At 61.4% G+C, this 113,201-nt stretch carries 90 protein-coding genes; 30 read left to right on the top strand and 60 right to left on the bottom strand.

The window, feature by feature from the left end; all coding sequences use genetic code 11:
* Positions 1–959 (bottom strand): DUF1549 domain-containing protein (locus tag ACILSE_RS15755; RefSeq protein WP_395718371.1); only part of this gene is annotated, 959 nt, incomplete at its 3' end.
* A gap of 125 nt (positions 960–1,084) precedes the next feature.
* On the opposite strand from ACILSE_RS15755, the gene ACILSE_RS15750 reads away from it, so the two are divergent.
* Positions 1,085–2,077, top strand: coding sequence for a LysR family transcriptional regulator (locus ACILSE_RS15750; protein ID WP_395718370.1), 993 nt, complete (start codon positions 1,085–1,087; stop codon positions 2,075–2,077).
* Between the two features lie 36 nt (positions 2,078–2,113).
* On the opposite strand, the gene ACILSE_RS15745 is transcribed toward ACILSE_RS15750, so the two are convergent.
* The 21 genes from ACILSE_RS15745 to ACILSE_RS15645 all read right to left on the bottom strand — a co-directional run bounded on the left by ACILSE_RS15745 (position 2,114) and on the right by ACILSE_RS15645 (position 35,873).
* Positions 2,114–3,544, bottom strand: a complete 1,431-nt coding sequence (locus tag ACILSE_RS15745; protein ID WP_395718369.1) for a DUF1501 domain-containing protein — start codon at positions 3,542–3,544, stop codon at positions 2,114–2,116.
* Between the two features lie 19 nt (positions 3,545–3,563).
* Positions 3,564–4,460 carry a hypothetical protein gene (locus ACILSE_RS15740; RefSeq protein ID WP_395718368.1) on the bottom strand — a complete coding sequence of 299 codons (897 nt, stop codon included), beginning with the start codon at positions 4,458–4,460 and terminating at the stop codon, positions 3,564–3,566.
* Positions 4,461–4,469: 9 nt separating this feature from the next.
* On the bottom strand, positions 4,470–7,421 hold the full coding sequence (locus tag ACILSE_RS15735; RefSeq protein ID WP_395718367.1) for a PSD1 and planctomycete cytochrome C domain-containing protein: 2,952 nt from the start codon (positions 7,419–7,421) through the stop codon (positions 4,470–4,472).
* Positions 7,418–8,233, bottom strand: a complete 816-nt coding sequence (locus ACILSE_RS15730; RefSeq protein WP_395718366.1) for an IclR family transcriptional regulator — start codon at positions 8,231–8,233, stop codon at positions 7,418–7,420. Before ACILSE_RS15730 ends, ACILSE_RS15735 begins: the two co-directional genes overlap by 4 nt.
* A complete protein-coding gene (locus ACILSE_RS15725; protein ID WP_395718365.1) occupies positions 8,163–8,486 on the bottom strand; it encodes a helix-turn-helix domain-containing protein in 324 nt (107 codons plus the stop codon). The genes ACILSE_RS15730 and ACILSE_RS15725 overlap by 71 nt, the downstream gene beginning before the upstream one ends.
* Positions 8,487–8,492: 6 nt before the next feature.
* The gene (locus ACILSE_RS15720; RefSeq protein WP_395718364.1) at positions 8,493–9,995 is read right to left on the bottom strand and encodes a DUF1501 domain-containing protein; all 1,503 of its coding nucleotides are present in this window, start codon (positions 9,993–9,995) and stop codon (positions 8,493–8,495) included.
* A 5-nt stretch (positions 9,996–10,000) separates the two neighbouring features.
* The gene (locus tag ACILSE_RS15715; protein ID WP_395718363.1) at positions 10,001–13,006 is read right to left on the bottom strand and encodes a DUF1553 domain-containing protein; all 3,006 of its coding nucleotides are present in this window, start codon (positions 13,004–13,006) and stop codon (positions 10,001–10,003) included.
* Between the two features lie 58 nt (positions 13,007–13,064).
* Positions 13,065–14,822 carry a DUF1553 domain-containing protein gene (locus ACILSE_RS15710; protein ID WP_395718362.1) on the bottom strand — a complete coding sequence of 586 codons (1,758 nt, stop codon included), beginning with the start codon at positions 14,820–14,822 and terminating at the stop codon, positions 13,065–13,067.
* 162 nt (positions 14,823–14,984) lie between these two features.
* Entirely contained in the window at positions 14,985–16,304 is a 1,320-nt protein-coding gene (locus ACILSE_RS15705) for a DUF1549 domain-containing protein (RefSeq protein ID WP_395718361.1), read from the bottom strand.
* A gap of 16 nt (positions 16,305–16,320) precedes the next feature.
* Positions 16,321–17,634, bottom strand: coding sequence for a DUF1552 domain-containing protein (locus ACILSE_RS15700; protein ID WP_395718360.1), 1,314 nt, complete (start codon positions 17,632–17,634; stop codon positions 16,321–16,323).
* 17 nt (positions 17,635–17,651) lie between these two features.
* Positions 17,652–20,099, bottom strand: coding sequence for a DUF1592 domain-containing protein (locus tag ACILSE_RS15695; RefSeq protein ID WP_395718359.1), 2,448 nt, complete (start codon positions 20,097–20,099; stop codon positions 17,652–17,654).
* Between the two features lie 88 nt (positions 20,100–20,187).
* Positions 20,188–23,502: a PSD1 and planctomycete cytochrome C domain-containing protein gene (locus ACILSE_RS15690; RefSeq protein WP_395718358.1), complete on the bottom strand. Its 3,315-nt coding sequence runs from the start codon at positions 23,500–23,502 to the stop codon at positions 20,188–20,190.
* 11 nt (positions 23,503–23,513) lie between these two features.
* Positions 23,514–24,974, bottom strand: a complete 1,461-nt coding sequence (locus tag ACILSE_RS15685) for a DUF1501 domain-containing protein (protein WP_395718357.1) — start codon at positions 24,972–24,974, stop codon at positions 23,514–23,516.
* A 90-nt stretch (positions 24,975–25,064) separates the two neighbouring features.
* The gene (locus ACILSE_RS15680) at positions 25,065–26,051 is read right to left on the bottom strand and encodes an SGNH/GDSL hydrolase family protein (RefSeq protein WP_395718356.1); all 987 of its coding nucleotides are present in this window, start codon (positions 26,049–26,051) and stop codon (positions 25,065–25,067) included.
* Positions 26,048–26,680, bottom strand: a complete 633-nt coding sequence (gene eda, locus ACILSE_RS15675) for a bifunctional 4-hydroxy-2-oxoglutarate aldolase/2-dehydro-3-deoxy-phosphogluconate aldolase (protein WP_395718355.1) — start codon at positions 26,678–26,680, stop codon at positions 26,048–26,050. Before eda ends, ACILSE_RS15680 begins: the two co-directional genes overlap by 4 nt.
* 9 nt (positions 26,681–26,689) lie before the next feature.
* Positions 26,690–27,841, bottom strand: coding sequence for a dipeptidase (locus tag ACILSE_RS15670; protein WP_395718354.1), 1,152 nt, complete (start codon positions 27,839–27,841; stop codon positions 26,690–26,692).
* 20 nt (positions 27,842–27,861) lie between these two features.
* Entirely contained in the window at positions 27,862–29,235 is a 1,374-nt protein-coding gene (locus tag ACILSE_RS15665; protein WP_395718353.1) for a gluconate:H+ symporter, read from the bottom strand.
* 111 nt (positions 29,236–29,346) lie between these two features.
* A complete protein-coding gene (locus ACILSE_RS15660; protein ID WP_395718352.1) occupies positions 29,347–30,225 on the bottom strand; it encodes a hypothetical protein in 879 nt (292 codons plus the stop codon).
* Positions 30,226–30,238: 13 nt separating this feature from the next.
* Complete coding sequence (locus ACILSE_RS15655; RefSeq protein ID WP_395718351.1) at positions 30,239–30,475, bottom strand: hypothetical protein; 237 nt, start codon at positions 30,473–30,475, stop codon at positions 30,239–30,241.
* Between the two features lie 30 nt (positions 30,476–30,505).
* The gene (locus ACILSE_RS15650) at positions 30,506–35,050 is read right to left on the bottom strand and encodes a beta strand repeat-containing protein (RefSeq protein ID WP_395718373.1); all 4,545 of its coding nucleotides are present in this window, start codon (positions 35,048–35,050) and stop codon (positions 30,506–30,508) included.
* A gap of 67 nt (positions 35,051–35,117) precedes the next feature.
* Complete coding sequence (locus tag ACILSE_RS15645) at positions 35,118–35,873, bottom strand: autotransporter-associated beta strand repeat-containing protein (RefSeq protein ID WP_395718350.1); 756 nt, start codon at positions 35,871–35,873, stop codon at positions 35,118–35,120.
* 174 nt (positions 35,874–36,047) lie between these two features.
* Here ACILSE_RS15645 and ACILSE_RS15640 point away from each other — a divergent pair, with 174 nt between their 5' ends.
* Both ACILSE_RS15640 and ACILSE_RS15635 read left to right on the top strand, forming a co-directional pair.
* Positions 36,048–36,998, top strand: coding sequence for a LysR family transcriptional regulator (locus ACILSE_RS15640; RefSeq protein ID WP_395718349.1), 951 nt, complete (start codon positions 36,048–36,050; stop codon positions 36,996–36,998).
* 120 nt (positions 36,999–37,118) lie between these two features.
* Positions 37,119–37,265 carry a hypothetical protein gene (locus ACILSE_RS15635; RefSeq protein WP_395718348.1) on the top strand — a complete coding sequence of 49 codons (147 nt, stop codon included), beginning with the start codon at positions 37,119–37,121 and terminating at the stop codon, positions 37,263–37,265.
* A 427-nt stretch (positions 37,266–37,692) separates the two neighbouring features.
* Here the strand turns inward: ACILSE_RS15635 and ACILSE_RS15630 are convergent, their stop codons facing one another.
* Entirely contained in the window at positions 37,693–38,298 is a 606-nt protein-coding gene (locus tag ACILSE_RS15630; protein ID WP_395718347.1) for a hypothetical protein, read from the bottom strand.
* 62 nt (positions 38,299–38,360) lie between these two features.
* Complete coding sequence (locus ACILSE_RS15625; RefSeq protein ID WP_395718346.1) at positions 38,361–38,582, bottom strand: hypothetical protein; 222 nt, start codon at positions 38,580–38,582, stop codon at positions 38,361–38,363.
* A gap of 705 nt (positions 38,583–39,287) precedes the next feature.
* Here ACILSE_RS15625 and ACILSE_RS15620 point away from each other — a divergent pair.
* The 4 genes from ACILSE_RS15620 (at position 39,288) to ACILSE_RS15605 (ending at position 43,518) form a co-directional block, all read left to right on the top strand.
* Entirely contained in the window at positions 39,288–41,573 is a 2,286-nt protein-coding gene (locus tag ACILSE_RS15620) for a DUF3854 domain-containing protein (RefSeq protein WP_395718345.1), read from the top strand.
* Positions 41,554–41,973 carry a hypothetical protein gene (locus ACILSE_RS15615; protein ID WP_395718344.1) on the top strand — a complete coding sequence of 140 codons (420 nt, stop codon included), beginning with the start codon at positions 41,554–41,556 and terminating at the stop codon, positions 41,971–41,973. The genes ACILSE_RS15620 and ACILSE_RS15615 overlap by 20 nt, the downstream gene beginning before the upstream one ends.
* Before the next feature lie 319 nt (positions 41,974–42,292).
* Positions 42,293–42,877 (top strand): hypothetical protein, encoded by a 585-nt coding sequence (locus tag ACILSE_RS15610; RefSeq protein ID WP_395718343.1) that lies wholly within the window; start codon positions 42,293–42,295, stop codon positions 42,875–42,877.
* Positions 42,874–43,518: a hypothetical protein gene (locus tag ACILSE_RS15605; RefSeq protein ID WP_395718342.1), complete on the top strand. Its 645-nt coding sequence runs from the start codon at positions 42,874–42,876 to the stop codon at positions 43,516–43,518. Before ACILSE_RS15610 ends, ACILSE_RS15605 begins: the two co-directional genes overlap by 4 nt.
* A gap of 7 nt (positions 43,519–43,525) precedes the next feature.
* Here ACILSE_RS15605 and ACILSE_RS15600 read toward each other — a convergent pair whose 3' ends face one another.
* From ACILSE_RS15600 to ACILSE_RS15550, 11 genes are all read right to left on the bottom strand, one after another.
* Complete coding sequence (locus ACILSE_RS15600; RefSeq protein ID WP_395718341.1) at positions 43,526–43,873, bottom strand: hypothetical protein; 348 nt, start codon at positions 43,871–43,873, stop codon at positions 43,526–43,528.
* A complete protein-coding gene (locus ACILSE_RS15595; protein ID WP_395718340.1) occupies positions 43,873–44,553 on the bottom strand; it encodes a hypothetical protein in 681 nt (226 codons plus the stop codon). The genes ACILSE_RS15600 and ACILSE_RS15595 overlap by 1 nt, the downstream gene beginning before the upstream one ends.
* Positions 44,554–44,928: 375 nt before the next feature.
* Positions 44,929–47,304 (bottom strand): hypothetical protein, encoded by a 2,376-nt coding sequence (locus ACILSE_RS15590; protein ID WP_395718339.1) that lies wholly within the window; start codon positions 47,302–47,304, stop codon positions 44,929–44,931.
* 24 nt (positions 47,305–47,328) lie between these two features.
* Positions 47,329–47,745 (bottom strand): type II toxin-antitoxin system VapC family toxin, encoded by a 417-nt coding sequence (locus ACILSE_RS15585; RefSeq protein ID WP_395718338.1) that lies wholly within the window; start codon positions 47,743–47,745, stop codon positions 47,329–47,331.
* Positions 47,723–47,962, bottom strand: a complete 240-nt coding sequence (locus tag ACILSE_RS15580; protein WP_395718337.1) for a hypothetical protein — start codon at positions 47,960–47,962, stop codon at positions 47,723–47,725. The genes ACILSE_RS15585 and ACILSE_RS15580 overlap by 23 nt, the downstream gene beginning before the upstream one ends.
* A 61-nt stretch (positions 47,963–48,023) precedes the next feature.
* Positions 48,024–49,328 (bottom strand): c-type cytochrome domain-containing protein, encoded by a 1,305-nt coding sequence (locus tag ACILSE_RS15575; RefSeq protein ID WP_395718336.1) that lies wholly within the window; start codon positions 49,326–49,328, stop codon positions 48,024–48,026.
* Between the two features lie 4 nt (positions 49,329–49,332).
* The gene (locus tag ACILSE_RS15570) at positions 49,333–50,013 is read right to left on the bottom strand and encodes a hypothetical protein (RefSeq protein ID WP_395718335.1); all 681 of its coding nucleotides are present in this window, start codon (positions 50,011–50,013) and stop codon (positions 49,333–49,335) included.
* 133 nt (positions 50,014–50,146) lie between these two features.
* The gene (locus ACILSE_RS15565; protein WP_395718334.1) at positions 50,147–52,348 is read right to left on the bottom strand and encodes a DUF1549 domain-containing protein; all 2,202 of its coding nucleotides are present in this window, start codon (positions 52,346–52,348) and stop codon (positions 50,147–50,149) included.
* A gap of 84 nt (positions 52,349–52,432) precedes the next feature.
* Positions 52,433–54,652 (bottom strand): ATP-binding protein, encoded by a 2,220-nt coding sequence (locus tag ACILSE_RS15560; RefSeq protein WP_395718333.1) that lies wholly within the window; start codon positions 54,650–54,652, stop codon positions 52,433–52,435.
* 18 nt (positions 54,653–54,670) lie between these two features.
* Positions 54,671–55,861, bottom strand: coding sequence for an FIST signal transduction protein (locus tag ACILSE_RS15555; protein WP_395718332.1), 1,191 nt, complete (start codon positions 55,859–55,861; stop codon positions 54,671–54,673).
* Positions 55,862–56,017: 156 nt separating this feature from the next.
* Positions 56,018–57,397 carry a DUF1501 domain-containing protein gene (locus tag ACILSE_RS15550; protein ID WP_395718331.1) on the bottom strand — a complete coding sequence of 460 codons (1,380 nt, stop codon included), beginning with the start codon at positions 57,395–57,397 and terminating at the stop codon, positions 56,018–56,020.
* A gap of 181 nt (positions 57,398–57,578) precedes the next feature.
* Here ACILSE_RS15550 and ACILSE_RS15545 point away from each other — a divergent pair, with 181 nt between their 5' ends.
* On the top strand, positions 57,579–58,127 hold the full coding sequence (locus tag ACILSE_RS15545; protein WP_395718330.1) for a hypothetical protein: 549 nt from the start codon (positions 57,579–57,581) through the stop codon (positions 58,125–58,127).
* A 120-nt stretch (positions 58,128–58,247) separates the two neighbouring features.
* Positions 58,248–59,465, top strand: coding sequence for a redoxin domain-containing protein (locus ACILSE_RS15540; protein ID WP_395718329.1), 1,218 nt, complete (start codon positions 58,248–58,250; stop codon positions 59,463–59,465).
* A 15-nt stretch (positions 59,466–59,480) separates the two neighbouring features.
* Here the strand turns inward: ACILSE_RS15540 and ACILSE_RS15535 are convergent, their stop codons facing one another.
* From ACILSE_RS15535 to ACILSE_RS15525, 3 genes are read right to left on the bottom strand one after another with little or no spacing between them, the layout of a single operon-like run.
* Positions 59,481–60,005, bottom strand: a complete 525-nt coding sequence (locus ACILSE_RS15535) for an RDD family protein (RefSeq protein ID WP_395718328.1) — start codon at positions 60,003–60,005, stop codon at positions 59,481–59,483.
* 38 nt (positions 60,006–60,043) lie between these two features.
* On the bottom strand, positions 60,044–61,057 hold the full coding sequence (locus tag ACILSE_RS15530; RefSeq protein ID WP_395718327.1) for a murein hydrolase activator EnvC family protein: 1,014 nt from the start codon (positions 61,055–61,057) through the stop codon (positions 60,044–60,046).
* Positions 61,054–61,710, bottom strand: a complete 657-nt coding sequence (locus ACILSE_RS15525) for a hypothetical protein (RefSeq protein ID WP_395718326.1) — start codon at positions 61,708–61,710, stop codon at positions 61,054–61,056. Before ACILSE_RS15525 ends, ACILSE_RS15530 begins: the two co-directional genes overlap by 4 nt.
* Before the next feature lie 124 nt (positions 61,711–61,834).
* On the opposite strand from ACILSE_RS15525, the gene pyrR reads away from it, so the two are divergent.
* Together pyrR and ACILSE_RS15515 are read left to right on the top strand one after the other, a co-directional pair.
* A complete protein-coding gene (pyrR, locus tag ACILSE_RS15520; RefSeq protein ID WP_395718325.1) occupies positions 61,835–62,386 on the top strand; it encodes a bifunctional pyr operon transcriptional regulator/uracil phosphoribosyltransferase PyrR in 552 nt (183 codons plus the stop codon).
* Positions 62,383–63,309 (top strand): aspartate carbamoyltransferase catalytic subunit, encoded by a 927-nt coding sequence (locus tag ACILSE_RS15515; protein ID WP_395718324.1) that lies wholly within the window; start codon positions 62,383–62,385, stop codon positions 63,307–63,309. The genes pyrR and ACILSE_RS15515 overlap by 4 nt, the downstream gene beginning before the upstream one ends.
* Positions 63,310–63,344: 35 nt before the next feature.
* On the opposite strand, the gene ACILSE_RS15510 is transcribed toward ACILSE_RS15515, so the two are convergent.
* The 5 genes from ACILSE_RS15510 to ACILSE_RS15490 are packed head-to-tail and all read right to left on the bottom strand — an operon-like array spanning position 63,345 to position 69,437.
* Positions 63,345–64,202, bottom strand: a complete 858-nt coding sequence (locus ACILSE_RS15510; protein ID WP_395718323.1) for a hypothetical protein — start codon at positions 64,200–64,202, stop codon at positions 63,345–63,347.
* Positions 64,199–64,729, bottom strand: a complete 531-nt coding sequence (locus ACILSE_RS15505; protein ID WP_395718322.1) for a hypothetical protein — start codon at positions 64,727–64,729, stop codon at positions 64,199–64,201. Before ACILSE_RS15505 ends, ACILSE_RS15510 begins: the two co-directional genes overlap by 4 nt.
* 25 nt (positions 64,730–64,754) lie before the next feature.
* Entirely contained in the window at positions 64,755–65,702 is a 948-nt protein-coding gene (locus ACILSE_RS15500; RefSeq protein ID WP_395718321.1) for a substrate-binding domain-containing protein, read from the bottom strand.
* A gap of 42 nt (positions 65,703–65,744) precedes the next feature.
* The gene (locus ACILSE_RS15495) at positions 65,745–68,012 is read right to left on the bottom strand and encodes an exo-beta-N-acetylmuramidase NamZ domain-containing protein (RefSeq protein WP_395718320.1); all 2,268 of its coding nucleotides are present in this window, start codon (positions 68,010–68,012) and stop codon (positions 65,745–65,747) included.
* A gap of 57 nt (positions 68,013–68,069) precedes the next feature.
* A complete protein-coding gene (locus tag ACILSE_RS15490) occupies positions 68,070–69,437 on the bottom strand; it encodes a sulfatase (protein WP_395718319.1) in 1,368 nt (455 codons plus the stop codon).
* A 182-nt stretch (positions 69,438–69,619) separates the two neighbouring features.
* Between ACILSE_RS15490 and ACILSE_RS15485 the strand changes: the two genes are divergently transcribed.
* The gene (locus ACILSE_RS15485) at positions 69,620–70,438 is read left to right on the top strand and encodes a leucine-rich repeat domain-containing protein (RefSeq protein ID WP_395718318.1); all 819 of its coding nucleotides are present in this window, start codon (positions 69,620–69,622) and stop codon (positions 70,436–70,438) included.
* Between the two features lie 54 nt (positions 70,439–70,492).
* Entirely contained in the window at positions 70,493–71,083 is a 591-nt protein-coding gene (locus ACILSE_RS15480; protein ID WP_395718317.1) for a cyclic nucleotide-binding domain-containing protein, read from the top strand.
* Here ACILSE_RS15480 and mtnA read toward each other — a convergent pair.
* A complete protein-coding gene (gene mtnA, locus ACILSE_RS15475; RefSeq protein ID WP_395718316.1) occupies positions 71,052–72,155 on the bottom strand; it encodes an S-methyl-5-thioribose-1-phosphate isomerase in 1,104 nt (367 codons plus the stop codon). The two genes, ACILSE_RS15480 and mtnA, sit on opposite strands and share 32 nt — an antisense overlap.
* Entirely contained in the window at positions 72,152–73,276 is a 1,125-nt protein-coding gene (gene rlmN, locus ACILSE_RS15470) for a 23S rRNA (adenine(2503)-C(2))-methyltransferase RlmN (RefSeq protein ID WP_395718372.1), read from the bottom strand. The genes mtnA and rlmN overlap by 4 nt, the downstream gene beginning before the upstream one ends.
* 63 nt (positions 73,277–73,339) lie before the next feature.
* Between rlmN and ACILSE_RS15465 the strand changes: the two genes are divergently transcribed.
* Entirely contained in the window at positions 73,340–73,741 is a 402-nt protein-coding gene (locus tag ACILSE_RS15465; protein WP_395718315.1) for a hypothetical protein, read from the top strand.
* 3 nt (positions 73,742–73,744) lie between these two features.
* Here the strand turns inward: ACILSE_RS15465 and ACILSE_RS15460 are convergent, their stop codons facing one another.
* Positions 73,745–74,608, bottom strand: a complete 864-nt coding sequence (locus ACILSE_RS15460; protein ID WP_395718314.1) for a helix-turn-helix domain-containing protein — start codon at positions 74,606–74,608, stop codon at positions 73,745–73,747.
* Between the two features lie 160 nt (positions 74,609–74,768).
* On the opposite strand from ACILSE_RS15460, the gene ACILSE_RS15455 reads away from it, so the two are divergent.
* Genes ACILSE_RS15455 through ACILSE_RS15445 form a run of 3 tightly spaced genes read left to right on the top strand, consistent with a single transcriptional unit; the run spans position 74,769 to position 78,181 of the window.
* Positions 74,769–75,098: an FmdB family zinc ribbon protein gene (locus ACILSE_RS15455; protein ID WP_395718313.1), complete on the top strand. Its 330-nt coding sequence runs from the start codon at positions 74,769–74,771 to the stop codon at positions 75,096–75,098.
* A 30-nt stretch (positions 75,099–75,128) separates the two neighbouring features.
* Entirely contained in the window at positions 75,129–75,701 is a 573-nt protein-coding gene (locus tag ACILSE_RS15450) for a hypothetical protein (protein ID WP_395718312.1), read from the top strand.
* On the top strand, positions 75,698–78,181 hold the full coding sequence (locus ACILSE_RS15445) for a hypothetical protein (RefSeq protein WP_395718311.1): 2,484 nt from the start codon (positions 75,698–75,700) through the stop codon (positions 78,179–78,181). The genes ACILSE_RS15450 and ACILSE_RS15445 overlap by 4 nt, the downstream gene beginning before the upstream one ends.
* A gap of 15 nt (positions 78,182–78,196) precedes the next feature.
* Here ACILSE_RS15445 and ACILSE_RS15440 read toward each other — a convergent pair whose 3' ends face one another.
* The 4 genes from ACILSE_RS15440 to ACILSE_RS15425 are packed head-to-tail and all read right to left on the bottom strand — an operon-like array spanning position 78,197 to position 83,017.
* Positions 78,197–78,760 carry a YqgE/AlgH family protein gene (locus ACILSE_RS15440; protein WP_395718310.1) on the bottom strand — a complete coding sequence of 188 codons (564 nt, stop codon included), beginning with the start codon at positions 78,758–78,760 and terminating at the stop codon, positions 78,197–78,199.
* A gap of 54 nt (positions 78,761–78,814) precedes the next feature.
* A complete protein-coding gene (locus ACILSE_RS15435) occupies positions 78,815–80,179 on the bottom strand; it encodes a Gfo/Idh/MocA family oxidoreductase (RefSeq protein WP_395718309.1) in 1,365 nt (454 codons plus the stop codon).
* Between the two features lie 53 nt (positions 80,180–80,232).
* Positions 80,233–80,805 carry a Uma2 family endonuclease gene (locus tag ACILSE_RS15430; RefSeq protein ID WP_395718308.1) on the bottom strand — a complete coding sequence of 191 codons (573 nt, stop codon included), beginning with the start codon at positions 80,803–80,805 and terminating at the stop codon, positions 80,233–80,235.
* 46 nt (positions 80,806–80,851) lie between these two features.
* Positions 80,852–83,017 carry an ATP-dependent RecD-like DNA helicase gene (locus tag ACILSE_RS15425; RefSeq protein ID WP_395718307.1) on the bottom strand — a complete coding sequence of 722 codons (2,166 nt, stop codon included), beginning with the start codon at positions 83,015–83,017 and terminating at the stop codon, positions 80,852–80,854.
* A 101-nt stretch (positions 83,018–83,118) separates the two neighbouring features.
* Here ACILSE_RS15425 and ACILSE_RS15420 point away from each other — a divergent pair, with 101 nt between their 5' ends.
* Both ACILSE_RS15420 and ACILSE_RS15415 read left to right on the top strand, forming a co-directional pair.
* Positions 83,119–84,471 (top strand): hypothetical protein, encoded by a 1,353-nt coding sequence (locus tag ACILSE_RS15420; RefSeq protein ID WP_395718306.1) that lies wholly within the window; start codon positions 83,119–83,121, stop codon positions 84,469–84,471.
* Between the two features lie 46 nt (positions 84,472–84,517).
* Positions 84,518–84,916, top strand: coding sequence for a thioredoxin domain-containing protein (locus ACILSE_RS15415; RefSeq protein ID WP_395718305.1), 399 nt, complete (start codon positions 84,518–84,520; stop codon positions 84,914–84,916).
* A 6-nt stretch (positions 84,917–84,922) separates the two neighbouring features.
* Here ACILSE_RS15415 and ACILSE_RS15410 read toward each other — a convergent pair whose 3' ends face one another.
* A complete protein-coding gene (locus ACILSE_RS15410) occupies positions 84,923–85,948 on the bottom strand; it encodes an aspartate-semialdehyde dehydrogenase (protein ID WP_395718304.1) in 1,026 nt (341 codons plus the stop codon).
* 113 nt (positions 85,949–86,061) lie between these two features.
* Between ACILSE_RS15410 and ACILSE_RS15405 the strand changes: the two genes are divergently transcribed.
* Both ACILSE_RS15405 and ACILSE_RS15400 read left to right on the top strand, forming a co-directional pair.
* Positions 86,062–86,577 carry an O-acetyl-ADP-ribose deacetylase gene (locus ACILSE_RS15405; RefSeq protein ID WP_395718303.1) on the top strand — a complete coding sequence of 172 codons (516 nt, stop codon included), beginning with the start codon at positions 86,062–86,064 and terminating at the stop codon, positions 86,575–86,577.
* A complete protein-coding gene (locus ACILSE_RS15400; protein ID WP_395718302.1) occupies positions 86,574–87,038 on the top strand; it encodes a L,D-transpeptidase family protein in 465 nt (154 codons plus the stop codon). Before ACILSE_RS15405 ends, ACILSE_RS15400 begins: the two co-directional genes overlap by 4 nt.
* Here the strand turns inward: ACILSE_RS15400 and ACILSE_RS15395 are convergent, their stop codons facing one another.
* The 8 genes from ACILSE_RS15395 to ACILSE_RS15360 all read right to left on the bottom strand — a co-directional run bounded on the left by ACILSE_RS15395 (position 87,039) and on the right by ACILSE_RS15360 (position 100,017).
* Complete coding sequence (locus tag ACILSE_RS15395) at positions 87,039–89,312, bottom strand: sensor histidine kinase (RefSeq protein ID WP_395718301.1); 2,274 nt, start codon at positions 89,310–89,312, stop codon at positions 87,039–87,041.
* A gap of 11 nt (positions 89,313–89,323) precedes the next feature.
* Positions 89,324–90,007, bottom strand: coding sequence for a response regulator transcription factor (locus tag ACILSE_RS15390; protein WP_395718300.1), 684 nt, complete (start codon positions 90,005–90,007; stop codon positions 89,324–89,326).
* Between the two features lie 98 nt (positions 90,008–90,105).
* Positions 90,106–91,269, bottom strand: coding sequence for a VWA domain-containing protein (locus tag ACILSE_RS15385; RefSeq protein ID WP_395718299.1), 1,164 nt, complete (start codon positions 91,267–91,269; stop codon positions 90,106–90,108).
* Positions 91,270–91,302: 33 nt separating this feature from the next.
* Positions 91,303–93,438 (bottom strand): VIT domain-containing protein, encoded by a 2,136-nt coding sequence (locus ACILSE_RS15380; protein ID WP_395718298.1) that lies wholly within the window; start codon positions 93,436–93,438, stop codon positions 91,303–91,305.
* Positions 93,439–93,518: 80 nt separating this feature from the next.
* Positions 93,519–94,799 (bottom strand): dihydroorotase, encoded by a 1,281-nt coding sequence (locus ACILSE_RS15375; protein ID WP_395718297.1) that lies wholly within the window; start codon positions 94,797–94,799, stop codon positions 93,519–93,521.
* 99 nt (positions 94,800–94,898) lie between these two features.
* Complete coding sequence (locus ACILSE_RS15370; protein WP_395718296.1) at positions 94,899–97,151, bottom strand: FG-GAP repeat domain-containing protein; 2,253 nt, start codon at positions 97,149–97,151, stop codon at positions 94,899–94,901.
* A gap of 69 nt (positions 97,152–97,220) precedes the next feature.
* A complete protein-coding gene (locus ACILSE_RS15365) occupies positions 97,221–99,047 on the bottom strand; it encodes a hypothetical protein (protein ID WP_395718295.1) in 1,827 nt (608 codons plus the stop codon).
* A gap of 43 nt (positions 99,048–99,090) precedes the next feature.
* Complete coding sequence (locus ACILSE_RS15360; RefSeq protein ID WP_395718294.1) at positions 99,091–100,017, bottom strand: trypsin-like peptidase domain-containing protein; 927 nt, start codon at positions 100,015–100,017, stop codon at positions 99,091–99,093.
* Between the two features lie 138 nt (positions 100,018–100,155).
* On the opposite strand from ACILSE_RS15360, the gene ACILSE_RS15355 reads away from it, so the two are divergent.
* On the top strand, positions 100,156–100,878 hold the full coding sequence (locus ACILSE_RS15355; protein ID WP_395718293.1) for a uracil-DNA glycosylase family protein: 723 nt from the start codon (positions 100,156–100,158) through the stop codon (positions 100,876–100,878).
* Positions 100,879–100,898: 20 nt separating this feature from the next.
* On the opposite strand, the gene ACILSE_RS15350 is transcribed toward ACILSE_RS15355, so the two are convergent.
* A complete protein-coding gene (locus tag ACILSE_RS15350; RefSeq protein ID WP_395718292.1) occupies positions 100,899–101,471 on the bottom strand; it encodes a hypothetical protein in 573 nt (190 codons plus the stop codon).
* Between the two features lie 295 nt (positions 101,472–101,766).
* On the opposite strand from ACILSE_RS15350, the gene ACILSE_RS15345 reads away from it, so the two are divergent.
* From ACILSE_RS15345 to ACILSE_RS15310, 8 genes are all read left to right on the top strand, one after another.
* On the top strand, positions 101,767–102,168 hold the full coding sequence (locus ACILSE_RS15345; protein WP_395718291.1) for a BlaI/MecI/CopY family transcriptional regulator: 402 nt from the start codon (positions 101,767–101,769) through the stop codon (positions 102,166–102,168).
* The gene (locus ACILSE_RS15340; protein ID WP_395718290.1) at positions 102,158–104,362 is read left to right on the top strand and encodes a M56 family metallopeptidase; all 2,205 of its coding nucleotides are present in this window, start codon (positions 102,158–102,160) and stop codon (positions 104,360–104,362) included. Before ACILSE_RS15345 ends, ACILSE_RS15340 begins: the two co-directional genes overlap by 11 nt.
* Positions 104,363–104,446: 84 nt before the next feature.
* The gene (locus ACILSE_RS15335) at positions 104,447–106,834 is read left to right on the top strand and encodes a DUF1549 domain-containing protein (protein ID WP_395718289.1); all 2,388 of its coding nucleotides are present in this window, start codon (positions 104,447–104,449) and stop codon (positions 106,832–106,834) included.
* Between the two features lie 5 nt (positions 106,835–106,839).
* Positions 106,840–108,135 carry a DUF1501 domain-containing protein gene (locus ACILSE_RS15330; protein WP_395718288.1) on the top strand — a complete coding sequence of 432 codons (1,296 nt, stop codon included), beginning with the start codon at positions 106,840–106,842 and terminating at the stop codon, positions 108,133–108,135.
* Positions 108,136–108,212: 77 nt separating this feature from the next.
* Positions 108,213–109,502, top strand: a complete 1,290-nt coding sequence (locus ACILSE_RS15325) for an NPCBM/NEW2 domain-containing protein (protein WP_395718287.1) — start codon at positions 108,213–108,215, stop codon at positions 109,500–109,502.
* Positions 109,503–109,519: 17 nt separating this feature from the next.
* On the top strand, positions 109,520–110,386 hold the full coding sequence (locus ACILSE_RS15320) for a right-handed parallel beta-helix repeat-containing protein (RefSeq protein WP_395718286.1): 867 nt from the start codon (positions 109,520–109,522) through the stop codon (positions 110,384–110,386).
* A 68-nt stretch (positions 110,387–110,454) separates the two neighbouring features.
* Positions 110,455–110,784, top strand: a complete 330-nt coding sequence (locus tag ACILSE_RS15315; RefSeq protein ID WP_395718285.1) for a pyrimidine/purine nucleoside phosphorylase — start codon at positions 110,455–110,457, stop codon at positions 110,782–110,784.
* 84 nt (positions 110,785–110,868) lie between these two features.
* Positions 110,869–112,812 carry a potassium transporter Kup gene (locus ACILSE_RS15310; RefSeq protein WP_395718284.1) on the top strand — a complete coding sequence of 648 codons (1,944 nt, stop codon included), beginning with the start codon at positions 110,869–110,871 and terminating at the stop codon, positions 112,810–112,812.
* Positions 112,813–113,201 lie beyond the last annotated feature (389 nt).

Here is a 113,201-nt window from a genome sequence, read left to right as displayed (position 1 = left end):
TGCGGCGAGGTGGCAGGCAGTAGATCGCCCGCGAGCTGCTCGCGGATGAAGCGGTCGAAGGGTTTGTCCTGGTGAAAGGAGGCGACGAGGTAGTCGCGATACCGCCATGCATGTTCGGCAAAGATCTTGCCCTCCGTGCCGATCTGCTCGGCATAGCCCACGAGGTCCAGCCAATGCCGCGCCCAGCGCTCGCCGTAGGCCTTGGATGAGAGCAGACGGTCCACGACGCGCTCGTGAGGGGAAGTTCCAGACAATGAGACAATCGGATGGGGAGACAATGAGATGCCCCTCTCCTTGTCTGATTGTCCCCTTGTCTGATTGTCTCGTTCGAGGTCGGCCAGAAAGTGCTGAATCTCCTCCTCCGTCGGCGGCAGGCCGGTGAGGTCAAAGGTAACGCGCCGCAGCCAGGCATGCGCCTCGGCCTCCGGTCCTGGTTGAAGACCCGCTGCCTCCTGCTTCGCGAGAACGAAGGTGTCCACATCATTCAGCGGCCAGGCTTGATCATGCACGGCGGGTGGCGCGGCATCCCGCACCGGTTGATAGGACCAATGCTTCCGACCTTCCTCCACATCCACGCCGGTCTTTTTCACCGCTTTCGCCACCGCCGCCGTCTCGCGCGGATCGGGCGCACCGCGCTTCACCCACTCCTCCAGCACGGCGATCTCGCTTTCCGGCAGTTTCGCCTTCGGAGGCATCTCCATGTCCGGGTTCGTGTAGCGCACCGCCTCGATGAGACGGCTTTTTTCCGGCGTCCCCGGCACCAGCGCAGGCCCGCTGTCACCACCCGCCTGCCAGCCTGAGCGCGAGTCCAGCACCAGCCCGCCCTTGATCTTGCCCGCGTGCGAATGGCATTCATAGCAACGCTGCATGAGCAATGGCTCCACGCGCTCGCGGAAAAAAGCATCTCCCTCCGCCGCAGAGGCGGCGAGTGGGATCAAAAACAGGGCGGTGAGTTTCATTCGGGATTCGGAAAGACTTGGCGCGCTCGACGACGGCGAAAGCACCCTTGAAAATACAGTGCCACCACCCTTCTTCTTCATGAGCTTGCGAGACTATTTTCCTAATGGCCGTTACTCTCAGAGCAATGAAACCCAAACGCAGTGCCAAGCCCTCCGATGACCGCCGTTACTTCAAGGAAGTGCGGTTTCGCCAGATCCGCGCCCTGTTTGAAATCGCCAGGCACGGCACCTTTGCCGCAGCGTCACGGAGTCTCGGCATGGCCACGCCATCCGTGTGGCGGCAGGTGCGGGCGCTGGAGGACGACTACGGTGTGCAACTCGTCACCGCCAAAGGCCATGACGTGCGCCTCACCGAGGACGGCGAGCGGCTGCTGGACCTCGCCGCGCCGCTGGTGGAGGGCTTTGACTCGCTGAAGAAGGTCTTCCACGACCAACACGGCAAGGCCGAGCGACATCTCCGCATGGCTGCGCCCGCCACCGTGCTCAACAGCTCCCTGCGCCATGTCATCGCCCGCTACCGGCGCACGCACCCACAAGTGCGGCTCTCACTCATCGACGCCCCCTCGCGCATTGCGTGGCAGCTCCTGGAGGCCGAAAAAGCCGACCTCGCCATCGTTGGCACGCCGCAAGGAGTGACGCTGCCCACACGCTTCGAGGCCACACCGCTCGTGCGCTATCCCTTCGAGGTCGTGTGCGTTGCCAGCCATCCATTTGCCCAGATCAAAGCCCCCAAACTGCGCGACATCGTCAAGCAGCCGCTCATCCTCGCCGGGGAAAACTCAAGTTCACGCATGCAGTTTGATCACCTCGTCGCCAAAGCCGGGCTGGGCGACCAAGTGAACGTCATCATGACGGCGGGCAACGTCACCTCCATCCTCAATTACGTGGCTCTCGGCATGGGCGTGGCCGTGCTCTCCCGCCCCGCGACCGAGGCGCTGCCCGTGCCCGCCGATGTGAAAGCCCACTTCATCCACCGCGATGTCTCCGCCTCACTCGGCCATGACCAAGTCGTCCTCCTCCACCCCAAAGGCCGCCACGAACTCGCCCACGTCCGCGCCTTCCGCGAGATGGTGGTGAAGGGGCTGCGGGCGGATACGCCAAGGAAAGTCGCTTTGTAAATGCCTCGGAGCGGTAAGAAGCAGCCACTGCCATGATCACGCCAGAATCTGCTTCACCACATGCCCATGCACATCGGTGAGGCGGCGGTCCACGCCGTTGGTGCGGACGGTGAGTTTTTCGTGGTCGATGCCGAGGAGGTGCAGAATGGTGGCGTGCATGTCGTAGCCGCTGGTGATGTCTTGCGCGGCTTGGTAGCCGATGTCGTCGCTGACGCCATGCGTGATGCCGGGCTTGATGCCTGCGCCCCAGAGCCAGCTCACGAAGCTGCCGCAGTTGTGGTCGCGACCGAGCGAGCCTTGGGAAAACGGGGTGCGGCCGAACTCGGTGGTCCAGACAACGAGCGTGTCTTCGGCTAGTCCACGCTGGCGCAAATCTCGCAGCAACGCGGCGATGGGCTTGTCGATGCTGGCGGCCATCGGTGGGAGTTGTGTGGGGATGTTGCCGTGGTTGTCCCAGTTGTTCACGGCGCCCTCGGGACCGCTCCAGACCTGCACAAAGCGCACGCCGCGTTCGATGAGACGCGTGGCAAGCAGGCAGCGTTTGCCGAAGTCGGCGGTGGGTTTGTCGGTGCTGTCGAGGCAGTAGGCTTTGCGGGCGGATTCGGGCTCGCGCATCACATCAAAGGCCTCGGGGGCGCTGAGCTGCATCTTCGCGGCGAGCTCGTATCCGGCCACGCGGGCGGCGAGGCGTGAATCGCCGGGATGCTGCGCAGTGTGGGCGCGGTTCATCTGGTTAAGAAGAGCGAGTCCATCGGCACCGCGTGTGGCGTAGGCGAACTTGTCGGAAGCAAACAGGTCGGCGATGGGCTGCGGACTGTCAGCCTTGATGACGGTGCCCTGATGCACGGCGGGCAAAAAGCCAGCGGAGAAGCAGCCGCGACCGTTGTAAGGCAGTCCGCGAGCATCCGGCAGCACGATGAAGCCAGGCAGGTTGTCACTGAGGCTGCCGAGCGCATACGAGATCCACGCGCCCATGCAGGGGAAGCCGGGCAGAAGGAAGCCGTTATTGAGCAAGTAGGCGTTCTGGCCGTGGACGTTCGAGCGGCCGGTCATCGCCTGAAGAAAAGCCATCTCATCGACGAGCTTCGCCTGCTCGGGAAACAAGCTGCTGACCCATTTGCCGCACTGCCCGTGCTGCTTGAACTCGAAGGGGCTTTTCATCAGGGCACCTTGCATCCCGGTTGCGCCTTCGATCTTGGTTTTGGAGCCGAGTTTCTGCCCATCGAGCTTCGTGAGGGCGGGTTTGTAGTCCCAGGTGTCCATGGGGCTGACGCCGCCATTCATGAAGAGCTGGATGACGCGTTTCACCTTGGCACGATGATGCACGCCGCCATTCAACTCAGGTCGCGGCCTGGGAATGTCCGCTGCGGCTTCACGAGCCAGCAGATGCGTGAGCGCGAGGCCGGTGAAGCCGCCGCCGATGGTGTGGAGGAAATCGCGCCGGAGGATGGGATTTGGCGTGGTCATGAAATGAAGGCAGTAGAGTTCAGCGCAGCACCTCGCCTTTGAGTGGGTCGGCGGGGGTGTCGAGAATCTGCACCTGGCAGACGGTCTTGAAACGGGCGTGGTCGGCGAACTCCCACACGACCTTTTTGTCCGGTGTGACCTCGAAGAGCATGGGTTGCTTGCCGGTGAAACCGTGGCCGATGTAGTTGCCGAAGATGGTGTTGCCATTCGGCAGGCGATGGAGCCCCATCGGGATGCGCAAGGGATTACCGGGCAGTTCGTTCTCGCCGATGCGCCACACGGGCTTCAGGTCGGCATCGAGTTCGATGATTTCAGTCTTGTTCCAAAGGCTGATGATGAGGTGGCCGTTTGGCAGCTTAACGACCGCGCCGGGCTGGCCATCGAGTGGTATTTCCCGCAAAGGGCAGCCGTCTGCGTCCAGCTCGACGACTTTCTGTTCATCCATGAGGCAGACCCAGAAGTGGCCGTCCTCGCAGCGGCGGACGCCGCGAAACTGATGGCTCATCACCTTCGGCGTGGACTTCACCGGCAACTCCTTCACCACCTTGCCATCGCGCCCGACAATCACGAGTCGGCTCATGAAGCACTCCGCGACGAGCACCGTGCCATCCGGCAGAGGCTGGCAGGAGTGGACCTTCGCCTTCGGAGGCGCGTTGTATTGCCAGACGACCTTCTTGTCGCGTGTGACCTCAACGGCACCGGTGATCTGGCTGAAGAGCACATTCCCATTCGCCAGCAGCCAGCAATCCTGCGGCGTGGAAGCGGGATACTCCCACTCGATCTCGCCCGTGGCTGAGAGGATGCACACGCGGTTACCGCCATAGTCGGTGATGAGCAGACGGTGGGAGACTTCAGCTTGCAACTGAGCGAACGAGGCGATGAGAAAGGCTGAGAGGAAGGTGCAAATTTTCATCATATGTGGGCTTCAATTCACAAACAGGAACTCGTTGCTGTTGATGAGCACGCGGCAGAGCGCGGCCGGGCCGTTTTTCTGCGCGTAGGCGGTGAAGCCGGGGAGTTCATCACTCGTCGGCTCGCGGAGCAAAATGCGGCGCACGGCTTCGGCGGGCGTGGTGATTTGTTTCCCATGCTCACCGCTGAAATGGAGGACGAAACGGTTGTTGTAGAGCGCCAGCGATTGCAGCGCGGAGGCGGAGAAACCGCGTGACGGGGCGAGCATGCCGAGATCTGGAAAGTCGAGCGTATCCATGAAGGGATCAGGCACGCCGCGCCAGACGAAGCGGTAGATGCTGCGGCGGTGCTTCGGCAGCGCGGACCAGTCATACGCGTCGTAGTTCAGCGTGGGCGTGAGCTGCACGGGCGGACCGGTGACGAACTGCCGCACGCTCGGGCCGCCCATCGTGAGATCGAGTTGACCGGCAGTGGCGACGACAAAATCGCGGTAGCTGTCCGCATCGAGCCGCAGGCGGTTCATGCGCCAGAGCAGGCGGTTGTCGCCATCGACTTTCGCCGCGTCCTCGCGGTGCTCGCTGCTTTGACGGTAAGTGGCGCTGGTGACGATGAGGCGATGCAGATGCTTCAACGAGCCACCATGATCGCGAAGCTCACACGCGAGCCAGTCGAGTAGCTCAGGATGCGACGGCGTGCCGCCCATGCGACCGAAGTCATTCGGTGTGTCGCAGAGGCCACGCCCAAAATGATAATGCCACACGCGATTGGCGATGCTGCGCCAAGTGAGCGGATTCTTTTCATCCGCGAGCCAGTTCGCGAGCGCGGCACGTCTCGCGGCTTCATCGCTGCTTGCGTGAGCTTCGGTGAAGCGAGCAGGCAAGGCATGAATCGCGCTCAAGGCACCGCTCACGGTCTCCTTCATTGGTTTGTCGAACTCGCCGCGCTTCAGGACCTGCACGGTCTTGGCCTTCGCGTAGGTGGTGGGCGTGCCCTTGCCCACGGCGAGCAGAACGTCCGCCTTTTTGCCCGCCGCATAGACTTCAGCAGGCGCGGGCAGTTTCGACAGCTCCTCGCTCGCGATCAGGCGCAACGCGTGCGCGGCCAAAGTGAGGCGCTGGGCCTCGCTGTGCTTCTCCGACGGAAGCTTCAGCGCTTCCTGCGCGAGCGCTGGCATGGCGGCGGCGCGGACGGCAGGCTCGTCAGTGGCGGAGAGCTTGAAGAGACCGATGAGATGTGACTTTCCCGAGAGTTGCTTCAACGAGATCGTCAGCTTCGCGCCTGCTTTCAGCGTGAGCGGCTGTGCCAGCTCAAACACCGCGAAATGCGAGGCACCCACCGCCGGATGAATGCCCCAACCAGTCGCCGCATTGCCGTCAATGGCCATCGCCGAGGTCCAACCCTGCTGATCGAAATCCGCCGTGGCGCGGAAAAACTTCAGCTTCACCGGTTGCGCGGCTCCGATGTCGAAAAGCTGTGCCTCGATCTCGCTGAGCGTGAGATTGCCATTGTCCTGACGGCCTGGACCTTTTTGCGGCAGCGAATCATGTGAGAGCGCATCGAGCCGCAGTGCGGTGATCTTTGCGAGCGATGTGCTGGCCGTGATGACGTAGGTGTCCTTGTCCGGTTTTGCTCCGGATGACGAGATCGCCTCGCCATCGCGTTTCAAAGTGGAGCCATCGGTGCTGATGAAGCTCTCATAGGTCAGCGGCGTCCACTTCACCGCCGGGCCTTGTTTCTTCTCCCACTCGCTCACGAGCGCCGCGTTTTCAGCACCGAGCAGCGCAGCCTTATCCTTCGATTCGGCAGCCGAGAGCAGCGATTGCCATCGCTTCCGCGTCTGGGCGGTCTGCTTGTCCTCATCAAAGGCCACATTGCCCTCGATCACACCCGCGAAGACGGCTTGCAGCGCGTAGTAGTCCTCTTGCGTGATGGGATCAAACTTGTGCGCATGACAGCGGGCGCAGTTCGCCGTGGTGCTCGTGAAGGCACCCATTGTCTGCGTCACGAGATCATCGCGGTCGAGGTAATCAAAGTTCGTCGGAGCCGTCTGGTAAGCGCTGTGATCAAAGACGCCCGCGCCGAGAAAGCCGAGCGCCGGAATGAGCTGTGGTTCATCGGGAAACAACGCATCTGCCGCGATCTGCTCGCGAATGAATCGCCCCCACGGTTTATCCGCATTCAGCGAAGCAATGACGTAATCCCGATACCGCCACGCATGATCGCGCGGCAGATCATGCCCACAGCCATGCGTCTCTGCGAAGTGGATCGTATCCAGCCAGTGCCGCGCCCAGCGCTCGCCATAACGCGGTGACTCAAGCAAGCGGTCCACCAGCTTTTCATAAGCCTTCGGGTCCGCGTCCTTAGCAAACGCCTCCACTTCCTCGAAGGAAGGAGGCAGCCCGTGCAGATCGAACATCACGCGCCGGATCAAAGTGCGACGATCTGCTTCCGGTGATGGCGTGAGATGACGCTCGGCGAGCTTTGCGCGGATGAAGGCATCAATCGGGTTCAAGGAGAGGCGGTTTGCAACCGCCTTGGGCGCTTGCAAAGCGCCCTTCCTTGGCAGCGGCTTCAGCGACCACCAGTCCAGCTCGCTCGGACGTTTCTTATCCTGCACCCGCGGATCAGACGCACCGCTCCTCACCCACTCCTCAAGCAACGCGATTTCCGCCGACGGAAGTTTTTCCTTCGGTGGCATTTGATGCTCCTTATCACTCCAGCGCACCATCTTGATGAGCAAACTCTCCTCCGGCTTGCCCACGACGACAGGTGGCCCCGAGTCGCCGCCTTGTTCCCACCCTGATCGGGAATCGAGCGTAAGCCCGCCCTTCATCTTCTTCTCATGCGAGTGGCATTCAAAGCAGCGTTGCTGCAGGATCGGTTCGATTTTCGAGGTGAAGAACTCATCCGCGAAAACCGCTGAGAAGCCCCCAAAAGCCCAAAAGGCCAAAAACGCCCGTCTCATGCTTGCAGCCTCCTTTCGATCTCCCGCGCCGCCTTCATCACCTCGACGCCCACTTTGGCAAAAGTGCTCTTCGGCATCCGTCCGGCCACAGCGGAAGCCCAAACGACCGCCAGCAGATGATTCGGCCGGTCAAACACCGGCGCGGCCACGCAATGAATGCCCTCGTCCGCCTCGCCCCAATCGGTTCCGTAGCCCAGCTTCACCACCCGCTCGCATTCAAGTCGGAGCGCCTCCTTCGTCGTGATGGTGCGGTCCGTGAAGCGTGCCAGTTTGAGCCGTTGAACCGCCTTCTCGCGTGCTTTCGGATGCTGAAAGGCCAGCAGCACCTTGCCCGGCGCATTGTTGTGCAGGCCAAAACGAAGCCCGATCTCGACACAGATGCGCACCGCCTGCGTGCTCTCCACCTGCTCGATGACTACACCCTCGTCACCAATCGGAATGCCAAGCTGCACCGTCTCGCCCACCACATCCCGCAGCGCCCGCATCGGCTCCAGCGCACATTCGACCAGGCTCACGCGACCCACACGCGGATGTCCCAGCCGCAGCAACTTTCCGGTCAGCCGGATGATCATCGTCGCCTCATCACGCTCCACATAGCCGCGCACCATCAACGTCTGCACCAGCCGTGAGACCGAGTTTTTCGGGCTGCCGATGGTCCGGCTGATCTCCGAAAGGCTCAAACCCTCCGGCCTCGCATCCAACGCCTCCAAGATCGCCAGTCCTCGATCCAGCGCCGGTGCCTCAATGTTCGCACCTGTCGCGTCTTTGGAACGCGATTGTGCCGTATTTGGAACGTGTTCTATGGGTGTCACGGACGGAATACCCGTCACGCCAGAATTTCTTGCGGAAAAGATCACTAATTTTCCCCGCCAGCACATACACGCCGGGAATCGTGTCGCCACCCTCAATGCGGCTAATCATGTCACGCGAGACACCGCACTTCATCCACAGCGCATACATGCTCAGTCCACAGGCTTCTCGGAGTTCCTGCAAGCGCCTCGGCAGCCGCTCGCGGATGCGCTCGGCGTAATCGTGGGCGTCGTGGTTGTCCGGCGCGGTGGGCATGGAAAATCACACGAGCACCTCCTTGATAACATGCCCATGCACATCGGTGAGGCGGCGGTCGATGCCGTTGTTGCGGTAGGTGAGCTTGGTGTGGTCGATGCCTAGCTGGTGGAGGATGGTGGCGTGGATGTCGTAGCAGGTGGTGGGATTGGAGCGGTCGAGGGGTTTGTAGCCCCATTCGTCGCTTTCGCCGGCGGTGATGCCGCCTTTGATGCCGCCGCCGCAGAGCCAGTTGGTGAAGACGTAGGGGTTGTGGTCGCGGCCTTTGCCCCCGCCTTGGGAGCTGGGCATGCGGCCAAACTCGGTGGTCCAGAGGATGATGGTGTCGTCGAGCAGGCCGCGCTGTTTGAGGTCGCGGATGAGGGCGCTGGCTCCGCGGGCGAAACCTCGCGCAAGCGGGCCGTGGTCGCGCTCGACATCCTCGTGGCTGTCCCAGTTGCGACGAGGATAGCCGTTGTCGTTGCCGCTCCAGATTTGCACGAAGCGCACGCCACGTTCGAGGAGCCGCCGGGCGGCGAGACATTTGCGACCAAAGATGTCAATCTCCTCCTCGGCGTTGATTTCCTTGGGCCAGTTTTTCACGTCGTCGCGGATGCCATACATCGCTTTGGTGGCGGCGGATTCTTTGGAGATGTCGAGAGCCTCGGGCGCGGCGAGTTGCATCTTGGCGGCGAGTTCGTAGCTGCGGATGCGTGCGTCCAATCGTTCGTCGCCAGGGCGTGTGGCGGCGTGAGTAGCATTGAGCCGGGCGAGCAAGGCACCGCCATCGCGCTCGCTGGCGGAGTTGATGAAGTCGCCGCGTTTGGCGTCGGGGAAAAGGTCCACGATGGGTGTCTCGCTGCCGGGATAGATGACGGTGCCCTGATGCTGCGCTGGGAGAAAGGCGGCGTCCCAATTCTTGGTGCCGTTGGAGGCGAGTCCGCGATGGTCGGGTAGCACGACGTAGGCGGGCAGGTTGTCATTCATCGAACCAAGCCCGTAGCTGACCCATGAGCCAGCGCTGGGGAAACCGGGGCGGTTGAAGCCGGTGCTCTGAAGAAGCGTGCCCTGCGAGTGAACGCCGGTCTTGCCGACGAGATTGTGAATCCACGCGATTTCATCCACAACGCTGCCGAGGTCGGAGACGACTTCGCCGAGCATCTTCCCGCTCTGGCCATGGGGCTGGAAATCCCACACGGGTTTCTTCCACGGGCCGAGTCCGTTTTGAAAGGCCTCCACGGCTTCACCGAAGTCGCTGGGCTGGCCGTGGTGCTTCACGAGTTCGGGTTTGAAATCAAAGAGGTCGAGATGGCTGGCTGCGCCTGCCATGAAGAGCTGCACGACGCGTTTCGCCTTCGGCGGATGATGGAGCTTGCCGCTGAGAATGCCGGGCAGTTCGCCTGCGCGGGATTGTTCTGTGCCAAGCATGGCTGCGAGTGCGATGCCGCCGAGCCCGCCGCCGCTTTGCCAAAGGAAGTCGCGGCGGGTCATCGGAGAGGAAGGGGTGGAGCGATGGAAGGGTGAGTTCATGACAGTTAGTCGATGAAGACGAATTCGTTGAGGTTCAGCACGAGGCGGCAGGCGTTCGCGAGGCCGTGCTGCTTCGCATAGCGGAAGAGTTCTTCGCGCTCGGCATCGGTGGGCGTGCGTTGCAGCGCGATGCGGAAGGCGGCGCTGATTTGGGCTGCGGGTTCGGCACTTGGTTGGGCAACGCGTTCCGCAAAGTGCTTCGCCATCGCGAGTGCGAGTTGATTGTTGAGCTGCGCGAGCGCTTGCAGGGGTGTGATGGTCTGATTGCGCCGCTCCACGAGCATGGACGGGTCCGCGCAGTCCATCGTGGCCATCCACGGCTGCTGCTGGCTGCGCACGATGAAGCGGTAAATCGAGCGGCGCTGAATCTTCGCGTCCTCGGGGTCGGAGAGCTGGTATTCGTAGTGCGGCGAGTGCTCCGGGTGCGTGATGACGAAGTCCTGAAAACTCGGCCCGCCCATGGTGAGGTCGAGCTTGCCAGCGGCGGCGAGGATGCTGTCGCGAATGGCCTCCGCCTCCAGCCTGCGGCGGTTCTGCCGCCAGAGCAGCGTGTTTGAGCCATCGGTCTCGGTGGCGCGTTTCATCAGGGCTTCATCGGGCACGGATGTCTGGCGATACGTCTCGCTGGTGACGATGAGCTTGTTCAGTGACTTGAGCGAACCTTTCGCGTCATCGCGGAACCACACCGCCAGCCAGTCGAGCAACTCGGGATGCGTGGGCGCTGATCCCATTTTGCCGAAGTCATTCGGCGTCTCCACGATGCCGCGCCCGAAATGATACTGCCACATGCGGTTCACGATGCTGCGCCAGGTGAGCGGGTTGCGCTCGTCGGAAAGCCAGCGTGCCAGCGCAGCGCGGCGCTCGCCTTCGTCGGCATCGGGTTTCAGGTCGAAGCGTGAAGGCAGCGGCGAGAGAAAACTCAGCGAACCCGGCGACACTTCTTTGCCTGGCCGTTTCACATCGCCGCGAGCCAGGACGGTGATGGTGCGCGGCTTGCCACCATTCGGGCCGGTGCCGGAAAAAGCGCCAGTGCCGTAATGCACGGTGCCCGCATAAACCATTTGCGGTTTGGGGAACTTGCTAAGTTCAGCCGTCACGCGTTTGAGCGCTTCCGTCGTGTCGGCGCGTTGCTTGCGCTTTGGCTCCGCGAGTGATTCGAGCAACAACTTCGCCCGCTGCGCGCGCAGGCTGGCGATGTCGCCCGTGCTCGCATCCGGCTGAACGGGCGCGTGGCCGTCCACGAGGTTCGCCTTTGCCCATCGCGGCGCGGCTTCGATGCTGTCCTGCGCGGAGACACTTGCGCCGAGCGCGAGATTCTTCCCCGATTCATCGAGCACTTGCAGCTCCGCGAGTGCAAGGATGTAGTCATCTTTGCGAGGCGCGAGCTTCGTCGCTGTCAGGCGCACATAGCGCGCATGGAAGTCGCCTTTTGCTCCACCCGTCGTGAAGGGGGCGGTGCCGGGGTTGGCGAAGTCATGCATGAAGGTCTCGTCGTGCCGTTTCCACACTAGCGCCGCATCCTGGTGAAACTCCGGGTCATCGCTCACCTCCACCTTGAACCGCAGCGGAAAACCAAAACCCGCGCCGATGCCGCCAAAGTCATCGTAGGCCGGGAGCAGCACGATCTTGTCGATGTCCCTGCTCTTGCCGAGATCGACCTGCACCCACTTTACCGCATCCTGTTTTGGCGAGACCGCGCTGTGATACCCGAACTGCGGAACGCTGTTGCCTTTCAGGATCTTCGTGGCCGTGGCGATGCGTTGATCGAGGTTCACGAGCTTGTCGCCCGCCGCCTTGGTGGCCTCGTCATCGAGAGTCTTCATCCGCGCGTCGAGCTGGCGCTTTTCAAACTGGATCATCGCATACCGCTTCGTGAGCGCGGCATCGGCGAAGTAGGCTTTGTCCGCGCGATCCAGCGCCGCGAAGTCCGCCTGGAGCGAGTAGTAGTCCTCCTGCTTGATGGGATCGAACTTGTGATCGTGGCACTGCGCGCAATGCACCGTGACCGACTGGAAGGTATTGATCGTGTTGCTGATCATGTCATCGCGGTCGAGATGACGCGCGATCTTGCCGTCGGTCTTCGTCTCCGGCACTTCGCTGTGGCCGATGAGATCCCACGGCCCGGCGGAGATAAAACCCAGCGCCGTGACGCCATCCACCGTATCGGGGAACAGTACATCGCCAGCAATCTGCTCCTGCACAAAGCGAGCGTAAGGCTTGTCGTCGTTGAAGGCGCGGATGACGTAGTCGCGGTAGGGCCAGGCGTTGTTGCGCGGCTTGTCTTTGTCATAGCCATGCGTCTCGCCGTAGTGGACGACATCGAGCCAGTGCCGCGCCCAGCGTTCGCCATAGCGCGGACTCGCGAGCAAGCGGTCCACGAGCTTGTCATAGGCTTTCGGATCTTTGTCCGCGCAGAAGGCATCCACCTCCTCCGCCGTCGGTGGCAGTCCGATGAGATCGAACGAGACACGGCGGATCAACGTGCGGCGCTCCGCCTCGGGTGAAGAGGCCAGCCCACGCTCACGCAGCTTTGCGTGGATGAAGGCATCGATCGCGTTCACTTCGTTGCCGGGGACGCTCGGACGTTTCAGCGGCTGAAAGCTCCAGTGCTTCGTTGACTCTGCGGCTTGCGTTGTCTTTTCCACCACAGCCCCAGACCACTTCGCGCCTGCCTCGATCCACTGCCGCAGCGTGGCAATCTGCGCCGCGCTCAACGGTTTCGCGTCGCTCTTGCGCGGCGGCATGAAGAGTTCCTTGTCCGTGCCATCCACGAGATGAATCAGCGTTCCCGCCTCCGGCTTGCCCGGCACGATAGCCGCGTTCCCGCTCTCACCACCCGCCAGCGCCGCCTCACGCGAGTCCAGTCGGTAGTCACTCTTGTGTTTCTCCGCGCCGTGGCACCCGGCGCAATGCGCGTCGAAGATAGGCTTCACATCGCGAGTGAAATCCACGGATGCCGCAAACAGCGGCGGGCAGACGGCGAGGAAAATCAGGGAAGTAAATCGAGACATGGTTGTATCCTGGGTTCAAACGGGAAAACTGTCATGCCACGCGTGCGCGTGACAGGCATCACTCCATCACCGCAAACTCCGGTGACAGCAGAATGGCCTGGCAGAGTTCTTCCCAGGCCGAGAGCGGCTTCTGCGGGGCTTTGGGATTGGCGAAATCGACGCGCGCGTCCCAGCGACGGGCCATGCCTGGCATCGCGGGCATGTCGGTGCCGGGCATGACGATGCTGGGACTCCATTGATACGCGGCGGCGTCTTTGCCGCTGACGCTGCTGACGATGAAGTCGAGCGTGTCGCCTTTCTTGACGGCGATTTTGGTCAAATCAGTGCACACGGCCTGCTTTTTCGCGGTCCACTCGCCGAGTTGGCCAGCGCGGCTGCTGAGGACGCGAGCGACGACGCCGTCGCTCTTTTCGTCCATGTGGATGAGTTCGGCGGCGATGTTCACCTCACCATCGAGCGGCGCGACCCAGCGGCGCACGGTGCTTTGCTTGCTCGCGGCACCGGGATCACCGCCCATCGCATCGAGCATGACTCCGGTGCCTTTGAAGGCTTTGCCGTCAAAGTTGGCGAGCGAGGCAAAGTCCTTCACCTGCTTCGCGGCGGCATCGAAATCGCCGAAGCCATACTGCCAGTCCTGCGACTCGGGATGCACGAGGTCGTTCTTCGGATACGCGGCGAGATAGTCGTGCGCGCGCTGCATTTCCTTGTCCGTGGGCTGGCGCTGAAACACGCGGCGATACAGTTCCTCAATGCGGCTGTTGTCATCCGGCAGGTCTTTGGCGAGCGTAGCAGCCAGATTCTTCGCGCTGTCGGTCAGCAGCGGGCTGTTCATCAAAATGAGCGCACGCGGTGTCAGTGCGGTGCGGCTGCGTTTCGGCGCGCTGAAGTTCGGATCGGGGAAATCAAAGCTGCGGTAGATCGAGGGCAGTGTTTTGCGATCGACGAAGGCATAGACGGTGCGGCGTGTGCTGTCGGCGATCTTCTCGGGCTTGCCGCCGAGATCGGGTTTCAGGCGACCGGTGACGGCGAGCAGGGTGTCGCGGAACGGTTCCAGATCGAGCGGGCGCATGGGGAAATCGGCGCGCTGATAGGCGGCGGTGAGCATGAGGTGCTTGTGCAGCTTCTTGAAGCTCCAGCCATTCTCCATGAACCATGCGGCGAGGTGATCGAGCAGCGGCTGGTTTGTCGGTTTGTCGCCACGGAAGCCGAAATCGCTCGGCGTGCCGACGATGGCATCGCCAAAGTGCCAGCCCCAGACGCGATTGACGATGACGCGGGCAGTGAGCGGGTTGTTTTTGCTGGCAATGGCCTGCGCGAGCTGGAGTCGGCCGCTTTTGTCTTTGGGGAAAGGCTCGGGCGAGATGTGATGCAGCACGGTGATGAACTGACGGGGCGCGGCGGGGCCTGGCGTCGCGGGATTGCCGCGCACGAAGACCTTGCCGTCATACATCTTGTCCGCATCAACGAAGATCATCGGACGAACGGGTGCGCCGGGGTGAGTCAGCGCAAGCTTCCTGAGCTCGTTGAACGGCTTCTCCGATGGATCGCCCTCGGGCAGGATGCGCGAGGACCGAATGTTCTTGGTGGGGAACTTCATGCCGGAGCCTTGAGCGATGAGGAGCTGATGCAGCGCCTCTTGATCGGCATCGGGCAGCGGAAGCTTCGCGTCCAACGCTTCAAGGCGGTCGAAGAACATCGGCTGGAGTTTGTCAATGAACGAAAAGTAATCCATTATGAACAGATCGATCTCCTCCTGCGTGAGCTGCACCGGCTTGTCGATCTCCGGCTGTGCGAGCGTGCGCCAGGCGGTGTCCACGGCGGCAAAGAGTTCGTTGTAGCGGATGCCTATCTCCGCAAGACTCGTGGCAGGCTTGGCGAAGGCTTTGGCGACCAGCGGATGGAGCGTCGGCGCGGGGCTGAGCTTGGTCTTGGTGATGAACTCGAGGAACGGCCCGAAGACCTCCGGATGCGCCTCGATCTAGGCTTTGCGGCTGGTGAGGAAGAAGCCATACACTTCGGTGTTGAGCTTCTGCTTGAAGCACATGCCGAACACTTTCTTGTTGACGTATTGCGACTTCCAGCCGGCTTCTTCGGCCAGCACGAGGTAGTCACCGACGCGGCTACGCGCCTCATGGATGGCGGCGCTCGCGCCCTTGATCGAGGTCGTGGCGTAGTCGGTGCGGAGCTGGAGATTCTTGGCGCGGAACTCCCGCACGACATCGGAGTCGGCCTGCGGCATGGCGGGCGTGTTGGCGGGCTCCTTGCTGCTCTTGAGCACCGAATAGAGACCGTAGTAGTCCTTGGTCGTGATCGGCTCCAGCTTGTGATCGTGACAGCGCGCGCAGCCGATGGTGAGGCCGAGCAGACCGCGACCGATGACGTCGATGGTGTCGTCGAGCGTGTCGTCATCGAGACGGCCATCTTTACGCCGTCCGAGGCCGAGGAGGCCCATGCCTGCGAGCGTGCGCGTGTCCTTCGCGGTGTCGAGCTGATCAGCGGCGATCTGTTCCAGAATGAAGCGGTCGTAGGGTTTGTCGCTGTTGAAGGCGTCGATGACGTAATCGCGGTAAGTGAAGGCGTTCGGATAGGTGTCATTTCCGTTGTAGATGCTGCCCATGCTATCAGCGTAGCGCGCGACATCGAGCCAGTGGCGGCCCCAGCGCTCGCCGTAGCGTTTGTCGGCCAGCAGCTTGTCGATGAGCTTCTCAAAAGCCTGCGGTGAGTTGTCGGCGGCGAAGGCATTGACCTCCGCATACGTCGGCGCGATGCCGACGAGGTCGAGGTAGGCGCGGCGGATGAGCGTGCGCTTGTCTGCGGATGGTTTGCCCTTCGTGCCAATCAAATCATCAAGTGACGCAGGTTTGGGATCGACCACGGGCTGGAGCGACCAGTGCTTCTTCGCGGCTTCGAGATGCTGCTCGATCTTGGTTAGTGTGCGAGGGCCGCTGCGGGGATCTGGAGCGCCCGCTTTGATCCAGGACTCGAGATCGGCGATCTGAGTGCCGCTGAGTTTATTCTTCGGCGGCATTTGCAGATCTTTGTTCGCCCACTTCACCGCCTGGATAAGCAGCGATTTCGCCGGATCGCCCGCCACCAGCGCTGGACCGGTGTCACCGCCTTTGAGCGTGCCTTCCTTCGTTTCGAGCAGCAGATTGCCCTTCTGCTTTTTGTCGGCGGAATGGCACTCGTAGCAGTGCTCGACGAGGATGGGGCGGATCTTGGATTCGAAGAGGTCCGCATCCTCGGCAGGCGCTGAGACGGCTGCGATGAGTGCGATAAAAGTGGCGAGGCGGATCATGCGGTAGATAGGTGATTCAGGCGAGCTCGAGCCCCGTCAGCGTGCCGCTGCTGGAGCTGAAACGATCCGACGCGATGCCGGCGCGCTGGAGCATCGAGAGGTAGAGATTGCACAGCGGTGTGGAGCCGGCCCCGACGACGGGGGCGGGGGTCTTGGTGTCGGGTTCCTTCACGGCGGCGGCGATGCTTTCGATGTAGGGCTGGTTGAAGGTGAGGTGCTGGCCGTGTTTGAAGCCGCCACCGGCGAGGAGCACTGGGAGGTTGGCGGTCGAGTGCGAATTGCCGTCTTTCAGATTGCTCGTGATGAGGACCATCGTGCGGTCGAGCATGTTGCTGCCGGAGCCTTCCTGCGCGGCTTTCAGCTTGGTGAGCAGTCCGCCGTAGGCTTGCAAAAGCTCGACCTCCACCTGGCGGCAGGCTTCGAGCTTCTTCGGCTCTTTGCCGTGATGCGAGAGGTCGTGGTGGTCGCCGAAGGTCTTAATGGTGATGGCGCGAGTGGAGTCGGTGACGAGCGCGAGGTAAATCATGTCGAACATGAGCTGGAGCTTCTTCTGTTGCTGGCCGGGACCGGCGATGTCCGCCGGCGCGGCCCCGGGCGCTTTAGGCTTCGGGCGGTTCACCCATTCGCCGGACATCTGGAGCTGCCGCTCCACGTCGCGCACGGACTCGAAGTATTCATCCAGCCGCGCACGGTCTGCGGCGGTGACGCGTTTGCCCAGCCGCTTCGCCTGGTCGCCCACGAAGTCGAGCATGCTGCGGCCGGTGCCGATTTTGCGGAGTTCCTCGGTCTGCTGCGCGGGTGTGCTGGCGAGGAAAAGTTTGGCGAACACTTGCGATGGCCGGTCCACGGCGGGGATGTTCACGCCATTGCCGGTGTAGGAAAGGCTACCGTTGTAAGTGGTGAGAACGAGGCTGTCGTAGCGTGTCTGGCCGCGGAAGTGCGTGGCGAACTCCTGGTCGAGCGAGATGGTGTTCTTGAGGTTGTAGGAGTAGTCGGGATACGGCGCGCCGGTGAGCATCACGGCCTCGGCCTTGTGCCCGCCTCCGCCGGTGTTCGGATGACTGAGGCCGGAGATGATGGTGAAGTCGTCGCGCACCGCCTTGAGGTGCTGCAGATGCGGCGTGAGCGCGTAGTCGCGGCCCGCGGTGGTCGGCACGAAGACTTGCGGATCGAATCCAAACGGCGTGCCGATGGCGACGAGTCGGCGCGGGTTCGCGACGGCGGGTGCGGCGGCGGTCGCGATGGCCTTCGTCATGGATTCGAGGAAAGGCAGCGCGAGCGAGATGCCGGTGGTGCGCAGGAAGGTGCGGCGGTTGATTGGTGCGTTCATGAGGATGGGTCGGCGGATTACTTGCTGGTGAAAAGTTCGCTCTGGATCACGCCGTGCAGCAGCGTCCGGAGACCGTAGTGGTTTTTCTTTGCGGAGGCCACGATGGCATCGAGCGCGAGGATGTCGCCGGGCTCGGTGTGATGACCGGTGGAGAAAGTAACGAGCTTCGCGGCGATGCAGCGTGCCACCGCATCCGATTGCCGGAGCGCGAGTTTCTTGAACTCCTTCGGCCCCCCAAAGCGGCTGTCATCGAGCAGACTGCCGCTGGCATCCACGGCGGCACCGATGCGGTATTTCACCTTGCCGCCCTCCACGTTCAGCACCTTCACCTCCGTGCCCGTCTCGGTGGTGCGGTAGGCCTCGCGCCATTGGCCCACGGGGTCGAAGGCTTCGAGCGCAAACCCCGGCGGATCGATCTGGCGGTGGCACGAGGCGCAGGTCTCGCTGTTCTGATGCTTCGCGAGTTGCTCGCGGATGGTCGTCGAGCCGCGCGTGTCGGGTTCGATGGCACCGACGTTCGGCGGCGGCGGCGGTGGCGGGCGTCCGATGATGTTGTCCAGCACCCACGCGCCGCGCAGCACCGGCGAGGTGCGCGAGCCGTTCGCGGTCACTTTCAGCACGCTCGCCTGCGTGAGCACACCGCCGCGCACGCTGTCCGCCGGCAGGGCCGTGCGCCGCATCTGAACGCCGTCCACCGCTGGCAGTCCGTAGAATTCCGCGAGGCGGCTGTTGAGATAGGTGAAATCGGAATCGATGAGCTGCAGCAGGCTGCCATCCGTCTTGAGCAGGTCGGTGAAAAAAAGGCGCGTCTCGGAGGCGATGGATTCGCGCAGCAGTCCGTCCACTTTGGAGCTGTAAACGATCTCGTAATACTCGGGGAAAAGTTCCTTGTCGGGCATCGTGGCATCGAGGTCGCGCAGGTGCAGCCAGTGGTCGAGGAAGTCGTTCACAAACGCCTGCGAGCGCGGCGAGGTCAGCAGGCGTTCCGTCTCGCGGCGCAGCACCTCGGGCTTGCGCAATTCGCCACGGTCAGCCACCGCGCGCAACGCATCGTCGGGCGCGGAACGGGTGAGGAAATACGCCAGCCGCGAGGCCAGCGCGTGATTCGAGAGCGGGCCGGGCTCCTCGACGAGGAACAGAAAATCCGGCGAGCACAGCGCGGTCTGATACGCCTCCAGCATCGCCGACTCGAAGCATTCCTTTTGCTCCCAATGACGCGCCGCGATGGCGAGGTAGGGTGCCACTTCCTCCGCCGTCACGGGACGACGAAATGCACGCGCCAGAAATCCGGTGAGCAGTCGCCGAGCATCGGCCTCGGGATTGCCCGACACAGGCGTGAGCTTTTCGGAGTAGCGCAACGGCTGCAACGGCAGGACGGTGTCCTTCGGCAGTGACTTGAAGGGCTTCAGTTCCACGTCGCCAAACAGTCGCTGATGCCCCACCGGCGGCCACGTGTCCTGGAGCGGGCCCTCCACTTCGATCCACTCGATGCCGAGCGCGAGTCCCTGCGGTGGCGTGCCATCCTTGGCCGCATATTGGCCCAGCTTCCGCTCGCGCCGCGCCTTGTTCAGCAGATACGGCGCGATGATTACCGTGTCGCCCGGACCGAACCAATGCTCGGCCTCGACGACACCCGGCTGGTCCGCCGGTGCATCGAAGTAGCCGAGAAGCTTTTTGCTCCGCGTCGTCTTCATGGCAAACGCCAGACTGCGGCCCTGCGCGTCATGCGTGAAAGCCGACACGCGCAAGCGATAGCGGCCCGGCGAGGCCTTAGTCATCTCGGCAAATTGAAATGACTGGATCGGCACCTCGATGTGCGGCTCGGAGAAAAAATGCAGGCTGCCATCGCGCACATGGATCATCAGCTTGTTGTTCGGGTGGCTGAGCGCTCCGCCCTTCTGCTCCTTCTCATCCGAGAACGTAAACTTCCGCGTCACCACCTCGGGCCGCGCACCGCGCACGAGGGCGGCTTGCAGCGCCGTCTCCGCCGCCTCCATGTAGCGCTGAATGTGGACCGGCGAAATGCTCAACGCCGCGGACGCCGTGTCGAAGCCATCGGCGGTGTCATCCTCCGGCAGCAAGTCCTGCAGCGGCGTGGTGATGCCTAGCAAATCGCGGACGGTGTTCTCATACTCCAGCCGGTTCAGGCGGCGGATGCGCGTGCGCCCATCGCCGCGCCGCGCCTTCGCCTCCGCGGCGAGCGTCACTTTGATCCCCGAGAGAACCTCGGCGACCTGCGATTGCGGTGGACGCGGCTTTTTCGGCGGCGGCATCTCCCCGGCCTCCAGCCTGGAGAGAATGCGGCCCCATTTCTTCGCGGCCTCAGCCGGGTCGAGAGCCGCGAGGTTGTCCATACGGAACTTGCCCTTCTGCGTGTCGGCGTCGTGGCAGTCGTAGCAGTGTGCCTCAAGAAACTCCCGGGGCTTCGTCTCCGGCGATCCCAATGCTGGAAGCCATGCAGGCAAAACCGCAGAGGCGACAACGGTGAAAAGTCTGTTCCGAATATGCGTCATAAAAGGCATGGAAAGTCGGGTCAAACGGTGAACATCCGCCTCACTCCATCACCGCAAACTCAGGCGACAACAAAATGGCCTGGCAAAGCTCTTCCCAGGCGGTGAGGGGCTTTTGAGGGGCTTTCGGATTGGCGAAATCGACGCGTGCGTCCCAGCGTTTGGCCATGCCGGGCATCGCGGGCATGTCGGCGGTGGGCATGGTGATGCTGGGACTCCATTGATAAGGACCGGCGTCTTTGTCGGTCTGGCTGCTGACGATGAAGTCGAGGGTGTCGCCCTTCTTGACTGCTATCTTCGCGAGGTCGGTGCAGAGAGATTGCGCTTTGGCTTTCCATTCGCCGAGTTCGCCGGTGCGACTGCTGATGATGCGGGCGATGACGCCTTCGGTCTTCGCATCGGTGTGGGTGAGTTCGGCGGTGATGTTGATCTCGCCATCGAGTGGGGCGATCCAGCGGCGGATGCTGCTCATGGAGGAGGTGAGGCCAGAATCGCCGCCCATGGCATCGACTTTGACTTCGCTGGGTTTGCCGTCGGTGGTTTTGAGTGTGCCTTTGAAGGCTTTGCCATCGAAGGCCGTGAGGCTGGCGAATTTCGCGGTCTGCTTTGCGGCGGCATCAAAGGTGCCATAGCCGTATTGCCAGTCCTGCGACTCGGGATGCACGAGGTCGTCCTTCGGATACGCGGCGAGGTATTCGTGAGCGCGTTGCATTTCCTTGTCCGTGGGTTCGCGCTGGAAGACGCGGCGGTAGAGTTCTTCGAGGCGGCTGTTATCATCTGGCATCTCTTTGGTGAGCGTGGTGGCGAGATGCTTGGCGCTGTCGGTGAGAAGCGGGCTGTTCATCAAAATGAGCGCACGCGGTGTCAGCGCGGTGCGGCTGCGTTTCGGTGCGCTGAAGTTCGGATCGGGGAAATCAAAGCTGCGGTAGATCGAGGGCAGTGTTTTGCGATCGACGAAGGCATAAACAGTGCGGCGCGTGCTGTCGGCGATCTTCTCGGGCTTGCCGCCGAGATCGGGTTTCAGGCGGCCTGTGACGGCGAGCAGCGCGTCGCGGAAGGGTTCGAGATCAAGCGGACGCATGGGGAAATCGGCACGCTGATAGGCGGCGGTGAGCATGAGGTGCTTGTGCAGCTTTTTGAAGCTCCAGCCGTTCTGCATGAACCATGCGGCGAGGTGATCGAGCAGCGGCTGGTTTGTCGGTTTGTCGCCACGGAAGCCGAAATCGCTCGGCGTGCCGACGATGGCGTCGCCGAAGTGCCAGGCCCACACGCGATTCACGATCACACGAGCGGTGAGTGGGTTGTTTTTACTCGCAATGGCCTGCGCGAGCTGGAGTCGGCCGCTTTTGTCCTTCGGGAAAGGCTCCGGCGCGATGTGATGCAACGCGGTGATGAACTGACGCGGCGCGGCAGGACCTGGGGTGTTGGGATTGCCGCGGATGAAGACTTTGCCGTCATGCATCTTTTCGGCATCGACGAAGGTCATGGCGCGGGCGGGTGCGCCGGGATGATTTTGCAGTTCGGTGAGCGGCTTGGCGGTGTTGCGGCGCAGGCCATTGGCGACATCGCGGTTGGCGAAGAGCCGGTTGCTGAGGAAGTCTTTGCCCGCGAGCACGAAGGGTGAGTTGTCATCAAGGAAGATGGCGCGGAGCTGCTGGCCTTCGGCATCGGGTAGCGGATTGTTTTTCTGCGCGGCGAGGGCGCGGTCGATGCTGGATTTTTCGAGTTCGGCGATGGGAAGGCTGAGTTCGTCGGTGGTGGGAATGCAGAGCACGCGCAGGTGCTCGCGCCAGTTCTCGGCCCACAGCGCATCGACCTCGCTGTCGTAGAGGTGATTGTAGATGTCAGCGATGTCGCGCAGGGATTTGGGCTTGGTTTTGCCGAAGCTGCGGGCGACGGAGGGGATGAGCTTTTTGTCGGCGTTCTTGCCGTAGGCTTCGCAGAGCGCGGGAGCTTTCGCGGCGAACTCGGCCTCGGGCAGCGCGGAAAGTTCGAGCCAGGGGGTGAAGAACTCGGGATGGCCTTTGACCCACTTGTCCCAGTTGGCGATGAAGCGGTTGTGGATGCCGTTGTTGAGCTTGCGCGGATCGAGGATGTCAGGCGTGACCTTTTTGTCTTTGTAACTGTTGGTCAGATTGGAGTCGTGCGCGGCTAGGAGGTGGTCGCCGATACGGGAGCGCAGGGCGCTGAAGCTGCGATCTGCCTCGAAGGCGACGACGCGGATGTATTCGGTGCGGGCGGCTTTGTTTTTCTCGGCGTATTCGCGGACTTGCGGCGTGTCTTCCTGCGGCAGCGCGGGCTGGATTTCGGGCTCTTTGCTGCTCTTGAGGATGGAGTAGAGGCCGTAGTAATCCTTGGTCGTGATCGGTTCCAGTTTGTGATCGTGGCAGCGCGCGCAGCCGATGCTCAGGCCGAGGAGTCCGCGACCCATGACGTCGATGGTGTCGTCGAGCGTGTCATCATCGAGACGGCGGTCTTTACGCCGTCCGAGGCCGAGGAAGCCCATGCCTGCGAGCGTGCGCGTGTCCTTCGCAGTGTCGAGTTGATCAGCGGCGATTTGTTCGAGGATGAAGCGGTCGTAGGGTTTGTCGTCGTTGAACGCCTTGATGACATAGTCGCGATAGGTGAAGCCATTCGGGTAGGTGTCATCGCCGTTGTAAATGGCCCCCATGTTGTCGGCATAGCGTGCCACATCGAGCCAGTGGCGGCCCCAGCGCTCGCCATAGCGCGGGTCGGTGAGGAGTTTGTCGATGAGCTTCTCAAAAGCCTGCGGTGAGTTGTCGGCGGCGAAGGCATTGACCTCCGCATACGTTGGCGCGATGCCAATGAGGTCGAGGTAGGCGCGGCGGATGAGCGTGCGCTTGTCGGCGGATGGTTTGCCCTTCGTGCCAATCAAATCATCAAGCGACGCAGGCTTGGGATCGACCACGGGCTGGAAGGACCAGTGTTTCTTCGAGTCTTCGAGGTGCTGCTCGATCTTGGTTAGTGTGCGAGGGCCGCTGCGGGGATCGTGAGCGCCCGCTTTGATCCATGCCTCAAGGTCAGCGATCTGAGCGTCGCTGAGTTTATTCTTTGGCGGCATTTGGAGGTCTTTGTCCTCCCACTTCACGGCAGCGAGGAGGAGGGACTTGGATGGATCACCCGCGACGAGTGCGGGGCCCGTGTCGCCGCCTTTGAGGGTGGCGTCTTTGGTATCGAGGAGGAGATTGCCTTTCTGTTTCTTGTCCGCGCTGTGGCACTCGTAGCAGTGTTCAACGAGGATGGGGCGGATCTTGGATTCGAAGAGGTCAGCCTCCTGAGCATGGAGACGTGCTCCATTTGCCAGAAATATGGCGAGAATGATGTGTCGGCAGCTCATACAATTTCGATTCATGCCAAAACACCCTTCACCACATGCCCATACACATCGGTCAGCCTGAAATCCCTGCCCGCATACCGATACGTCAGCTTTTCGTGATCAAAGCCCAGCAGATGCAGAATGGTCGCGTGCAGGTCATGCACATCGACTTTGTCATGCACGGCCAGGGCACCGAAATCATCCGTCGTTCCATACACGGTGCCCGGCTTTGAGCCGCCGCCGGCCATCCACATGGTGAAGCCACCGGCGTTGTGATCGCGACCGATGCCTTTCTTCTTCGCCACGTCGTTGTTATCGCTCGTCGGCGTGCGGCCGAACTCGCCGCCCCAGAGGATGAGCGTATCCTTGAGCATGTCACGCTGCTTGAGATCGGTGAGCAGCGCGTGCAGGGGCTGATCAGCGGCAGAGCAGAGTTCGCGATGACGTTCGTCATTCAAATCATGCGTGTCCCAGTTGTTGTGATAAACCTGCACGAAGCGCACGCCACGCTCGACGAGACGCCGTGCGAGCATGAGCTGGCGGCCCATCTCGGTGTCGCCGTAGAGATCGCGAACCGATTTCGGCTCGCGGGTGAGGTCGAAGGCATCCGTGGCCTCGACCTGCATGCGGAAGGCCGTTTCAAAAGCACTCACACGACCTTCGAGCAAGGCATCGCCCGGATGCTTCTGGGCAAAGTCCTCGTGCATCTGGCGCATGAGATCGAGCTGGCGGCGCTGCTCACGCAGGGAGGTGGTGCCGCTGCGGATGTGCTCCAGCATCTTCGTCACCGTCGGGTCCTTCGTTGGGATACCCGTGCCACCGCACCACGCAGGCAGGAAGGCATTGCTCCACTGCTTGTCCCCGCTGCTCGTCGTGCCGTTCGGCGATAGCGAAACGAACCCCGGCAGGTTTTGATTTTCCGTGCCAAGGCCATACACAGTCCACGATCCCACGCTGGGGCGCACGCTGGCGAACTCGCCCGTGTTCATCACGAGCTGCGCTGGCTCATGCACGCTCGTCTTTGTGTGCATGGAGCGGATCACACAGAGGTCGTCGGCATGGGTGGCGAGCTTCGGAAACAGCTCGCTGATCTCCATGCCGCTCTGGCCGTGCTTCGTGAACTTGAAGGGAGAGCGTTGGAGCTTCCCGCTGAGTCGTCCCATGCCGCTCGCAACTTCACCCGCCGCCTTTTGGTAATCCTTCATCACCTCATCGGCCATTTTGCCGTGATACTTCTCCAGCGCGGGCTTCGGATCAAAGGTGTCCACCTGCGAAGGCCCTCCCTCGCAGAAGATGTGGATCACCCGCTTCGCCTTCGGCGCGAAATGCGGCTTCTTGGGTGCCAGCGGGGACAAGGGGGCGGACTCCGCCGCCATGCCGAGTTCCTGCAGCATCGAGGCCAAACCAAGACCGCCGAGGCCGAAGGCACTGCGCGTGAGAAAATCACGACGCGTGGAGATGGGGCGGGTGCTGGAGCAGAGACGGGGATTCATGGGATTAAAATACGTGTTGGATTGGGGTATCTCACTTCTGGGTTGGAACAATCTCCCTAATGTCTTTTAGTCTAAGACTAAAGGATGCGGTCATGGTTTGAAAAAGGCTATCAGGATGCGGGAGAGCACTTGCTCGCCGAACTCATTGGCGTGCACACGGTCGCGGTAGAAGGCGTGGGGGTGCTGCTGCGATGAGACGAGGTAGTCGGCCCAGGAGCGGGTCATGTCGAGATAGGCACAGCGTTCGTCCGAGGCGAGCTGCCGCAGGGCCTGGCCGTAGGCACCCGTGCCGGAATGGGGAGCGAGAGCGAGCTTGGCAGGATCACGCAGATCCACGCGGCCAAAGACACCGCTGGTGAGGAGGAACTCCACGTCGGGTAGTCCAGCCCGAATTTGCTGAATGACTTCTCGGATGCTGGCGATGTCCTTTTGACTGATGCCACCGATGTGAATGAGGTCGGGCTGGCGCGGGAGGATGTATTTCTGCACACGGCCTTCTTCTTTGAAATGATGGCAGCCACCGCCGCCTCGGATATAGACGGTGAGTTTGATCCGCACCTTCGGGTAGGCCTGCTGGAGCTTGGCTACCCAGCCGCTGCGCACGGTGTCATTGATGATGCTGTCGCCGAGGGCCAGAATGTGCAGGTCTCCGCCTTCGGTGAGGATGCGGCGCGTGCGAGAGAGGTGGTTCCAGGCATTCTCTGGAGGAGTGAAAGTGCCATGGGGTATCTCGGACTCGATGCGGGCGATTTGTTCCAAGGTCCGGCCCGGATAACGCGATGGCGCAGGCACTTCAGCGGGCACCTGGCCGATGGGGGTGCCCGGTTCCAGCGGGGCACTGAAGATGAAGTAATCCACCTCAGACTCCTCATCTCGCATGGGCAGATTAGGTGGGTAGAGAAGTGGCAGCGGGCCTTTACGCGGAAAGGTCTTGGGCGAATCGGCTACCAATGAGCTGTCATCGAGTCCTGGCGTGGGCGCAGCGGTCTGCTCCAAGGCATTGCGTGTGCCGGGGGCAGCGTTTTGAGCAGTGGCAAGCAGCGCCGGGATGAAAAGCAGGGTGAGTAGAGTTTTCATGCGTTGAGGGAAATGCTTTGAGCAGCGGCGTGGCACAACGCGGTGATTTCTGACCATCGTTGCTCGCGCACAAGAGCACGGTCGCAGATCCATGAACCACCGATGGCGGCGACGCTGGGTAGGGCAAGGTAGTCACTCATGTTGTTGGCATTCACCCCGCCGAGCGGGACGAACTGCACGCCGGTATGCGCGTAGGGTCCGGCGAGGGATTGGAGCATGGCGAGGCCGCCCGCAGGCACGGCGGGGAAAAACTTCAGCAGACGGCAATCTAAGGCGAGCGCGGCCTCGACATCGCTGGGTGTCATGACGCCGGGCATGAAAAACAGACCTGCGTCTCTGGCGGCACGAACGACATCCGCATTCAGACCAGGACTCACGCCGAACATGGCTCCGGCAGCGACGGATTCATGCACCTGCTGGGGTGTGAGCACGGTGCCAGCGCCGACGAGCATTTCAGGGCACTCAGCACGGATGGCGCGGATGGCTTCCAGTGCGGCAGGTGTTCGCAGCGTGACCTCGATGATCGGTAGTCCACCCGCGCTCAAGGCTTTGGCCAGAGGAACAGCGTGGGCGGCATCATCAATGATGGCGACGGGGACGATGCGATGTTGTCGGATTTGGTCGTTCATGCAGATGGCTCAGTGGGTGGTGATGACCGGCGCGATTTGAGTGCCAGGGCGAACAGAGGGGGCGGCGGCCTTTTGTTGGAAGGCTTTGAACAGAGCGCAGATGAAGTTTCCACTCATGATGCCCTGCACGTCGGCGGCGTTGTAGCCGCGTTGTTGGAGCAAGGCGGGCAGCTTGGTGAGGTCGGCGATGGTTTCGAGATCGGCCGGGGTTTGCTCGGTGCCAAAGCAGCCGTCGAGATCGGAGCCGATGCCGCAGTGGCGTGCGGTGCCGGTGAGCTGGCAGATGTGGTCCATGTGATCGACCACCGTGTTGAGGGTGACACCGGCGGACTGCGGTGTGGTCTGGCCACGCACCCAGCCTGGAGCGAGCATCCAGGCATCGAATGCGGCACCGATGACGGCATCGCGTTGGGCCAGCGCGAGGATCATATGATCGCTGAGCTGACGATTGTGCGGGACGAGGGCGCGGCAGTTGTGATGGCTGGCCCAGATGGGGCCGTCGTAAAGTTCCAGCGCCTGCCAGAAGGCATCGTCACAAAGATGCGTGGCATCAAGGATCATGCCGAGCTGGGAGGCCTCGCGCAGCAGCGCCTTGCCCTCATCACTGAGTTTGCCGGTGGCATCCGTGCCGTTCACATAGACGCCGGGGCCGTAATGCGCGGGGCCGATGGCACGCAGGCCGCGTGCATGGGCACGATGCAGATGATCGAGCGTGACGAGCGAGTCCGCACCCTCTAGCGAAAGCACATAGCCGATGGGCAGGGCGAGGTGCGAGTCGTCATTCCGGGCGAGGGCTTGCTGCCAGCGGTTGATGTGGTTTTGCAGAGCCACCGCATCGCGGAGTTGCACGAGTTCGCCCGCTTCTTCCATGCACTCATACCAGGCGAGCTGGGCCTGTGTCATGGACCATGCTTGCGGCTGGGAGCGCCAGCCGAGGATGGGGCTGTAGGCATTCCGCTCCACGCGGGCGAGCTGTGTAGCGACACAGAGGCCGATGCCTGCACGACGCATTTCTCCAAAACTCACCACACCGCGCCCACGGTCTGGTTTGTCCTTCAAGTGGGCTTCCTGAGCACGGATTCTGGCGAGTGGCTGCGTCAGATCACGGTTCCATTCAATGGCGTTGAGGGCGAGATCGAGGTGAGCGTCGAGGATGAGCATGGATTGGGGTTCGGTTGAGATTAGGAAGGCAACAAGGCAGCGGCCAGAAGTGTGAGCAGAAGACCAGCGATGCCGATGATGGTTTCGGTGATGGTCCAGGTTTGCAGCGTCTCGCGCACGGTGAGGCCGAGGCTTTCTTTGACGATCCAGAAACCGCCATCATTGAGGTGCGAGAGAAAGAGCGAGCCGAAGCCGATGGCGAGCACCAGCAGCTCACGATTCACAAGGCTGCCAGGAGTGATGAGTGGTGCGATCAGCTCCGCTGCGACGGTGATGGCGACCGTGGCGGAACCCGTCGCCACACGGATGAAAGCCGCCGTAAGCCACGCATACAACAACACGGGCAGATGCGCTTCAGCGGCGAGTCCGCCCAGCACGCGTGCCACGCCGCTCTCCGTCAGCACACGGCCAAAGCCTCCGCCCGCGCCCACAATCAAAAGCATCATGCCCACGCTGGCACCGCTTTGCTCCACACTGCGCATCAGGGCCGCAAGATCACGCCCACAGCGCAATCCCAGCGACCAGAGGCTGAATAGCACGCCGATGAACATGGCGGCGACAGGATGTCCGACACCCGTCAGGCAGCGCCCGACCACGGATGCCTGGGCATGAAGCAGCTCCACCAGCGTGCTGCCGAGCATGTGTAGCACCGGCAGCAGAATGGTGAGCAGCGTGATGCCGAAGCCCGGTAGCACCTGAGACAGCGATTCGTCACTCGACCGCTCGGGTAGCGCGGGCTGCACGGCGATCCTGGCAAAAAACGGTCCTGCCACTGCCGCCGTGGGAATACCGATGAGCAGCGCCCACAACAAGACCTTGCCCGTGTCTGCCTGTAGCGCGGCCACGGCAATCACCGGCCCCGGATGCGGCGGCATGAGGCCGTGCATCACGGAAAGAAAGGCGAGCATGGGAACCGCCAGCGTGAGAAAAGGCCGCCCCGTCTCCCGCGTGAGGCTGACGAGGACGGGCAGCAGCAGATACAGCCCGACGGCGAACCACGTGCTCAAACCGACCGTGATGGCGAGGGCGATGATGCACCAGCCAGCATTGGCTTTGCCAAAGAAACGCGTGAAACGCTGCGCCAGCACCGTGGCACCGCCGGACTCCGCCAGCACACGCCCGAGAATGGCCCCGAGAATCACGAGGGGGGCCACACTGCCGAGTGTCCTACCCAGTCCAGATTGAAACGTCTCCAGCACACCTGGAAACGTCCACGCCACCGTGTTCGAGGTCGGCACCACACACAGCAGCACCGCGCCACCGCCCATGAGCAAAGAAGTCAGCGTCAGCGCGAGAAAGGGATTCCAGCGCCAGCGGGTGACGAGCAGCACCAACATGACCACTGCCATGCCGGCCAGCGCTAGAAGCGATCCGTTCAATACCGCGCCCGTCATGTCAGTCGTGGGTGTTGCAAGAATCGCATCAAGTGCGTGGCTGCGCCAAGCTTGGCGGCGACGCCGTGGAACCCTTTAACCTGCAATGGTGCGATGGGATCATTCATGGACCTAAGACCGTGCAAGCGCGCGCCCAGAAGCAGTGAAATCCTCCAGTTCACGCAGCCCGGAGATGTTCCGACCATCGAGATGAGCTTGCATGGCGAAGACGGCCCGGCGGAAGATGAAACTCTGGTTCGCCCCGCCGCGTGGCATCGCTGTCGTGACGGTTTCACCGAGCAGGAAGCGGCGCAGGCGCATGGCGGGGTGGTCTTGGGTCAGCATCTCGCCAGTGCGCACGCCTTCGAGGAACTCAGCGCATTTGGCAGGGTCGATCTCATGGTAAAGCACGGCGGCGGAGAGGAAGGCGGCTTGGCTGAGGCCGCGCTTAGATTTGTTGTCACCTTTCATCAGAGCGAAGACCGCACGGATGTGCTCTAGGTGGCATTCGAGCGTTTGCTTCACGAGGAAGTCGCTGGGCACCACGCCGCTATCACTGCGCACGAGGCGGCGGGTGAGACAGGTGGCAATCTCCACCTCCTGGCGCTGGAAGGCGTGCCCGGCGAGGAACAGGGCGTCAAAAAGGGTGCGCCTGCGCTGGCGGTCCACTTTCTCCTGACACGCTTTGGGCAGGCCGAGGGTGATGAGCATGGGCACGGCTTGATTGGCGCGCACGATGGCGCTGAGGCGGTGCTGGCCGTCCACGAGCACACCATGGTCGTCGAAGCCAATGCCGCCGGGGGTGAGCCGCCACTCGCCCGCTTTGATTTCAGCAACGTATTTCTGGATCACTTTTTCGGAGATCTTGCGGTTGTGGATGTTTCGCTCCAGCAGGCGCTGGGCCGCAGCGGGAGTGAGCTGGACGGCGATGGTCCGAACACCGGAGATTTCTTCCAGCGAGGACAAGTTAACTGCATGCGACTGGCCATTGAGTTTGAAGGGAGGGTTCAATCGTTTGTGGGGTTTAGGTTAGCGCTCGCTTTATTGACTGTCCGGATCTTCGGTTGCGCGGCAGCAGCAGTGGCTTGGGTGGGTAGAGTTTGGCCAGGGTGTCATCGCGCAGCCAGGTGCTCAGAGAGGCCAAATTGACACCGAGGTGCGCGGCGATGAGACGCTTAGGAACGCCGGTTCGCTGCATGGCGCGGGCCTCGGCGAGAAATGCGGCTTTTTCTGCCGAGGTGTATTTGGGAGGCGGTGGCATGAAGGGAAGGCGCAGGAGGATCTCCACTGTTTAGCATTTTCGGCGGCGGCGCGTTACGAGACCCACGAGGCCGAGCATGAGGAGCACTGCGCGGCCTGGCTCAGGGACGACGACGATGATGCCGCTGGTGGTGAAGCGGCTGAAGTCCCAGGCGAAACCGGAACCGCTAATGTCCGGCAGGTCGAGGTCAGCACCTTCGTCGCCATTGCCGGTGAGGTAGCCGCTGTTGAAGGTGAAGCCCGTGAAGTTTGGGATCACCAAGCTGGCCCAGTCCAGCAGGTTGAAGGCCTGCCCCCTCGCTGGGGTGAAGCTGCTTCCGACGACCTGGAGGCTGCCGGTGGTGGTGAGGAAGTTCAGGTTGTAGCCGCTGCCACTGCCGGGATTGTTAAAGACCAGTCGATCATGACTGCCAGTACCGGAGATGGCATCCACCCAAGCGTTGTAACCCGCTGTGCCGAGGACATTGCCACCATAGGTGGCGTCGGTGATGGTGGGCGTGCTGATGCCGAGGATGATGCTGCCTTGGAGGCTGCTGGTGCTGGCTGATGCCGTGGCAGGGGTGAAAGTGAGGGTGCCGTGGCTGCTGTCTGCCACGCTATCTCCAGGGCGAATGGTGGAGCCGCTATCAGCCGTGAAAGTGGTGCCTTGAATGACGCCGCTGCCTAGGATGGTGCTGCCGCTCTGGACGGTGACGGCTCCAGTGCCGGCGCGTCCGTTGCCGTTGCTGCCGACTTGCAAACTGCCACCGCTGACGGTGGTGGTACCGGTGTAGGTGTTCGTGCCGGTGAGGGTCAGGGTGCCTGAGCCAGCTTTCGTGATGCTGCCGCCGGTGCCGGAGATGACGCCAGCGAAAGTGGTGCTGGTAGTGTCGCCGCCGACATTGAGGTTCTTGGCTCCCAGGATGACGGATGAACCACTTACTCCGGCGAGAGAACCCACAGTCTCGCTACCAGCGGTGATTCCTGAGATTTGGAAGACTGCGCTGCTGCCGGTGACATTTACCGCGCTGATGTCGGCCAGCGCTCCCGAGCTGCTGAGTTCCAGGGTGCCAGCGCTGACGGTGGTGGTGCCGCTGTAGTTGTTAGCCGCCGTGAGAGCGAGCGTGCCCGCACCGATTTTTGTCAGGCCGCCCGTTCCACTCATCACGCCCGTGAACCGACCGTCCACGTTCGTGCTGCTGGTGCCGTTGGCCACTTCGATGAAGCGCTGGCGGTTGCCGAGGTTGATGGCATTGGCAAATTCCAGGGTGTGCGTGGAGGTGGCGGAGCCGAGCCTGAAGATGGCATCGTAATCGGCTGTGCCAGAGCTGTCGGTGAGAAAGTTGCTGGCTCCCCAAGTGAGAGCGGTGGGGCTGGCCACACCACCGAGGGCGACCACACGGTCCGCTCCATGAGCACTGAAGCCACCATCGCCGAGGATGGAGACGTTATTGACGGATGTGCCGACTGCGCGTGTAAGATCGCCTGCGTTGCCGGTTTCCAGATCCGCACCGATCTCAAAGATGCCTCCTCCATAGATGCGCAGCACGTTGGTGTTGTAGGTCATGGCTTGATTGAAGCGCAGCGTGCCTTCCGTGACATACACATCCCCAGGATTGTTGGATTTAGAATAGACCACCAAGCCGGGCCCGTTTTTGACGATGGCAATCCCTGAATTATTCATATTCATGGTGGTCGTGCCGGTACCGTAGTTGGCGATGTTGTAACTGGTGCCGAAGGTCACAACGCCGGTGGTGGAGGTGATCGTGGCGTCGTTGTTTCCAGTGACGAGAATGCTACGTCCGGAGGCGTTCGGGGTGAGGTTCAGGGCTCCCATGCTGAGGGTTACGGCTCCACCCGAGGTGCTTATGTCAAGGGTTTGGAAATTGAGCGCCGCCGTGCGGGTGAGATCGGCGCTGAGTTTGTAGTTCGTCGTGTTCGTCGTCGCAGTGCCAGCGTCCAGCGTTGTCGCGCTGGTATAGCGGACGATGTTGTTTGAGCCATCCTGCGTGGCAAAGCCGATGCCGGTGGCGTCCTGCACATACAGATTCGCCCGCTTGCTGCCTGCGGTGGTGGTGCCGAGTAGGACGAGGTTGTTGATAACGGCGACGGTGCTGCCAGAGTCCGTGGTGGAGAAAGCACTGGTGGTCTTGAGTGTGTTGGTGCCCGATGCGGAAAGGTCCACAAGCACTGGATTGGTGTTGCCACCTGAAGTCCAAGCCCCGGTCGTAAGGGTCGCGCCGCCCTCCACCCGGATCCCGCTGCGGGAGTAGAGCACCGTGGTGACAGTGCCGATGGTGTCGGTGGTGCTGCCGCTGCCTTTGAACGTGATGCGCCCGCCATTGAGGCTGAGGTTGCCGGAGGTGATGTAGGGGTCCGCCGAGGCGTAGTCGAAGAGCAGAGTGCCACCGGAGGCGATGGTTGCCCCTGTGTAGCTGTTGGCTCCAGTGAGCGTGAGCGTGCCGGTGCCAACCTTGCGGAGCGTGCCGGGGCCGGCCCCCGCGCCGCTGATGATGCCCGCGTAGGTCGTGCTGGTGTGGTTCCCACCCACGATCAAACCTCCGCTCGTGCCTCCCGTGGTGATGTTTCCACCGGTGGTCCCACCACCGGCGATGGAGCCAATGACGCGGATCTGATTTCCCAGGGCCAAGGTCGCTGTGGTCTCATTGGCGATCGTGATGGGGGCATTGATTCCGAGCGACGATACCGAACTCGTCCCGCTGGCCGCCAGCGTGCCGGCCAGGATCTGGATGGGGGCCGAGAAGGTGTTCGCTCCACTGAGCGTCAGGATGGAGGTGGCACTGTTTTGCGTGATGCCGGTGATGGTGCTGCCGATCACGGCACTGATCCCCGCCGCGCCGGAACCCGCACCGGTGTGGGTGATGGCACCCCGGTTGTTCACGCCCAGCGTGGAGATGGTGATGCCTCCCGTGTTGCCGTTCACGACGCTCAAGTCCGTGACATTCGAGCCGATGCCGCCGCTGATGGTGATGCCAAGGAAGTTGGTGGCATTGCTCACCAGCAGTGTGCCGGAGTTGTTGATGGCGTTGGTGGAAAAGATCAGACCGCCGCCATTGGTGGGGTTGATACTAAAGTTGTTATTCCCCGTCACGCCGCCCGTGAGTTCATAGGTGCCGTTGGCGCTATTGGTGGTGACGTTGAGGATGCCGGTGGTGTTTGAAGCGAGGACGATGGGGTTGTTGTAAACATAGAGGCCGCCGACACCCAGCGTGGTGCCCACTCGCAATGTGGCATTGGCATTGCCACCAGCGCTATCACCCAGCGTGATCGTGCCGCTGCCAAAGGCATTGTTTCCGGTGACGCCTGCGGCGGAAAGCGTGCCTGCCCTAATGACCACACCACCGGTGAAGGTGTTCGCGCCATGCAGCAGCAGCTCACCGCTGCCTACCTTGACCAGGCTGCCTCCGGTTCCTGTGATCGTGCCGCCAAACACGGTGTTTGTGGAATTCCCGACGGTCAGCGTCCTGCTGCCCAGCGCCACGGTGCCGCCACTGGTGCCAAAGGTGACCTGTCCAGCCGTGCCCTGCCCGCCTCCGCCTGCAAGGGAGCCGATGGTGAGATCGAAGCCGTTGAGATCGAGGATGGCGTTGGAGTTATCAGCGAGGCTCACCGCAGCGCTCGTGCCCAAGGCCTGGGCGTGCCCCACCTTCACCGTGCCACCGGTGATGTAAGTCCCGCCTGTGTAAGTGTTCTCGCCATTGAGGATCGTCGTGCCAGGTCCGGCGAGCGTCAGGTTCGTGGGATCGACACCGTTATCCGCAATGGCCGAGTTGATGGTGAGCTGTGTGCCGAAATTGATGAACTGAAGCGCATCCGCCGTGGTGCTCGATCGAAGCGTGCCGCCCGTGATCGTGGAGGTGGAACCTGGGGTGACGAGCACGCCACCAGTCGAGACGATGTTGTTGGTGCCTTGCAGCGTCAGTGTGTGATTGCCATTGAAACGCAGCGTATTGACGGTGAAGTCCGCCGCGGGCGCGTCTCCATCGGTGACATCCATGTTGCGGGTCGATGTATAGTTCGCGTTGCCCGTGCTGTAGCTGCCGCCTGCATCCGTGAAGGCCACGAGGTTCTGTGTGCCAGAACCGGTGCGGCCCGCCCACGTCGTGCCGCCGATGGTGGCGTAGGCAACATTGGAGCTATTGGTGAAGACATTGTTGCTCACGTTGGTGGTCGAGGTGCGCACGCCGTTGGTCGCGGACTGCGTGCCCGTGGGTAGCGTGATATTCAGTGTGCTCCCCACATTGCGGGTGATCGCTCCCATATTAAGCAGCAGCGGATTGGCGGTGACATTCGCGGTCAGGCTGAGCGCGGAGGCATTGCCCGCCGTGAGCGTGGTGGAGGCAAAGGTTTGGCTGTTCGTCGTCGAAGCCTTGCCGATGAGACTGAGCGTACCGCCGGCCAAATTCAGCCCAGAGCTGGACGAGATGATGTTCGTCGCCGGAGCGGTGGCACCGGAGAAGTCGAGGGCGAGAGTGCCGAGGTTGATGCGTGTGCTGCCGGTGTAAGTGTTCGTGCCGGTAAGCGTCTGTGTTCCCGTGCCCGTCTTAATGATGGCACCCGTCCCGCCGCTGATCACCCCTGCAAAGGAGGTGTTCGTGTTATCCAATCCCAGTGTGAGGATGAGGCTGTTTGCCAAGGTGACGTTACCCCCCGTCGTGCCGCCGCCAGCGAGGGAACCGATGGTCTGGCTCGTGTTCGCGACACTGAGGTCGAGAATCGTCCCGGCCGTGTTGGCGAGGGTGATCGCATTGGCTGAGCCGAGCGCCTGCCCCCCCCGCACCAGTGCCCGCCCGGAGCGTGCCGGCATTGATCGTGATGCCGCCGGTGAAGGTGTTGAGGGTGTTCGGCAATCCCAGCGACCACGTGCCCGCGCCACTTTTCACGATGGCCAGTTTCCCGCCGGAAGTGCCGTTGGTCAGGACTCGCACCTCGTTGCCGGTCGCCGTATTGCTGCCGTTGAGGTTGACCGTGGTCGTGTTGCCTGCCGTGGATACGCCCGAAACATTCGCAATACTCAGCAGACTCGTCCCGGAAGTCGCATTCGCCGTGAAAGTCGCCGAGCCGCCATTGCCCTGAATGGTGATAGCGCTGGAGATGGTGTCGGTGTGATTGCCCGTGCCCAAGAGGTTTTGAATCACGCCACCATTCGTGAGCAGGAGATTGCCGCTAGAAAGGGTGAATCCAAAGGTGGACGTGTTGCCAAAGGTGATGCCGCCGATGTTGCGATTGGCGTCCACCGTCACCGTGCGTGCCGCCGTGAGCGTGTTGGAAAAAGTGGCTATGTCCGCGCTGGTCAGGATCGAAGTCGAGCCTGGGACGCCCGCCGTCCAGCTCCCCGCTGTGCTCCAGTTGCCAGCGGCATCGACATTCCAAGAGGAGTCGGCAGCGTGCGATGACAAGGCACCGGCAATGCACGCAACAGCGCACAGAAGTCTGAACACGCCTTTCGGGAGGGAACGCTGAAACGGAATCTTTTTCATGGGCTTGACCAAAAGAGTCCACTCCGCGAAAAAGAGAAAGTTCGTTGCGTAACAATCTCCCTAAACACCTTTAGTCTTTACCTAATCTGAGCCATGGCAACCGAACCCCGCCGCTACTTCAAAGAACTCCGCTTCCGCCAGCTTAGAGCGCTCGTCGAACTTGCACGCAAAGGCAGCTTCACCGCTGTGGCTGAGACATTGCAGATATCCGTGCCCTCCGTGTGGCAGCAGATCAAGGCGCTGGAGGATGAGTTTGGTGCTGCGATGGTGCAGCAGTCTGGCAAAACCGCCGTGCTCACTCCGCAGGGCGAGCTGCTGGTGCAATTGTCGCAGCCGCTCGTCGAAAGCTTCGACCTCATCCGCGAGCTCTTCGCCGTTCAAAACCAAAAACTCGCCCGTCGCATCACCGTGGCCACCACGGCGAGCCTGCTGCTGCACGAGCTGCAAAAGCCGCTCGAGATCTATCGCAAACGCTTTCCAGAGGTGGAGTTGTCGTTCATCGACCGCCCGTCCACGATGGCGCGCAAACATCTCGAAGACGGTGAGGCCGATGTTGCCATCATCGGCCAGATCGATGCGCCGAAGCAGCCGCGCATCGAAGTCACACCCGTGACCGCTTATTCCTTCGTGCTCGTTTGCCCGATCGGACATCCATTGCTCGAAGCGAAGAGACTGAAGCTCACTGACCTCATCAAGCAGCCACTTGTTTTGCCCGGCTCAGGTGCCAACTCACGCCGCCACATTCAAGACGTCTTCGAAGCCGCTGCACTCTGGCAAAAGGCCAACGTCGCGCTCACCGCGAGCACCTTCGACATCGTCGTCGGCTACGTGCGAATGGGTTTCGGCATCAGCGTCACTTCCGTGAGCCCGATGATCCTCAAAGAAGCCGCCCAAGGCCACAGCAGCTATCGCGGCGTCGCCTTCCGTGATCTTTCGAAGCTCTTTGGCCGTGAGGAGGTCGTGGTGCTCCATCGCAAAGCGAAGGTCGAGCTACCACATCACCTGGCGTTTCGCGATATCGTGGTGAAGGCTTTGATACGCTAACTCCGAGCCTGGAGAACCAAGCTTAAACCGAGGGTAGGCGGAGATATTGGGCTTTCAGGTTCAATGGGCTTCGGCACAGTTAGCGGATGTCATGCCGCTCACCCTTGTTATCATCCTGCCATGTCTCCCAAATCCATTCAGAGTGCCTTCTTTGCCAGCATGACCGATCCGCAGGCATTCCGGCTCATGTTTGATCAGCAGCCCAACGTGTTCTTCTTTGTGAAGTCCGCTAGAAAATTGCTTTGGCAGGCTGCTGCGTGCCGATGAGCACCGCTCCGTGCAAGGGAATCTCTTTTCGTGCGCGTCTGTGACCTTGGGTCGGCTCCCCACCACGCAAATTCCATGCAAACGCGAATTTGTGCTTTCCACTTTTTTTCGTGTTTGAGGCCGCCATGAAGTCTCTCAACGTTCAAGCAGGTAGGCGCATACTTACCCCTCCAACGGCAAGCACCAGCACGTAAATGCTTGCCAAACGAGCATCCCGCGCTGGCTTGATGTGGGACATTGCCTCTGATTTTCTTGCTCTTGCCTACTTCCTCTCACTGTTAGGGTGCAGGCCGCTGCGAACAGCCACGAGGCCTGCTAAACCCTGATGAGCAAGGCTGTTGCGCACGCATGATGATCAGCAGTGATAACCAACGTTGCAGGAGAACTGAGGCGGCAGCGGAAACCTCCCAAGTGTCATGGTTGTGCATCATTGTTGCGCAACAAGGTTGGAAGGGCGCGATGCGGGTGATTTCTTGGCCGAGGCGTCCTCGCCGCCGAGGCATTGCAGCGCATCTGATAACATTTCGAGCCAGCCGTCTTCGTCACCCTCCAGCCCCTGATCGAACAGTTTGATCCATTGATCCAGCTCCTCAGCCGACATACGCAGTTGGAGGCAGCCTTCGTCGGTGCGCTTGCTGCGTGCTTCGGCTTCAGCGACAGCCTCCCGCGACTGCAACTCCGTCCTCAAACTCTGCTGGATCGATTCAAGGTGAGGGCGCATCAGCGCGGTCGCCTTTGAGATGATCTGGTGCCTGACCTCCGCGTGGGCCTGGTGCAGCAGCGTGTAGCGTTTGCTGGTGAGGCGTTCGTCAGCGAGCACGGCGAGGCGCTGCTCGTTTTCTGGGGAGGGATCAGCCGTGAAGGCCCCGTATGCGGCCTTTTGATCGAGCAGGACACGCTCCGGGCGCAACTGCTCCATCCGTTCCGAGTGCCGCTCCCAGTTGTCTTGCAGGGATTTGAGGGCGATGACCTGGGCTTTGCTGAGAGCGGGCAGTTTCAGAGATTGGATCAGGAGGTTGAGCGAGGGCGGCATGGTGTGTGTGACTTGTCGATGGTGTGAAGTGATGAGTGCTGCCGTTGTGGCGCAAAGATGGATTACAGCAGTGGATGCTCAGCCGTGGTTGCGGCAGCCTGGGAAGGAGTGGCTTTATCGGCGAAGAATAGGGGCAGCAGTTTGCCGCCACCGATGTCCATGGCGGCATCGGCCTGGAGCTTTCCGTCCTTGAGGCGCAGTAGGAGCGTCACGCGGCTGTGGCCAGTGAGTTGAGCGAGGCGGTTCAGCGAGATGTAGCAGCGTGTGGTGGCAAGGGTGCTCATGAGCAGTTAACAAGAGCGGTCATGTCAAAGCGTGGTGCTGAAGTGTCGGCAATGATGGCAGGTCGAATTCGTTCCCGGATTGGCGGCCGCACGTGCATCCCCATCCGCTTTGGCTGAATCCGGCGTTCATGATCTCAGCAGATCGCGCTTTTTTTGTGGCTTGGGACACTTGGGACACCTTTTCCAAACTCTTAATGCACGGCAAAAAAACTTTTCTTCATGCTGGTTGAGGGGGACAACATGTTTTTTTCACATGTGCTAGAGGACTTCCAAAAAGGTGTCCCAAGCGTCCCCAGATCGAACTCGACTGGGTTCGATGCATCTTGAAACCGAAGCTGGGGCTGGATCTTGAGCGATCTGTTTTTCTCGTGCCAAGCGTGTTGACGCGGCTGGTCAAGTTGACACGGCTACCACGGGTATGAATGGCAATTTACCCCAACGCACCGGCCTCTGGTTGACCGAACATGAACTGGCACGGCATCTGAACATTAGCGTGCGCCACTTGATGAACCTGCGCAAAGCCGGTCTGCCGCATATCCACCTGGGCGTGTCCATTCGGTACGACTTCCTCGAAGTGATGGCGTATTTGCGCGACCGACGAATCGTCCCCTCGAAAAACCAATCCTCGACAGCTGACTCGGGGTCCACGGTCACCAATTCTCCAATTGGGAAGAAACAGTCGTGAGCCAGGATGCCACCACCCCCATGCGCCCAGGCATTGCGACGGCCACCTTGCAGCGACTGGGCATTCGACCGGTTTCGCCAGAGGAAGCCAAGACACTCATCGGCCAGTCCTATGCAGGCCTGTTCATCCCCTATGGTGTCCACGTTCAGGGCAGGCCCTTTGGCCGATTGCGGCTCAACCAGCCATTGACCGACCGCAAATACACCCAGGCGGCTGGAAGCGGTGTGCATCCTTACATCCCGGACTTTCCTGACCTTTTTCATCAGGCAGATCTGATCATCGTCGAGGGCGAGTTCAAGGCCATCTCGCTATGTGAGGCCGGTTTCCGTGCCGTTGGCATCAGCGGGTTTTATGGCTTCATGCATGAGGGGAGTCTTTGCCCGAGACTGGTCACTCATCTCAAGGACCACCCGTGTCGGCGCATTCTGTTCCTTGGCGACACTGACACGGCGCTGAACTTCCAGTTCGCCGACGCTGCCGTCAAGATGGCCAAGCTGATCGCTCCGCTTCCAGTTCTCCTACCCCGCATTCCGTGGTCAATGCCCAAGGGAGTGGATGACTGCCGGGAAAGGCTGGGGGCCGCCACGTTCTCGGGGTGGTGGCTGGATGTGGCTGGGCGATCCATTGAAGTGCAGCCCAAGCTGGAAGGCGATCTCCTGGCCGTGGAGCTTTTCAAAGAAGCGCTGCCCATTCTGCAGGAAACCGAAGGGCTGGAACATGCCATGGTGCTCCAGCGCCTTGGTAGAATGGCATCCTGTCTAAATCCAATCGCCCAAGGCGAACTGGCGCGGCTTTGCAAGCGAGCCTTTGGCATCAACCAGGGAACGCTCAAACAAGCTGCCAAGAGTGCACGGGAAAAACCTGCTGCAGCCTTTGTGCCCAAGGAAGACTGGCATTCGGTGATGGATGATTTTGGCGCCCCAGCGTTCCTCAACGGCGAGACGGGGGCGGTGGTCGGACTCAATGAACGATTCTGGGCAGGCTTGGTGGCCCATCAGAGCGAGCTGCTGCACGAACCCACGGAAAAACGGTTCTTCCGCTACCATTCGGAAAGCGGGTTGTGGCGGCCTGAGAGCGAACCCAGTATGGAGCAACTGACCTGCCGGACCGTGACCAAGGAGACCGTTTTCAGGGAAGACTGCGTTGAGTTGACCAGCATGCGCTTTGCCAAGCCGGTGGTGGGCCATCTGAAGGGCATTTGCGAAAGGACCGATGTTTTTGCCCAAACACCGCTGGGAATTCATGTGGCCAACGGCTTCCTCGTCATCGGTGATGAATCCATGGAACTGCAGGAGTTCAGTCCCTCCCACTTCAGCCGCAACTCCTCGCCGATTGCCTTTGATCCGAAGGCGCGCTGTCCGGTGTTTTTAGACAAAGTGTTGCGGCCAGCATTGGATGAAGACGACATCAGCCTGCTGCAATACTATGCCGGACAGTGCCTGCTGGGCCGCAACTTGACGCAGACTGTGCTGATCCTCCATGGAGAGGGCGGCACGGGCAAGGGCACTACATCCAATGTGATTCAGAAGCTCGTCGGTGTTCACAACTGCCAGGAACTGCGAACCGAACACCTTGAAGAGCGCTTTGAGCTCTATCGCTACATTGGGCGCTCGCTGCTTTACGGCGCAGACGTTGATCCAGGCTTTCTGCGCACCAAAGGCGCACACACATTGAAGCGCATCGTCGGCAATGACCTGCTCACCCCCGAAGGAAAAAATAGTAATGAGGTCTTCAATATCCGCGGCAACTTCAACGTGCTCATCACCTGCAATAACCGTCTTTCGGTGCGTCTATCAGGAGATGTGAAAGCATGGCGGCGGCGGTTGCAGATCATCGAATTTCATAAAGCTGACGGGAACACTCCCATCATCCGTGAGCTGGACAACTGGCTCATTGAACATGAGGGGCCAGGCATCCTCAACTGGGCCATCGTCGGAGCCTCCGAAGTGCTCGCGGACTCGAAGGCGGGCAGAGCACGTGAATTGTCGGCGGCCCAAACGCAGCGGCTCGAGGCCCTGCTCGGCATGTCCGACTCGATTCGAGGATTCCTGCTGGCCAAGGTGGAGCGCCGCGACGGTGAATGCCTTGAGAAGAATGAACTGCTTGAGGCCTATGCAGATTACTGCGGCGACCAGAAATGGGATCCGCTGCCGGAAATGGCTGCACGCAAGGAACTGAACAACCGCATGCTGGAAATGTTCGGGTCCGTGGAACGCAAAAGCGCCGGGCCGGAGCGCAACCAGCGGGGCTATTCGAGCGTGGCCTTCATTGAACAAAACAGCGATTATGAACAGAACCTCCTATGAAAAGCCGGCAGTGCGCCGGGTGATTCCCTTGTCGGAGCTGGGCAAGACAGCCCCCCCTCAGCCTACACCGCCGCGTGCGGATGGCATGGCAGAACGTGCCAAGCGTGACTTTGATTCAGGACTCCCCCAGTTCGGCCACCGCTTCCGCTCGCTGGATCCGCTGCATCCGGAGTTCCGGGAACCCGTCAACGGGGAGTGGGTGGTAGGCCTCTACACCGGCGAGGACGGCAAGAAGTACCCGGTGCTGCTGTGGGCCGATCCGAAGGTCGATTTGTTCTGGGATCCGAGCCGCCTTGAGCATGTGAAACCGCCGAGCAGCTACCTGATGCTGGAAGACCAGCCCAAGATTGACGGCGAAAGCGGCTATCCGATCAAAGGCGGGGTGGTCAGTCCGTTTTGAGGGCCCTGGTGATCTTCGTTGCGCAACGAAGATGCCCGGTTGGTTGACATCGCACCCCGTGCATGAGCAACCACATGCAATCATGGGCAGACAGGCCGGGGCAGACGCAATCGCAGCCTGCATCACCCCATCTTTGGACGGCACGCGATGTAACCCGCTTCGCGCGCTGTAGTCTTCGACAGGTGGGCTATCTGAGGAAGGCGGGACTGCCCTTCGTGCGAATCGGCCGGCTGGTCCGCTTTGATCCTCCCCAGGTCATTGCGTGGCTGTTGAACCAACTTCCGACACATGGCGTCATCCGTCAGAGGGAGGTGGCATTGTGAAAGCCTCGTCCACACGACATGGCGAGGATCATGACGACACCAATTACACCCGTCGGCAACGCAGCAGTGACTCGGCCTACCAGCGTGAATACCGCGCCTGGGTGGCATCACTTCCTCCTGAGGAGCGGCAACAACTCGCGGTATTGGGACTTGATCAACCTCAGATGTCCGACACCAGCGGGAGTGGATTTCGTGATGCTGTGCAGAATCACCAATGCTCCATCCAGCCTGAGGAATTCGATGAACCTGTCGATGATGTCGAGTCGAATCAGGGTACTCCCGATCACGAAGATGTGCTGCACTTCATTCGCAGACTGGTGGGTGAATTGCTTGGCCAAGACAACGTGAGGCTCTCCGTCGAGTGCCTCGCCCTTGCCACCGGCATTTCCTATATGGGGGATTCCATGACCGACATCGCTCGTCGTTACGGCGTCACCCGCGCTGCGGTCAGCAAGCGCTGTGTGGAGTTCACCGACGCTCTCGGCCTGGCTCCCAGCCGCGCCATGCGCTCCGCGAAGGCGCGTCAGAGCTACCGTCGCCGCCGCATGGATGAACTCAACCAACAGAACCTCGTGCCATGAGCCTCACCCTGCCTGACTCTCCCAAGTTCACCGTCTCCCGCACCGGCCTCGCCGTGCATGCCTCTTTATCCTTTACCGAATGGGCCTCATTGGCACCACGACTCAACGAGGCATCACGCTGCATCGGCTTCCTCATCGGCGACTGGCTGGTTTATGGTCAAACACAGTTCGCCAGCACGACGGCCAAAAAGACATCTCGTGTGTCTGCCGACGACTATGCTGCCGCCGTTGAAGCCACTGGACTGGACCACACCACATTGGCCACCTATGCCTATGTGGCGAGGCGCGTGCCACATTCCCTGCGCCATGAAAACCTTTCGTGGGAACACCACAAGGTGGTGGCGAAATTGGAACACGACGGCCAGTCGCGCTGGCTGCGTATTGCCGGGAATGGTAAGGAGGTGGTTTCCACCCGTCGCCTGCGCAAAAGCATTTCGGCGGGCAGGCTGCTGAAACCGGCGGACATGAAGCTTGATCCTGCCGATCGTGGCATCCCTAATCACATCCCGCAGCTCAATCGTCTCTGTGCATGGTGGTCAAATATTCAGAAAGAGCAGTGGTTGCATCGAGCCACGCCACAGCAGCGTGCGGCACTCAAGCGCGACCTGCTGCCCATCGTGAAAATCTATGAGCAGCTTTGACGCAGCATTATGGCAAAGGCGGCTCGATGGGGGCGGGCAGACGTGGATTGATCTGACTCCAAAACAGCGGCGCAAGTTTTTGATCAAGCTCGGCTTCGTCTTTGGTGGTCCATGTACCATCGGTGAGCATGGTCGCTGCTTTCTTAAACCACCTAAGCAGCTCGGAACTGAGATTCAATGACACCGTAAATTCGTCATCGCCAACCATGGGTGCTGCTGGATCGCAGCAGGCCCGGCGCGCCTGGTAGTCGTCCCAAACCATCACGCCAGAGGGCATGATACGGACCAGAAACTCTCGCTCGCCAAATGATAGGCTGTAGCTGAACAAGACCTCGGGATATTCGGACTTGGACATCAGGGCTTTCTGCGGCGCTTGGTTTCCAACAGTTGGATCAACTCGCCACTGAGTTTCATAACCCGTCCAAAATCACGCAGCAGGGTCTCCACCTGCTCAGCTGTGGCACGCTGGGGCCACCTATTCTCCTTCATGTCGCTCCACCAAGCACAAAGCCTGTTGATGTAGGGAATATGATTGTTTCTGCCACGATCCGCAGGATCGGCCACCATCTCCTCAGGGGTGAGCACGCGCCCGGCAATGATGCTTTTGCGCAAGCGCATGGTGCCAATTGCCCGCTGGTTCTTCTTGGGGGCGGCCAGTGACAGCCAGCGGCTCTGCTCAGCAGCGGGCAGCTTGGCGACCACCTTGTGATGCTCCCAGGCGAGGACCTCATTGCGGCGGTTCCTGGACACGCGCCGCGCAACGTAAGCATAGTTGTGGAGGGTGGTCCTGTCCAAGCCCGTGGCCTGAATGGCCGCATCATAGGCATCCGTGGCGACACGGCTCGCAGCCGGACCTTTGCGGAAGGTGGCATCGCCATAGACGAGCCAGTCACCGATCACAAAAGAAATGCCGCGCGCGGCTTGCCCCAAGGAGTTGGCAACTTGGCTCCATTCCTCAAAGGTCAGAGGCGCGAGGACATCCAGACCCGTGGGAGAGATTTGGATCTTGGAATGGCTGGGCAGGGCAAGGCTCATGCAGGAACTGGATCACGAAACCATGACAGTGACCGCCGGACAAGTGCTGGGTGTAAAATAGAACAACCCGCCTTCACCAAAACAACCTGCTGTCCAATCCTCAACCGGCTTACACACAGTAGCCATGGACAACTCGCGTGAGGATCCATGCGAAACAGTGCGCAGGAGGCCATTCGCTGCATGACAAAATATGACAACTGAAGGTCACGAAGCTGCGAAATTATGCTCATGCACCCGCGATAGAGCTTGAGGGAAAGCCCGGAAATACGAAGGTTCACGCACCAATCCCATGATCACATCACCCGCACAGTCCTCTGTGCGGCGTTTGGAAATCGGGATGCTTTCCATTCCGCACAGAGGACTGTGCGGACCACTCTACCTCGCCGCCACGCCCGCCTTCCGGATCTTCATGAGGATCGGAAAGCTCGTTTGCAGCCCCGCGCTGTCGTGTTCGTTTCGCGTGGAGCTGATCGCGCCGTGGCAGAGTTTGTCCTGGTCCTGCACCCAGTTCGCGGCGCGGAAGAAGATGGGGCGCTCGTTTTCGCCTTCGCGGATCTGCACGCCGTTGAGGCCGATGTCGTCGATGATGACGCCGTGGGGCAATCCATGCACGTCGAGGTTGATGATGCCTTTGTCATTCAGGCGCACGGCTCGCAGCCAGGCTTTCACGCTTTGTCCGGGCGCGAGGGTGAGTTCGAGCGGCTTGGTTTCTTCCGCGAGATCACGCATGACGGGCTTGCCACCGACATCAGGCTCCAAAACGATGATGAACTTCGGTTTCGCACCGAGCGTGACTTTGCCGAAGCTGCCCGCGTCGTGCGTGAGGCCCTTCGCGGTGGCGGTGATCTTCAGTTTGGACCAGTCGGCATCTTTTGCGGCATCGGGCATGGCGTGAAGTGAGCCGCTGATGAGGTCGTGACCGGCCTCGATGATGAGCGGCGAGGTGGCCCAGTAACCGGCGGGCAGGCCGGTGATGTCGATCTGGATGGGATCGTCGAAGTTGTCCGTGCGCTCGGCGCGGAAGGAGAAGCCGACGGAGGCTCCGGGCATCACGGTGGGATTCATGCCGGCGAGTTTGACGCTGAAGTCGGGCTTCGGCTCGCGGATGGCGAGTGAATACACAAAGCGCTCGCCGCCCCAGCCGCGGGTGTCGGTGACTTTGACGACGAAACGGCCATCCGCAGGCGCGGTGAAGTTCAGGCGCGAGTCGCGGCCGATTTTGCGGTCGCCGCTGTCGTCGTTTTGATAGTTCACGGTGAAAATGGGCAGGCCGTTCGCGGCGATGCTGCTGCCGAGCGGGTAGGGCTGCACGACGTAGCAGGGCTCGTCGAGCGAGTGCGAGGTGGCGCTGGTGTCGAAGTAAGCGCGGCGTTTGCCATCGTTGATGTAGAAGAAGCAGCCGCCGTCCGGCCCGCGTGGCATGCGGATGATCTTCATCACATCGCCGTTGAACCATACATACTCGTTCAGCTCCATCTCCTCCCAATTTTGCAGGCGGATGTCCGGGTTGTTGGCATCGACACTGCGGAAGTTGTTGTAGCTGTCCCGCACGGCCTGCATGAGCAAACGGGCCACGGGTTTGCCATCGGTGTGAAGGACTTCGATTTTCGTGTCCGCCGGCGAGCCTGCTTGAGCGGCGTTGGTTTCGATGATCCACGTCTGGCCTTTTTTGGCATCGAAGGCGAAGTGATCGGTGTCAGCCGCTTTGGCAACCAAACCGTTGATGTTCGCAGGAATGGAAACGACCTGCGCCTTCGCAATGTCATCATTCCCCTCGACTTCGCTCACCTGCGCCAATCCACTCACCATCAGCGCCGGACGATCTCGGAAGCGAAACGCTTGGTTTCCAAGCGCCACCGGCATGCGGCCTTCTTTTTCGGGCGTGACCTTCACCACGGCGTTTTTGCCCAAATGATGCCCGATGAGCTTCACCTCTGTTTCCTTCCCAACTCGCGCAGTCAGCGGTGACCAGCCCGTCACATACGGTAAAGCGCCGACGGTGAGTTGATACGCATGATTTGCGCTGCCATCCATCGTCGTGTTACTCACGAGCACGACGTATTCGCCATCCGCCGGAGCTTTCCATGCGAGGAAGGGATCGCTGCCGCTGTCGAGCCCGCGATTCACCGCGAGCACAGTGCGATTCAGGTCGAGGATCTCCAGCGTGGGCGATTTCGCCGCGCTGCCGATCTGCGCCACGGCTAGATCGAGCACGAGTTCCTCGCCCGCCTTCGCGGTGATGAGATAGGCGTCGTGCTGGCCGGTTTCTGACAAGGTGCCCCAGAGGCTCGCCGGCAGCTTCGCCACCTTCACCGGTGCTTCTTTGAAATCGGCGGCCTTTGTCACGGTCGGCTGAAGTTCGTCAGCATACACTTTGAGCCGTGCGGACTCGCCGGCGGCATTCTTTAACCACACGTCGTAAGCCCCGCGCGGCACATCCACGCCCGCCATGATGCGCAAACGAGCGCTGGTGGCTTTGACGCTCTCTTTGGCCACCTGCAGCTTCAGTCCCGGATGCGAGGCCATCGGTTGCATGTCCTCGGTGAAGTTTTTGCCCGCCACCGTCACGAGCAGTTCACCGCCGATGTGTGCCGCACGCGGCGTGAGGCTCGTCAGCTCGACTTTCACGGCCTTGGCAGGCTTTGGAGTCATGGCTGGCTTCGCGGCATCTGTCGTGGCTTTAGGAGTCTGAGCGATGGAAAGCCCGTTAAGACTCAAAATCGAAAGGAGGATCAAACTGGCGTTTTTCATGATGGGGAAGATTTAAATCGGCAGTTACCAAGGGACGATGAGCGGAATGACCTGACGGCCAAACCGACGGTAAACGACAAAATCAGAGTCGGTGGTGAAGACCTGGCTCTCGGCGAACATCTCTGACATGCGGACGAGGCAGGCATCCGCAAAGCTCATCGGTGTGTCGTGGTAACGGCGCATGAGGGAAAGCGTCTCCTGTTTGGAATCCGCAAAATCAAAGGCCACGCGAATCACGCCGCGTTCGAGAAGCAGGGAGAGCTTCTCCTTCCCTTCCTTGGCACCCTCCAGAAGGAAGAAACACTCGGACACGACCGCCTCGCAGGTCAGGCAGGGCTCGATCAAGCCCGACCACTGCTGGCGAGCCCAGGAGTGATGCTTGTCGCGGGATCGCAGCGCGGCCACGATCGCGCCGGTGTCAGCGAGTACGGTTCTGGCCATATTTTTTCAGGTGGGCTTTGTTGGCGGAGAGATCCTTCGGCAGCGTGTCATCATGAATGACCAGATCCTCCATCTGGTCCCAGAGCGATGCCTTGGTGGGCGTTTTGGCCGACAGACGGTCGCGAATCACCTCCGAGCGCGTCACCTTGCGCCGCGAAGCCTCGCGGCTGATGTCGAGGAAGAGATTCTCGGGGAGTTTGACGGAAAGAACTTTCATAGGTGGCAGGGTAATACGCTTCTGTCAGGTCTTCAATACCGGCTTCGATGGCCAATCGAAGCTACTTCGTCGCCTCATAGAGCTGCCACGAGCCATCCACGCGACCCGCGATGAGCTGCGCTTTGTCGGTGAATGTGAGCGAGGAGGTCCAGTCGGGTTGTTTTTCGAGCAAGAGCTTTTCGGTGAGGTCGGCGGTGTTCCAGAGTTTGAGCGTTTTGTCTGTCGCGGTCGAGGCGAGCAGTTTGCCATCGGCGGAGAGCGCGAGATTGAGCAGGCCGCCTTCATGCGCGAAGCGGCTGGTGAGGATCTTGTTCGTGCCTTCTTTCGCGGCGGCGCTGATCGCCCACACGCGGATGCGGTTGTCGCCACCGGCGGCGAAGAGCGTTTTGCCATCCGCGCTGAAAACGACGCTCGTCTGCTCCTTCGTCGGTTGCGAGAGGGTGTCGAGTCGCTGGCCTGTCGGGATGCTCCACAGCTTCACCGTGCGGTCCGCGCTGGCACTGGCGAGCACCTTGCCATCGGGGCGGAACGAGAGGCCGTTCACCGCGCCGTTGTGGCCCTTGAGCAGAGCGATCTCTTTTCCCGTCGCGGTGTCCCAAAGCCTGATTTTTTGATCGTAAGCTCCCGTGGCGATCCATTTGCCATCCGGCGAAACCGCGAGGGCATACGCGGCATCCGTGTGACCTTCAAAGGAGCGCAAAGAGCTGCCATCGCTCGTTTTCCAACTCCGCACGATGCCCACGATGCCCGCCTCGCCACCGGCGGCATAGACCGTTTCGCCATCGGGCGAGAACGCGACCGCGTTCACCTTGCCCGTGAAGCCGGTGAGTTTGCGAACGGTGACTTGATTGACCGGATTGACGAGTTCGACCTCACCGTAGCGTGCAGTGGCGATGAGCTGCACTTTTGGCGAAAACGCCACCGCCTGGATCGAGCGCTTTGGCGGCACCGTGGGCGCGATTTTCGGTGTGATGACCTCCTTCGGCATCGGTTTCGCCTCCGCGACGAGTGGACCCTTCGCACCCGCGTTGATCCACGCCTTGATGAGCGCGATCTCTTCCGCTTTCAGCTTCTCGCGCTTGCCGGGTGGCATGAATTCATTCTTCCCACCGCGACCCGAGCGCCCTTCGAGGAACTTCACCAGCAGCGACTCCTCTGCCTTCCCCGCCACGATGGCCGCGCCTTCCTCGCCGCCCTTCATGAGCGCCGCAAACGTGTCCAACGCGAACTCCCCATCCGCGTCGTCCGCGCTGTGGCAGTCGACACAGTAGGTGTCCCAAAGCGGCGCGATCTGCTTCGTATAGTCCACGGTTTGGGCGTGGGTGGTGGCGATGAAGGCGAGTGAGAGGAGAAGAAGTCGTTTCATGACATCAAGAGGCGGGAAGGGTGAAAGCACGCGGAAGCGTCCTGGAGTGCGCTGGTCCTCCGGCGCTATTAGGTGATGTTTGGACGTGCTTGAAAGCCTGCCAGCTACGATCCAGCGAAGCACGGTAGCCATCTCGCTCCGTCGAGATGAGCAAACGGCTTTCGCCACCATGCACGACGCTCGAAACTCGTGAGCCAGTGAGTTTGCCATGCGTCCAGCTCATCTCGCGGAGCGAGATGGCTACTCTGCTGGCGCGGCTTTCGTGGTCTGTGGAGACCGACGGAACCCCGTTGGGGTTCGGCGAGATGGAGGTGAGGGACGACTCGATACCCAGGGTTCTGCGAACCCTGGGCTGCATGACGCAAGCCCGTTGGGCTTGGCTCACCGCAGCGTTCGCTTTCTGCCCCTGAAGACGACATCCCGAGATTTGCATGAACAACACAACGATTACACCCAAGGTGCAGAGCGTTGTTGCCCTGCGCGTGCCGGACAGAACGCTAAACCAAGGCAACGAGAACACGATGATTGCCAAGATAGCTGCCAGAATCAGTTGAACCGAGTTCGGCAGGCCAAGAGCGGTGAACCAATAGGAATGGCCCAAAAGCAATCCAAACGGAACAAAGAACAAGGCCCTGAGATCCTGAATGACTGGCCAGACAAAGAAGCAACCAAGGTAAGCGGTCACGATCCAAGCTGGAATCCATCTGTGCCAAGGGCTACTGCCTCGACCGGAGCTTGCTCCCCGATTCGATGATCTTGTCAGGCTGTTGGGCAGTTTCATCGTGGTTTGAAGCGAATGTGGACATTCGCTCTACAGCTCAGTGATTAAACAAAAACTCCTTCGAGCTCATGAGGCTCCAAAACAGATCTTCGAGCGTACTGCGGCGATCTTCGGGTTTGGCGGTGGTGAGCAGCGCGGTGGCTTTTTCGAGTTCGCGAGCGGTGGGGGCGCGGGTGAGGGTGAGGAGGTAGGCTTCTTCGATGATCTTGGCGTCGGGTTGCTTGCTGGTGAGCAGGGCGTCGAGGCGGTTGTCTTTTTGGGCGAGCTTTTGGTTCAGGGTCTCGCCATTCGCGATGTGGAGGGCCTGGGCCATGCTGGGTTCGTTGGTGCGCTCGCATTCGCAGGTGGCGACGCGGTCGGCACGGCCGAAGCTCTTGAGGAAGTAGCTGGCGATGTTGCTGTCGGGCAGTTGCAGGGCGCGGAAGCCCATGGGGTAGGCGTCGGCGGTGCCGCGGTTGGCGTTGCGGCGGTCAATTTTGAAGGTGGTGGGCGCGGCGGTGACTTGGCTGACGGTATCGAGCAGCACCTCGGCCTTCAGACGGCGCGGGACGTAGTGGGAGCCGTAGCGGAGGTCGGTGATGTTTTCGGGAAGGGTGATGCTGCTGCGCTGGTAGGTCTCGCTTTGCAAAATGGCGCGCATGAGGGCCTTCAGATCGAATTTTTGCTTCACGAGGTGCTCGCAGGCGGCGGCGAAGAGCGGCTCGTTGCTGGCGGGGTTGGTGACGCGGAGGTCATCGACGGCCTCGACGAGTCCACTGCCGAAGAAGTTCGCCCACACGCGGTTCACGATGGCGCGTTGGAAGAGCTTATTGTCGGCGCTGGTGAGCCAGTTCGCGAGTGTGATGCGTCGATCCTCGCTGGAGGTCATCGAGACGGGCTGCAAGGCATCGAGAGGGCGCGGCGGTTGCGGTTTGCCGGTGAGCGGCGCGACGAGATCGCCCTGCGTGTCGCTGAAAAGCACGCGCTCGTCGGCCTGCGTGCCGTTTTTCGTGCGCACGCGGGCGAAGAGATTCGCGAAGGCGTAGTATTGATCGTAGGTCCACTTTTCCATCGGGTGGTTGTGGCATTTCGCGCAGCCGATGGAGGTGCCGAGGAAGGCGACGCTGACGGTTTCGGCGCACTTCGTTGGCTCGTCGTTGAGGATGAAAAAGTTGCCGCCGCCATGCTCTAGCGTGCTGCCGGTGGCGGTGAGCAGATCACGCACCATGGCGTCCCACGGCGTGTTCGCGGCGACGTGACGGCGGATCCAGTTGTAATACGACCACATGGCCTGCGGCATGAGTTTGTCGCCATTCACGAGGAAAAGATCGCTCCAGCGATGCGACCAGTAATCGACGAACTCAGGCCGCTTCAGCAGCTCGTCGATGAGGCGGTCGCGTTTGTCCGCGGCCTTGTCGGCGAGGAAGGCCCGCGCTTCTTCCATCGTGGGCAAAACGCCGATCGTATCGAGAAACGCCCGGCGCAGGAACTCCGCGTCCGTGGCGCGACCGGAGGGCGGGATGTTCAGCTCGCGTAGTTTCGTCAAAACATGCTCGTCGATGAAGTTGCGCGGTTTCAGGGCGGCAAAGGCCTCTGTGTTCGGTTTGCCTGGATTTGGCACGGTCACGGTGGTGACGCTGAGCAGGCTCAGATACCAGGCGCTGACGGTTCCTTCGCCGCTGCCGGTGATCTTGATGAGGCCGCTGTCATCCACGGTGGCCACGCTGGCATTGGTGGCGTTGTATTTGCACCAGCGCGTCACGTCCTCGCTGTGTCCGTCGCTGAATTTCGCGGTCACTTTGAGCTGCAGGCTCTTGCCGGCCTGCGAGACGAGATGCGGCTCCGACACGCTGAGCGACGTGATGCGCGGATCATCCGCCTTCGGCCCCGGAGCGCCCGCCGCGATCCAATCGACAATGGCTTTGTATTCCGGCGAGTTCACCTCAAAGCGCTTGTCGCCCTTGTGCGGTACCGCTTTGACCGCTTTGAGCAAAAACAAGCTGCGAGCCGGATCTTCGAGCGTGAGACGGCGGCCATTCGCACTCCGCGTGATCGAAAGCCAGTCGCCTTCATCATCGAAACCGCGCAGCGAAAGCCGGAAGCCGCCTTGTCCTGCTGCAGCGCCATGGCATGCACCCATCGCGCAGCCGTAGCGGGTGAGGATCGGCTGGATGGTATTGCGGAAGGACGGGGCTTCGGCGGAGAAGGCCAAAGTGGCCGTCAGAAAGGAGGCGATGAGAATTAACAGGACGCGTGGCATGATTGGCAAACAATACGCCTGCCAGCTTCGATTCTAAATGGACGATGCCGCCGTGTTTTGAGGCTATCCCGCCCCGTTTGCGATCTAGGTTTGGCGGAGGTAGTGCGCGATCTTGGCGAGAAGCGATGGCTTCTGGACCGGTTTGCTGAGGTGATCGCTCATGCCAGCAGCATAGCACTCGCCGATGAACCCGGTTTCGACGTTGGCTGTGAGCGCAATAACGGGAACTCGGCCACGCCTGCCCTGCAGCTTTCGAATTTGCCGTGTGGCCTCGTAACCGTCCATGCCAGGCATCTGGCAATCCATGAGGATGGCGTCGTAGCGCCCCTTTTTGACCTTGCTGACGGCCTCCTCGCCATCGCAAGCGAGATCCACTTTTAATCCAGTCGGCTCCATCATCAGCTTCGCCACCATGCGGCTCGTCTGACTGTCATCCACGACCAGAATTCGTCCCGTGAGCCGTTCGGGAATGGCAGCGGGCAGGTTGTTCTCCAATAAAGGCGCTGATGTGCTGGGGCTCGCAAGGGGCAATGCCAATGTGAAGCGGAATTCAGAACCGACACCTTTCTCACTGGTCACCGAGATGTCACCGCCCATGAGCCGGACAAGTGACTGCGAGATGGCCAGACCCAGGCCGGTGCCAGCGTGCATGCGAACGTTTTGATGGGAGTCGCCTTGATTGAACGGTTCAAACAAATGCTCCAAGGCCTGTGGCGAAATCCCGACACCCGTATCCTTGATGCGGAAGGTAAATGAATGCCGGTTGATGGTGCCGCGGCCCTTTTCGACAGCAAGCCGCACGCTGCCGCGGTCGGTGAACTTGATGGCATTGCCGATGAGGTTGATCAGCACCTGGCGGAGCCGTCCTTCATCGCCGAGAACCACGCATTCTCGTTGCTCCTTCATCTGGCATTCGAGCAGGATGTCCTTGGCCTCGGCGCGATGGCGCATGAGCTGGATGACGTTTTGCAAGAACGCTTGGAGGTCAAAGGTCTCACGTTTGATCTCCACCCTGCCCGCCTCGACCTTGGAAAGGTCAAGTATGTCGCCGATGATGTCGAGGAGGGCCGTGGCGGATTGCTCAGCGATCGTAACGAGGGAGGACTGGGCCGGAGTGAGCGAGGTGTCTCGCATCAACTGCAGCATGCCGATCACACCATTCATCGGCGTGCGGATCTCTTGGCTCATGCTGGCCACGAAGATGCTTTTGGCACGGCTTGCGGATTCTGCCTGCTGACGTGCCTGGCGCTGGAGCTCTTCTGCCTCACGCAGGCGTTCTTCGAGGGCCTTTTGTCGCGAGATGTCGAGATGCGTGCCGACAAAACGCCGGCCCCGACCCTTTTCGTCCCGGAGAGCACGACCACGGGCCATGATCCAAACGTAATGACCATCCTTGTGGCGAAGGCGGTGCAGATTCTCGTAAATCTCCGTCATGCCTGCGATGTGATCTCCCACGAGTTGCAAACTGCGATCGAGATCCTCTGGATGCACACGGGACTGCCAGGCCTCCGGGCTGTTGATGATCTCGTCATCACGATACCCCAACATGGCTTTCCACTCGGGAGAAAGCACGACAGTGTTGGTATCCACATACCAGTCCCAGAAACCGATTTCACTGCCTTTGACAGCGAGGGTGAGCCGTTCCTCCGACTCATGCAGATCAATCATCTGGCGCTGGATGATCGCGGCGCTGGCACGGTTCGCATACAAAGCGGCCACCTGCGCAGTGAAGACTCGGAATGATTGCGCTTCACTCTCATGCAGAATCTCATGAAAATCAGCCGCAGCCTCCGTGATGCCGGTGAGCAGCAGGGCGAGCGGTTTCCCGTCTGGATGCCTGCAGCACCCGGCGAGCATGTGCGAGAAATCCAGACCTGCCTGCTGAAACTCGGCGCTGTCAGCAGCAAAGAAGCAGGCCTTGCCCTGCTGGACCGTGATGCGCGATGAGAGCCATGAACGAATGCTCGCAAAGGACTCATGGCCGGCGCGGAAACCCGAGGAGGCCGCAGGCTGCGGCAACAGGCGGCCCTGCGCGTCAAAGAGCCAGAACAAGCCCACTTCGAGCTCGAACACATCGAGGAGCGCGTCCGCCACCATGATGGCAAAGGCTTCATCCGATGCTGCCTGAAGCGCCCGGGTGCTGAAGGCGTGAATGCGGCCGAAACGCCCGAGCTCGCAGTCGAGGCGGTTCCGCGTGTCGATGAGCTCCTGCTCGACCACCGAGAAACGCGTCACGCGGCGCTGGAGCTCGTCGTAGCGTTGCTTCAGTACCTCAAAGGCGGGCGTTTCTTCCTTGTCAGTCATCGTCTGGATGAGGTCCGCTCAGCGGCGGTAGATGGCATAGATGGCCGTGGTGTAGTTATGGTAGGTGTTGGCGCCGCCAAGCCGTGCGAACTCGCCAAAGCCATACATGCCCAGCCATGGGGGCACGACACTGTCACTGCTCAGCGGGAACTGCATCCGCCCCACCAGCTCCTCTTTCATCACGCGGTTGAACAGGTAACGGCCTCGCGCGAGGCAGTCCGCGTGGAAAACGGCCACCGGCCTGCGCCCGCCCGCCCGCGCCACCATCGCCGCCATCATGCGGTCCATGTCGGCGAAGATGCGCTCCTCATCACGCACGGTGAGCCAGAGCCGCGTTCCTTCGCGAATCGTCGTGGCGTAGTGCATGGCGCCATCGGCATCCCGCTTCGTCACCACACGCAGGAGGTGCGGGTTGCCATACTCCTCGGCCAGCGCGGTGGGAAGTTCTTCGGCCAGGGCTCCCACCGGGATCGAGTCGCCACAAGTCGCTTTTTCGGGGTCGAGTCCTAGGCGGCTGGTGTACTCGTGCCACGCCGGGCGGCCATTCAATTCGACGATGCGCGTTCCCTCGGCCCGCGTGACCACCATCGGCTCGCCGACAGCGAGAAAGCCGTGCGTGGCTTGGGTGTCCACCTCCAACGATGGATCGGCAAATCCCACCGCCCACGCGCCATGCTCCATAACCTGATCATCGACGATCTGGTAGCTGATCACACCGCGCATGTTGTCCGAGGAGGTCGCGCCGAAGATCGTCACTTCGGGTCCAAAGACGGACTCGATACCCGCGATGGCACTGTCATTGGCGATATCGATCCCCGATGCTAGGAAATGAATCATCGTGATGCCGGGCTGCTGAGCCTTGAGCTGCCGCGCCAGCTCCGCCGCCTTTTCGAACGCATTGTGGCCGTAGATGCCGTCTACATGGGCGACGGCCAGCTCGGGGCCGCGCACCGCCATCAGCGCCACATCCTTCATGGATTCGCTCACGCCTTCACTGCCGACGATCCCGCAGCACGAAGCTCCCACCACCCGCACACCGGGAATCTGCTGCATCACTTCATCCGCAAGAGCTTCGTAATCATGCCCGATCGAGGCATGGAACATGACGAGGTCGCATTTTTTGTCGGTTCCGAGCGCGGCTTCGAGGCATTCCTGGATGGCATGCCTTGAATTGACCATGCGCGTGCTGGCGGAAAAGAATTCGAGCATCGACAGAAAGATTTGAGGGTTGGATAGGCAGGATGGCGAGGCGTGACGACACGCTCACCATTGGGTTAACCTAAATCTCCACAGCCCCGCAAACTCCCACTGAGTTGGGTTAACCCAAAGTTATCTGCACCTCTCGTCCCTCAAAGCTGGGTCAAATCACGCAAACAGCTCCTTAATCGCTTGGGTGCCGAAATCGACGACGGGATACGGCCTTCCTTGCGGCCCCGGCAGCTCGGTGTGGAGATCGACGCCGAGGGCTTGGTAGATGGTGGCGACGATTTCTTTCGGGGCGACGGGGCGCTCGGTGGGGTAGCCGCCGATGTCGTCGGATTTGCCGATGACTTCGCCGCCTTTGACGCCGCCGCCGGCGAAATTCACGGTCCAGCAGTTCGGCCAATGGTCGCGGCCGCCAGCGGGATTGATTTTTGGCGTGCGGCCGAATTCGGCGAGGCAGGTGACCATGGTATCGTCGAGCATACCGCGCTGGAAAAGGTCCTCAATGAGGGCGCTGTAGCCCTGGTCATACATCGGGGCGACGATGTCGCGCATCCCCTCGATGCTGGTGAAGGGCTTGGAGCCGTGGATGTCCCAGGTGATCTCGCCAAACACGGTGATGAAGGTGTTCACGGTGACGAAGCGCACGCCACGCTCGACGAGGCGACGGGCGAGCAGGCAGCTCTGGCCAAAGCGGTTCAAACCGTAGCGCTCACGCACTTTGAGCGGCTCTTTGGTGAGGTCGAAGGCCTCGCGGGCCTGCGTGCTGGTCATGATGCGGTAGGCGGACTCGAAATTCGAGTCCATGAGCTTCGCCTGCTCGCTGTATTCGAAATTCCGCACGCTGCTGTCCACCAGCTCGCGGAGCTGCTTGCGGCGTTCGAGGCGCACTTCGCTGATTTCCTTCGGCGGGAGCAGATCGGGCACTTTGAAGTCCTTCTCGGACGGATTCGCGTTCAGGACGAAGGGGTCATACGCCTTGCCGAGGAAGCCCGCGTCCTGACCGTGCGGCATGTTGCCACCCGTGGGGCCCATCGACTCCGGGAGAATGATGTGGGCCGGCAGATCGCTGCGGCGGCCTTGGAGGAACTCCAAAGCACTGCCGACGTGCGGGGTATTCACGCCACCGGTGAAAAGACGGCCCGTTTGCATCATCTGGTGCCCGGTGTCATGCACCGCAGCGGCGGTGTGATAGCAGGAGCGCACGAGACTGAATTTGTCCGCGATCTTCGCGTGCATCGGTAGGATCTCGGAGATCTCGAAAGCATTGCTCTTTGTGCGGATCGGCTTGAACGGGCCGCGAATCTCGCTCGGCGCATCCGGCTTCATGTCCCAGAGATCCTGCTGGCTCGGCGCACCGAGGTTGAAGATCATGATGCAGGCCTTGTTGCTCTTTTTCGGGTCCACACGGCCCTCAGCCTTCAATTTGGCAAAACTCGGCAGCGTGAGCCCGATGGCACTCAAAGTACCCGCGGAGAGGAAATCGCGGCGTGAAACGCCATCGCAGGTGGTGACGGCAGCTTTGTCGGTGAAGGTGAACATGGGGCGCGTTGGGGTGTTGAAGTTGTCTGAACATACGCTCCTCCGGCTGGAAACTGAATGGATGATGCCACTTTGCCGTTGGCCGTTTCCGGCGATACAAAATAGTCTGATCGCAACGTTCCCCAAAGAAAGGGTTGTTCAGCGATGCAGAGTCCATGCTAGTTTCACCACATATCCTCCCATGAAAATCATCTTCGCCGTCCTCCTGCTTGTTTCATCCGCAGCTCTGCATGCACAGACAGCCCCTGGCCAGAACACCACCGGGCAAGGTGGTCAGCAGCAGGACCAGGGTGACACCCCCACCCGTGACGGACTGTGGGACGGGCGGATGACCGGCGGGAACTACATCGTGCGCTGCAACTCGATCATCGCGTTGTCGAAACATGAATACATCTCGGATGGCGTGGCACGCGTGGTGGAGGTGAATTTGACGCTGAACTCCGCTCAGGTGGTGCGCTTCTACTTCCTGGAGCCTTACAAACCGGAAACGGGCAGCAGCACGCTGGCCGCAGGCACGGCGGCGCTGGAGCGAGCGAAGGGCATGTTCGAGCAGGCGGCAGGCCGTGTCTCGCCCGAACTGACGACGCCGAAAGTGGTGAAAAATTACCCGGCCTCCACGCATGCGCACACCGTGGAGTTTGTGATCAAGGAGGAGGCGCGGCTGAACTCGCTGTTCCAGAGCCTGGAGCGCGGTTTTCGCAGCGGTCAGGGGCGGGTTTGGAAAGAATAGGATAAGCCAGGAAGGCGGACTTCTTCCCACACAGAGCATTCTTGGACGTGAAGCCGGATCATGCGCGATCCGGCGGTGCAAGTGCTCGCTTTCGTCGGCGTTCATGATTTGATCCGCGCCATGAAACCATTGTTCCTGCTGCTCTTCGCCCTCCTGCCCGTGCTGCTGGCTGCTGAAACGTCCGCGAAGCCGAAAAAATCGCCGCCTTCTCAGCCCGAGGGCTTTCATGAGCTGAAAATCGGCGACGCCGCGCCTGACTTCGATTTGATCGGCATCGACGAAGAGAAGCACGCGCTCAAAGACTATGCAGATGCCGAGCTTCTGATGATCGCTTTTCTTAGCAACCACTGCCCGACCTCGCAGGCGGTGGAAGGTCGCATCAAGAAGCTGGTGAAGGAATTCAAAGGCAAGGGCCTCAAGCTGGTGGCGATCAATCCGAACGATCCTGCCGCCCTACGGCCCGACGAACTCGGCTATTCGAAGTACAACGACAGCTTTCCGGAGATGAAGCGGCACGCCGAGGAGCAGAAGTTCAATTTTGACTACCTCTACGACGGCGACACGCAGAAAACCGCGCTCGCCTACGGCTGTCTGGCCACGCCGCATGTTTTCCTCTTCGACAAGGAGCGCAAGCTTCGTTACCAGGGCCGTCTCGACGACTCACGCTACGCCGACGAAACCACGGTGACGGCTCCGGACGCCCGCAACGCCATCGTGGCCTTGCTGGAGGGCAAGCCTGTGACTGTCGCCGAGACAAAACCGCACGGCTGCTCCACGAAGTGGATCGACAAGCGCGGCGCGATCGCTGCCGACAACGAAAAGTGGGAAAAAGGCGAAGTGGAGGTCGAGTTGATCGACGCGAAGGGCGTCGCCGCGCTGCGGAAGAACGACACGAAGAAAGTCCGCCTCTTCAATGTGTGGGCGACGTGGTGCGGGCCGTGCGTGAAGGAGTTCCCCGAACTCGTCGCCACCTCGCGAAAATTCGGCCTGCGCGATTTTGAGCTGATCACGATCAGCATGGACGATCCGAAGGAGCTGACGGCGGTGAAGGACTTCCTCGAAAAGCACAACGCCATCGTGCCGGACAAGCTGAAGCCTTCGCTCAAGGCCGAGGGCCGCCAGGGCAACGCCTACCTCTTCAACGAGGCCAGCAGCGACGCTTTGATCCAGGCGCTCGACACCGAATGGCCCGGCCCGATCCCGCACACGCTCGTTGTTGCCCCCGGCGGCGAGGTCATCTTCCGCCACAACGGCGAGATCGACGGTGACGAGGTGCGCGCAAAGATTCTGGAGCACCTGGGCAGGTTCTATGTGCCGGAACCGGAAGCAAAGCCGTGAAAGGTCGCGCAGGCTTCACGCGCCGATCAACTGCGAGCGCAGATCAACCACTTTCGTGCCGGCGACATCATCGTGCAGGGTGAGCCGGCTGGAGCGGAAGATGCTGAAGCAGTCGGCCAGCGCGACGAGCATGCCGACGACGGGGACCAGCACCACGACCTGAATCGGCAGCATGCGCCAGAGGATGTTGTGCTTCCGGTCACAGGGACTGCCATCTTTGCGCACGACCTTGATCTTGAGCACGCGTTTGCCGATGGTCTGTCCGTCGGCCAGTGGCGCCCAGTTGATCAGCGCCCAGATGCCAAGACTGACCGCGCTCCATAGAATGCTCTCCAAGTTGAAGAGGGAGGCGTTTTGCATGCGGCCGAAGGAGCCGGCCAGCCACTCCAAGGGCAGCACCGCCAGCATGAGCAGGATGGTGTCCAAGAACGATGCGAGCAGGCGGTGCCAGCGGCTGGCTGGCGGCAGTTCACTTCCGGCGACAGAAGCAGGGATGACATTGGCCTGCGGCGGCGCGTAGGGATTGAAGGGTTCGCTCATAAGATCCGAGTCTGAGTGCGGACACAGGTTTTGCACACTCAAAACCAGCCGCATACGAGCCTCACGAAGCGCAGGCCTTCGGTTGTGAGTTTCCCCGTGCTGCCGCTGCCGGTCACACAACCACGGGTCTGCGTGTAGTGCGGGATGCCCGCGTCCCTCACCCATGTCACCACAGGCTGTGAGACAGGCGTGTTCGATGTCTTCACGGCGAGCGGCAGGCCCCAGCGGCTGAAGGTGACCTCCCAGGCGGCCGGTTTGCCCGCAGGACGGCTGCCATCGAGCAGCCAGGGATAGTTTTTTACGATCTCCATCTCCGCGTCACCCGGCACGGCCACGCGGTAGCCGCTCTCCGTGCCGCGCACGACGCCGGCGCCGTTGACGGCGGGATTCTTCTGCTGCGCGAGGTAAAACGCCTGCAAGTCGAGGCCGATGAGGTTCAGTCCGTTGAATGCGCCGTGATGATTGGGTGTGGCGAAGTTCGCCGCATGCCACGCGTCGAAGCGGCTGGAGAGAAACAGGTTCAACTCCACATGCACATGCGCACGGCGCTGGTCGATGCCGCTGCCGGTGTAGCCGAGAATGCCGAGCGTCGTGCCCGCTTTGACCTGCTGGCCGGGTGAGACGCGCGATTCCCGCAGATGCGCGTAGAGGGAGTAAAACGAGCCCTGGCCCCAGTCATGCCTCACGACCACGTAGCGGCCGTAGTTGCTCAGATTCGACGCCGCGGCGGAATAGGCCACGACGCCGTCGGCGATGGCGCGCACCTCATCCAGCGGGTTGCCCTGCGCGTCACGCCGCAGCGGCTTGATGTCGAGCCCCTCATGAAATCGAGCGTAGGCGATGCTTTTCCCGAAGCGGCGCGGATCACGCACAAAACCAAACTGCCCGCCTTCCCATGGCGTGGTCTTCTCGCCCTCGAAGTTCCGGTCCACGAATTGAAAAAATTCCGACGGTTGCTCGAAGAGGGCGCGGTTGTCCGTCGGCAGCACGAGCGTTTGCGCTTGGGCGGCGCAGGACGACAAAAATGCCAGTTGAAGTAGCAGGCGCTTCATCGGGTGCCGGGCATTTTGAAGCCTTCGAGCGGGATGTCCCGCGTCTTGGGCGCCGGGCGGGTGATTCCACGCTCCAGATCACGCTGCGCGGCTTTTTCGGCGGCTTCGGCCTCTTTCGCGACACGGCGGGCATTGAGCTTTTCCTTGTCCGTGGAGGGCAGCATGTCCATCCAGCGGGAGGAGGACTTCAGACGGTCGATGCGCGGGTAAAACTTGTCCAGCTCCTTGATGGTCTCGTCGGAGACACCGCGCCAGATGGTGAAACGTCCGTCGGTGATGGGCTGGTCCAGCTCCACCATGTCCACGGGCACCGCGTTGATCATCGTCAGGATGACCATGCCTTGGTTCAAGCGGGAGGCGGCCTCCAGGTAGTTCTTTCCTTTCGCGTCGAGCTGCAGGAGCAGGCCGTTGCCCTGGCCGTCGTCGGCGGGAAAGGGCTGGAAGGCCGCGATGCTGCGCTGGCTGAACTCCGGCACCTTCTTGAAGGTGATCTCCTGTCCGCCGATGGGCAGCCGCATGATCTCGGCGGGATGCTCGATGGCATTCGTCTGCACATGGCAGGTGATCAGGACCTTGTTTTCACGGAGCAGCTCGCAACCGCTCAGCAGGCCACAGGCGGCCATCATGGGCACGACGCGCAGAAGTTTTCTCATGCGCGCATCAAACCAAAGCCGCGCATGCTTTGCAACCTCCGAGGCGGAAACAGCCGGAAAACATGCGCGGCGTGAGATTTGACAAGACCGCGAATCCCCGGACTTTCCGCGCACCTTTCCCGCCATGCCGCCAAACGAACGCACTCTCCTCACGAAGGCCCAGATGGCCGAAGGGGTGAAGGCTTTGGCCCAAAGCATCTGCGCGGCGAATCCCGGCGCGGAAAACATCGGCCTCGTGGGCATTTACACCCGCGGCGTGCCTATGGCGAAGCGCATCGCCGCCGAGATCGAGAAACTCGGTGGTGTGAAGGTCTTTGTCGGCACCATCGACATCACGCAGTATCGCGACGACCTGAACACCTTCCAGATGGTGCCGAAGCTCGAAGGCTCCGACATCTCCTTCGACATCGACGGCATCACCGTTGTGCTTTGTGACGAAGTGGTCTTCACCGGCCGCAGCGTGCGTGCCGCGCTGGACGAGTTGCTGAACTTTGGCCGTCCGAAACGCGTGCAACTCGCCGCGCTCGTGGACCGCTGCGGCCGCGAACTTCCCGTGCAGCCGGATTTTTCCGCGCTGAAGGTCACGCTGGCTCCCGGCGAGCGTGTGGCCGTGCGTTTTGAGGAAGTGGACGGCCACGACTCCTGCACCGTGCAAACCCAGGCCCCAACCCGATGACTCCGCGCAAAGACCTTCTCGACATCGCATCGCTCACGGATGAGGAAATCGCGTTCGTGCTCGACAACGCCGTGCCGTTCAAGGACCTCTTCAAGCGCAGCGTGAAGAAGGTGCCCACGCTCAAAGGGCAGACGATGCTCACGTTGTTCTACGAGCCGTCAACACGCACACGCTCCAGCTTTGAAGTCGCCGCCAGCCGCCTTTCGGCCGACGTCACGCACTTTGACATCGAATCATCCAGCGTGGTGAAAGGTGAGTCCGTCCTCGACACCGTCGAGACCCTGGAGGCCATGCGTGTCGATTACATCGTCGTGCGGCACAAGCAGGCCGGCATTCCGAACCTCATCGCCAAAAACACCCGCGCCAGCGTCATCAACGCCGGCGATGGCTGGCACGCGCATCCCACCCAGGCATTGCTTGATGCCTTCACGCTGCGTGAGATTCACAAGGATCTGCGCGGCTGCCGCGCTCTCATCGTTGGCGACATTCAGCACTCCCGTGTCGCCCGCAGCACGAGCCTCATCTTCCGCCGCCTCGGCATGAACGTGGCCTACCTCGCACCGGGCTCGATGATGCCGCGTGAAGTGCCGAAGGAAATCCCGCAGTTCGGCAACTGGCGCGACGCCTTCGACTGGCGGCCGGATGTCATTTACCTCCTCCGTGTGCAGGGCGAGCGCATCGACGAGCCCTTCGTCCCCAGCTCCGCCGAATACCATCGCAACTACGGCCTCACCAACGAGCGCGTCGAGATCGTCCGCGAACGCGGCCTCCACATCATGCATCCCGGCCCCGTGAACCGTGGCGTCGAAATCACCGACGCCGGCATGAACTACGAGAAGTGTCTCATCAACCAGCAGGTCGAAAACGGAATCGCCGTGCGCATGAGCGTGCTCTACTGGCTGCGGCCGGGCGCGACAGAGTGAACCGGCCCGCTCAGACCGGCATGAGGCGCCGCCCATTATTTACCCGCCGCCTTGAAAACCGCGGGATGATCCAGCAGCACTTTTTTCAGGCGCTCCACATCTGCAAAGGTGCATTCCCCGATCCAGGCTGATTTCTCGATGACCTCACGTCCGCCGATGGTGCCTGCGATGACGAGCGCCGAGAGCATGGAGCCGAGAATGTCAGGATGCGTGCCATCGTCCGCGTAAAGTGGCATGGCGGGATGAATGTCCTCCACCAGCCGCCAGAAATCGCCCACCGGGCTGACGAGAATGTTCGCGCCCGGGCTTTTCTCCAGCACGGCCTTCACAGCGTTGGCGTTTGCGCGGCGGATGCGCCCATGCGCCTCCGCGGCAGACGCGCCGGTGGCCAGCGCCTGGGGGGATTTTTTCTTCCACAGGCTCTCCTGCATCGCCCACACCTGGAGATCGACGACCAGCACTTTCGGATTCACCTCGCGCGCCAGCGTCACCAGCTTCAACAAGCCGCCATTCATGAATTCCTGCGCCTCGGGCTCCACCGCGGCGAGGGCGGAGATCAGGCTTTGCTCCTGCACGACGACGACATCCCACGGCTTGCCATCATCAGCTCCCCGCCTCAACAGCGTCTCCCCGTTCGAATCAGCGGCATGCTGGGCCAGGTTATAATTGACCAGCAGATAACTGGCGATGTGCGGCGCGAGCATTTTTGAGGACAGCAAAATCTCGCCCACGATCGCCGGCAGGCCATTGGTCGCCATGTAGCTGTTGCCGAGAAAAAGAATACGCACATGCGGCGTCCCCGCGTCGGCGGCAGGCAGGCGCATTCCAAGCGCGGCCAGGCCTGAGATCATCAGTCTGCGCCGCAACCAGGGCGAAAACGAGGCCGGGCTCATGGCTTGCATAATTGGTCAGCGAGAGCCTCCGCCTTCTCGTTTCCCTCCTTCGCGGAGACGTGCCCGACCACGCGCGACCTGCTCTTGTCGAGCTTGATGATGACCAGCGTCTCCAGCGGTGTCTGTTTCTCGTCATCCTTGCTGGACACCATGCGGTAAATGATCGCGTAGGGCGCGAACGAGTCGCCCCGGCGGAATCCGCGCCACTGCACCACATTGTTCGCCTTTGCCGGGAACTGGCCGGGACAAGCGGCGAGCGTGTCGCCCATGAGATCGGTTTTCCTGCCGTCGTAAACGAGGTTGATCCAGCTCCGCAGGTCGCCGCCTTCATGGATCACCTGGTAGCCTCCGAGCCCGGGGCAGAGGTGCTTGAAGTGGTCGATCTCCGGCTCCTTCTCCAAGGCGGAATCTTCGAGGATTCTGACCTTTTTCGGATCGGTGGTGGTGAATTCTGATTCAGGCTTCGGCTCAGCGGCGGATGCGCTGATCACACCAAGAGCGAGCACGGCGGCGATGAAAGTCTTCATGGCAGATCAAACGTGATGAACCGGCTCATTTCAGTGAGGCATCCGCCGCGCCATCGGCTTTGCGATACAAACTCGTCGGAATGAGCATCTGCGGCGGCAGTTCCTCACCTTTCGAGTGGCGGAGGAAGGCACGCACGACTTCCACGCCCATCTTGTCAGGGAATTGAATCGGATCGGCGAAAATCTTGCCGTCTTTGATCGCCTGCTTGCCTTCCGGCTGGCCGTCGAAGCCGATGATCACGACCTTCTCAGCTTTGCCTGCCTTTTCCAAGGCACCACGTGCACCCAATGCGGAAGGATCATTGATCGCAAAAATGCCGACGAGATCCGGTTGCGCCTGCAGCATGTCCTCGGCCGCCTTGTAACCCTTGTCCTTCGCGCCGCCACCGTCGAGCTCGCTGACGATCTCGATCTTTTGTGCAACTGCCGCGTTGTGCGCGTCGATCACCTCCTTGAAGCCCTTCACGCGCAGGATGCAAGACTCGACCGCCTTCAGATCGAGCACGCCGATCTTGCCTCCCTGACCTTTGAGCGCCTCGATCATCGCTTTTCCGGCCTCCTTGCCGCCGCCGAAGTTGTCCGTGGCCACCTGCGTCACGATTTTCACGCCCGGTTCGTTGCACGGCACATCCACCGTGAACACCGGGATGCCCGCGGCGTTGGCCTCCTGGATCACCGGCACGATCGCCTTCGAATCTGCGGGACTGAGCACGATCGCCGCGGCCTTTTTCACGATGAAGTCCTTCACCTGGTTGCTCTGGCGCGCCACGTCGTTGTCCGCGCTGACGACGAGCGTGTCATAACCGCTCTTCGCCGCCTCGGCGGTGATGTTGTCGCCGATGACTTTGAAAAAAGGATTCTGCAAGGTCAGCAGCGACACGCCGATGGTGCCTTTCGACGCAGCCTTGTCGGATGTCTTGCCACAGGCGGCGATCAAAGCGGTGCAGAGGAGAAGGAAAACACGATGTTTCATCATCGGCATGCTAGCACAGAGGCAGACGGTCAACGCAAGCTCTCAGTTCGCATAACGCAAAAACGCGGCACGCCGCCCCTCAAAGGCGGAGGTTTCCGCATTCCACGCCTCGATCACCTTCTTCCATGGCTGGCCTTCGCGGATCAGCGGCAGGCTCGTTTTGTGATTGAGCAGCGTGTTGACCTTTTCGAGCGCGAAGGACTTCGGATGCAGCCGCTGGAGCGTGCAGGCGATGGCAACGCCGGTTTCGACCGGTTTCAAGGCCATGCGATCCGTGATGGCGATGCGCACGCCGCCGCAGGCCTCGCCTTTGAAAATGCTCGCGGTCGGTGTGAAGCGCACCGGCGTGAACTGCACGCCCGGCAGTCCGAGCTTGTTCAGCTCATGAGCCAGACGCAGGTCGTTCACATAAGGCGCGCCGAGCACCTCAAACGGCGTGTCCGTGCCGCGTCCCACGCTGACGCTGAATTCGAGCAGACCGATGCCGGGATAGAGCAGCGCCGCGTTCAATGAGCGCATGTTGGGTGACGGATTGATCCACGGCAGGCCGGTTTGATCGAAAAGCAGGCCGCGCTGCCAGCCTTCGACCGGAATCACCTTCAAATCGCAATTCATCTGCCGCTCGGCATTCAGCATCGCGGCCAGTTCGCCCGCAGTCATGCCGTGGCGCAGCGGGATCGCGTGCGTGGCGGTTTGTTTCTCCTCGTCGAGCACTGCGGAGCCTTCCACGGCGAGTCCACCGATGGGATTCACGCGGTCGAGCACGATGAAGCGCTTCTTCGCCTTCGCCGCAGCGTCCATGCACAGGCGCATCGTGCCGATGTAGGTGTAGAAGCGGCAGCCGATGTCCTGGATGTCGAAAACGAGCGCGTCGAGGTCGGCCAGTTGTTCAAGAGAAGGCGCTCGGCGCTCGCCATAGAGGCTGAGCACGGGCAGACCGGTCTTCTTGTCCTTCGTATCGCCGATTTTCTCCTGATCCAGCTCACCACGGATGCCGTGCTCCGGGCTGAAGAGCTTTTTGAGCTTCACGTCTGGTGCTTCCGCCAGCAGATCAATCGTGCTGCGGCGCTGGGCGTCGATGCCGGTCTGGTTCGTGATCAAACCGACGCGCAGGCCCTTCAAATCGGCAAAGTTCCGCCGCACGAGCACGTCGATGCCGTTCAGCACTGTGGGCACCTCGTTCTCATCGCGCGGCCAAGGCGGACCGCTCGCGGCAAACGTCATGCCCTGGGCCACAGCGGTGCCGATTTCCTCATAAAGATCGCGCACGCTGCCCTTGCCTTCCGGGTGCAGGCGTGAGCTCATGAAGATGACAAAGGTCTTCGTCTGCGGCTCGATCCACAAACTCGTGCCGGTGAAGCCCGTGTGGCCGAAGGAGCCAACGGGAAACGTCTTTCCGCGAGGGCGACTGAAGGACGAGTCGATGTCCCAGCCGAGTCCGCGCCGCTCAAACACGGTCGCCAGCGTCTGCGGTGTCGTCATGAGCTTCACCTTCTCCGGTTTCAGCACTCCTGAGCCACTGGCGAGGATCATGCGCGCATACTTCGCCAAATCGCCCGCAGTCGTGAACAGGCCCGCGTGTCCCGTGACACCGCCCATCTTGCGCGAGGTCGGATCATGCACCACGCCACGCAGCATGACGCCGTTTTCATCCTTCTCCGTTGGTGCGATGCGCGGCTTCCAGTCGTCTGGAGGCAGAAAACGCGTCGAATCCATCTTCAGCGGCTCGAAGATGTGCTTCGCGGCAAATGCGTCGAGTTTCACGCCGCTGACGCGCCGCACGATTTCGCCGAGCAGGATGAAATTGATGTCGGAGTAGCGGAAAAAGCGGTCTGGCGGCCCTTCCGGCTCCAATTCGACCGCGAGCTTGATTCCGGTCTCATAACCGCTCCACGCCGGTTCCTTCGGAATTCCAGGCCGCAAGCCGGAGGTGTGCGTCAACAAATGCCGGATCGTGATGCCCGGCCGCATTTCCGGAAGATACCGACGGACTTCAGCCTCCAGCTCGATTTTGCCCTGCTCGATGAGCAGCATCACGCTCGGCAGCGTCGCCACCACCTTCGTCAGTGACGCGGCATCAAAGACCGTGTTCTCCGTCATCGCCTCTTTCTCAGGCACAAGCGCACGACTGCCTTCGACGAAAGTCATCTTCTTCTCTCCACTCTCGATGTGCAGCACAGCCCCCGGCGGATTTCCCTTCATCACCGCTTTGCTCACAACTTCGCGAACGGGATCAAAATCGTCCGCGCGGGCCAAGCTCCCGAGCAGGGGGAAAATGATGACGGGTAGTATGATGCGGGGAAGGGGCATGGTGGATCGAATCTGATCAAAAGATCGAAGTTCCATCACCCATTATTTTGCCCTTCATCATTTTGCCTTTTTCTTCTTGGCCGCCGGCTTGCCGGCTTTGGGGCTCTCAAAGGTCGGAGCGATCGTGCCTTTCTCCCATTCGGCGATGGCGCTGACAAGTTCCTTCACGACCTCGGGCTTTTCAGCCGCGAGGTTCTTAGATTCACCGACGTCGGTGGCCAGATCGTAGAGCTCGGGATCGGCATTGCCGAGACGGACGAGCTTCATGTTGCCGCTGCGCACGGCATTGTTGCCGCCGGGGCCGCCGCTGCGCCAGAAGAGCATGTCGTGAGGCGCAGTGGTCTTTTCGCCGGTCAGAAACGGCATAAGATTCACGCCATCGAGGTTCTTCGGCGTCAGATCGGCCGATTCCGCCGCGGCGAGCGACGTGGGGAGGAAATCGAGTGCGATGACGGGTTGGTCGTAGGTGCCCGGTTTGATTTTCGCGGGCCAGCTCACGAGAAAGGGCACGCGCATGCCGCCCTCATAGACCATGCCCTTCGCGCCGCGCAGAGGGGAGTTGTCCGTGAAGTTGGTGCCGCTCTTCGCGGCAAGGTTGGGGCCGCCATTGTCGCTGACGAAGCAGACGAGCGTGTTCGCGGTCTGCTTTGTCTCGTCGAGTTTGGCCATCACGCCGCCGATAGCCGCATCCAAGGCGCAGACCATCGCGGCGTAGGTGCGGCGTTTTTCATCTGCGATGCCCGCCAGCTTATCCAGCCACTCTTTGGGAGCCTGCAGCGGCGTGTGGGGCGCGTTGAAGGCCAGGTAGAGCATCCACGGCTTCGATTCGCCCGCATGACGTCCGATGAACGCCGCCGCCTCGTCGCCGAACAGCTCGGTGAGGTACTTCGTTTGCGCCTCGTCCTTGCCGTTGCGATTGAGCGGGATCGTGTACTCCAAGCCGCCCTTGTCGCCCGGGAAATACTGATGCCCGCCGCCGAGCGCGCCGAAGTACTCGTCAAAGCCGCGCTTGTTCGGGTGGAACTGCGGATGCGCGCCGAGGTGCCATTTGCCAACCGCACCGGTCGTGTAGCCAGCCTGCTTCATGAGCGATGGAAACGTCGTCTCGGCGAGCGAAAGGCCTGCCGTGGTGCTTTGTGGCAGCCATGCGGGGTTGTTCTCATGCCCAAAGCGATGTTGGTAACGCCCCGTCATGATGCCAGCACGCGTGGGGCTGCAAAAGGGATGCGAGACGTAACCGTTCGTGCAGCGCAGGCTGCGCGCGGCCAGTTTGTCGAGATGCGGCGTGGGAATCTCCTTTGAACCTTGGAAACCAACGTCGTGATAGCCCAGATCGTCGGCGACGATGAGCAGTACGTTCGGTTTGGCGGCAAAAACCGGGAGCGTGAACGATAGGACAAAAAGAAGCGAAAGAACGGAGCGCATGAGGATGATATGAGCGCCCCACAAACGAACACCGCCTCTTCATGTTTCAATTCCTGCTTGCATCCATCCCGCGAATCCGTCATGCCGGAAGCATGAAGCCCTGCCTATTCCTTTTGCCTCTGATTCTGGTCAGCTGTGGTGATGAACCCAAGAAGCCCGAGCCTGCGCCAACACCAAAACCGGTGGCAGAAAAGCCTGCCGCGCCTGCTCCCGCCAAGCCGGAGCCGAAGAAGGTCTATTGGACCCAGGAGATGCTGCACACGGAGATCAAGTATCACAACCCGGGCTATGAGGGGAACGGTCAGTTCAACATCGAAGGCGGCAATGTGGTCGCTCTGAGCCTGCGCGGCGCGAAGATCGACAACGTGAAGTTTTTGCAGCACATCGAGCCGCTGGCGCTCGACCTGAGCGAGACGCCCATCAGCGACCTGCGTCCCATGCAGGGCAAGAAGCTGGTGGAGCTGTATTTGGAGGACACGAAGGTGCGCGATCTCTCGCCGATCCGCGGCATGCCGCTGGAGAAGCTTTATCTGAGCCGCACGCCGGTGGAAAACCTCGGTGCCTTGGAAGGCATGCTTCTCACCGAATTGAACGCGGTCGGCTGCCCCATCGGCGACATCTCCGGCATCGCGAAATGCCCGATCACCATGCTATGGCTCACGGATTGCCCGGTGGAGGACATCCGCGCGCTCAAAACGGTGCCGCTGGTCAGCGTGACACTGCATCGGACGAAGGTGAAGGATCTCACGCCGCTGAGCGGCACGGCGCTGCAGCGCCTGCACATCGCCGAAACGCCGGTGACAGATCTGTCGCCTTTGAAAGGCATGCAGCTCACGCGGCTGGTGTTCACGCCTGCGAACATCACGGCGGGCATCGATGTGGCAAAATCACTGCCGCTGCAGGAGATCGGCACGCGCTTTGACGAGCAGGGCAAGGATTTGCAGCCGCCGGCGAGTTTCTGGCCCGCCTATGACGCCGCGGTCAAGGCCGCCGCAAAATGAGAAAGATTTGTCTTGTCCGGGGACGTCCCATCCTGACAAAATCAGGTCAATCCGATGAAAGAATTTGCCTACATTCATGATGAGCGGCAGAACCCCTCTCCGCTGCGGGTCGTGCCTGCGCTGGCGAGCTTCAGCGACGACCAGCTCGACGATGTTTTGAACTCCAGCAGCCTGCTCCAGTGCGAACCGGGCGACTGCATCATCAAGGAAGGGAGCATCGACTCCCGCATCTATGTGCTGCTGAGCGGCGAGCTGGAGGTGCGTGTTGGCGGCAAGAAAGTCGCCGCCATCACCCGCATCGGCGAGGTGTTCGGCGAGCTGGCGCTGGTGAACCAGGACAAGCGTCTCGCCTCCGTGATCGCCTCCACGAAGTCCGTCTGCCTCGCAGTGGACCAGAAATTCCTCCAGGACATCCATCCGCGTGAGGAGGATCCTGATTTCCACGCTTCGCTGTATGAATTCGTGGCGCGTCTGATGATGCGGAAGCTGGAGGCGACATCAAAACGGCTCGCCGAGGTGGAGAAGGAGCTGAGAATGCTGCGTGAATCGCAAGCCGAGGTCAAAACCACGCCGGCCGCCAAACCGAAGCTCAAGCGTCCGGTGAAACGGGCCGTCACAGCACGGAAGCCCGCGCGGCGTCGGTGAACGCGGCGCAGAGCACTTTTTCATCCGCCGCGAACACACCGCGCTCGGTGATCAGTCCGGTCACGAGACGGGCGGGTGTCACATCAAAGGCGTAATTCGCAACCGCCGATGCCGCTGGCACGACTCGCACGTTGTGTGGCGTGCCGTTTGCATCGGTTCCTTCCATCCAGGCGACTTCCTCGCCGCCGCGTTGCTCGATGGGGATGTTTTTCACGCCGTCGGCGATTCTCCAGTCGAAGGTGGACGACGGCAGTGCGACGTAAAACGGGACTCCGTTGTCCTTCGCGGCCAGCGCCTTCAGATAGGTGCCGATCTTGTTCGCCACGTCACCGTTCCGTGTCACACGGTCCGCTCCGGTGATGACGAGATCGACCTGGCCGTGCTGCATGAGGTGACCGCCCGTGTTGTCGGCGATGACCGTGTGCGGCACGCCATGCTGGGCCAGTTCCCAGGCGGTGAGCCGCGCGCCTTGATTGCGTGGGCGTGTTTCATCGACCCAGACATGAATTTTGAGGCCCGCATCGTGGGTGGCGTAAACCGGCGCGGTCGCCGAACCATGATCGACAAACGCCAGCCAGCCCGCGTTGCAATGGGTGAGCACGTTTACGACTACCCCCGGCTTTTTCGCCGCGATTTCACGGATGAGTTGAAGCCCATGAACGCCGATTTGCGCGCAGGCGGCGGCATCCTCATCCGCGATGGCCTCCGCTTCGCGTTTCGCGATGCTTGGCCACAATTCCACCGGCTGATCACGCAAGACCGCGAGCTGCCGGTTCACCGCCCAAGCCAGATTCACTGCCGTGGGGCGTGTTTCGATGAGACTTTGGGCCAATGCATCGAGCTGTGCCATGTTTTGGGCTTCACATGCCGCCAAAGCCATGCCGTAACCTGCAGTGGCACCGATGCAGCCCGCGCCGCGCACGGCCATGTCACGAATCGCATCCGCCACCTCGGCGACAGAGTGCAAATCGATCAATTCAAACGCCCACGGCAGCCGTCGTTGATCAATGATGCGCACGATGCCGGGCTCCGGCATCCAGACGGTGCGGAAGTGCTGGCCGTTCACCTTCATGCGCCCGCTCCGATGGTGATGCGCTTCGAGGGAATCGGCGATTCGATGATGCCGAGCTCGGTTTCCTGTTTGAGGCGGAGCTGGCCGCAGGCGGCGGCGATGTCGTGGCCTTTTTCGCGGCGGAGGGTGGCGGTGACGCCTGCTTTCGTCAGCACGTCGAGGAAGGCGTCCTGCTGCGGTTCGCTCGGCCGCGCCCAGGGCAGGCCTTCGACGGTGTTGTAGGGGATGAGATTGACCTTGGCGTTCACGCTGCGGGCGCGTTTGGCGAGCACGCGCGCCTGGTCGAGGCTGTCGTTGATGTTTTCGATAAGGATGAACTCGAAGGTGAGGAACTGCTTACGCCTCGCATTCCAGTATTCGAGCGCCTCGAACAGCTCGGCGATGTTATGCTTGCGGTTCACCGGCATGATTTTTTCACGCACCTCGTCGGTGGCACCGTGCAGCGAGATGGCTAGGCGGATTTGCAGCGGAAAATCAGCGAGTTTTTTGATCTGCGGGGCGAGTCCGCTGGTGCTGACGGTCATGTGACGTGCGCCGATGCCGATGCCCCAGTCGGCGTTGAGGATTTCGATGGCCTTAGTGACGTTCGAGAAGTTCGCGAGCGGCTCCCCCATGCCCATGAAGACGAGATTATCCACGCGTTCGCCGGCATGGGCCTCGACCTGCACGATCTGCTCGACGATCTCCGCAGCGGTGAGGTTGCGCGTGAACCCGGCGAGGCCGCTGGCGCAGAATTTGCAGTCGTAGGCACAGCCGACCTGGCTGGAGACGCAGAGCGTGCGGCGGTCGGATTTTCCGCCGTAAAGCGCGGGATTGGCCGGAATGAGCACGGTTTCGACGTAGCGGCCGTCGTGCAGCTTGAGGAGGAATTTGCGCGTGGTGTCGGTCGAACCGGTCACTTTGGCGATTTGCATCGAACGCGTGACAAATCGCGTCGCCAAGGCTTCGCGCGTCGCTTTCGGCAGATTCGTCATTTCATCGAAACTGGCTGCGCGTTTGGTGAAAACCCACTCCACGAGCTGCTTCGCGCGAAACGCGGGCTGTCCGAGCTCCGCGAACACGGCGGCGATCTCCTCCGGCTTCATGCCGAGGAGGGCCTGGGGCGCGTTCGTGGTGCTCATGCGCGTGACAGTGGCCATGAAATGACGATTTGAAATTCGAGATTTGAGTTTGATGCTCGCGCCATGGGAATTCCGGGCCTCATCCTGCTGTGCGTCATGCTCGTGCTGATCGGTGTGGGCATCGCCGTGGGTTTGTTCGCCTGCGCGCTCGCGGCGGTGCTGGTCACTCTGGGCGTGGTATCGAGCTCGGTGGCGCTGGGATTTTTCACGAAACGTCCGGCGACGGCGGTGCGCGTGTTTCTGCTGCAATGCGGCATTCTCGCGGGCATTCCAGCCGGTGCGGTCACGGCATGGCTCGGGCGTGCGCTGCTCGAAAAAGCGGACCAAGGCTGGGTCATTGCCATTTATGGTGGCATTGGTGGCGCGTTCGCGGGAGCGCTGCTCGCCTTGCTGCTGGATTTCATTTTCCGCCGCACGCATGTGTGGCTGGAGCAGCGGGTGAAGAGGCCCGAACTGCCGGGTTGAGCATCAAGGCTGCCGTTCCTGCTCGCGGAACTGCGTGGGCGTGAGCTTGGTCATCTTCTTGAAGTCCTTGCTGAAGAAAAACTGGTCGTGGTAGCCGACCTGGCGGGCGATTTCCTTCACCGGATCGTCGGATTCGATGAGCCGGCGCTTCGCCTGATTGATGCGTTCTCTGCGCAGCCAGTCGATCGGGCTGGTGCCAATGGCGGCCTTGAACTGGCGGCTGAAGTGGCTCTCGCTCATGCCGCTGAGATTGGCGAGCTCGGCGACGCGCATGGGCAGATGGAAGTAAAGGCGCATGCGTTCAAGTGCCTTGGCCACGGCTTGCGGCAGTTCGGGCTGCACGAGGCCCGGTTCTGAGAGCCGCACATGAAACGCGAGCCCGATCAGCGCGGCGACGGCGGCGCTGGCGAGCGCGGCATCGCTAGGACGCGTGCCGCTCATGAATTGAAAGGCATTTTGGAACTCACGGATCACCGCCTGCTCGTTCATGCCTTCCAGCACGGGCTGCGAACGCACCTGCAACAATTCCGCGATGCGGTCCAGCGAGCGGCCCTCGACACGCATCCAGTAAAGCTCCCAAGGATCGCGGTTATGCGCGCCATAGAGGTGCGGGTGATGGCAGTTCACCCACACGAGGGCCCCAGGGCCGACCTCGTGGCGCTTGCCACCGACCTGCACCCACCCGCGGCCTTTGAGGCAGAAGATCAGCTCATGACCCGGATAGGTCTCGCGCTCGATGCGATGCTCAAAGCCGGCGCGCAGATGCCCGGCGCGCACCACGGAATAAAACAAATCACGCTGCCAGTCCGCAGGCGTGGCGTAGAGATTGGTTAGGAAGACGGTCTCCTGGAACAAGGTGGCTGCCATGAGTGGATAATACATCCCAACTCCTCCTCGTGTCGAGTTTTGATTGCAGGTTGGGACGTTGCGGGCAGGGAAAATCCTTTTGCAGCCAGGTCAGGCTCACAGCATACTCCGCACCCCGTCGCGCATCCCACGAAAACCCCGTGCGACCCCATCAAGAACCATGCCCACCTACGATTACGAATGCCAGACGTGCGGCCATCAGTTCGAGGCCAAGCAATCCATGAAAGATCCGCATCTCACCGACTGCCCGCAGGAGAACTGCGCCGGGCCGGTGAAGCGCAAGATCGGCGCCGGAGCCGGCTTCATCTTCAAAGGCAACGGCTTCTACATCACCGACTACCGCAGCGATTCCTACAAGGCGGCGGCGAAGAAGGATTCCGAGAGCGCCTCGGCATCCTCATCCTCAAGCAGCAGCACCACCACCAGCTCAAGTTCGTCGTCCTCGACCGCTTCCACTTCCGCGCCCGCAAAAGCGGGGGCGGCGGCCTGATCCATCCCTCAATCCCCAGCGAGCATCCTCGTGAAACACCACCTGTTCCAAACCGTGCGGCTGCTGCTTGTCAGTGCCCTGGCGGGAGCGGCGTGGGTGGCGCACCGGCCTGCGGAGCTGCCGCAGGCACCGGCGGCAAACAACGGCAAGGGTGATGACATGCTCGACATGCTGCGGCAGTCCGCCATCAAGCGAGCGGCGGTGATGGAGGTCAGCGAGGCGGAGATCAACCGGCATCTCGCCACGGCGATCACAGGCAAGGCCGCGAGCATGATCGGCGGCTGGGTCGCCTTTGACGGTGCGCGCATCGACCTGGAGCCGGATCACGCGCGGCTTTTTCTGGTTTGGAAGCTTCACGGGCACACTCGCACCGCCAGCGTCGATCTCGCGATCAGCCGTGACGCCGACCATTTCCACGTCGAGCTGCTGCGCGGCGCTTACGGGCACCTGGAGATGCCCCGCGGCATGATGCGGCCGCTGTATCCCGCGCTACGTTCTGTCGCGGAAGTGCTCGATCCTGAAATCCGCGCCTTGTTCCAGATGACGAAGATCACCATCGCCAAGGACAAGCTTGTGCTCGATCCCCGCTTCCCATCCGCATGATCCGTCTTCAATCCATCGTCAAAACGGTCCTGCTGGTGCTCACGGGCATGGCGTCCGTCAACGCACAGACGCCGGCGCCGCCGGTTCCGCAGCTCACGAAGGAGCAGAAAGAAGCTGCCGCGGCCATCGAGGCGCCGAAGACCTTCACGCCGCCGCCCGTGCCGGGCCAGTTGAAGGGAGGATCTCCGGCGAAACCCGAGGCCCCGGTCAAAACACCCGAAACGCCGAAATCCGAAGTTCCGCCGCCCGCAGCGGCGCCCTCTGCCAGCTCCGCCAGCAAAATGCAGGCGCTGGAGGCCGTCACGCAGCAGCCTTCGGCACAGCCCGCGCCCCGGGTGACCACGCCGGCGGACAAACTGCCCGTCACCAGCTCCACCAGCGCCAGCCGGCAGTTCATTGTGCATGGGAAGGTCTTCGAGACGCGCAGCGCCATGTCCTCGCGCTGCGACGAGATTTCCCAGGAGTTGCGGAAGGTGCTCAATGACAAGGAGCCCTTCGTGCTTCCCGTCGTCGTCGTGCTGAACACCGGCGAGGAAGCGGAGAAGTCCAAGGGCCCGCCGATCTCGACGGCGATCTCCGAGCTCACGCATGGCGGCTTTCATCTCCAGGTCACGGTGAACGAGCGGCCCGGCTTGAAGGTGGAGGATTTGCACAAGGAAGTCGTGCGCGCCTTGCTGGCCGAGCGCATCCTGCGCAACCACCAGAAAATCACCACGCCGCAGGGCCGCCTGCTGCTGCCGGACTGGGTCATGACCGGCGTCCTGCACGCGATGGACTACCGCGCCAGCGTGCGGCCCAGCGCGTTGTTCGCCACCATCTTCCGCAGCGGCAAAATTTATGGCATCGAGGAGATCATCACCGCCTCTCCCGTGGAGATGGACGGGCTCTCACGCAGCATTTACGAGACCTCGTGCGGCGCTCTCGTGCTCGCGCTCGTCGATCAGCCGGACGGTCCGTCCCGCTTCAATAAATTCCTCAATCTGCTCGCCAGCGACCCGCGCTCCGAGCGTGATCTGCTGAACGTCGCATTTCCGACTTTCGCCGCCTCGGCCTCCAGTTTGAACAAATGGTGGTCCCTCCAGCTCGCGACGCTTTCCAAACCCGGAATCGCCGAGCCCTACACCGCCGCCGAGAGCCTCAAGGCCATCGAAGACGCCATCACCATCCGGTATGAGGCCAAACCGGACGAGGTCCCGAAAAATGTGAAGCCGCGTCCCTTCGTGCTGCCCGCACCGCTGCCTGTCGTGGCGGCTTCTGAAACTCCGCCGGAACGGAACACGTCCGATGAGGAAAGTCCGAGGCCGAAAAACAAAACCGTCGCCGCCGTGGACGAGGACGCTGGCAAACCAGATGAAAAACCCAGGCGCAGCCTCTGGCGCCGTCTGCTTTTCCTAGGTGATCCCGACGAAGAAAAGCCTGAAACACCCGAATCCGCCGAACCCGCCGCCGAGGAGGACAAGCCCGGCTTCTTTGGCCGCCTTTTCAGCTTCGGCTCCGGGGATGAGAAACCAGAAACGTCCAAGGCCAAGGACACCGCGGCCGAAAAACCGAAAAAGGACGCCAAGGACAAGCCCGAGGCCGCCGAAGAGGAAAAGAAGCCCTCCCTGCTCAACCCGCTGAACTGGTTCCGTGGCGGCAAGGATGAGGAAAAAGCACCGGAGCAGGACAAAGCGAAAAAGGAGGGCGATCAGGCCGCCGCTGCCGCATCCGGTCCGCTCGACCTCGCCCGCCTGATCTCACCTGCGCTGGCCGATGTTTGGCAGGTGATGGCTCCCGCCGCTCCGCGTCTGACCGCCGCCCCGCTCTTCGATTTTCGCAAAAACAAAACCAAGCCGGAGGAGGAAAAGAAAAAAGAAGACGCCAAGGCCAAGGACCAGCCCTCCAGCAAACCCGCTCCGAAAAAAGAGGACAAACCGCGCACCACCAACCCCAACGCCAGGCCGACCGCCAAAAAAGCAACGGCCTCGCCGGACAAACCGAAGGTGACCAATCCCAATGCGCGCCCTGTTCCCGCCGGAGCGCTTCCCCCAGGCGCCACCAATGCTGACGCCGCGAAGTCCGCCCTCGTGCCCGTGGTTCTGCCGCTGGAGGAGTTCCAGCACATCCTGAAGCACCCAGACCGCGTTAAAATCCTCGAGCAGAACGTCACCGCCCTGCGCGCGCTGGAGTTGCGCGTCAGCACTCTCTTCCGGCCGGTGATCGCCGCCTACCTTTCCGCTGTGATTGACCTTCAGGCCGGCAAGACGAAGGACATGGAGAAGCGTCTCGCCACGCTGCGCGAGTTCGCCCTCGTCGCTTATCAAAAATCCATCGCCGTGCGTGATTACCTCGACTGGTTCGAGGCCAGCGAAAGCGGACGCCTCTCCGGCAAGTTCGACGACTACCTCAATCTTCCCAAGATCATCGAGAAAGAGCTTCCCCCGCGCACCGACCCGATCTCGAAGTACCTCGACGCGATCGACAAGGAGTTCTCGAAGTAAGCCAACACGGCTGACTCAATTCAATCCCACGTCCTCGGGGATCTTCGCCATCACTTTGTAAACGGGTCCCATGTCCTCCAGCAGCGCGCCCCACAGCTGCGCGGGCTTTTCGACGGTGAGCACGAGCGGACGTGCGGTGGTGGTGATCCATGAGCGCAGTTCCAGTTCGCTTTCGAGCTGGCCGCCACTCCAGCCGGAGTAGCCGACAAAACCGCGCACATCGTGGCCGAGGCTCAACGCCTGGAGCGCGTCAGCCACGGAAAGATGCGTCTGGCAGCGCAGCGTGCGGCGCCTTTTGTTCCATTGCAGCGCGGCAAAAGCGAGCTTGTCCGTCGCTACCGGGCCGCCCATGAAGACCTGCACCTCACCGAGCGCGCCGAGTTTCTGATCGGGCAGCAAATCCGCCACGCGTTGCTCCAGCGGGCGGTTCAGGATGTAACCAAAGGCACCGTCCTTGGCATTGTGCGCGGCCATGAAGACCACGGAGCGCGAAAAGTTCGGGTCGCGCATCGCGGGTGAGGCGAGCAGCAGGCTGCCGCTGAGCGAGGGAGGAGAGTCGTGGGGCTTTTCCGCAGGCATGACTTTTCTGACGCCATGCATACGCCGGACGCTCGACCGCGCATCGAAAAAAATTCATGCGGCCGCCGCCACTTCGAAACCTTTGCGGTAGGTCTTCGTCAGCAGCTTGTCGGCCTCCGGTGCGTTCGTGAAGCGCAGGTTCGCCGCGTCCCACTCCAGCACTTTGTTCGCCTCCTCCATGCGTCCGGTGACCGGATCGATCTTCGGAATGGCGAGGCGCGTGGCCACGTTGCCGAGCTGCACGGTTTCGGCCAGCGGTCCGGCGTAGTGGAAGCCGTCGCTGGTCTTTTTGCCGGTGAGGCAGGCGTCCACCCAGGTGTGCCAGTGGTTGCGGCCTTCCTCCTTCGGGTATTGGAAGCCCTTGAATTTGTCGAGCGGGTAAAGCCGCGGCCCGGCCACGTGCGCCAGCACCATCGTGCCGCCTTCGCCGATGAAAATCGAGCCGCTGCCCGGCAGGTCGATGTCTCCCGGCATCTGCGCGAGCTTGTGGCTCGGCTTCAGGCCGCCGTCCATCCATGTCAGATTCATCGTCTTGCCAGCGGTGTACTCGGTGCCGGGAAAGACGTATTTGATTGTCTCATGCGTGGGCCAGATCTGGTTGTTGATGCCGCTGTTTTTGGCCACAACGCTGATCGGCGCGGTCAAATCGAGCGCGGTGAACACCGGATCCATGATGTGGCAGCCAAAGTCGCCGAGACCGCCGCCGCCGAAGTCCTGCCAGTCACGCCAGATGAAGGGATGATACGAAGGCGCATACTCGCGCATCGGCGCGGCGCCGATCCACAGGTCCCAGTTCAAATTGGCCGGAACCGGCGCGGAAGGCGGCGGCTGGAACATGCGCGTGCGTTCATTGCCCGTCACACCGACCCAGGAATACACTTCTTTGATCTTCCCGATCGCACCTTCCTTGATCAACCGCGTGCCGAGGCGGTATTCGATGGCGGAGTGGATCTGATTGCCCATCTGCGTGGTCACCCCCTTCTTTTCCGCCCAAAGACGCATCTGCCGCGCCTCCCATACCGTGTGGGCCAGCGGCTTCTGGCAATAAACATGCTTCCCACGCTGCATCGCCGCCACGGCGACGGGCGCGTGCATGTGATCGGGAATCCCGACCGTCACCGCGTCAAAGCCATCGCCCAGCGTGTTGAACATCTCGCGGTAGTCCGCGAAGTGCTTCACGCCGGGGAACTCCTTGTCCGCCTTGTCGAAGCGGTTCGCGTCCACATCACAGAAACCGACAAACTTCACCGCCGCATGCGCTCCCACGTTGTGCAGATCGCTGTAGCCCATGCCATTCACCCCAACGCAGGCCAACTGCAGCTTGCTGTTGAGATTCTGACCGCGCACCAGCGCCGGAAAGGCGGCGGCAGCGGAGGTTAGTGCGGAATTTTTCAGGAAAGAGCGGCGGGAGGCGGCCATGATCGATGCGGTTTGGTTTAAGTGCCCCAAACCTACGCCGTGAAAACAGCCGATCACGCGCCCGCGTTCACAAAAAGCTCGCTCACATTCACGCGCACCTCCGGCAGCGCGACGCATTCCAGCACTCCGTCGGTCGTGGTGCGGAACTGTGTCTGGTAATGCCCGTTCGCGGGATCACGAAAAACTTCGATGCAGCGCTCCGCGCCGTTCACAATCCAGTATTCCGCCACCCCGGCCTCCGCGTAGATGTCCGCCATGTCGCGGTCCTCGCTCAGAGTCGAAACGGAGACTTCCACCACAAGGCGGGCCGAGGAGGGGTGCTGCTGAAAGTCCTTTTCGCTGCCATCCACCACGGACACATCCGGTTCCGGCTCCGAATCCCGCAAAGTCAGCGGATCCTCTTTGCGGACCCAAAACCGGTCTCCGAGCAGTTTTTGGAACAAACCGAAGAGACGGGACGCCAGTTTTGTATGCAGGATGGACTTGCTCATTTTTTCGACAATCACCCCCCGGAGGAGCTCGGCACGCTTCGGAGCCAGCCCGGCGTCAATCATCTGGTGCCATGCCTTGATAGACAGCGGCATGGCACGACGCTGGAAGCCGGGTTTGCTGAGGATGGAGACCATGGCGTGAGAATAACGGTTTGCCGGCAGACAATCAAGCGCCGTCATTTTACATGGCGAGCATTCCACGCAGACCGGTAAACCGTTTCCGGCTTTCCTGTTTGCTTACCGCGAGTGACAGCGCCCGCTCATCACCCACCAGCACGCACAGCTTCTTCGCACGGGTGATCGCGGTGTAGATGAGGCTGCGCTCCAGCAGGACGTAATGCTGCGTGCTGACCGGAATGATCACGCAGGGGAACTCGCTGCCCTGGCTCTTGTGAATGCTGAGCGCGAAGGCGAGCTGCAGTTCGTCCAGTTCGCCGGGTTCGTAGGCGACGAGGCGGTTCGCATCGAACCGCACATGGATTTTCACCGGATCGGCATCGATCGCGATGATGTGGCCGATGTCGCCGTTGAAGACCTCCTTGTCGTAGTTGTTGTGCGTCTGGATGACCTTGTCACCGACGCGGAACGTCACGTTGAAGCGCTCGATCTCGAACTTCACCTCGTTTGGCGGATTCAGCGCGAGTTGCAGGGAATGGTTGAGCGACGCCGTGCCGAGCAGATTGCGGTTCATCGGCGTGAGCACCTGGATGTCGGCGATGGGATCAAAGCCATACTTGGCCGGAAGCAGCGTGTGGGCGAGTTGCACGATCAAATCACGCACCTCCTCCGGCTCGCTGGCTTCGAGGAAAAAGAAGTCGCTGCGGCTCGAAGGCTTCAAATCCGGCACCTGACCGCGATTGATGGCGTGGGCGCTGGTGATGATGCGGCTGCTGGCGGCCTGCCGGAAGATTTCCGTGAGTTTCACGCACGGCACGGCTGCGCTCGTGATCAAATCATGCAGCATCATGCCCGGACCGACCGATGGCAGTTGGTCCGCATCGCCCACGACCAGCAGATGTGCGCCTTCAGGTAGTGCGGAAAGAAACTGCGCCATGAGCGGTGCATCGATCATGGACGCTTCATCGACGACGAAGAGATCACCGACGAGTGGTTTGCCGCGATGGCGTCCCCAACCGCCCTCGCCCTGGTATTCGAGCAAACGGTGCAGTGTTTTGGCCTCCAGGCCGGTGCTTTCGCTCAAACGCTTCGCCGCACGGCCGGTGGGGGCCGCGAGGACGATTTTGACCTGCTTGCTTTGCAAAATGAGCAGGATGCTGCGCAGGATCGTCGTTTTGCCGACCCCGGGACCGCCGGTGATGATTAGCATGCGATGCCGCAAGGCCTCGCGCACCGCCCGCTGCTGGCTTTCGGCCAGTTCCTTGCCCGTTTTCTTCATCACCCAGGCCAAAGCCGCGTCTTCGTCGATGCTCGGATATGAGGAAGGCAGCGCTGCGAGTGATTTAACGCCGGCTGCGATGTTCTGCTCTGCTTTGCGCAGGTAAGGCAGATACAAAAACTCTCCGTGACGCTCGATCTGCTCGCTGGCGATGAGCGCCTCGACCTGCGGAGCGATTAACGCTTCCACGCCGAGCAGCTCCCTTGCTTTCTCGACCACTTTCGCCTCGGGAAAGCAACAGTGGCCAGTTTGCGCGGCTGTTTCGATAACATGCAGAATCCCAGCGAGAATGCGCTCCGGCGCATCCTCCGCCACGCCGAGCTGATAAGCGATGTCATCCGCCGTTTTGAAGCCAATGCCACGAATGTCCTGCGCCAGCCGGTACGGATTCTCCTTCAGCACCGCCTGCGCCTCGTCGCCATACGTCTTGTAGATGCGCAGCGCCCGTGACGAGCTGATCCCATGCTGATGCAGGAAGAGCATGATGCCGTGGATGGCCTTCTGCTTCATCCAGGACTCGCGGATCTCTAGCCGACGCTTTTTGCCGACGCCCTCGACCTCTTCCAGCCGCTTCGACTCGTTCTCGATGATGTCGAACACCTTCGGACCGAATTTTTCGACGATGCGCTTCGCATACTTCCCGCCGATGCCCTCGATCAAACCGCTGCCTAGGTAGCGCTCGATGCCGTTGAGCGAATCCGGACGCTTTAGGTTCAGTTCATCCGCCTTGAACTGCGGTCCGAAGTCGCGATTCGGCTCCCACACGCCACGCGCCTCAAACTCCTCTCCCGCCACGACCCTCGGTGCCTTCCCGATCAGCCCGACCATCTCCTGCCTGCCCTCCGGCACGACCTTGAGGATGCAGTAACCGTTGTCCTCATTGTGAAACACCACGCGATCCACCAGTCCGCGCAGGACTTCGGTTTTGCGGGTGTTTCGCGGCAGTGGCATGCGTGCAGGCTAAACACGCCCGATGTTTGTGCGAGGCCGAATGTGTTTCTTGCCAAGGCGCTGCCTCCGGTGTGAGATTTGCCGCGTTAGAAGCTGTTACCATGAGCCTTTCAAAGCTTCCCTCCCGCCGCCGTTTTCTTGAAGCATCCGCGCTTGCTCTTGGCTCTCAGTTGCTCGGCCAGGTGCCCGGCGAACGCCCGAAGCAGGACGCAGCGGTGAAGGTGCTCAATCCACGCGCTCGGGTGCCGGTGAGCATCATCATCGATGATTCGACCTGTCTGGTGAACCTGAACAAGTTCGCCATCCCGCAGTTCGCGGCGGCGAATCCGGGGCGCTACGATCACTACCCGTGGAAAAGCTGGCCGGATGAGATCCCGGACGATTTTGTGCGCAAATTCGCCGATTGGGCCTCGGAGAATGGCGTGAAGGGCAAGTACAGCATCGTGCCCTATCCCGCCTGCGTGGGTCGTCTTGACCGCCAGATCCCCGGCTGGACGCAGAAGGAGCTGCAAAGCAGCATCGACCTCGTGCGTGAGCGCATCATGCCGAATTGGGACATTCATCCCGAGATGGTCACGCACACGCGCATCATCGACACGAAGACCGGGCACCCGCTTCCCGAGATCAGCCCGAAGTTCATGGAGAACTGGAAGTGGTGCGGCGGGCGCAGCGTGGATGAAATCGCCGATTACATGAGCTACGCGCTCACGATCCTCAAAAACATCGGCCTGCCTTGCGAGGGTGTCACGACGCCGGGTGGCTTCGGCAGCGATGCACGGCCGCAGCTCGCGCAGGCGACCTTCGAGGCCTGCCGCGAGGTGTTTCAAACCGAGATCCCGCACTACTTCCGCGATCTTTACGACAAGGGCGAGCAAAGCGTGGCTCCGCTGGTGCAAAATGTGTCCGGTTTGGACACGGACGATCCGCGCTGTGTCGTACACATCCTCGGCTGCACGGGCGACTGGACCGGCGGCTGGGACTGCGTGACGCCGAAGGGCGCGGATGCCTTCATCACCGCGGATGGCAAATCAGGGCGCATGGTCGAGGTCATCCAGCGTGGCGAGCCCGCGATCATCGTGTGCCATTGGACCGGCATTTACTGGAATGGCCTGGAGATCGGCTTCGAGATCTTCCGCGAGGTGGTGAAGCGCCTGCACGCCACCTTTGATCACCTGCACTGGATGAAGCTGAGCGAAATCGCCCGCTACTGGGCGGCGAAGGAGCTCACGAGGATCGAATGGGATGCCGCGAAGCGTGCCGTGATACTCAAAGCGCCGTTCGCGTGCGAGGAGTTCACGTTTTCTGCGCCGATCAGTGTCGGAACGCCTGAGTCGCTCACCAAAGTCGAAGCACGGCTCCAGTTGCAGCCAGGGACGTGGTGTCGGGAGAAGGACACCACGCTCATCTGCCTCAAGATGCCGAAGGGTGTGACGAAGATCGCCTTCAAGTCGTGACGCATTGCCCGCTTGCTTCCTGGCGGCGAAGCCCGGATGTTTCAACATGAAGAAGGAAAACATCGGACTCTGGATCACCGGGGCGTTTCTGCTCCTGATGGGTTGGATCGCCTTCGACATGCTGCGTCCGGCATCGGGTGGAGGTGTTGGAAGCACCACGTCGATAGCTGCTGTGAGGACGGCCAAGGTGCCGGTACTCGTCGAGTTTTACGCCGACTGGTGCGGCCCGTGCAAAGTCGTCGGCCCGATGGTCGAGGAGCTTTCGCGCGAACTGAAGGGCAAGGCGCTCGTGGTCCGCATCAATATTGATGAAGATCCGAAGCTCGCCCGCTCTCACGGCGTGCGCGGCGTCCCCACTTTCATCGCCTACAAGTCAGGACGCGAAACCGGCCGCGAGGTCGGCGGCATTCCGAAGGAACGCATGCGCGAGCTTCTGGGCTTGTGATCGGGCTTATAGCAAGCACTCCGCGATCTGCACGGCGTTCAGCGCGGCGCCTTTGAGGAGCTGGTCGCCGACCACCCAGAAAGCGAGACCGTTGTCGAGCGCACAGTCCTTGCGGAGGCGGCCGACGGCGCAGTTGTCGCGACCGGCGATGTCGAGGGCCAGCGGATAGACCTTGTTAGCCGGATCGTCGAGCACATCGAGGCCAGGGGCTTTTGACAGCACCTCACGGGCGGCCTCCACGGTGACAGGTTTCTCAAACTCTGCGCTGATCGCCACGCTGTGCGCGCGGAAGACCGGGATGCGCACGCAGGTCACCGAGGCGCGGAAGTCCGGATGATGCATGATCTTGCGACCCTCGTTCTCCATCTTCATCTCCTCCTTCGTGTAACCGCTCTCAAGGAACGAATCGACATGCGGGATCGCGTTGAAGGCGATCTGGTGCGGATAGACGTGCGGCTTGCTGTCGAGCTTCGCGGCGTCCCAGGCGCGGTTTTGACCGGCCCACTCGCGGGACTGGTTCGCCAGCTCCTCGATGGCCTGCGCCCCGGTGCCGGAGACGGCCTGGTAGCTGCTGGCAAAGATGCGCTTCACGCCAAAGGCTTGGTGAAGCGGATACAGCGCCATCAATGAGATCGCGGTGGTGCAGTTCGGGTTCGCGATGATACCCTTGTGGGACTTTACATCGGCGGCGTTGATTTCCGGCACGACGAGAGGCGTGTTCGGGTCCTGGCGGAAGTAGGACGAGTTGTCCACCACAACGGCACCCGCCTTGACTGCATGTGGGGCAAAATCGCGCGAGATGCCACCGCCGGCGCTGAACAGCGCGATGTCGATGCCCTTGAACGAGTCCGGCGTGAGCTCCTGAATCGTGATGTCCTGGCCTTTGAACTTCAGCTTCTTCCCGGCGCTGCGTGCGGAGGCGAGGAGGGTGAGGCTGGCGACCGGGAAGGCGCGTTGTTCGAGGCAGCGGATCATTTCCACGCCGACGGCGCCGGTGGCTCCGACGATGGCGACGTGCTTTGGAGTGCTCATGGTGTCAGGGTTGAGGTTGGGGGTGAAAAGGGCCGCGATAGTAAGGGCTTATGGACTGGATGCAAGGACGTGAAAAGCCTTGCCCGAACGGCCGGAAAACCGGATGAACGGGCATGGTTGAGTTGAAAGTTCTCCAAGGCGACATCACCACGCTCGATGTCGATGCGATTGTGAACGCCGCCAACACTTCGCTGATGGGCGGTGGCGGCGTGGATGGGGCGATCCACCGGGCGGCTGGGCCGGAACTTGCGGCGGAATGCATGATGCTCAATGGCTGCCGCACCGGTGAGGCGAAGATGACCAAGGGCCACAAGCTCAAGGCACGGCATGTCATCCACACCGTCGGACCCGTCTGGCATGGCGGTGGTAACGGCGAGCCGGAGCTGCTGCGGTCCTGTTATATCAACTCCCTTCAGCTCGCGGCAGGGCACGGTTTGCACAGCATCGCATTTCCATGCATCTCGACGGGTGTTTACCGGTTCCCGGCGGATCAGGCGGCGCGGATCGCGGTCGATGCCGTGCGCGAGTTCATCGCGTCCGGCTATTCGTTGCGGGAAATCATCTTTTGTTGCTTCTCTGAACCGGACCGGCTTCGTTATCAAAAGCTTCTAAAGACACAGCAACCATGACACCCGCCAGTCCGCGCCTCGAAGTCAGCATCGGCACGCAGCAGATTCGTTTGCTTGATGGATTCCACGTCGTGCGTGAATGGCCGTGCTCCACGTCGAAATTCGGCATCGGCTTCACCGAGGGCAGCAACAAGACCCCGCTTGGTCATTTTGTGATCAAAGAAAAACACGGCGAAGGAGCGGAGCGCGGCACGATTTTCAAATCACGGCAGCCGGTGGGCTTGTGGACGCCTGGCATGGACACGAAGTCTGATTTCGTGCTCACGCGCATCCTGTGGCTGCACGGACTGGAGCCACGCAATGCAAACACCTTCCAGCGCTACATCTACATCCACGGCACGAACGATGAAAACGGCATCGGCCGCCCTGGCAGCCATGGATGCGTAAGGATGCGAAATCGCGATGTGATCGAGCTTTTCGATCGCGTGCCCGTGGGCACGGAGGTGTGGATCGGGGAGTGATTACTTCGGTAGCCGCAGCACGAAGCATGCGCCGTCCTTGTGGGCGGCATCCAGGGTGATCGCGCCACCGAGCGCGGTGGCAAGGCGGCGGCACAGCGCGAGTCCCAGGCCGACACCCGGCGCGGAGTGCGCGGCCTGGTCCGCGCTTTTGTGAAACGGATGGAAGATACGCCGCCGCTCGCTGCGTGAAATGCCGCCGCCATGATCGCGCACGCGTAGCATGGCAAACTTCCCGCCTGAGTCGGCCTCGACATGGATCACCGGCTCAGCGGCACGCGGAGCGGCGTATTTGCAGGCATTATCGACGAGATTGAAAAGAATCTGCTCCACCGCGGCCGCGTCGATGTGCAATTGCGTTTTACGGTCGGCTTCCGTGGCATGCACGCGCACCTCCATGCCGCAATCATCGGCGCGTTGCTTCAAACGGGGCAGGATGCGGTCCAGCAGCTCACCGATGGTGATGTTTTCAGCGCGTGCCTTCGCGCCCCCACGTTCGAGCCGTGCATAGGCCAGCACATTCTCGACAAGATGACTCAAACGGCCCGCCTCGCCTGAGAGAGTGTCGAGATAGGTCTTCCGTTGCGCTTCATCCGTCACCATGCCGTCCGCCAGCATCTCCGAGTAGAGGCGGAAGGTCGTCAGCGGAGTGCGCAGCTCGTGCGTGACGGCGGAAACGAAGGCGGCGCGGCGTTCGCTCAAGGTCACGGTGCCGAAGAGCACGAGACCGACCGCCGCAGCCGCGAGCAGCACGCAGGCGAGCGCGATGGCGAGTGATTTGCGCAAAGGCGTCCAGAAGGGTAGCGGCGGCAGTTGGATTACGCCTGGGAGCAGCCGCACGGGCAGCGCGGCGAAACGGAGTGGGTCATCCTCAGGACGCGCGCCTGCGATCGCATTCGCCGCAGGTTCGAGTTTCGCCTCGGGAAACAGGTCGGTGATCTCACGCAGCCATGCGGCACGCAGCGCTGGCCAGTCCAGCCAGACGCCCTGCACCATCCGCACGCCATCGACGACAGCCTCTCGTGTGAGCAGAAGATTTCCATCCAACCACACACCCACGAATGGACGTGAGCTGTTGGGGGCCGGGGTGTTGCTCCTGCGCTCCAGCGTGACTGCATTCGCCTTGGCAGCGTCAAGTGGTGCGCTGGCAAAAGGATCTGCGGGAGCAGCAGGTGCCGCAGACGAAGCCCCCACTGCCTTGAACGCACCGCCCGCTGCATCGGCCCTCCTGGCGGCAGGTGCGCTTGCCGCTGGAGGCACTGGCTGCGGCACTGTTTGTACTGCGGCTGTTTGATTGCCCTCCATCGCCTTCGCAGCAGGCGCCGGCGGGGATGCCGCCAGCTTGTCGATTTCGGCTGGCTTCCTGGGTTCCTGTGGAAGCATCTTCGATGGCATCGGCTTGGGCTCTGCCTTTTCTTCATCGGCGAGCGCCAGCGCTCCTGATGCCGTCTTCGTCTTGATCATCGGCTGCTGCTTGATCGCCTCCTCCGCCTGCGCGGTGACGGCACGATTGCGAGAGAGATTCTCCGCATTGCTGAGCACCAACTGCTGCTGCTGTGTGATCAAAGTGCCCTGCTGCGCATTCCAGGCCGGATTGCGTGGCGAGTTGGCATCATTTGCGGCGATTGGCGTGTCATCGATATCAAAGCGCGCCACGCACGCGGTCTCTGCCAGCAGTTGTTTGTTGAGTGTGGGAGTCGGAGCCGGTGCTCGTGGTGGGGGCGACCTGCCCGCACCACGCCAAAAACTCGTCGCTTCATTCTTGGGAGGCGTCAGGACTTTCACCGGACTCGCCAGCAATTCACGCAGGCCGCTGAGCCGCTGCTCACTGCGGGTGAGATCGTCGGGATTGATGAATTGCGCGAGTGCAAGCGTCCTCTCTCCATTCTGCGGCACCTGCGGGGACAGCACCTGGCCGCGTGAGTCCATCTGGAAATGCAAAAGCACATGTTCAGGAATCTCCGCCAGCAATGACGAAGGCACCAGCACCTCTCCCTTGGCCACATTGCCATACAGCTTGTTCACCAGGCCCTCGGGAGAATGAAACGGGCGGAAATCATGCGGCGGACGCGCATTCTCGCGCATGAGCAGGGCGCTGGCCTGGAAATCAAGCCGCCACAGCGCCAGTCTCACGCGCTCCTGCTGCTCCGCATCCCGCGTCGCGCTCTCACGCTCGCGCTCCAGCGCCAGGGTGTGCCACCCCACCCAGCCCATCGCCGCGAGCAGCAGCCCGAAGCAGGCGAGGAAGGTGATCCCGATATGGAGAGGTTTGCGCATTGAAATGATGCTCATGCGAGCTGGTAGCCCTTGCCGCGCACGGTGACGATCAAACGAGGCGAATCGGCGTCATCGCGCAGTTTGTGCCTCAAGTTCGCGATGTGCATGTCCACCGTGCGTGTCTCCGTCTGCTTGTTGTCGATGTGCCAGACGCGTTGCAGCAGCTCTTCACGCGAAACGGGTCTTCCCCGGTTTAACGCCAAGTAGCGCAGCACGTCACGCTCGCGTTCGGAGAGTTCGGCGCGTTCTCCATTCTCGAAACGCGCTTCGCTTTGGCCGAAATCGATCGTTGCCGAAGATAGCGTGAGCGTTTCGCTCACCGGTTGGCGCTCCGGAGCCCGGCGCAGCACGGCTTCGACACGGGCGAGCAGTTCACGCACGCTGAAGGGCTTCACGACGTAATCATCCGCACCGAGGCGCAGGCCGCGCACGCGATCATTCTCCTCACCACGGGCCGAAAGGATGATGACCGGGGTCCCCGGCCGCTCGCGACGCAACGCCTTCAAAATGTCAAAGCCGGTGGCATGTGGCAGCACCAGATCGAGCAGCATGAGGTCAAAGGACGCGCTCAAGGCCAGCTTCATGCCATTCTCTCCATCGCCTGCCTCCAGAGTCGTGTGTCCGGCGAATTTGAGCGCATCCAAGACGCCGCGACGGATCGCGGCGTCGTCTTCGATGACCAGAATGGTGTGCATGGCAGCAGATTAAATGACGAATGATGAATGGGGAATGACGAATTCAGCGGGTGGATGGGTCCATTCGGCATTCGGTCATTCTGGTTTCGTCATTTCGGTTACTTCTCCCACACGACGCCTTTTTTCTCGGCCTGCGCGCGCAGCGCCTTCACCATAGCGGTGTCCAGCGTGTCGTTCTTGGAGGATTCTTTGCGCTGGGTCGCGACATAGGCTTCGCGTTCCTTGTTCAAGGCGAGCACTCTTTTCTGAATCTCCTCACGTTCGGCGGTTTTCTTCGAGAGGTAGGCCTTCCGCTCGTCCACGGTCATTTTCTTCATCTCCTCGGGCAGATCGGCCTCGCTGACTCTGGTGATGTCAAAGCCCTTCTGCTTGCAGGCATCGACGAGATCCCAGGCACCGTTGAAGTAGTTCGCGCTGACTTTGGTGAGCGTGCGTTGCACCGCCGCGCCAGACTCGGCCTTGGCAGTGGCGTTCCCATCCTGTGCAACCTGGCGTGCCTTCGCGGCAGGCGCAGCGGCACCGTAGTTGATGTAGGTCTTGTTGAGCTCCTCGTTGAGCTTCACGATCTCCTTGTCCTGAGGTGCTTCGATGTGAACGACGGCCTGGTTCTGGTCAATGACGAGGTATTGGCCATCAGCGAGCAGCGCGCCCTGGTTCCAATGCTCGGCGATGCCCTGCGCCTCTCCGCCACAGTGGATCGTGTTCACGATGATGCCCTTCGCGATGGCCCCCTGGCAGCTCTTCTTCGAATCCACCGGACCTTGGGTGAATGGTTCGTTGCCGGCGATGAAAATGGCTTTGTAAACCTTCGGATTTGGGTCCCAGGCGAGGTCTTTGGTCGCACGTTGGATCACCGCACCGCAGTATTCGTCGCCGCCGTTGGTGGTGAGGGCGAAGAGATCCTCGGAGACCTTGTCGAGATCGCGGGTGAGCGGCTGAATCTGCCGAATCCAGTGCTCGCGGCTCTCCAAAGACGATTTGCCGTATTCGTAGAGCGCCACCTGCACGACGGGCGTTTTGCCGTCCTGCTTCGCGGTGATGAACTCGTTCACGAGTTTCCACAGTTGTGTCTTCGCCTGCTCGATGAGGCCGCTCATGCTGCTGCTCGTGTCGAGCAACACAGCGATTTGCACGACGGGTGTGTCAGCGACGGCAGTTTCGACTTTGGCGACTTCCGCCGTGGGTGCGGGCGGCTGGCCTTCTTTGGCGATGCCAATGCACGCGGTGAGAACCGTGGCGATGAGGATGTGTTTCGTTTTCATGGATGTGGTTTGGGTGGAGTGGACGGGAAAATCTCAGCGGATGAGGACAAGTTGGCCGCGATGCTCGACAAGCAGCTCGCCACGCAGCGCGAGCAGGCCCTGGCGGTTGTCGGCGGCGAGTTCATCGACCAGGCGGCCAAACTCGGTGCTGCCGATCTCAATGGTGCGGTCGGGCGTACGTTCGGCCTTCGCTGCGGCCGAATCGGTCCAGCGGTTGCCTTTGTTGAAAAACGCTCCCGCCTGGCACTGCTGCACGCTGGTGATCTCGATGGCGTTCATCTTGTCATCTAGGAAGCGATTGCGCGGATTGAGCTGCTTCGACTCGGCGGCTTTCTGCAAGTTGCCCGCCTGTGACACGGCCGCAGGTCCGCTGCGAATCTTCATCACCTTGTCGCTGTAGTTGAAGGCCGCCTTGCTGGCATTCGGAGCCGCCGCAGCGAGCGAGGTGCCTTCTTCGGCCAGGAAGGCGGTGTATTCGGTCAGAATGCCGAACTGGGTCGAGAGACGGACGATTTCATTCACCAACTCGGTCGTGTTCGCTGTTGCGCCGTCGGCACCGAGATCGCGGATCGCTTCGCTGAGCACGGCGATCTTATTGCTGGCCCACAAACGGGCCACGAAGGCGTTCGCAGTGCTTGCCTTGTCGAGATTGAAGGTGAAATCGAACTTCCGCTCGCCTTCGGCCGAAGCGCCGGTGAGTTGGAAATGCAGCGGCGCTTCGCCACGATAGGTGCCGGAGAGGAGAATCTGCTCGCCTTCGAAGACATCGGGCAACGGTGAGGGAATCAGGTCGCTCACGCGATTCGGATCATCCAGCACACGCAGCGCCGGTTTGGTGAGCAATGGGCCGCGCAAGCGATCGAACACACGACCGACCTTCACTTCGACATCTTCCTTTGGCAGCACAAACTCCGCACTGGCGCGTGTTTCGCGGGCGATCCGTGATAGCAGCGGCGTGTTCACATCGACGCCGACACCGAACGTGAATACGCGGCGCTGGTGCGGATTACCCTTCGCCACAGTCTCACGGATCGCCTTCTCGGAGGTCTGACCTATGGTCGGCAGGCCGTCGGTGAGGAACAGAACGAGCGGCAGCATGCCATCGAGCGGCTTCTGACGCAGCGCCTCGACCACGGAGTCGTGGATGTTCGTGCCACCGCTGACGCGCAAAGCACTGATGTAGTCGCGGGCCTGTTTCGTTGTCTCGGCGTTCTTGATCACCGGCTGCGCGGCGAACATTTCGACCGCTTCGTTATAGACGATGAGATTGAAGCCTTCGCCGTCGTTCAGGCCCTCGATCACCTGCAAAGCCGCCGCCTTAACCTGATCCAATTTCGGCCCCGCCATGCTGCCGCTGCGGTCGATGACGAGCGTGACTTCGCGTTTGATCGGCACAGCATCGGCTTTGGGCTTCGGTGGAGCGATCATGACCAGGAAATAGCCTCCGCCGATCTTCGGATCGGGATAAGCGAGCAACGAGGCCGTCATTTCGTCCTTCGTCTCGCGCAGGAACGACACGCGGAAGGCTCCTGGGTCTTTGGTTTCGCATGAAAGCGTCGCTTCGTTGCCGTTTGGCTGTTTGACGGCGATCTCATGGCTCGGCGAATACACCGAGGCGATGCGTGAGGTCGATTTGACTCGCATGGAGAGCTTCCACGGCACGGAATACTCCACCGCCTCCGAACGCGGCAGCACGTAGTCGAGGCGTGAACCGTCGGCTTCGAGAAGCTGCTCATACGTCACGCGGACTTTTTGCGTGCCATTCGCCGGAACCGGAAACACGCTCGATTTCACGACGGCGTTGCCCACGAACTCCAGCAGCGCCGGATCGCGTGTCTGGGCGACGATCCTGTCGTAAATGCGGCGTGCCTCATCACGCGGCAGCAGACGAGCGGTGGCCTCAGCATTCCCGCCTTCAAAGGCAAAGGTCTTCAAAACAGCGCCCTGCGGCACGGGAACGAGCAGTTCGGACTCCAGCGGCCGGCCCGTCGGATTGCGCAGCGCGATGTCGAGCGTCGTCGTGGCGATTTGATCCGCGAGGTCGATGCGCGCATCGACTTGGGTCACTTGCACCGCCTGCGTGTGGATCAGGCGGGTGTTGGGTGAAATCCATGCCGTCTGCGCGAACAGGCTGGTGGTGACAAAGAGGGCACAAAGAATCGTCTTCATGCCGCCATGGTGATTCAGGCGGGATCAGGCGTCTGTAAACGCACTGTAAAGTTGTCTTGTTCCGCAGGAACAAGGCTGCTTTACCGCGCCAGCAGCTCCTCACCGCGATACACCACGCGTTCGACCATGCCTTGAAGCGTTTGGTCGAGGAAGGGCGTGTTGAGGCTCTTCGATTTCATGAAATCGCGGCTGAAGGTCGTCGTGCGGGCGGGATTGAAGAGGATGAACTCGGCGATGCCGCCTTCCTTGATCGGAACCGTGGGCAGTTTCATGAGGCGGCGTGGTTCGGCGCTGTAGCGCTTCACGATGATGCCCCAGTCGAGCAGGCCTTTGCTGATGAAGCGGTCGAAGAGGCTCGGCAGCGCGGTTTCGAGGCCGGTGATGCCAAAGGGGGCGCTGGCGAAGTCCTGGTTCTTCTCAAATGGCGTGTGCGGGGCGTGGTCGGTGGCGATGACGTCGAACCAGCCGTCCTTGAGACCCTGGAGCAGCGCGGCGTTGTCCTCCGGTGTGCGCAGCGGCGGGTTCATCTTGTAGTGCGTGTCGTAGTCGCCGATGTGCTCGTGATTGAAGATGAGATGATGCGGCGCGATCTCGCAGGTGACGCGGATGCCGCGATCTTTGGCTCGTTTGATGGTGCCCATGCCGCGCTCGGTGCTGACGTGCTGGATGTTGAGATGCACGCCGGTGAATTCGGCGAGTCTAATGTCGCGGGCGATGCAAATTTCCTCACTGATGGCGGGGATGCCGGGCAGGCCGAGCGAGTAGCTGATTTTGCCCTCGTGCATGCAGCCTTTGCCACTGAGCTCCTTCACCTCGCAATGGCTGGCGAGTGGCATGTCGAACTCGCGCGCGTATTCCATGGCGCGGCGGAGCACCTGCGGGTTATTGACGGGAAAACCGTCGTCGGTGAGCATGACGGCTCCGGCGGCCTTCATGCCGGCGATTCCGGCGAGTTCCTCGCCCTTGCGGCCTTTGGTGATAGCTCCCGAAGTGTAGATGCCGGAGCCGATGCGCGTGCGGCGGGCGCTTTCGAGCACGCTGCGCACCACGCCCGAATTGTCGATGGCGGGTGCTGTGTTCGGCATCATGACGAAGCCGGTGATGCCACCGTTGATCGCGGCCTCGGCGCAGGTGGCGATGTTTTCCTTCTCCTCCTGGCCGGGTTCGCGGGCATGGACGTGGATGTCGAACATCGCGGGCATCAGGATGCGTCCCGTGCAGTCGATGACTTCCGCATTCTCAACGCCGGTGATGTTGGCGGCCACGCCGATGATTTTGTCGCCTTCGACGAGCACGTCGGCGGTTTGGAGCTTGGGGCTGTCTTCGCTGGCGACCTGGGCGTGGCGGTAGAGGCGTTTCATCGCACGATGAGTGTGGCAGGATTTTAGGCTGCGCAAGCCTGTGAAAAGGCCAACTCCTGCGATGGAGCGCCGGACCGACAGACAGGAGTGTCTGTCGTACTACTTCTTCCGCGTGTAAAGCAGCACACGGTCGTGCGTGAGCAGGCAAAGGTCGAGGCGGCCGTCCTTGTCGAGGTCGAGAGCGGCGTAGTCGTGCGGCTCGTTTTCGAGGCCGGTTTTGCCTCGGAAGTGCGGGTCGGTTTCGAAGACGCGGAAGTACATGGAACTTTCCCACTTCGAACCGTTGGCGGGTTGGAAGAACTCGATCACGCGGCTCTTCGCGGTGTCGAGCAGGGCGATGTCGTCGCGATCCTCGCCGGAAAACGACGCGGCGATGAGATCGGAGGGCGTGGTGTCCTTCAGCTCGCTGTCGAAGGTGGTCACGGTTTCGAGCTTGAGCGTGGATCCGTCGAGCGGGGCGATCTGGAAGCTGGTTTTGCCGAGCAGGAGAAGCCGGGTGCTTTTTTCAGCCCCCATAAGGGCGCAGTGCTCGGGTGTCATGACGGGAAGAGCGTGCGTGTGGTCGGCGCGATAGACGCGATCCTTGCCTGCGGTCAGCTCGTGCAGCTTGCTGTGCGTGGCGTCGATGAGGAGGACGGAAAGCCTGCCATCCTTCTGCGACACGAGAGCGCTGTGCAGCTCGGCGGCGGGATCGGGGGCGTTGAACTGCTCGACGACGGCCGCCCTGCCATCAGCATCGACCTTGAAGGCACGGGCAAGCTGCTGGCTGGCGATGATGAACTCGGCCTTGCCGTCGCCATCGAGATCACCAGTGGTCAGCGCTGCTGGCGTGAGCTTGGCGACAAAGGTGTCCGGAATGCCCTCGACTCGCTTGAAAGGCGCTTTCGCATCGGCGGCGCTGAGCAGGAGCTGCATCGGCCCGAGATTCGAGAAGAGGACGAGATCACCACGGCCATCTTGGTTGGCATCGATGATGCGGATGCCGTTGATGCGGCCGGTTTTCACCGCCAGCTCCTGCGTGGTGGCCGCAAAGCCTTTGGCGGCGGCGTTTTTGCGCAGCGTGACGAGCTGGGGCTTTGATTTGATCTCGCTGACGCAAAGAATGGCGGAATCGGTGGTCAGGGTGAGCAGTGACTCACCTTCCTTCGCTTGATAGACGATCTCGGGATAGAGGAGGCGGTTGTCCTTCCATTGCGCGACACCGACGGACTGCTCACCGGGGCTGAGGAGCACGAGGTCGGTTTTTTTGTCTCCATCCACATCGGCGATGGCGAGGGATTCGACCCCGCTGAGCACGGGAAACTCGCGTCCTTCGCTGAACCCACCGCCAGCGCCGCCCTGGAACAACCACACACGCGCCGCCTTGGGATCGGCCATCACGACATCGGCGATGCCGTCGCCGGTGAGATCGCCATGCGCGACGGCTCCGTTCTTCGTGTCGGACGGCGGCATGGCATAGCGGATGGTGGCGGCCCGGTCGGCGTTCGGTTCGGCGGCGTCCTGCACGAGCTTCGCGACCTCGACCATGCTGGTCTCGTCCTGAATCCAGGCGACGCCGGTTTTCTTGCCGCCAAGGCGCACGGGATGAAGCCAGTGACGTGTGTTAGGAATCTCAAGCCGCCATTCCTCGCCAAAGGTCGTGCCCTCATGCTGGAGACGCACAAGAAGGGCGTCTCCCTCCGGCGCGGTGTAAAACAGGTCGGCTCGGCCATCACCATCGAGATCGGCGACGCTCAGTCCGGCACAGCCGCTTTCGCCGAGCGCGTGGTTTTGCGGCTCGGCCCACTCTCCGGGTGCTTTTTGAAGCATTACCATCAAACGCGTGCTGGTGAGCAGCGCGATGTCATCCCGGCCGTCCCCGTTCAAGTCGCGTGCGACGAGGGTTTCGGTGTCGTCGGCGGTGGAGTCGAGCGTGAACTCGCGCTTCTGCGTCCACGAGCCTTTTTCACCCTGCATGCGCAGGACGAGCTTCTCCTCGTCGGTGATGAAGGCGATATCCGGTTTCTTGTCGCCGTTCCAGTCACCCACGACGAGCGCGGTGGCGGCGTGGCCGATGACGAGCGGTTGTTTGTCAAAGCGCGAGACTTCGAGAACCGGGTTCCAGCGATCTTCACGAGCGGATTTCTCGGGCTCGCCGGGTTTCACGCCGTCTTTGCGCTGAAGCAGGAACTCGATGCGCGCGCGTGAGGAGTTCAAAATCGCGAGATCCGTCAGCCCGTCGCCATTGAAGTCACCTGCACGCGGGCTGGAGGTGTTCCAGTCGAGTTTGACGATCTCCGGGCCATCAAAGTAGAGAGCGGGAGGAGCGGCGAAGGCAGATGCGGTCAGCAGAGCGAGGACGAAGGAGCGCATGGGGCTAAAAATGACGAATGGCGAAATCCGAATGACGAGTGAATGACGAAGCCCCAGGTCCGAACTTCGTCATTCTTTGGCGACAGGCGTGGTGAGGTAGTGGAGGTGGAGCGCGTCCGGAAGCGGGTAGCTGGCACTGAGCAGGCTGCCGAAGTGGCGCTGGAAGGTTTCGTTCGAGGGACGGGCACTGGCGTCAAACCAGCCGGAAGCGGCCGTGGCGGCAGCTTCCTCCGGCGCGAGCGCCTTTTTGCCCGGGCCCTTTTTCTTCGCAGCGGCGGCTTGGCCGCCGGTTTTGCTTTCGAGCGCGGCGGCGGCGGTGGCGAGCATGTTGAGCAGGCGGCCCGCGTCGGTGATGCCGATGCCGTTGTAGTTTTTCGGCGCGAGGGAGAGCAGGTTCTGCACATGCGGACCGTCCCAGACTGCCGGCCCGGAGGGATCCTTCATGCGGGCGAGGATTTTCTTCAGCGTGTCCTGCGTGCCGACGGAGATGAGCAGGTATTTACCCGTGTTGCAGTAGGCCATCTCGGTGGCGGTGCCGGTCTGCGAGGTTTTGAGTGTGTTGATGTTGAAGCCGAGGTAGTCGCTCTCCTCGAAAGCGCCGAAGCCTGCGCCAGCGAAGCGTTTGAGGCCTTCCAGAGCGCCGCCGAGCTTGTCCGCGTCCTTGATCTTGAAGCCCATGACCTGGCTGTCCTTCGTGCCATCGCCATCCTGCGCCTGGATGATCTCGTCATCGAGACTGCCGAGGAGATCGTCGCGAATCTTGAAGCCCATCTGCGCCTCGAGCTGCGGGACCTGCATGGTGACCATCATCGCGATGGGGCCGAGCTTGGCGATCATGCCGAGCAGCCCGTCATAGATCGCACCGAAGTCCATGCGCGCCACGCTGGCGGTCAGGATGCCCTGCGGGATGAATGGAGGCAGCGCGGCCTCCGCGTTCGTGCCGCGCATGATGGAAAGAATGCCGGAGGGCTTCTGCGGATGCAGGATCGTCATGTCGATGCGGGTCTGCGTGTCCTGCAGCTCGGCGGTGAAGGCGATGGCCTGCAGCTCCTGCGCGCCGAGCATGTCCATGATCTGCTTCGGCTTGATGTCAAAGCTCAGGCCGCCCGCGGCTTTGTTGTCGTCTTTCTTTTCCGCCTCGGCCTTGGCGAGCGCTTTTTCACCGAGCTCGAGCATCCTCGCGCCGTTGAAGTAAATCATCATGTCGGCGCTGCCGTTGGTGATCTGGCCGATGCGGGATAGGTGCTCGCGCGCGACGCCCGGGGCGTCACCAGCGCCGTTTTTGAGGGCGGCGATCATGTATTCCATGAGCTTGCGGCGGTTCGCCTCGATCATCACATCTCCCACCATGGCCCAGGAGGTGACCCAGGGCGCGTCGGGCCCGTCTCCTTCCGCGGCAATCTGCACGCTCACGCCGCCGATGTCCTCCGTCCGCATCTTGACGGCTTCGTTCTCCTTCTTCTTCGCCTCCACCTCGGCGGTCATGTGCGCCTCGATCTCCTTCTGTTTTCCGGCGACCTCGCAGAGCGAGACCTCGGGGGGATTTACTCGGCTCTCGGCGAAGTCCTCCAGCACGAGGAAGCTCACCAATGCGCCGGGGTAATCCTTCAAGGTGTCGTGCAGGCCGCTGCCGTACTGCTCCTTGAAATACTTGTCCCAGGGCGCGTCGCCATCCTTGCGCAGCGGCGCCATCCAGCGCTTCGCCTCGTCATCCTCCATGAATTTGGCGAAGCTGCTCTTGTCCCAGTCGGCGAGAAGCTCGGGGGTGTTTTTGACGGCGATGACACCGGCGGTGTCCTTCGGCATGAGATTGAACCATTGCTCCAGCCGGTCGGCGGCGGAGGCGGGAAGGACGCTGGCGAGCAGCAGGGAGATGAGCAGGGGGGCGCGTTTCATGGGGTGGGACAAAGTTTGCGAGGGGACGACTCTTACTGAGGAATCAGCTCCGGGGAGTTACAAATTCCGTCTTTGATTTTTCCTCTCCCGGCGCTGGCGGCGGCAGGTAGCGGAAGCCGGCGTTCGGATTGCGCGGGTCAAAGGCGAAGGCCTCGCGGTTTTTCATGAAAAGCTTCAGCAAGTTTGAAGGGATCGAGAATCCGAGCCCCTCCACGCCGACACCGGCGGCTTTCATGTTGTTCACGCCCACGACCTCGCCACGGGCGTTGAAAAGCGGCCCGCCGGAGTTGCCCGGGTTGATCTGCGTCGTGCTTTGAATGTACCAGCGCCCGCCGCTCTCACGGGCGCGGATGCTCACGATGCCCTTCGACACGCTGCGCTCCAGACCGAGCGGACTACCGATGGCGAAGACTTCCTGGCCTTGCGTCAGTGATTCAGAGTCGCCCATCGGCACGAACGGCAGCGACGCCGCGGCAGGATCGTCGATCTGCAGGATGGCGAGGTCGAGGAAGCCATTCATCGCGACGATCTTCACCTTCGTGAACTGCTGCTTCTCCAGCCCGCCGGGCTTTTTGCGATAAACCACGACGGTGATCTCGCGTTCCCCGGCGATGACGTGCTGGTTCGTGATGACGTAGCCGAGCTTGTTGATGATGAAACCGGAGCCGAGGCCGGATGCGGTCTGGATCTGCACCACCGACTCAGCCACGCGCTGGACATTTTTTTCCACCGTCATGGATTCTCGTCCCGGCTCGACGAAATAAATGTCCTCGCCCTGTACGGCGGCGGTTTTGGCCGCGACGGCGTTCGCTTTTTCAAAAATGGAGATGTCCGAGCGCGGCACGGTGAGCACGGTGTGGCCGAGATCGAGCACCACGGAGTCCTCGCGCTCCTTCAGTACCTCACCACGCAGCTCCGCGCCGTTTTTGAGGACGATCTTCATCGCCTCGCCCGCGAAAACGGAAGTCATGAGGCTGGCCGCTGCCAGGGAGGCGAAAAGCGCGTGTCGGGGAATCACGGGCGCGGAGTCTAGCGGTCACATGCGGGCTTACGAGTCTTTTTTGAGCGCATCTTGACTCCGGGCGGCGCCGCGCCTCTCCTGCGCCGCATGTCCGCCGCACTTGTCACCGCTGCTGAAGAATTGCGCGAAAAACTGCGCCCGCTGCGTTTTGCCGCGCCGGTCGAATTCGTCTATCAACCGCTCGATTACGCATGGAGGCCGCACGAGGCTTATTTGCGGCGTTTTGGCGGTGGGAAAAAGCGCGTCGTCTTCGTCGGCATGAATCCCGGCCCCTTCGGCATGACGCAGACCGGTGTCCCGTTTGGTGAAATCGCCGCCGTGCGCGACTGGATGGGCATCCGCGAGCCCGTGGGCAAACCGGAGCGCGAGCATCCGAAGCGCCCCGTGCTCGGATTTGACTGCCCTCAGTCCGAAGTGAGCGGCCGCCGGCTCTGGGGCCACTTTGCGCAGCGGTTCGGCAAGGCGGAGGCGTTTTTCAAAGAGCACTTCGTTGCCAATTACTGCCCGCTGGTCTTCATCGAGGAAAGCGGACGCAACTTCACGCCCGACAAGCTCCCGGCCGCCGAGGCCGCCGCGCTCAACAAGCATTGCGACGATCATCTGTGCGCCGTCATCACCGCCTTGCAGCCCGAGTGGGTCATCGGTGTCGGCGCGTATGCCGAGGAATGCGCGAATCGTGCGAAGGAACTGCTCGGCGACCATTTCAAAGTCGGACGCGTCCTGCATCCGAGCCCCGCCAGCCCCGCGGCGAATCGCGACTGGGCCGGAGCCGCGACGAAGCAGCTCGTGAAGCTCGGTGTCTGGGAGTGATCGCCGGCTCGGATGTCCGTTTATTGCTTCAGCGGCTGGATCTTGTCTGCATCACGCTTCTTTAGCTCCATCTGGAGCTGCTCGATCATTTCCGCCATCTTGCGCATCTGCTGGCGCATCTCCTCCAGCTCCGCCTGCGGTTTCTCGCCGCCCATGCGTTTGCCTTCCTTGCCGTGCGCCTCGGCCTGTTCGCGCTTCATGCGTTCCTCCAGCTCGCGGCGCAGGTGTTGGCCCATCTCCTCGATGTTTTTCGCGGGCTCGTGCAGGCCTGCCATGTGCAGGTGCTCCGCCGCTTGCATGATGTGATGAAGGCGCTCAGCCTCGGGTCCTTTGAAATGCGGCATCTCCTTGCCGGGATGCTTTTCTGTGTGCTTCTCCGGCTTTTTCATGCCCTCGCGGCCTTGCAGCTCGTCGCGAAAACGTTCGGCCTTGGCACCCAGCTCACGCGCCTCGTCGAGACGGCCGGCGGCCTTTGCCTCGCCGGCCTGGCGCATCAGGTTTTCAAGCACCTGCTTCGGATTTTCCTTCGCGTTCTGGGCAAATCCCCCGCACGCAAGGGCGAGGCCGGCAATGAGAATGGTGAGCGTCTTCATGGTGCAGCGAGAACGACGCATCGCTTTGTCTTCTTATGCCAATTCCGGACAATTCAACGATGCGTCCTCCACCACGGAGCCAAATTTTTGCATGGAGGCAGTCGCGTTTAGCCTTGGGAATGGAGATGCCAGAAACCCGGGCGGCGATTTGGCGTTCCCGGGCTTTGAGCCGTGCTCGAAAGGCCTGCCAGGGTCGATTGATCAAAAAAATCAGGCTGGAAAGAAACATTCTTCTACATCTGTAGTTGAAAGCGTCTTTACCACTGCGCGAACCGCACTTTGCCCGATTTCAGCCATGACCTTGAGCCGACTGCAACTTTCGATTCTCCGAGTCCTATGGAGCCGTGGCGAAGCCACGGTGTCCGAGGTGCAGCGGGCTTTGGAGGAGGAGCGTCCTGTGGCCTACACCACGGTGTCCACGATGCTTTCGCGCCTTGAACAGAAGGGCGCGGTCTCCCACCGGTCTGAGGGACGCGCCTTTTTCTACCGGGCGGCGGTCCGCGAGAATGAGGTGAGCAGCAGCATGGTCAGCGAGCTGGTCGAGCGTGTGTTTGAAGGCAGTCCGGCGGAGCTTGTGAGCCATCTGCTGGAGACCCAGGACGTGGATGCTGCCGAGCTGGCTCGGATCAAGGCCATGGTGGCGAAACACGAGGCCGCCAAGCCAAAACGACGGAGGGGAGGCAGCCATGGAAACTAGTCTAACGATCAGCGCGTGGCTGCTGACTTACCTGATTCACTCAACGCTGCTGATCGGCGGTGTCTGGATCGGGGTACGGCTGGCACGGCCACGTCTGCCCGAAGTGCGGGAACTGCTCTGGAAGGCAGCGCTGGTCGGCGCGGTGTTGACCACGCTGGCGCAGAGCGTGCTGCTGCCTCCGCACTGGGGTCATGTTTGGGCTTTGGCGTCATCGGAGGCTGGATTGGCCGAGGCGGTGCCGTCATCGTCGGTGGAGGTGCCTCTGTCCGCGAAAGGTGCGCAACCGATGGCGCTTGAGGAGAGGGCGATGAGCGAGACGGAGCCGGTTTCGACCGAGCGCGGGTCGATTGGCGTACTTGAGGCTGTTGCGCGGTTTTTCAGATGGCTGCCGTGGGTCTGGTTGGCTCTGGTTTTGCTTGGGGCTTTGCGACTGGCCCGGAGCTGGATTGGGCTAGTTCGACTGCGCCGTGATGCGAAATGCGTGAAGCGCGGTGAGACTGTTGATCTGGCACAAAACATCCTGAATCGTTTTGGCAGCGCAAGATCGGTGGAGATCTGGATCACGCCGACGATCCAGGGACCGATGGTCACCGGTCTGAGACGCTGGCGTTTGTTTCTTCCGAAGGGTTTTGTGCAAAGGCTGGATGCGATCGAACTCGAGGCGGTGATCGCCCATGAGCTGGCGCATCTGGTGCGTGGAGATGCGTGGTGGCTGATGGCAGGCCAATGGATCTCCTGCCTGTTCTTCTTCCAACCGCTGAATCAGGTGGCGCGGCGTCATCTCCGTGCGGAAGCGGAGTATCTGGCGGATCGTCGGGCACTGAATGTTTTGCCGGACGAGTCGGGTCTAGCCCGTTCGCTCGTGGCCTTGGGCGAATGGCTGGTCGGAGCCGGCGACCGGCCGGTGTTGCATCCGCTGGCTGCGGGCATGGCCGGGTGCCGTTCGACGCTTGGCAAACGCATCGAGTCACTGCTCGAAGGCACGGATGACCGCGCCGCCGCCGGTGGCCTGAAGCGCTGGGCGGCAGCCCTCGCGCTTGCAGCGCTCATCCTCACCTCACTGGCCGCGCCCCGCGCCGTGGCTTCGGGTCCCTCGCTTTCTTCCCAACCTCAACCCCACTCATCCATGAAACCCTCGATCATCTCGAAAACCGCCGCCATTTTTGCGAGTGCCTCACTGCTTGCCTCCGTCCCCGCAACCGCAGAAGATAAGAAGCCCGATGCGCCTGCGGCGGCCGCTGAAGGACAGAAACTGCCGGAGGGCCTGCATGGCTTCAGCGGCCATCTCTCCGGCCAGCTCATCAGCAAGGACGAGGAGAAAGGCTCGATGGTCATGAAGGTGGGTTCGCTGCTGCATGTGTGGAAGAACAACAAGGCCCCCGAGCCCAACCTGGTGGTCGGGCGCACGGTCAAGGTGGGAGGCATTCATGGCAAGGCACTCGATGTGCTCGTCGTGCTCAATCCCGGCGATCATCTGGAGATCGAGACGAAGCACCTCACTGGCGATGACATGCTTTATCTCGGCGAAGGCATGAAGAAGGTCGCTGCTCCCGCGCAGGAAAGCGCAAAAGGCGGCGGAGGCGAGGTCTTGAACGGCTTCCGCGGGATGTTTGTGGGCGAGCTGATCTCGAAGGATCAGGAAAAGGGAACGCTGGAGGTGAAAATCGCCCGCATTTCCCGCGTGTGGAAGCAAAACAAGGCCGAGCATCCCGAGCAGGCCGTCGGTCAGACTTGGAAGGTCAACGGAGTGACCGGCAAGTGGCTGGACACGCTGCTGACGCTGAAGGTCGGCGATCAAGTCGAGGTCGAGGCCTTTCACCATCGCGGTGAGGAACTCGATTTTGTCGGCGAATGGCTCAAGAAAGTGGAGGCTGAGCCGGCTGCGAACGCCACGGGCTCCCGGGATGACCTGAAAGGCTTTCGTGGCCTTCTGATTGCCAAGTTGCTGGCCAAGGACGTCGAGAAAGGCGAGGTCGAAATCCAGATCGAGAGCATCAAGACGGCCTTCAAAAAGAGCGCCGCGCCGAACGCGGCAGGCAGTGTCGGTCAGAAGTGGAAAGTGCGTGGCATCGCCGGTAAGTGGGTGGATTCCTTGTTGGTGCTGAATGTGGGCGACCGGATTGAGCTGGCCGCCTTCCACAACGGTGGCGAGGTTCTGGATTTCCCGGGCGAGATGCTGCGCAAGGCGGAGTAAAAGTGTCATCGAACCATCCGAGCCATGAAAGCCGATGCAGCGAGTGCATGCGGGTTTTGGAGACGATTGGCCTGGCTGCCTTGCGTGCTCCATCCCATCGTGGCATGGAGCAACACGCTGCCGTCGATTCGCGAGCAGCTCGCCATGGAAGCGGGCCAGCGGGTGACGCCGGACTTTCAGCGGCATGTGCTGCCGCTGCTGAGCCGGGCGGGCTGCAACGGCCGGGAGTGCCACGGTTCGGCACAGGGAAAGGGCGGGTTTCAGCTCTCGCTCTTCGGTTATGATTTCGACGCCGATCACAAGGCCCTCACTCAATGGGTGGAGAAACACGGCGCGGCGCGGGTGAACCGGGAGAAGCCGGCGGAGAGCCTGCTATTGCAAAAGCCGACTGAGACGGTGGATCACAAGGGCGGTAAAAAGATCGAGATGGGCAGCTGGCAGTATGATTTGCTGCTGCGCTGGATTCAGGGCGGCTCTCCTGTCGCGGCCAGGCAGCAGTTTGACCGCCTGGAGGTGTCGCCCACGGAGATTGTCTTTCGCGAGAGCGGTGACCGTGCCGCTTTGCGTGTGGTCGCCCTCTGGTCGGATGGCCGGCGCGAGGATGTGACGGAGCTTTGCCGTTTTCAGAGCAACAACGACACCGTGGCGGCTGTCGATTCGAACGGGCGAGTCACTGCTCACGGCTCCGGAGACACGCACATCGTGGTTTTCTACGACAACGGAGTCGCCGCGGTGCCAGTGCTGCGGCCCTACTTCAAAGCAGTCGCATCCGCCGCCACAGAGCCCGCCGCGACCACCGTGGACCGCTTGATCGGAGACAAGCTCGGCAAACTGGGCTTCATGCCGTCTGACGTGTGCGATGACGCTGACTTCCTGCGCCGTGTGAGCATCGACATGACCGGAACATTGCCCGCTCCCGCCGAAGTGGAGGCTTTCCTCGCGGACAGCCGTGCGGACAAACGAACGCGCAAGATCAATGAGCTTCTGGAACGCCCCGCCTACGCGGCCTGGTGGGCGAACAAACTGTGCGACTTCACCGGCAACAATCCGACCCAGCAGGCCGAACTCGGCCAGACGCTCGCGTCACAATGGTATGACTGGATGTTCCGCCGCATCCGCGAAAACCAGCCCTACGACAAGCTCATCGCCGACATCGTCATCGCCACGGGACGCCGTCCCGGGCAAAGCTACGAGGACTACGCGGCGGAGATGTCCTCCTACATCCGCGAGAAGAATCCCGCGGACTTCACTGAGCGCGAAACACTGCAGCACTACTGGACGAGGCGCTCCGTGACCAAGCCCGAGGAAAAGGCGCTGGCGTTTGCGCACAGCTTTCTCGGTGTGCGCCTGCAGTGCGCCGAGTGTCACAAGCATCCCTTCGATCAATGGACCCAGCAGGACTTCAAGCAGTTCGCCCGGTTCTTCGAGCCGGTGAAGTTTGGCGTGCCGCCAGCGGCCAAGGACGCGGCTGCACGGATTGCCTCGGCGGCCAGTGCGACCATGGACATGGCCAGCATGAGCAAGATGATGGTCAACGGTGACATGCAGGCGACCGCGATGAACGGCGGTGTGATCCCCTGGCGCGAACTTTACGTCGAGACCGGCAATCGCCCCGTGATGAAGTTGAGGCTGTTAGGCGACCGCGATGTGACGGTGCGGCCCGACCAGGATCCGCGCGCGGTGCTGATGGAGTGGATGAGCGAGAAGGACAATCCCTACTTTGCCCGTGTGTTCGTGAACCGTGTCTGGGCCAACTACTTCCACCGCGGCATCGTTCATCCGACTGACGATTTCAGCCCGGCCAATCCTCCGTCAAATGAGCCGCTGCTGGATCATCTCGCCGCAGGCTTCATCGCCAGCGGTTATGACATGAAATGGATTCACCGCGAGATCACCAACAGCCAGGCCTATCAGCGCAGTTGGAGGCTCAATGCGACCAACACCGGTGACGAACGCCATTTCAGCCGCGCCGTCCCACGCCGGCTGCCTGCGGAGGTCGTTTACGACGCGCTCGCTCAGGTGGTGGCCGCCAGCGACCGCCTTGAGGACGTTCGCGAGGACCTGGACCGCCGGTCGGTCGGACATTTGTCGATGCGAATGGCCGGCACTTACGCGATGAACATTTTTGGCAAGCCGGCGCGGGCCACGAACAGCGATTGCGAACGATCCTCCGAACCATCGCTGCTGCAAAGCCTGTTCACTCGAAACGATCCGATCGTTCAAGATCGGCTCAGCCAGGGCGGCTGGCTGCTCGAACTCGAATCGCAGTTCAATTCAAGCGGCGCACCCTCCCGCGATGCGCTCGAGATGGTGATTCGCGAAGCCTGGCTGCGCACGCTGGGCCGGAAGCCTCGAGTCGAGGAGCTCAAGCGGGCTTGTGAGCACTATGAACAGGCCAAGACTGTTGCCGATGGCACCCGCGATCTGCTGTGGGCGCTGATCAACACCAAGGAATTTCTTCTCAACCACTGATGCCCATGAGCCCCCGCACTTCCTGCATGCATCGCCGGCAATTTCTCCGTGTCGGAGCCCTCGGCGCCGGCCTTACCCTCAGCCAGCTTTTGCGCCTGCAAAGCGCGGGTGCCACCGACCCTTCGAAGGCGCGCTCGGCCATCCTCGTTTTCCTGAAAGGCGGCCCCTCGCATCAGGACATGTTCGATCTGAAACCCGGCTCGCCTTCCGAATACCGCGGCGAGTTCAAGCCGATCAAGACCAACGTCAACGGCGTGGAGATCTGCGAACACCTGCCGAATCTCGCACGGTGTGCCGACCGCTACGCCATCGTCCGTGGCATCTCGCACAACCTCGCCGACCACGGCCTCGGCAGCACTTACCTGCTCACGGGCAACCGCCCCGGTTCGCTCGTCAAGTATCCGACCTTCGGGTCGGTGGTGAGCAAGGAACTGCCGGCAACCCCGGACCTGCCGGCCTTTGTCAGCATCGACGAACCGCTCGACGGCCCCGGGTTTCTTGGCATCCAGCACAGCGCGCTAGCCACCGGCGACCGCCCCCGCGCGGACCGGCCCTTCAGCGTGCGTGGCGTGACGCTGGGCAATGACATCAGCCTTTCGCAGTTGGAGAACCGTCAGCAGCTCTCGCGCGATCTCGACACGCTTTTCCACGGCCATGGGAAATTGAGCAATGAACTGGTGGCGCTGGATGCCTTTGCTGACAAGGCCCGGCGCATCCTCAGTTCCGCCAGTGCCCGCAAGGCCTTTGACCTCGGCAGCGCGCCTGAAACGATTTCCCGCCGCTTCGGCGCGCACGAAACCGGTCAGAGCCTGCTGCTGGCCTGCCGCTTGATTGAGGCGGGCGTGCGCTTTGTCACCGTGATCGTGGACAACTGGGACACGCATCAGCAAAACTTCTCCCAGCTCAAACGCACCCTGCTGCCGCAGTTTGACCAGGGTTTGTCCGCCCTGTTCAGCACACTGCAAGACAAGGGTTTGCTGGATTCCACGGCGGTATTGGTCACGGGCGAGTTTGGCCGCACGCCCAAGATCAACGCCACCGCCGGACGCGATCACTGGCCACGTGCCATGTTTGCGCTCATGGCCGGCGGCGACGTGCAAGGCGGGCAGGTGCTCGGCGCCACCGACGCCACCGCCTCCGAGCCCGTCGATGGCGGCTGGACGCCGGACGACGTGGCTGCCTCGTTCTATCGCAACATCGGAATCGATCCGCACAAAGAATACCACATCGACACCGGCCGCCCGATTCAGCTGATCCGGAATGGCAGGCCGATTGATAGACTCTTCACCGGCGCGGCTTGAGGGCTTTGTTGACCCCTGAGACGCTACTGCCCTGGGAAAAATCGCAAGATTGCGCATAGAACGGGCTTTTCGTGGGCATGAGTGCCGCCCGTTTGATTTTTGTGTCCTTTGGAATGCTTCTCTTCGCACCGCAGAGAGCCTGGTCTTGGGGCCAGCCGCATCACGCGATCACGAAGGGTGCGCTCGAAACGCTCCCGACATGGCAGAAGGAGCTGCTCGGCGCGGAATTCGAAGCGCTGGCCGCGAAGCACTGCATGATTCCGGACAACGTGTACTCCGACAAAACGAACGCGAAGTTCGCGGCCATGGAGAGCAGTCCAGGGGAGGTCTATCTACAAAAGCTGCATCTGCCGCAGGCGGAGCAGATCGTGAACCGCGAAACCTTGCGCTACTTCATGCAGAAGGCAGTCGATTCGATCAAGGCGGGCAAGATCAGCGACGCCGCCCGCTACATGGGTACAATCTGCCATTTGATCGAAGACTTCGGCAGCCCCTCGCACACGGTGCCAGGTGACAATCAATTCACGCTGCTCCAGCAGTTCATGCCACCCACGCCGGTAATGGAAGGCAAGCTGCTTCACGGCCCGATCGAAAACGGTGACTTCGCCGTCAGCATCGCGGATTATCATCCGCAACTGCTCGGAACCAGCGTCGAAGAGGCAAGCTGGCGGTTATTGCATCGAGTGCACGAGGGAATTATCAACGCCCGCAGCACCACCGTGCCGATCATGCAGGCGCTTTACGCCGGGGACGCTGCTTCGGTCGAAAAACACCAGCTCCGAGCAGCAACGAAGGACGCGCAGATCGTCGCCGACGCCATGCATACCATTCTTTGCATCGGCGCGGATAGATTCGAAGCTGTCGCGAAAGAGAAATGCGAACGTGCCGGCATTTCGACCTTCTGGCCGATGGAGGCGGTGCACCTCTACTACCCGCAGTCGCATTTTTTCAGCGCTCCGTTTTGGGGCCACGCTTTTAGCAACGTGGTGATGGAAGCTGGCGTCAAAGCCATGCCGCTCCGGCTTCGTGTAGCTGATAAGGACGGCGTCTTGGAGAAGAACTTCGCGGAGGGCATCAGCACCGGCATGGGCAAGGCGCTGACCTTTCATCTGCCAAAAGGCGTTTACCATCGCTTCAAAGCCATGGCAGGGCTCCAGGCCGGCATTGGCGACAAAGGCCGCGTCGAGTTCACCGTGCTGGGTGACGGCAAACCGCTCGCTAATGCCATCGTGAGCGGCACAGAGTCCGCGCATGCGTTTGATTGCGATGTTTCCTCCGTTTCGCTGCTGCAACTCAATGTCGTCACTCGTGGTCTCGATCCCAAGAGCAACTACGCCCTGTGGGCAAAGCCGGAACTGCTTAAATAAGCACCTATTCTTTCATCATGCGTTTCTTCATTCTCTTCTCGCTGTCACTCATCGCCGTTCACGCCCAAGAGATCCGCCGCACGCCCCTGATCCTGTCCCAGGGCGGAACTCCGGAGAAACCGGCAGTCTTTGATGGCAAAGGCATGATCATCGACCTCGGCATCGACATCACCGACAAGGTATGGGTCAAAAACGGCGACCTCTGGACCACCCAGAGTCCGATTCCTGAACACCCACCTGTCGCCGACGAGCAACGCGCCGGTCTGTTCATCGACGAAGTGCCCGTGCGCATCAGTCGCGACCGTGTTGCCGAAAAAAACAGCGGAGAAGCCGGCAAAATCATCTACACCGCGCCCGAGAGCCTCAAACCCGGCCAGATGGCCTGGACCACGGATGGCGCGCTCTACTTCCGCTGGCCGAAGGAAAAAGCTGCCGGCTCCGGCCGCATCATCCGACCGCCCACCAAGCTGGAAAGCGGCGTGGTCATCGCCTGCTCGAACATCACGGTGCGAAACATCATCGCCCGGCATGCGGCGAACGATGGATTCAACATCCACGGGCATCGAATCGGCCTGCGGCTCGAAAACGTGAAGGCCTTCTCAAACGGCGACGAAGGCATCAGCGCCCATGAAACCGTGCAGATGGACGTCTTTGACTCCGAGATCGCCTGGAACGGCTCCTCCGCCGGCGGCGTGGCCGATGTGGGCGAAAGCGTGACGACTTACACGAACTGCGAACTGCACCACAACGTGAACGCGGCTTTCTTCCTCGATGGCAAGCAGCACCGCCTCACCAACTGCCTCATTCACCATCAAAACCAGGACGTTCTCGTGCGTGGCGATGCCGTGGTGGAGCAGTCCGGCATGGTCTGGCGGAAGGAATGATCAGTCTCGGGAGACACGGCCATCCGGCGCTTGCCGCAAGTGGCTTTATCGCCTATCCCTCGCGCCTCATGTCCGCCATCCCAGCCGAATTCACGAATGTCACCGCCGTCACGAAAGCGAACGTCTATTTCGACGGCAAAGTCGTCAGCCACAGCATCCTGTTTCCCGATGGCAGCAAGAAAACGCTCGGCCTGATCTATCCCGGCGACTTTCATTTCGGCACCGCCAAGGCCGAGCGCATGGAAATCGTCGCGGGTGACTGCGTGGTGAAGCTCGACGGCAGCGACACCAAGACGACCTACACCGGTGGACAGTTCTTCGACGTTCCTGCCAACAGCGGCTTCGACATCAGCGTCGGCTCGGGCATCTGCGAATACATTTGCTCCTTCCTCGACTAAACCGGAGCTCTTCACACTTTCTTAACGCCGTGCGCCCGCCCGTTCACTGGCGGGCGCTGAGGCGGCGGGACACGTGTCGTTGTCATGAAAGACAACGACTCGCACGGCCTCCACAAGCTCTCCACCACCACGCTCGTCATTGCGGCGCTCGGCGTGGTGTTTGGGGATATCGGCACCTCGCCGATCTACACGCTGAAGGAGTGCTTCAGCCCGCACAGCCCGCATCACATCGCCACCACGCATGAGCACGTCCTCGGCGTCGTCTCGCTGGTGCTGTGGTCGCTGATTTTGCTCATCTGCGTCAAATACCTCGTCTTCATCCTGCGGGCGGACAACAAAGGCGAGGGCGGTGTGCTCTCGCTGATGGCTCTCGCCACGCATCGCATGGGTGAAACGATGAAGCGCCGCGCTCTTGCCGTGCTGCTGGGCTTGTTTGGTGCCGCGTTGCTGTTTGGTGATGGCATCATCACACCCGCGATCTCCGTTTTGAGCGCCGTGGAAGGTCTCAAAGACGGCGGATTGCTCGGCGCGGCTCCTGCGGATGCTTTGGCGGCCGAGGCGTGGAATCATCAGATGCAGTGGCTCATCATGGGCATCACGATGCTGATCCTCATTGTGCTCTTTTCGGTGCAGTTTCTTGGCACGGCAAATGTGGGCCGCTTTTTTGGTCCGATCACTGGTTTGTGGTTCGTCAGCCTCGGTGCGCTCGGAGCCTCGCATCTCATCAGCGGGCCAGAAATCCTCGCCGCGTTCAATCCCTGGCATGGTTGGCACTTTTTGATGACCGGCGGCCACGCGGCCTTCGTCATCCTAGGCAGCGTTTTCCTCGCCGTGACCGGTGGCGAGGCTTTGTATGCCGATATGGGCCATTTTGGTGCCGGACCGATCCGCCGCGGCTGGTTCTCGCTCGTGTTTCCAGCGCTGGGACTCAATTACCTCGGTCAGGGCGCCCTTTTGATGCACAACCCCGAGGTGGCGCATTCGCCGTTTTTCCAAATGGCACCCGCCTGGGCCATGCTGCCGCTTGTGCTGCTCGCCACCGCCGCCACCGTCATCGCCTCGCAGGCGCTCATCACCGGCACCTACTCGCTCACACTCACCGCCGTGCAGCTCGGCTACCTGCCGCGTCTGAGCATCCGACACACCTCCGAGCATGCTCGCGGCCAGATTTACATCCCGATGGTGAACTGGGTGCTCATGCTCGCCTGCCTCGCGCTCGTCGTCGCCTTCCGCACCTCGTCGAATCTCGCCGCCGCGTATGGCGTGGCCGTCACGATGACCATGCTGATCACGACGATCCTGTTCTACTTTGCCGCGCGGCATCTGTGGAAGTGGAGCGTGCTCAAGACACTGCCGCTGTGCCTCGTGTTCGGCTTGATCGAGCTCGCCTTCCTTAGCGCCAACCTCGTGAAATTCTTCGACGGTGGCTGGTTCCCGCTCGCCGTTGGCGCGGGCATCTTCATCGTCATGACCACCTGGGCCACTGGTCGCAAGCTCGTGCGTGCCTCGATGGAACGCAGCGCTATCTCGCAGGAGCTGCTCATCGAAAGCCTCGCGTCCGGTAAAGTCGTGAAGGTGCCTGGCACCGCCATTTTCATGACCAGCACACACGGACGCACGCCCGTCGCACTGCTTCACAGCTTGAAGCACTACCAAGCCATCCATCAGCGGGTCATTTTCATGACACTAATCACCGAAGACGAGCCCTGGGTGCCACCGAGCCGCCGTGTCGAGGTCGAAAAGCTCGGCGACAGCTTCTGGCGCGTCACCGGCCGTTTCGGCTTCATGCAAAAGCCCAACGTCCCGCGCCTGCTGCGCCAGTGCGCCGCGCACGAGCTCGAGGTCGATCCGGAAAAGTCCACCTTCTTCCTCGGCCGCGAAATCATCATCCCCAGCAAAGCCCCCGGCATGGCCCGCTGGCGCGAGCACCTCTTCTCCTTCGCCAGCAAGCTCGCCCAGCAACCCGCGACGTATTTCCAGATTCCCGTCGGGCGTGTCATCGAGCTAGGACAGCAGGTGGAGATTTGATTCAAAGTAGTCCGCACATTCCTCTGTGCGGTTCAGGGTCAGTAAAGCGCCTTTCCGCACAGAGGATTGTGTGGACCGCTTTGGTTCCTTAACCTGGATCATTCATGAACATTGTCGCGAAACCGTTCAAAAGCTTGAGGCTGCAAGGCATGCGCTGTTTTGAAAGGCTGAGTGCATTGGTAAATGCTCGAAGCTTCTCAAAACAAGCCCAACGCAGCAGAACCGGGCTTTTCAGCGGATACCGTAGATGGCTCATGAATAATCTAGGGCGTGTTTTAAAATTGGTTTCTGAGGGATAAAGTGCAGATGGCAAGAAGGACAAAAGCCATGAATGAAACATCGGTTTTGTCATACCGGGTGGCCACGCGTTGCATGCGTTTGATCTTTTC

The sequence above is a fragment of the Prosthecobacter sp. genome (genome assembly GCF_044236155.1).
GTDB lineage: Bacteria > Verrucomicrobiota > Verrucomicrobiia > Verrucomicrobiales > Verrucomicrobiaceae > Prosthecobacter.
Note: the sequence above shows the minus strand (reverse complement) of the source record. Positions and strands in the feature narration are given on the sequence as shown.

Excerpts from the sequence above, each read along its gene's own strand:
- ACILSE_RS15750 (WP_395718370.1), top strand. The coding sequence starts at position 1,085 with ATGAAACCCAAACGCAGTGCCAAGCCCTCCGATGACCGCCGTTACTTC.
- ACILSE_RS15745 (WP_395718369.1), bottom strand. The coding sequence starts at position 3,544 with ATGACCACGCCAAATCCCATCCTCCGGCGCGATTTCCTCCACACCATC.
- ACILSE_RS15740 (WP_395718368.1), bottom strand. The coding sequence starts at position 4,460 with ATGATGAAAATTTGCACCTTCCTCTCAGCCTTTCTCATCGCCTCGTTC.
- ACILSE_RS15735 (WP_395718367.1), bottom strand. The coding sequence starts at position 7,421 with ATGAGACGGGCGTTTTTGGCCTTTTGGGCTTTTGGGGGCTTCTCAGCG.
- ACILSE_RS15725 (WP_395718365.1), bottom strand. The coding sequence starts at position 8,486 with ATGCCCACCGCGCCGGACAACCACGACGCCCACGATTACGCCGAGCGC.
- ACILSE_RS15720 (WP_395718364.1), bottom strand. The coding sequence starts at position 9,995 with ATGAACTCACCCTTCCATCGCTCCACCCCTTCCTCTCCGATGACCCGC.
- ACILSE_RS15715 (WP_395718363.1), bottom strand. The coding sequence starts at position 13,006 with ATGTCTCGATTTACTTCCCTGATTTTCCTCGCCGTCTGCCCGCCGCTG.
- ACILSE_RS15705 (WP_395718361.1), bottom strand. The coding sequence starts at position 16,304 with ATGATCCGCCTCGCCACTTTTATCGCACTCATCGCAGCCGTCTCAGCG.
- ACILSE_RS15700 (WP_395718360.1), bottom strand. The coding sequence starts at position 17,634 with ATGAACGCACCAATCAACCGCCGCACCTTCCTGCGCACCACCGGCATC.
- ACILSE_RS15690 (WP_395718358.1), bottom strand. The coding sequence starts at position 23,502 with ATGAGCTGCCGACACATCATTCTCGCCATATTTCTGGCAAATGGAGCA.
- ACILSE_RS15685 (WP_395718357.1), bottom strand. The coding sequence starts at position 24,974 with ATGAATCCCCGTCTCTGCTCCAGCACCCGCCCCATCTCCACGCGTCGT.
- ACILSE_RS15680 (WP_395718356.1), bottom strand. The coding sequence starts at position 26,051 with ATGAAAACTCTACTCACCCTGCTTTTCATCCCGGCGCTGCTTGCCACT.
- eda (WP_395718355.1), bottom strand. The coding sequence starts at position 26,680 with ATGAACGACCAAATCCGACAACATCGCATCGTCCCCGTCGCCATCATT.
- ACILSE_RS15670 (WP_395718354.1), bottom strand. The coding sequence starts at position 27,841 with ATGCTCATCCTCGACGCTCACCTCGATCTCGCCCTCAACGCCATTGAA.
- ACILSE_RS15665 (WP_395718353.1), bottom strand. The coding sequence starts at position 29,235 with ATGACGGGCGCGGTATTGAACGGATCGCTTCTAGCGCTGGCCGGCATG.
- ACILSE_RS15655 (WP_395718351.1), bottom strand. The coding sequence starts at position 30,475 with ATGCCACCGCCTCCCAAATACACCTCGGCAGAAAAAGCCGCATTTCTC.
- ACILSE_RS15640 (WP_395718349.1), top strand. The coding sequence starts at position 36,048 with ATGGCAACCGAACCCCGCCGCTACTTCAAAGAACTCCGCTTCCGCCAG.
- ACILSE_RS15635 (WP_395718348.1), top strand. The coding sequence starts at position 37,119 with ATGTCTCCCAAATCCATTCAGAGTGCCTTCTTTGCCAGCATGACCGAT.
- ACILSE_RS15630 (WP_395718347.1), bottom strand. The coding sequence starts at position 38,298 with ATGCCGCCCTCGCTCAACCTCCTGATCCAATCTCTGAAACTGCCCGCT.
- ACILSE_RS15625 (WP_395718346.1), bottom strand. The coding sequence starts at position 38,582 with ATGAGCACCCTTGCCACCACACGCTGCTACATCTCGCTGAACCGCCTC.
- ACILSE_RS15620 (WP_395718345.1), top strand. The coding sequence starts at position 39,288 with ATGCGCCCAGGCATTGCGACGGCCACCTTGCAGCGACTGGGCATTCGA.
- ACILSE_RS15615 (WP_395718344.1), top strand. The coding sequence starts at position 41,554 with ATGAACAGAACCTCCTATGAAAAGCCGGCAGTGCGCCGGGTGATTCCC.
- ACILSE_RS15605 (WP_395718342.1), top strand. The coding sequence starts at position 42,874 with ATGAGCCTCACCCTGCCTGACTCTCCCAAGTTCACCGTCTCCCGCACC.
- ACILSE_RS15600 (WP_395718341.1), bottom strand. The coding sequence starts at position 43,873 with ATGTCCAAGTCCGAATATCCCGAGGTCTTGTTCAGCTACAGCCTATCA.
- ACILSE_RS15595 (WP_395718340.1), bottom strand. The coding sequence starts at position 44,553 with ATGAGCCTTGCCCTGCCCAGCCATTCCAAGATCCAAATCTCTCCCACG.
- ACILSE_RS15590 (WP_395718339.1), bottom strand. The coding sequence starts at position 47,304 with ATGAAAAACGCCAGTTTGATCCTCCTTTCGATTTTGAGTCTTAACGGG.
- ACILSE_RS15585 (WP_395718338.1), bottom strand. The coding sequence starts at position 47,745 with ATGGCCAGAACCGTACTCGCTGACACCGGCGCGATCGTGGCCGCGCTG.
- ACILSE_RS15580 (WP_395718337.1), bottom strand. The coding sequence starts at position 47,962 with ATGAAAGTTCTTTCCGTCAAACTCCCCGAGAATCTCTTCCTCGACATC.
- ACILSE_RS15575 (WP_395718336.1), bottom strand. The coding sequence starts at position 49,328 with ATGAAACGACTTCTTCTCCTCTCACTCGCCTTCATCGCCACCACCCAC.
- ACILSE_RS15565 (WP_395718334.1), bottom strand. The coding sequence starts at position 52,348 with ATGCCACGCGTCCTGTTAATTCTCATCGCCTCCTTTCTGACGGCCACT.
- ACILSE_RS15560 (WP_395718333.1), bottom strand. The coding sequence starts at position 54,652 with ATGACTGACAAGGAAGAAACGCCCGCCTTTGAGGTACTGAAGCAACGC.
- ACILSE_RS15555 (WP_395718332.1), bottom strand. The coding sequence starts at position 55,861 with ATGCTCGAATTCTTTTCCGCCAGCACGCGCATGGTCAATTCAAGGCAT.
- ACILSE_RS15550 (WP_395718331.1), bottom strand. The coding sequence starts at position 57,397 with ATGTTCACCTTCACCGACAAAGCTGCCGTCACCACCTGCGATGGCGTT.
- ACILSE_RS15545 (WP_395718330.1), top strand. The coding sequence starts at position 57,579 with ATGAAAATCATCTTCGCCGTCCTCCTGCTTGTTTCATCCGCAGCTCTG.
- ACILSE_RS15540 (WP_395718329.1), top strand. The coding sequence starts at position 58,248 with ATGAAACCATTGTTCCTGCTGCTCTTCGCCCTCCTGCCCGTGCTGCTG.
- ACILSE_RS15535 (WP_395718328.1), bottom strand. The coding sequence starts at position 60,005 with ATGAGCGAACCCTTCAATCCCTACGCGCCGCCGCAGGCCAATGTCATC.
- ACILSE_RS15530 (WP_395718327.1), bottom strand. The coding sequence starts at position 61,057 with ATGAAGCGCCTGCTACTTCAACTGGCATTTTTGTCGTCCTGCGCCGCC.
- ACILSE_RS15525 (WP_395718326.1), bottom strand. The coding sequence starts at position 61,710 with ATGAGAAAACTTCTGCGCGTCGTGCCCATGATGGCCGCCTGTGGCCTG.
- pyrR (WP_395718325.1), top strand. The coding sequence starts at position 61,835 with ATGCCGCCAAACGAACGCACTCTCCTCACGAAGGCCCAGATGGCCGAA.
- ACILSE_RS15515 (WP_395718324.1), top strand. The coding sequence starts at position 62,383 with ATGACTCCGCGCAAAGACCTTCTCGACATCGCATCGCTCACGGATGAG.
- ACILSE_RS15510 (WP_395718323.1), bottom strand. The coding sequence starts at position 64,202 with ATGAGCCCGGCCTCGTTTTCGCCCTGGTTGCGGCGCAGACTGATGATC.
- ACILSE_RS15505 (WP_395718322.1), bottom strand. The coding sequence starts at position 64,729 with ATGAAGACTTTCATCGCCGCCGTGCTCGCTCTTGGTGTGATCAGCGCA.
- ACILSE_RS15500 (WP_395718321.1), bottom strand. The coding sequence starts at position 65,702 with ATGAAACATCGTGTTTTCCTTCTCCTCTGCACCGCTTTGATCGCCGCC.
- ACILSE_RS15495 (WP_395718320.1), bottom strand. The coding sequence starts at position 68,012 with ATGCCCCTTCCCCGCATCATACTACCCGTCATCATTTTCCCCCTGCTC.
- ACILSE_RS15490 (WP_395718319.1), bottom strand. The coding sequence starts at position 69,437 with ATGCGCTCCGTTCTTTCGCTTCTTTTTGTCCTATCGTTCACGCTCCCG.
- ACILSE_RS15480 (WP_395718317.1), top strand. The coding sequence starts at position 70,493 with ATGAAAGAATTTGCCTACATTCATGATGAGCGGCAGAACCCCTCTCCG.
- mtnA (WP_395718316.1), bottom strand. The coding sequence starts at position 72,155 with ATGAAGGTGAACGGCCAGCACTTCCGCACCGTCTGGATGCCGGAGCCC.
- rlmN (WP_395718372.1), bottom strand. The coding sequence starts at position 73,276 with ATGAGCACCACGAACGCGCCCCAGGCCCTCCTCGGCATGAAGCCGGAG.
- ACILSE_RS15465 (WP_395718315.1), top strand. The coding sequence starts at position 73,340 with ATGGGAATTCCGGGCCTCATCCTGCTGTGCGTCATGCTCGTGCTGATC.
- ACILSE_RS15460 (WP_395718314.1), bottom strand. The coding sequence starts at position 74,608 with ATGGCAGCCACCTTGTTCCAGGAGACCGTCTTCCTAACCAATCTCTAC.
- ACILSE_RS15455 (WP_395718313.1), top strand. The coding sequence starts at position 74,769 with ATGCCCACCTACGATTACGAATGCCAGACGTGCGGCCATCAGTTCGAG.
- ACILSE_RS15445 (WP_395718311.1), top strand. The coding sequence starts at position 75,698 with ATGATCCGTCTTCAATCCATCGTCAAAACGGTCCTGCTGGTGCTCACG.
- ACILSE_RS15440 (WP_395718310.1), bottom strand. The coding sequence starts at position 78,760 with ATGCCTGCGGAAAAGCCCCACGACTCTCCTCCCTCGCTCAGCGGCAGC.
- ACILSE_RS15435 (WP_395718309.1), bottom strand. The coding sequence starts at position 80,179 with ATGGCCGCCTCCCGCCGCTCTTTCCTGAAAAATTCCGCACTAACCTCC.
- ACILSE_RS15430 (WP_395718308.1), bottom strand. The coding sequence starts at position 80,805 with ATGGTCTCCATCCTCAGCAAACCCGGCTTCCAGCGTCGTGCCATGCCG.
- ACILSE_RS15425 (WP_395718307.1), bottom strand. The coding sequence starts at position 83,017 with ATGCCACTGCCGCGAAACACCCGCAAAACCGAAGTCCTGCGCGGACTG.
- ACILSE_RS15420 (WP_395718306.1), top strand. The coding sequence starts at position 83,119 with ATGAGCCTTTCAAAGCTTCCCTCCCGCCGCCGTTTTCTTGAAGCATCC.
- ACILSE_RS15415 (WP_395718305.1), top strand. The coding sequence starts at position 84,518 with ATGAAGAAGGAAAACATCGGACTCTGGATCACCGGGGCGTTTCTGCTC.
- ACILSE_RS15410 (WP_395718304.1), bottom strand. The coding sequence starts at position 85,948 with ATGAGCACTCCAAAGCACGTCGCCATCGTCGGAGCCACCGGCGCCGTC.
- ACILSE_RS15405 (WP_395718303.1), top strand. The coding sequence starts at position 86,062 with ATGGTTGAGTTGAAAGTTCTCCAAGGCGACATCACCACGCTCGATGTC.
- ACILSE_RS15400 (WP_395718302.1), top strand. The coding sequence starts at position 86,574 with ATGACACCCGCCAGTCCGCGCCTCGAAGTCAGCATCGGCACGCAGCAG.
- ACILSE_RS15395 (WP_395718301.1), bottom strand. The coding sequence starts at position 89,312 with ATGCGCAAACCTCTCCATATCGGGATCACCTTCCTCGCCTGCTTCGGG.
- ACILSE_RS15390 (WP_395718300.1), bottom strand. The coding sequence starts at position 90,007 with ATGCACACCATTCTGGTCATCGAAGACGACGCCGCGATCCGTCGCGGC.
- ACILSE_RS15385 (WP_395718299.1), bottom strand. The coding sequence starts at position 91,269 with ATGAAAACGAAACACATCCTCATCGCCACGGTTCTCACCGCGTGCATT.
- ACILSE_RS15380 (WP_395718298.1), bottom strand. The coding sequence starts at position 93,438 with ATGAAGACGATTCTTTGTGCCCTCTTTGTCACCACCAGCCTGTTCGCG.
- ACILSE_RS15375 (WP_395718297.1), bottom strand. The coding sequence starts at position 94,799 with ATGAAACGCCTCTACCGCCACGCCCAGGTCGCCAGCGAAGACAGCCCC.
- ACILSE_RS15370 (WP_395718296.1), bottom strand. The coding sequence starts at position 97,151 with ATGCGCTCCTTCGTCCTCGCTCTGCTGACCGCATCTGCCTTCGCCGCT.
- ACILSE_RS15365 (WP_395718295.1), bottom strand. The coding sequence starts at position 99,047 with ATGAAACGCGCCCCCCTGCTCATCTCCCTGCTGCTCGCCAGCGTCCTT.
- ACILSE_RS15360 (WP_395718294.1), bottom strand. The coding sequence starts at position 100,017 with ATGACTTCCGTTTTCGCGGGCGAGGCGATGAAGATCGTCCTCAAAAAC.
- ACILSE_RS15355 (WP_395718293.1), top strand. The coding sequence starts at position 100,156 with ATGTCCGCCGCACTTGTCACCGCTGCTGAAGAATTGCGCGAAAAACTG.
- ACILSE_RS15350 (WP_395718292.1), bottom strand. The coding sequence starts at position 101,471 with ATGAAGACGCTCACCATTCTCATTGCCGGCCTCGCCCTTGCGTGCGGG.
- ACILSE_RS15345 (WP_395718291.1), top strand. The coding sequence starts at position 101,767 with ATGACCTTGAGCCGACTGCAACTTTCGATTCTCCGAGTCCTATGGAGC.
- ACILSE_RS15340 (WP_395718290.1), top strand. The coding sequence starts at position 102,158 with ATGGAAACTAGTCTAACGATCAGCGCGTGGCTGCTGACTTACCTGATT.
- ACILSE_RS15330 (WP_395718288.1), top strand. The coding sequence starts at position 106,840 with ATGAGCCCCCGCACTTCCTGCATGCATCGCCGGCAATTTCTCCGTGTC.
- ACILSE_RS15325 (WP_395718287.1), top strand. The coding sequence starts at position 108,213 with ATGAGTGCCGCCCGTTTGATTTTTGTGTCCTTTGGAATGCTTCTCTTC.
- ACILSE_RS15320 (WP_395718286.1), top strand. The coding sequence starts at position 109,520 with ATGCGTTTCTTCATTCTCTTCTCGCTGTCACTCATCGCCGTTCACGCC.
- ACILSE_RS15315 (WP_395718285.1), top strand. The coding sequence starts at position 110,455 with ATGTCCGCCATCCCAGCCGAATTCACGAATGTCACCGCCGTCACGAAA.
- ACILSE_RS15310 (WP_395718284.1), top strand. The coding sequence starts at position 110,869 with ATGAAAGACAACGACTCGCACGGCCTCCACAAGCTCTCCACCACCACG.